Below are 82300 nucleotides of genomic sequence, written 5' to 3' on the forward strand. Positions count from 1 at the left end.
ACGCTCCACCTGGAGCGCATAACTCATCTTGGTGATTTCCTCGGGCTTCAGCTCGACCCGTTCCAGGAACGCCACCACCTTCGGATATTTTGTGCGCAGCGAGGTGGCGTAGGCGATATGGAAATGGGCGGTATCCCATGACACCGGCGCACTGGACTTCGAGACCCAGAGCGGGTCCTCTGACGGCAGTACGATCTTCCACCTTGCCGGATCGAAGGGCGGCTCGGTAAGCCGGACAATGTCGTGCAGCTCAAAGACGTAGTGCGGCGCGTAGCAGGCAAACACCATTGGATGATCCGTGGCGACCGCGGCATCGACAGCCGCCATTCCGGCATCCTCGGGCGTCTCCAGCAAGGTCATTGTCTTGGCATAACCATAGCTGTTGGCGCGGACGCGCTCGATAGCGGTTGAGGACCAACCCTCAGCGCCTATCCAGAGTTCGCCACGCCCGTCACCGTCGGTATCCAGCGCGGCGGTTTTCTTCGGGTCGCTGAGATCCGAAACGTCGTGAATTCCAAATTTGTCGGCTGCTTCACGCGTCGCGCATATGCCTTGCCAGGCCGGCACGCCAATGGGGCTGATGGCCACCGTGCCGGCACCGTCCACATACTTCTTCACCAGATTGTCGAGGTTGGGCAGCCAGATTTCGGGATGAATATCCACCTCACCCGAATTGAGGCCGGCAAAGGCGATAAGCGTCCCCATCTCGCGCACGTCGGCATCAAGCCCGAAATTTTCCTTCAGGCTGACCTTGAGGATGTTTGCCGTGGCCTGGCCCGACGGCCAGTTCGGCATCGCAATGACGAGATCAGCCGCGTGGACCGGGATGTTTAGCGCCAGCATCGTCAACGCTGCCAGCGACATTTGCCGCAGGCACTGCCGAAATCGGTTGTGCATCTCTTCCCCCCTCGCTTCGGTGCTGAAATGAACCGGGACGGGAACAAACTGTCGCGGCAAGCACCGGGTTGTGACACCAGCCCCATCTTCCGACGGGCAACTGCTGAAGGTGTGGCAGTGCGTTAGCCAAAGAGAGCGCCTTCACGTGCCTCCCCTGCACGCTACCCGATGACAATCCGACTGGGAAGATGCTCACAACGCGGCCGCGGCGCCCCCACTGCGCCTCTATGCGGCACGCCGCAGCGTTGAAAAAGTCGAATGATTGAGCGGCGTTTCTTTCGGCCTGCGCAACGGCTTGGCTGGATTCGAAAAAAATACCACAATAGATTCGGATTATAGCGATCATATAAGAAGCGATGCCGTCGCGCTATTTTACAAGGCTGTGCGAAAATTCGCAATAACATATGAAACTACTTGCAATAACACGAGATAAAGAGGAATGAAGCTAAGAGCGTATTCCGCACACTTGCTTCCGATCATATTTCAGAATCTGCTAAGATAGCCGGCGCTGGTTCCGAATTATTAAGCATTTACAAAATTCATCCCCGCAATATTGGGTTTTTCCTTGCCGCAGGCCGAATCGGATGCAACTTTTTAGAAGCACAGCCGCGTCAGCGGATTGTTGAAGCATGCTTGGGCGGACGGGGCACTAAGCATGGAGAGGAATATTGACATTCGCTAATGCGGCGGCCCCCGCTGGGAGCGTTCCCTCCCACGTAAGAGATTACGGCAACCGTCGACTAAGTCGTCGAATGCATCGCCCACAGCCTGGCTCTCGTTCGATGGCTGGCGAAGCTTTGCCCTCCTCCGATTGGCGCCAGCCTTCGCGGCAAAAGCGGCGATCGCCGCCTGCAATGGCCTTCCGATATGGACGATGTCCGCCGCCAGCCAGTCGGAGGAATGAATCATGAAACTCGTAATCTGTGCGGCCTTGGCCACTGCTTTGATGGCAATCTTCGGTTGTACCACCGACGACTACGATGGTTGTCGCGGAAAGGGCTGCCTGGTTGATCGGTCCCATAAAGGGAGCCGGAAGATAGACGACCGGCCGCAGTTCGACAGGAACGGCAATCCCAACTTCGATACCAGGGGCCGTTACATCGGCTGCCATGGGCTCGGATGTAAAGTCGACGATCCTGATGACGGGGATCAAAGCATCGACGACAGGCCGCAGTACGACAAGGAAGGCAATCCGAACTTCGATACGCAAGGCAACTACCAAGGCTGCCGCGGCATCGGCTGCGAGGTCGATACACCGGACGATGACAACTCATCGGACGACGACGATTCCGATTAGTGGACCCTCCAATACGAACGAAGAGGATGCCCTCATGTTTGAATCCAACGGTCTTATCCCGCGATGTGCCAAAATCGTGATGATCGGCCTCATGGGGTTGGGAATGACGCTGACCTTCGCTTTCGCCGCGAATGGTGCCTGCGACGGCGTAAAGGTCGATGTGACGAAGGCGCGCAAGCAGGAATATGCCCCCCTCGTTGCCTCGGCGTTGGACAACAAGGTCAAGCCAGCTCGGGTGAAGTTCATCACGATCATGGAGAACGGCAACTGGAGCGCCGCCTACGTCTCCACGCCGGTGAGCGACGACGGCGTGATGTTCTTCCAGACGGTCGACGGAAAAAAGCAATTTCGCGACGTGTGGGGCGGCTATGCCGACCCGTCGGAAAAACCTGAACTGGTATCCTGGGCGAAGAAGCTCGGAGCGCCGCAAGATCTGGCAAGGTGTTTTGCCGAGGAAGTTACGGAATGACGGTGATGATCGCTGGAATTGCCGCTGACCGTGGTGCAGGGGGAGAATGATTGGTGAGCGCTCCGGGGCGCCGGGCCTCTGAGGTCGATTCCAATCATCAGCTGCAGGATGTGCAAAATGCAAACTGTTCGAAAGTCCAGACTGATAATGCAGTTCGCCCGTGCATTGGCAACTTCAGTGAAAATGACGGCTGTTGTGAGTGTAGCCGTCCCGCACACGATCAATGTTGCGCATGCCAGCAAATATGATCTGCCGAAACCCTATGTTTCCCGGGCTCTTAACGCGGTTTTGATACCCATCAACCACGCCTCTCGGCACCGCTACCAGATCCCGCCCAAGCTTCGCGGGGTGTATGTCTTGGCCGTTGCACCCCATGGCGTTGCCGCGCGGCAAGGCATCCGGCCGGGTGACGTGCTTGCCACAGTGCGGCATCAACCGATTTCGACGCCGACCGATGTCGACCGACTCGTATGGGCCGCTCTTACCGTGAGCGCTACCAGTTTTCTGTTTGGCGTGAACCGCGGAACAGAAGTCGCAGATGTCGTCGAGGTCAATACCAACATCACCGTCAACAACTTCAATACCAACATCTCGGTCAACAATATCTCGCAATGGACGAGCGTCGATAACCATGAGGAGTGGACGCAGATCGTCGATCAGTACGACGACGAGATGGAGACAAGCCTCGAAGACACAAGCTATCGCGAAGACGACTCGCTGCCCGGCGACACCAGTCCAGACGTAACTCCTCCCGATGCTGATGACGATTCCGACGATAACAACGCGGACACCGATGGCGATAGCTCGGACGACAGCACCGACGGCGACAGTTCCAATGATCAGGACGATTCGAGCGATCAGAATGACGATGATGGTGATGACGACAACAACACCGACAACGATAGCTCGGATGACAATACCGACGACAATAATTCCGGTGATCAGGACGATTCGACCGATCAGAACGAAGATGAAGACTCAACGGCCGGTGATGATGACCAGGACAGCACCGACACCGACGACGATAGCACGAATGACGATGCGTCGGATGACAGTACCGGCGACGCTGACGGATCGGACGATGACGATGCCAACTAGCAGCCGACCGTGCCGGCTGTTCTAAACAGAGGGCAATCGATGAAAACCGCGATACTGACAGTTGCCGTGGTTCTGGCCATGCCAGCTTTCGCCTTTACTCAGGACATGAACAAGTGCGCCGATGCCGAGGATCTGGCCGCCCCGAACGAGTGCGCCGATGCCGCGTTCAAGCAATCCGACAAGAAGCTCAACGAGCTTTACAAGCAGATCGAAGCCCGCCTGAACGACGATGCGGATACCAAGACGCTTCTTGTTCAAGCACAGCGGGGTTGGGTCAAATTTCGCGACGCGGAGTGCAGTTTCCAGACCGCAGGATCGGTCGAAGGAAGCATGACGCCAATGCTCATCGCGCAGTGCATGGACAGCCTGACGCAATCCCGGGTCAAGGACTTCGAGGGTTACCTGAAGTGCCAGGAAGGCGATCCGAGCTGCCGCGTTCCGGCAGCGAACACATCACCTGCCGTATCCCCTGTGGCCGATGAGAACGGCCGGACCGGCCTTGCCCAGGCTACCGGCCCGATATCCATTCCATTGCAACATGTCAGGGAATACGGACTCGACAGTGATGAAGTCATCTATCACAAACTCGGGATCGTGGTGGGCATCAATGGTGCCACGCCTCGTTTGTACGAATTCGACACCGGGTCGGATGAGTTCAACGCGGAGATCGATTCGAGTGTCCCCGGCATAAAGCCGGTGCCCGGCAGCAAGCCTGGAATGTACCCGTATGGAGACGGCACCTATGGAGATTGGGTACAACAGGTCCGTTTCGACAGCCTGTCCTATTACGATCCGGATGATCGCTCAAAGCCTGTCGTAACCCTCGATGGCGACTTCGCCGCTGGTCGGGTGGTGGATTACGTCTACACAAAGGGTTTCGGCGACCTCGAGGATGTGAAATTGACGCAAAAGCCCGTGGGCCACCACGGCGATACGCCGGTCTATGCGGATCTTAATGCGCGCAAGAGCATGCAGAACGGCGAACCCGGTGATTCGACGACGTTTTACGGCGTCTTTGGAGCCGCCGATTTTATCTTTGCGGGAGATCAGACCACTGCCCCCGGCAGTCAAACCCAAAGCGGCTATGTGGTCTCTGCCAATGCAAATCTTGGAAAAAAGAAGACCACACCGGGTTGCGTTCCCTGCCTGGCGCTGAATTTGTCCCCCAGTTTGAGATCCCAGTTTACGGCCCTGATGCCTTGGGGCGAACTGGGTTCTCAGCTTTACGAACATTACCAGAAGAGATTCCCGCAAACAGGCGCGAACGCATCCAATGTGAACGAAGGCTCTTACCGTTATACAATTTCTTTTGACTATATGGGAAAGAAACGTTCGGTTGATTTCAATGGGCCCGTGTTGTTGGATACAGGAACGGCGACTTTTGTCTCCATAACCTCAGAGGGTGTTTTAAATAAGCTTCGATCGAGAGGATTTCAAATCAAGGAATATAGTTCTGATATAATGGACTTAAAATTCTTTGGATTTGACGATAGCTTTAACAACAAGGAATACAGCGATGTCGTTATCGATCGCCAAAGTGATGAGGTTAACGGCAATGGAATTACTATCGGCTTACCCTTCTTTCAGTCCAATTCCGTAATGTATGATCTGGAAAACAAGACGACCGCATATTCACCCTATTTTGTCAGCGCTGGCAACTTTACGACAGACGGGGGTGCCAAGGATCAAGTTCAGCTGAATCGCGCGACCAGCGATGCTGGAAGCAAGGGATGGCTCGGACTGGCCGGCATCGTCTCCGGCGCCGGCGACTTCACGATCGAGAAGGACGCGGACGTGCGCATGACCGGGGGCAATACCTACACCGGCACAACCCATATCGCGGCCGATGGGTGTCTTACCCTGGCCGGGCCGGGCAGCATCGAGCATTCCTCGCGCGTCACGGTCGACGGTGTGCTCAACCTCAATCAAAAAGGAAACCACCTGAAGTCCTGGGGAGTGGCGCACTCCCTCAACGATACGGCCATTCGCAACCTGAACGGCAAAGGCGAGGTCTATCTGGGTGCGGGCAGACTGATCCTGACAGAAGCCAACGGGCAATTTGATGGAACCATAGCGGACTTTGATGACGCCGGCATGAGCGGCGGCCTCGTTGTCGCCGGCGGCAAGCTGACGCTGAGCGGCAAGAACAACTATTCCGGCGTGACGGAAGTCGCGTCAGGGGCGCAGTTGCGCGTGACCGGCTCTTTGGCCGGTGACATTTCAGTCTCGGGATTGCTTGTCGTTGACGGGGAGGTCTCCGGCAAAGTCACGGTCAAGGAAGGCGGCAGGCTGACCGGCTTAGGAAAGCTCGGCAGCGTCACGCTCGCCGATGGTGGCAAAGCCGATCCAATGAAAACCAGATAATAGGAAAGGACAATCGATGAAAACCGCAATACTGACTGCCGCCGTGGTTCTGGCCGTGCCGAATTTCGTACTCGCCCAGGACAAGTGCTACGACGCCGCCAAGGATCAGGCCTCGCTGAATGCGTGCGCCGATGCGGCGTTCAAGAAATCCGACAAGAAGCTCAACGAGCTTTACCAACAGATCGAAGCCCGCCTGAAGGGCGACGCGGATACCAAGAAGCTTCTCGTTCAGGCGCAGCGGGATTGGGACAAATTTCGCGACGCGGAGTGCCGTTTCCAGACCGCGGGAGCGGCCGGAGGAAGCGCAATGCCAATGCTCGCCGCGCAGTGCATGGATAGCCTGGCGCAATCCCGTGTCAAAGCCTTCGAGGGTTACCTGAAATGCGGCAAGCAGGGCGATCCGATGAGTTGTCCCGTTCCGGCCGCGAATTGACACGTCGGTGCCGGGATGAAGACCTTCATCGTATCTGCAGTGCACTTGATAGCTGGGCTGTTGCTGGCGGCAATTGTTCCGGTCGCAAGTGCCGCTGAGATCCCCGAAGGGGATTATTACATCGTCGCGAAGCATTCCTACAAAGCGCTCACCGTCTTTGAAGACAGGCATGGCGAGATCGTGCTTGGTCAGTCCGCTCGCAAACCCAAGGATGGTCCCGCGCAGCTATGGACCATCACCAGGGCGACGGGGGAAACGAACGGCGCAACCTATCAGATCCGGTCTCGACGATACGGAACGTATCTTGCTGGGGGCGACGAAGACGAAAACGGGAATACGAGTGTCGTCCTCAAGGACGAGCAGTCCGCTGAGGGGCAGGCATGGCGCTTCAAGCCGCATCTGAACAGCTATGGCATCGAGCTGGATGACAGCGGCACGACGCTCAACGTCAGGGCCAATGAACGTGCGGACGACGCTCAGATCATCGTCTATGACGCCAGCTTGGACGATAACGCCCAGTGGTTGCTTTATCCGGCCGGCAATGGCGACCGACCGGCAGCGGCGTCGGCAGCGGTGTCGGAATTCGACAATCTGAACAAGCGCTATCGCCTCGCTCCGATGCCTGCAGCCACACCCGAGGCCAATAGGCTGAGACGCACGAAGCTGATGGACGATCAGCCAAGCGGTGTGTTCGTGAGAAAGGGAGAGGCAGTATCGGTTACGGCCGAAGGCCTGCCGCCTTCCCCCGACGGCTTGATGATCATGATCGGCCCGATGAACAGCTTCTATGACGAAAGACCCCAGGATGACCCGCATTGGTCATTGCCAAGGAAGGGCGCACCGACTTCACGGCGAAGCGCGACGGGCTGATCCATTTCCGCTACGCCTACAGCGGCTTCAGTGCGGCTCTGCCTCCGATCGACGTGGCAATCGTGCGCGGCGGCAGTTCGATCCCCCTCTACGTCAAGGGAAAAACAAGCTTCGAAGACTGGCGTAAAATGCTCACCGACATGCCCGGTGCGCCATTCGTCGAGATGATAAGCGAGCGTGTTGCCATTACCGCGACCCGCAAAGTCTATATGAGGGCGCCTCAGGACGACCCTGCGGAAATTCTCGACGCCCTCGAGCAAATTCTAGGCTGGTACGATGCACTATCCGGTCTCGACGGTTCCTCCAAACTTCATCGGGCATCCCGTTTGCGCATGCACTATCAGCAGGACACGGTGACACCGGCGAAGGTCTTCGACGACGGCATATACATGTACGCTGGCAACTATTTTATGGGTGTCCCCGGCAGCAACATGGGTGATTTGCTGGACGTGAATAAGCTGCGGCAAGCGTGGTCGATCTGGCATGAAACCGGCCATATGTACCAGCAGGAGGATTGGACCTGGGGCGAGATCGTAGAAACTACGGTCAATATCTATTCCCTCAATGCCCAGGCACATTTTGGCCATCCGTCCCGCTTGAAAGAGCGCGATGACTCTACCGGCAAGACGCCGCTGGATCTGGCGGCGCGATATCTGGCGCGGAAGACGCGCGATTTCGACAATGAAAAACAAATGCGCCAGCGCGGATGACGACGATGAGCTTTGGGTGCGGCTGGTCATGTTCGATCAATTGCGCCGGGGTCTCGGCGAGGACTTCTATCCGAAGCTTCACCGATATTACCGCGAGCATCCACTGGACGATGCCAATAAGCAGGATGCGGTCAAGGTACAAACCTTCATCCTGCGTGCCAGTACGGTCGCAAATCAGGACCTGACCCGGTTCTTTTCCGATTGGGGGCTGCACATAGAGCAGGAAACCGCCGACAGATTGAAGCGTTTGAATCTGCCTCCAGCAGATCCTCAACTGTCGCGCGTTGGTCTGAATGTTGTTTCACGGTGAAGCCGGCGGCGAGCGTGATGCCGGAGCCAGACACGAAAGGATGCGGGGGTATCGGCATTGCGTGAGGGGCTAAAGGAGGTGGATTGTGAAACGCTATAGATCACTGCCCGCAGTAACGATTGCAGCATCTGCGCTGTTAGCATGTGCTGTGCCGGCGACAGCCCAGGGCGACCTCGGCTTCGACGTCAACGTCACGCTGTCCAAAAAAGCAGCCGCCAAGCTCGCGACTGAAAAGGAAGGGATCGTTGTCCTCGCCTCCTATTACGGTGACCCGAAGCGGAGTGCCGAGAAGCACGCCAACGAAGTCGGCCAGATCGATCTCACGCCGCAGGACGAAGAGGTCGAGATAGCGGGCACAGCGGGCCACGCCCACATCGGCGGCACAAAGGTCGACACGAAGCGTCTCGACTGGCTTGCCGGCCCTCCCGAGGTCAACGTCAACGTTGCATCCGCACGCAAGAGCAGTCCGGACAATCTGCTCAGCTGCGATTTCATCGACGGTCCACTAAGCGATGTCCAAAGGAAGCCTGTGACGCTTCATTGCGGATTGATCGAAGAAAATGTGGACACGAAGTTGAGGCCATAAGGCCTACAAAATCATGCCGCCTCGTTACCTGCGTCAACGCAGATTATCGGCGGCATGACCTGCTTTACTTAAGGAGGTAAAGGTTCTCATGCGCCCATTATTCGCTACCTGTTTCTGCCTGGCCATCATGTCCTTGCCTGCCGCCGCCTACGCCGAGCGCCGTTGTGGCTGGTACTCCAGCCCGACACCCGGCAACCTCGTCCTGACCGACAGTGACGGGGATTGGTGGATGCAGATGCAGGGGCGACCGGATCCCAAAGGCATCGACAATGTGCCGGCCTTTGACGAGCGGCAATTCGTCGAGACCAATGTGCCTGGTTCCGGCCACGGCTACGGATGCGCGTGCATGACCGTCGTAACCAACGCCAAGCAGCAAAAGATCACCAGAGTGATCTCCGGCGAAATCCTTCCGCTGGTGCGCTGCCGCAACGACAGATCGCTGCCTAACCCGGACGGATAATTATTGGATACTTATGGGGTACCATGGGCGACAGAGGACATCCGGCCAAGAAAAAGGCCCGGCAAAACCGGGGCTTTTTCTTGGGGTTTCTGAACCTTATCAAAAGTTCGAAACGGGAATTTGGTGCCCAGAAGAGGACTCGAACCTCCACTCCTTGCGGAACACGGACCTGAACCGTGCGCGTCTACCAATTCCGCCATCTGGGCTGGTGCGCGCTCATTAAGCGGGCAAAGGATGAGTGTCAACGCGCTTTTTTGAAAGCCGCGTTCCTTCTCCGGCTCAGTGCTCCAGCACTTCCTTCGACGCTACCGTGGAATCGGCGTTGAGCGTGTAGATGATCGGCACACCGGTGCCGAGTTCGAGCTTGACGATCTCCTCGCCCGACTTGCCGTCCAGCGCCATGATCAGCGCGCGCAGCGAATTGCCGTGCGCCGCCACCAGCACGGTGCCGCCGCGCAGCACATGCGGCTGCAGATCGTGCAGGTAATAGGGCCAGACGCGCGCGCCGGTATCCTTCAGGCTTTCCCCGCCGGGCGGCGACACGTCATAGGAGCGGCGCCAGACATGCACCTGCCCCTCGCCCCATTTCTTGCGCGCATCATCCTTGTTGAGGCCGGAGAGATCGCCATAGTCGCGCTCGTTCAGCGCCTGGTCGCGAATGGTCTCGAGGTCGCTCTGGCCGACGGCGTCAAGAATATGCTGGCAGGTCTTCTGCGCCCGGATCAGCGACGACGTAAAGGCGATGTCGAATTTCATGCCGCGCGCCCTGAGCTTGGCGCCGGCCGCCTTGGCTTCGGTATGGCCTAGTTCGGTCAGGTCGACGTCGCGCCAGCCGGTAAAAAGGTTCTTCAGGTTCCATTCGCTCTGGCCGTGGCGCACGAGCACGAGAGTTCTCGACATATTTGCTCCTTCAAATTTTGTGGATCAGCTTGTCAGGCCGAGCACGTCCCGCATCGAATAGAGGCCCGGCTTGCGGCCGCGCGCCCACAGGGCTGCCTTGACTGCGCCGCGGGCAAAGATCGCCCGGTCCTCGGCATGGTGGGCGAGCGTGATGCGCTCGCCGGTACCGGCCAACACCACACTGTGGTCGCCGACCACCGAGCCGCCGCGCAAGCTGGCGAAACCGATCGAGCCTGCCTTGCGCACGCCGGTATGGCCGTCGCGCGACCGCACGCTGTTCCCGTCAAGGTCGATGCCGCGCCCATTAGCGGCGGCTTCGCCGAGCAGCAGCGCCGTTCCCGACGGCGCGTCGACCTTGTGCCGGTGATGCATTTCCAGGATCTCGATGTCGAAATCGTCGGCATCGAGCGCGCGCGCCGCCTGCTCCACCAGCACCGCCAGCAGATTGACGCCGAGGCTCATATTGCCTGACTTGACGATCGTCGCGTGCCGCGCCGCCGCCGCGATCTTCGCATTGTCCTCGGCCGAACAGCCGGTGGTGCCGATGATGTGGGCGATGCGCGCCTGCGCCGCGTAGCCGGCGAATTCGACGGTCGCCGCCGGGTTCGTGAAATCAAGCACGCCATCGGCCTTGGCGAAGGCCGGCAGCGGATCGTCGCCGATCGCCACGCCGAGCCGGCCGACGCCGGCCAGCTCGCCGGCATCCTTGCCGATATGGGGCGATCCGGCCGGCGCGATGGCGCCGGCGACGCGCGCGCCCGGTATGGTGTAGATGGCGCGGATCAGCGCCTGGCCCATGCGGCCGGCCGCGCCGACCACCACCAGGCCCATTTCACTCGCGGTCGGCATGTCACTCATGAATGTCTCCCGACCACCTTTTTCGCGCGGACATTTTGCGCCGCACTCTGGATTGGCTTGCCGTCATCGACAAGCCCCAGCCCTTTCCTGCCTTGCACCCGGTGGAACCGGGCATAGACGCTGTGCGGGTCGGCCATCAGCGAGGCGTGCGTGCCCTGTTCGACCAGCCGGCCCTGCTCCAGCACGATGATATGGTCGGCATTGACCACCGTCGACAGCCGGTGCGCGATGACAATGGTGGTGCGCCCTTGCATGACATGGGTCAGCGCCTGCTGGACGCGGGCCTCGGCCTCGTTGTCGAGCGCCGAGGTGGCTTCGTCGAGCAGCAGGATCGGCGCCTGCCGAACGATGGCGCGGGCAATCGATACGCGCTGGCGCTGGCCGCCCGACAGCGTCACGCCGTTCTCGCCGACGGGCGTGTCGTAGCCTTGCGGCTGCTGGCGAATGAAATCGTCGGCTGCGGCCTGTTGGGCGGCGCGTTCAATCTCGGCGTCGGTGGCGCTCAGACGTCCGTAGCGGATGTTGTCGCGGATGGTGCCTTCGAACAGATAAGGCTGCTGCGAAACATAGGCGATCGAGCCGCGCAGCGAATGCTTGGTGACCTTTGAAATGTCCTGGCCATCGATATCGATGCTGCCCGACTCGACGTCGTAGAAGCGCTGCAGCAGCGCAACCAGCGTCGTCTTGCCGGCGCCCGAAGCTCCGACGATGGCGGTCACCTTGCCGGCAGCGGCGACAAAGCTCAGATCCTGCAGGACCGGCGCCTCTTCGACATAGCGGAAGGACACATTGTTGAAGCGCACTTCGCCAGAGGTGAATTTCGCCTCGGCGGCTCCCGGCACGTCACCCTGCTGCGGCTCGAGGTCGAGAAGCTCGTAGATCATGCGCGCATTGACCAGCGACTTTTCCATGCCGACCTGCATACGCGCCAGCCGCCTGGCGGGGTCATAGGCAAGCAGCAGGGCGGTGATGAAGGCAAACACCGCGCCCGGCGGCTGGCCGCCGACAGTCGCCCGGTAGCCGGAATAGGCGATGACGCCGGCGACGGCGAAGCCGGCCAGCATTTCGGAGATCGGCGTCAGCCGTTCCGAGACGCGGGCGATCTTGTTTGCCCGCTGCTCGGCGCCGGCGACGAGGCCGCCGATGCGCCGCGACAGCTCGTCCTCCAGGGTGAAGGCCTTGACGATAGCGATGCCTTGCGTCGCTTCCTGCATGGCGCCGATCAGCCGCGAGTTGATCTGCACCGATTCGCGAGTGATGCGACGTACCCGGCGCATCAGATAGGTGACACTGTAAATTAAAGGCGGCCCGATCAGCAGCGACATCGCCGAGAGCACCGGGTCCTGCCAGATCATGACGCCGACCAGCGCGACAAGCGATACGGCATCGCGTGCCAGCGATGTCAGCGTCATCGACAGGAGATCGCGGATGCCGTTGACGTTCTCGTTGATCTGCGCGGCGAGCCGGCCCGAACGGGTGTCGTTGAAGAAACTGACGCCGAGCTTCATCAGGTGGTCGAAGATGCGGCGCTGATAGCGCGCCACCAGATTGTTGCCGATCTTGGCCAGCGTCACTGCCTGGCCGTAGCTGGCCAGCCCGCGCAGCATGAAGGCGGCCAGAATCGACACGCTGATCAGCGCGATAAGATCGCCGCGCTGCTTGTAGAAGATCTGGTCGATGAGATCCTTCATGATCCAGGCGGTGAAGGCGGTCGTCGCCGCGATCGTCACCAGGCACAGCACGGCAAGAACATAGTACCAGCGGTAATCGCGGCTGTTCTCGGCGATGATGCGGCGGATCACCGCCACGATCTCGCCGGGCCGGACTTTCCCTTTGGTTGGTGCTGGAAGTGTCAAGTTGGAGCGCTTTGTGGTTTTGGTTCGGCCGGGCTGCAATTCGGCAACGTCTTAACGCCGCAATGACGGCTTGCCTATGGCCGAGAATGGCGAAACTTCGTCGCGGCGCAGCGTGTATCCTAGACCCGCCAGCGCCGCCCCGCCGTCTGCACGCCGAACAGCGACGGATTTCTGGCATAGGCGGCCAGCCCTAAAAGCGCCGCCAGCGGATGGGTGATGACATAGACCGGCATGCTGCGCATCAGGGCACTGTGCGGCGCCTTGTCCTCGAAGGCGGCGCGGAAATTGCCGGTCCGCAGCGCCGGCAGGATTTTTTGCGCGATGCCGCCGGTGAGAAACACGCCGCCGCGGCTCATGAACACCAGAGCGAGGTCACCGGCGGTGCGTCCCAGGCAGGTGACGAAGATCGACAGCGCCTCTTCGGCCACCGGATCGTTCTTTGCCAGCGCCGCGGCGGTGATCTCGGCGGGCGTGGTAAAGGGCGACGGCTTGCCGTCCGCCTTGGCCACCGCCCGGTAGGCATTGACCAGGCCGCGCCCGGACAGGATCTGTTCGCCGGAGATGCGGCCCTCGAGCTTCTCGATATGCGGAAACACCTGGAAATCGCGCGGCGAGCGCGGGCCGATATCCATATGGCCGCCCTCGCCGGGCACCGGTATCCAGTGATGCAGCGCATAGACCAGCCCGGCGACGCCGAGCCCGGTTCCCGGGCCGAGCACTACCCGCCCGGAATTCGGTTCCGGCGCGTCACCGCCGATCTTTTCCATATGCTCTTCGCCGAGCGCGACGACGGCCAGCGCCTGCGCCTCGAAGTCGTTGAGCACCACGACGTCGCTGAGACCGAGACTGGCGAACATCTGTCTCGGCTTGACGATCCATGGGCAATTGGTAAGCGGGATCTCGTCGCTTTCGACAGGACCGGCTACCGCCAGCACAGCTGAATTCGGCCGGACCGACGAGCGGTCGAGCACGGCCGACTGGATCGCCTCGTCGATCGTATTGAAGTTGGCGGTCTGGACGATCGTCGGCTCGCCGGCTTCGGAATTCGCGTCAAGCACGATCGAGAAGCGCGCATTGGTGCCGCCTATGTCGCCGATCAGAATCGGAAACCGCAACAGAGTGTCGTCGTCGCTTACGCCTGGCATGCTCTCGTCCGTTCCCGACGCGTATCGCCGTTCTCTCGTTGACTAGCGCATGACCGCAAAAAGGGAAATCGGTTTTCGAAGTGGAGATGCACGGATGCAGACAGCGAACACGCTGCCCGCATCAGTGCCCCGGTCGTGGCCGCGGCAGCGGAATGCGGATCTCGGGGGTCGCCACAAAGGCGTTCGCCGAGGCCGGAAGCGCTGCCGCGCCGGCTGCGACCGTCGGCGGCGGCGAAGGCTCTGCCGCGGGAGCGGGTACGGCCGCGATCGGCACGCCGTCGCCATAATAGGTGACTGCTTCCGCCGAGGCCGGAGCCAGCGCGTCGAGCACGAACTGGCATTGCCTGGGCAGGTTCGCCATCGTCATCACGTCGCGTGCCTTCGGCTTGTCCGGATTCTTGTTGGGGCGCCACGGCTCCTCGGTGAACCACCAGGCCAGCGCCTGGTCGCAGCCATCGCCTGGCGCCGTCGCTTCCTGCGCCTTGCAGTCGGGTGACCCAGGCTGGCAGCCGATACGAATGTGGAAGTGGTAATCGTGGCCCCAGAACGGCCTGACCTTGCGCAACCAGCTGCGGTCGCCTTTGACCGTGTCGCAGAGCTTCTTCTTGATCCCTGGATTGACCAGGATGCGCTCGACTTCGGGATAGCTCGCGGCGCGCCTCAACAGCCGCGTGTGCATCGGCGTCCACAGGCCATCCTTTACCAGATGGGTCTTTTCATCGACCATCAAGGTAGCGCTGATGTTTTCGCGCTCTTCGGTCGAAAGCTTGCGGTCGGGCATCGGCGTTAGCCAGATGTCGGCGTCGAGGCCGATCTGGTGCGAGGCATGGCCGGTAAGCATCGGTCCGCCGCGCGGTTGCGAGATGTCGCCGATCAGCAGGCCCGGCCAGCCGTCGGCTGCAGCATCGCGTGATAGTTTCTCGATTAGCGCGATCATTGCCGGATGGCCCCAACGGCGGTTGCGCGACGGTCGCATCACCTCCCAGTGCCGGCCGTCCATGGGCAGCGCGACGCCGCCGGAAAAACAGCCTTTGGAATAAAAGCCGATCGATTGCGCTGCTGCGAGTGCCGGCAGCTTTTTGGCGCCGAACAGCTCTTTTGCCCGTTGCTCAGCGCTCGCCGTTTGCGCGGCAAGCGTTAGGCCGGCGACGGCCAGTGCTGCCGTCAGCAGCAGTGTTTTTCCCGGCAAGGCTCGCTTTAACGTCTTCCCCAAGCTGGACCCCTCCGCGATTTGAACCGCATCATACCACGCCCCGCGCAACGTATCGATCACGACCGTTTCATCGGACTGCGCGCCTCGCCGTCGCGCCAGTCGCCGCTCGCCCACATGGCGTCGAGAGCCGAGCGGTAGTCGGGGAAGCGAAAGCCATAGCCGGCCGCCTTGATCGCCGCGTTGGCGACACGCTTGTTCTCGCCATAGAAGGACCGCGCCATGGGCGAAAGTTGGGCGGTCTCGAACGGAATTTCGGGCGGCGGCTCGATGCCCATCAACCTGGCGGCATAGGCGACGACGTCCTGCGGCGGCGCCGGCAGGTCGTCGGTGACGTTGAAGATGCCGCCGCGATCGCCTTCGGCTAGATGCCAGAGAGCGCCGGCAATATCGTCGCAATGGATGCGGTTGAACACCTGGCCCGGCTTGACCAGTCGCCGGGCGGTGCCGTTTTCGAGATTGACCAGGGCGTTGCGGCCCGGCCCATAAATGCCGGAAAGCCGCAGGATCGCCACCGGCCGGTGGATGTCGTGGCCCAGTTGCAGCCAATCCTGCTCGGCTGCGACACGCATCACCGACCGCTTCGACAACGGCCGGCATTCGGCGGCCTCGTCCACCCAGTTGCCGCCATGGTCGCCATAGACGCCGACGGTGGAGAGATAGGCGATCCATTCGAGCTCCGGCATGTTGGCCGCGATCACCTCGCGTGACGCGCCCAGCACCGGGTCGCCGGCCTCGTCCGGCGCGACCGAGACGACGAGATGGGTTGTCTTCCCAAGCGCATCGCCGATTTCGGAGGTCAGCGTGCCATCGAAACGCAGCGGCACGATACCGGCTTGCCGCAGCGCCGCGAATTTTTCCAGCGACCGTGTTGTACCGAAGATCGGTGTGTCGGCATCCCTGTTGGCGCGGGCGAAGGCCTTGCCCGAATAACCGGCGCCGAAGATGAAAATCTGCTTTTTTGTCATGTATGCGCCTCGATCGGCTTTGCCAGGGCCAGAAGCCATTCGCCTCTCACCGCCTCGTCATCTTCTGCTTGCAAAGCGGCTGCGGCGCGTTCGGCAAACTCCCGACCCGGCACAAGCCGCGCCAGCGCCCATACCGCAGCGCCGCGAACCAGCGGCGAGGCGTCGTCGAGCAGCGCGCGGACGGCGCCGGCCAGCGACAAGTCCTGGGAATTGCCGGCCGCGATCAGCACGTTGCGGATAAAACGGTCGCGGCCGATGCGCTTGACCGGCGAGCCCGAAAAAAGCGCGCGGAAGGCAGCGTCGTTCAGGCAAAGCAGCTCGGCGAGCGGCGGTTCGCGCAAGTCCGCGCGGGCGGCAAGCTTAGCCTCGGAGGCAGCTTGGGCGAATTTGTTCCACGGACAGGCGGCCAGGCAGTCGTCGCAGCCGTAGATGCGATTGCCGATCTTTTCCCGGAACTCATGTGGGATCGGTCCTTTGTTCTCGATGGTGAGGTATGAAATGCAGCGCCGCGCATCGAGCCGGTAAGGCGCCGGAAAGGCGTCCGTCGGGCAGGCGTCGAGACAGGCGCGGCAGGAGCCGCAATGATCGTCCTCAGGCGCGTCCGGCACCAGCTCGGCCGTCGTGAAGATAGTGCCGAGGAACAGCCAGGAACCATGGGCGCGGCTGACCAGGTTGGTGTGCTTGCCTTGCCAGCCGAGGCCGGCCGCCTCGGCCAGCGGCTTTTCCATCACCGGCGCGGTGTCGACAAACACTTTGACGTCGCCGCCGGTGCGCGCCACGAGCTTGCCGGCGATCGCCTTCAGCCGGCCTTTCATCACGTCATGATAATCGCGGTTCTGCGCATAGGCGGAGATCGCGCCGCGGTCGCGCTTTGTCTGGATGTCGCGTGGGTCGTGGTCGGGGCCGTAATTCATCGCCAGCACGATGATCGAGCGGACCTCCGGCCAAAGCGCCGTCGGTTTGCCTCGCCGCTCGAGCGTTTCGGCAATCCAGTCCATCGATCCGTGAAAGCCGTCGGCAACGAATTCGGCTAGCCGGGCCGGCGCCTGCGGGATCGCATCGGGCGTCGTGACGGCAACAGCGTCGAAGCCGGCGTTCCGCGCCTCGCGGTCGATGAGCGCGCGCAGCTTTGCCGCGTCAGAAATCGAGGTCCGCATAATGTGACACCGGCGACAGGCCGCGCACCCGGTCGGACAGAAGCGGCCGGAACGAAGGCCGTGATTTCACCCTGGTATACCATTCGCGCGCAGCGCTGTGTTCGCGCCAGTCGATCTCGCCGAGATAGTCGAGCACCGACAGTGCCGCCGCCGCCGCGAGATCGGCATAGGTGACCTTGTTGCCGGCCAGCCAATGACGGGTGCCGGCCAGCCAGTTGGTGTACTTCATGTGCTGGCGGATATTGGCGCGGGCGGCGCGGATCGCCGCCGAATCGGGCGAGCCGCCGCCCGCCGTTTCCGGCATGACCGGCTTCAGGACGCGCTCGCGCACCAGATGCCGGGTAACCTCGCTTTCCGCCTTGTTGAGGTACCAGTCGGTCAGCCGGCGGATTTCGGCGCGTTCCAACGGGTCTTCGGCGAATAGCCGCTTGTCGCGCTTGAGTACGCCGCGCGTCTCGTCGAGATATTCGGCAATGACCACTGCGCCAACAATCGGCACGTCGCCCTCGGCAAGCAGGATCGGCAGCGTGCCGGCCGGGTTCAGCGCCAGGAACTCCTTGCGCCGCGTCCACGGCTTCTCTTCGATCAGTGCCAGTTCCTCGCCATACTCGCCAAAGGCGAGGCGGACGAAGCGGCAGCTGGCGAACATCGGATGGTGGAAAAGCGTTAGCATGGTCCCGCGATAATAGAGCGCACTGGCAAATCGCCGGCTGCGCCGGTAAGTCTTGGCCGCCCGATTCAGGGGCTGTCAGGGTGCTGCGACCTATAGGGGGAGTTCCGCGCCGTGACAAGCAAGCCGTTTTCTCAAGCCCTCCCTCCAACGCCGAGGTTGCCATGGAAAGCCAGACCGTCGTCGAAGCGCTGCTGCTCGGCATGCTCGAGGGCCTGACCGAGTTTATTCCGGTGTCTTCGACCGGTCATATCCTGCTCGCCGGCCATTTCCTCGGCTTTCATTCGACCGGCAAGGCCTTCGAGATCCTGATCCAGCTCGGCGCCATATTGGCGATCCTCAGCGTCTATTTCCGCCGGCTCTGGAAGATGCTGCTCGAACTGCCATACGATCGGCTGACGCGGCATTTCGTCCTTGGCATTCTCATCGCGTTCCTGCCGGCGGCCGTCGTCGGCGCGCTGGCGCATGATTTCATCAAGACGGTGCTGTTCGAATCGCCGCGGCTGATCTGCATCATGCTGATCATCGGCGGCGTCATCCTGCTGCTGGTCGATCGCATGAAGCCGAAGCCATATTACCACGATGTCGAGCGGTTCCCGACCAGGCTCTATCTGCAGATCGGGCTGTTCCAGTGCTTGTCGCTGATCCCCGGCACATCGCGCTCGGGTTCGACCATCGTCGGCGCGCTGCTGCTCGGGGTCGACAAACGGGCGGCGGCGGAATTCTCCTTCTTCCTTGCCATCCCGACCATGGTCGGCGCCTTCGCCTTCGACCTGTTCAAGAACCGCAATGTGCTGAGCAGTGCCGACCTGCCTATCATCGCCGTCGGCTTCGTCGCCGCCTTCGTCACCGCGCTAATCGTCGTGCGCTTCCTGCTCGACTATGTCTCGCGCCATGGCTATGCGCTGTTCGGCTGGTGGCGGCTGGTCGTGGGCATCGTCGGCCTAGCGGGGCTGGCAATCTGGGGGTGAGCCGGCGCGGATAGCGCAATCCCAGCCGGAACTCTGTTCTTGCCCGAAGCCGAGCCATACGATCTTGTGGACGTATGGTTGGCAGGGGGAATGCATGAGCGAAGTTCTTGACGCCCTCGTTATTGGCGCCGGTCCGGCGGGGCTCGGCGTCAGCTACTTCTTGAAACGGCAGGGCCGCGACCACCGTGTGCTCGATCGAGGCCGGATCGGCGAAACGTGGCGAACGCAGCGATGGAATTCGTTTCGACTGAATTCGCCGACCATTCGCTCCATCTTACCCGGTGATTCCTACGAGGGGCCGGAGCCCTGGGGCGCGATAACCCACCACGAATTTGTCGCGTATCTCGAAGGCTATGCCGAGCGGCACCGCCTGCCGGTAAGCACCCAAACTCCGGTTCAAGAGCTGACGAGAGACGATGGGATCTTTCGCGTCACTACGGCGGCTCGTGGCGTGCTTCTGGCGCGCAATGTGGTGATCGCCACCGGCGACCAGAACCGACAGGTCCGGCCACCAGGGTCGGCGGACTTGCCGGCGGCAGTTCGCCAAGTCGATTCTTCGGCTTATCGCAACCCGGCCGAGTTCGAGAATGGCGCGGTGCTGGTGGTCGGCAGCGGCCAGTCGGGCGGCCAGATCGCCGAGGATCTGGCGGTGGCCGGACGTGCGGTCTTTTTGGCGACCAGCCGCAACGGCCGTTGGGTGCGGCGCTACCGCGGGGGCAACATACTTAAATGGCTGACGCTGTCCGGTTTTCTCGACGTTCCGCGCAAGGAACTCGTCCTCCCCTCCGGCAAGCTGCAGGCCCGCGCGCTGGTCGGCGCGACCCATACAATCAGCCTGCAATCGCTGAGTGCACAGGGCGTGGTGCTGCTCGGCCGCTTCAGGGGCGTGGAGAATGGCAGCCTCGTCTTCGGCGACGAACTCGACGACCATATGCGATTTGCCGACGAGGTTTCGGCGAATGCCAAGCGCCTGGTCGACGAGTACATTGAGCGCGCCGGCCTCGATGCGCCCCTGGCCGAGGATGATCCAGCCGAGACGGTTGCCCCGCGCTTGCCCGATCCTCCGATCCGCTCCCTCGACTGGACGGCGAGCGGCATCAGATCAGTGATCTGGTGCACGGGTTTCACCGGCGATTTCTCATGGGTCCGGCTTCCTGGCGCGCTCGATGCGGCCGGCCAGCCCGTCCACGAGGATGGCGTCGGCGCTGTTCCAGGTCTCTTTTTCGCCGGCCTCGATTTCGGGTCGACACGGAAATCGGGCACCATACCGGCCATTCCAGAGGAGGTGGCTGGCATTGTGGAGCGACTTGTCCAGGTGCGGCGGCCTTGACCTCGGCGCGTCTGGACCTCGGCTGGTCGTCGTCGGGCTGACAGCACTGGCCATATAGGGACCATATAGGGATGAGCCGGCGCAGTCATTCGGAATGGTCGCCCTGGAGACGCCAAAGGAGGTGCATCAAGGCGCGCGATCGGTCAGCGCGCTCGCACCTTCCTCAGCGGCGCAATGTGCGCAGCAGTAGATGATGTCATCCTGTTCGACGCCATGTCCGATGATCCGGCATCCGCAATGCGGACACGTCGGAGCAAGTTTCTGGACCGCGCATTCGAAGCTGTCGAATGTGTAGGTCTCCTCGGCCATCGTCACTTTGAAAGCCTTGTCGTAGTCATTCCCGCATTGATCGCATCTGGCCATGGTTCTTTTCCTTCTTTAATTGGCTTCAAGCTCGACCAACCTGTCGCGCGGCGATAGGTTCCCGCCAGGATCAGGGGGCCGTCCTAAGGCGGAGACGAGCGCGAGCCTACGCCACGGCGCTGTTCGATCACGCGGATCACCTCGTCGATATCCCGCGGCTCGATGTCGAGTTCCTTCAGGCCCGGCGCGTCGATTGCTGCCACATTATCCTGACGCATAAGATCGATCTGGTTGCGCGTTATGGGGGCAGCCGGGAGGAGTTCCGCGACGCCAGCCAAGGCGTTCCATACAGCAAACGGCACCGGCATCAGCTTTACGTGCGTATCGAGCTGTCGGGCGATCTCCCGAAGCAATTCCTTATAGGTATAGATACGCGGGCCCCCGAATTCGAATATGGATGAACCCTTGTGGCTTCGCCCGTCGATCAGCCGGCTCACTGCTTCCGCGACGTCGGCCACATAGACCGGCTGAAGCCGTGTGCCACCATCGCCGAACAGCGGATAGACCGGCAGGAGGCGTATCAGCCTCACAATGGTCGTGAGGAAAGCGTCGTCAGGTCCTGTCATGACGGCGGGACGCACAATGAAAGCGCCGGGAAATGCGTTTCCCACGGCAACTTCTCCGCGCCCACGTGCCCTTATATAATTCGAATCCGATTGAGGATCGGAGCCGATCCCTGAAATCTGGACGAACTGATCGATCTCGACCTTGCGCGACACGGCAGCGAGATCGGCCGCGGCTTTCACATGGACGCGTTCAAAGGTCTGGACGCCCTGCTCGACGTAAAGACTGATAGCATTCACGACCGCCTGTGATCCGGTAATGGCCGACCCAATCGAGGACGCATCCAATATATCCGCCTCGACTGCTTCGGGCATCCTTGTAATCGAGGAAAAGACCAGGGCCACGCGAGCCGGATGGCGAGATGCGGCGCGCACCGTGAAACCCCTTTCCAGGAGCCGCGTCACGATCCTGCGCCCGAGAAAGCCAGTTCCGCCGAACACGGTGACGATCCGTTCCTGGTTGAGATCGTCAGGATCCATTTGCCTCGCCATCCCTTGTCCTCGCACGCCTGCCACGAGGACTGCCCTGATCGGCATTTGAACCAGCCCGTCGAACATCAGGACGGTTGGAGAACAACGCAGGAACGCTTTTGTTCCAGTCAGTGCTGGGCGGAGACCAGGTCGACAAACCGATCGATTGAGCGAATCCAGGTGAGCGTCGGCACATGATCCAGGCGGCAAATGGCGCTACTTGCTTGTTCCCATCGACGAGACGACAGGCAATCGAATCTGAACCGGAGATCGCGGCAAAACCGACCCCACTTCGGGAATGACCTAGTTCCCCCCGTAAAAAACGTTCTCGACATGCACCGGCCAGCGCCACGGCAATACCGCCACCATGTCGAAGCGCACCGATAATTTTCCGTAGTCGGATTGGCGCGACAGCCAGAAATCGGCCGCGCCTTCGATGCGGCGCTCCGATTCGCGGCCGACGGCCTCCATCGCCTCGATCAGCGTACGGCGTGCCTTGACCTCGACGATCAGCACCAAATCGCCACGCCGCGCGATCAGGTCGATCTCGCCAAACCTGGTACGGTGGCGGCGGGCAAGAATCCGGTAGCCCTTCAGCATCAGCGCCGCCGCCGCCAGCCATTCACCGTGATGGCCGCGCCGGTAGGCCTTTTGCCGGCTGGCGCTCCGCCGTTCAGCCATCGCGGTCTCCGCCGGCCCCGTCTCTTCCGGCATTCCTGAGGTCGAGCAGCCGTCGGTAGAGCGTCTGTTTTTGGCCACCCGTCATCTTGGCGGCTTCCGCCGCCGCCTTGGAGGCCGGCATCTCGGCCGCCAGCGAAAGCAGCAGCCGGTCGATGTCTTCAGGCTCATCAGCGACCGCATCGGCCGGGCCGACGCAGATGACGATTTCGCCCTTAGGCGTATCGGCTGCCGCGTAATGGCCGGCGAGTGACTGCAGGGTGCCGGTCCGCATCTCCTCGAAAGTCTTGGTCAACTCGCGGCCGATCGCCGCCTTGCGGGCGCCGCCCAGCACCTCGACCATGGCACTGAGCGTCTCGGCCAGCCGGCGCGGCGATTCGAAGAAGATCAACGTTGCCGGCACCGCCTTCAGCGCTTCCAGCCGCGTCAGCCGCTGGCCGGTCTTCACCGGCAGGAAGCCGGCAAACAGAAAGGCGTCCGAAGGCAGGCCGGATGCCGTCAGAGCGGCAAGTGGCGCCGACGGTCCGGGGATCGGCACGACACGAATGCCGCGTTCCAGCGCCTCGCCAACCAGCCGGTAGCCGGGATCGGAGATGAGCGGTGTGCCGGCATCAGAGATCAGCGCTACGCTCTGCCCGGCCAGCAGTGCCGCGATCAGCTTCGGCCCGGCCTCGGCGGCATTGTGCTCGTGATAGGCGGTGGTGCGGCGGCGGATGCCGTAGCGGTCGAGCAGGACGCGCGAAACACGCGTGTCCTCGCAGGCGACGATATCTGCGGCGGCGAGCGTTTCCAGCGCGCGCAGCGTGATGTCGGCGAGATTGCCGATCGGCGTAGCCACCAGATAGAGCGCCGGCTCGAGCGGCCGGGCGGCGATCTCGGTCTGCCCGACCACATAACTGCGTTTGGCCAATTCGCCGGTCACCTGCACAACTCCGTTCGACCCTGTTTGGCACGGCTCACGCCTGGTTGCAAAAGCCTGGGTTGCAAACGCCCGGTTCCAAACGGGGTCCCGACGTGAACCGGCCGCCATGCCTTTGCCATAGTAGGGAACGAAACCGTTGCCGGCGAATTTTAACCCTGATCTCGGGAGGAGCAGGATGGACAGCCTGACGATACAGGACGTTTTCGAACCCTATTATGCCGGCCGCAAGCGCTTCGCCGCGCCAGGCGACAAGAGCCTGCGTGGCAACGCGGATGGCGAGGCCAGGAAACCGCTCGCACGCCAGCCATTGGCAGAGAGCAAGCCCGTAACCGAAACCGACAGCACGACGGAGCACTGACCGGACGATGCCCAATCGCTTCGATATTTTCATCACCCGTCTCGAAACAAAAAGCGCCCGCGATGGCGCAGCATCACATCCCACAGGCGACCAGCATTCTGCTCCGCGCGACAAGAGCGAGATCAAGCAGACCCGCTCCGGAGAAGCGCATGCCGAGAAGGACCGCGGCAAGCGTCGTTTCAAGCACGACGCTTGATCCTCTTTTCGTCATCCTGGGACGGAGCAAGGAGCGCAGCGACGCGGCGCAGACACCCGGATCCATGCCGTAATATTCAAGCGTTTCGACAGTTCAGAATTATTCTACCGCAGCATTCTTCGACAAGGGTAGCGGCATGGATCCTCGGGTCAAGCCCGAGGATGACGAAGGCGCAGTAGCGCGACAGCCTTCAGAGATATCGCGATACCTTCACCGCCAGCAACCGGACCAGTTCCGGGTCCATGAATTCATAGTCGTCGGGAATATCGAGGCAGATCACCCGAGCCTTCCTTAGACTGGCCCTGAATTTCTGCTGCAGTTTGCCGCGGTGCGCCTTTTCCATCACGAAGATGATATCGGCCCAGGCGACAAGTTCGTGCGTCAACGGAGTGTCGGCATCGTGATTGGTGCCGGCCGAAGCGACCTCGATGTCCCTGCGACCGGAAAACACCTGCTCCGCCGTCGGGCTGCGCAAGCGATTCTGGCTGCAGACGAAGAGAACGTTCTTCACCGGTACTATCTGGCCAGATCCGCCACGACGGCATCGAGCACGATCATGCCGGCCGGCGTGGCGCGCAGGCGGGCATTGCCGATCGGCGCCACCAGGCCTTCGTCCTGCAGCACCGACAGCCGTGCCGTCGACAGGCCGCGCCCGGAAAACGCCTCGTAGCGGGAAAGGTCGATGCCTTCCGCCAGCCTCAGCCCCATCAGCAGGAACTCGTCGGCTTCTTCCGATCGCGTTAGGATCTCGCCGCCGGTGACGCCATGGCCCTTGGCCTCGACCAGATTGGCCCAGGTCTCCGGCATTTTCTCGGCGATTGTCACCACGCGCCGCCCGCTCTCGACGAAACGGCCATGCGCGCCGGGACCGACGCCGACATATTCGCCATAGCGCCAGTAGGTGAGATTGTGCCGGCTTTCAGCGCCGGGCCTGGCGTGGTTGGAAATCTCGTAGGCCGGCAGTCCGTGCGCGGCGGTGATCTCCTGCGTCAACGCATAGAGATCGGCGGCAACATCGTTGTCTGGAATGATGAATTTCCTTGCTGCATGCAGTGCATGGAACGGCGTGCCTTCCTCGATGGTCAGCTGGTACAGCGACAGATGGTCGGCGGCGTGGCCGATCGCCTGCTCGAGTTCCGTCTGCCACGCTTCAGGCGTCTGGTCCGGCCGCGCGTAGATCAGGTCGAAGGACAACCGTGGGAAAATCTCGCGCGCCAGGCCGATCGCATGCAGGGCCTCATCGACATTGTGCAAACGGCCGAGAAAGCGCAGATCCTTGTCGTTCAGCGCCTGCACGCCAAGCGACACCCGGTTGACGCCCGCCGCGCGATAGCCGCGAAAGCGCTCGGCCTCGACCGAGGAAGGATTGGCCTCCAGCGTCACCTCGATGCCATCTGGTACCGTCCAGTTCTTCGCCACGGCATCCAGCACCGCCGCCACGGTCTGCGGCTTCATCAGCGACGGCGTACCGCCACCGAGAAAGATGCTTGTCACCTCGCGCGGCCCGGTGCGGCCGCGCATGGTCGCCAACTCGGCCTCGAAGGCGCGCGCAAAACGCTCCTGGTCGACCGGCTGGTGGCGGACATGGCTGTTGAAGTCGCAATAGGGGCACTTGGCCGCGCAGAACGGCCAGTGGATGTAGACGCCAAAACCCGGGCTGCGGTCGAGCAGCATGGTCATGCCGCGGCCAATCGGGCTTGCGCGAATTTCTGGAAGGCGCGGGCGCGGTGCGACAATGCTGTCGGCTGGCCCGGCTTCCAGCCATGTTTTTCCTCAGCGGTCATCTCGCCGAAGGTTTTTTCGAACCCGTTGGGCAAGAACACCGGGTCGTAGCCGAAGCCGAGTTCGCCGCGCGGCGGCCATACCAGCGTACCTTCGACCTCGCCGCGAAAATATTCAGCCTGGCCGTCGGGAAAGGCTAGGCAGATGACCGCGACAAAGCGGCCCTTGCGCTGAGCAGGCGCGATCGCGCCAACTTCCTGCAAGGCCACTTCCGTGCGCTGCATGGCCATGCCGAAGTCGCGAGGGCCGTCCGGCGTCTCGGCCCAGTTGGCAGTGTAGACGCCGGGTGCGCCGTCGAGCGCATCGACACATAGGCCGGAATCGTCCGACAGCGCCGGCAATCCAGTGGCCTTGGCAGCGGCCAAGGCTTTTATGAGCGCGTTCTCCTCGAAAGTGGTGCCGGTCTCGTCCGGTTCCGGCAAGCCGTATTCCTTGGCGGACCTCGCTTCTATGCCGAACGGCGCCATCAGATCGGCGAATTCGCGCAATTTGCCGGCATTGTGGCTTGCGACGACGATCTTATGCCCATCAAGCGAATGAACAATTGGCGAATGAACAGTCTGCGAATGCATCAGATGCCCCAGATTCTTGGCTCGGCGAATTCGATCGAATTGCCCGAGGGGTCGCGAATATAGATCGAGCGGCCGCCTTGCGGCCACTCGAACTCGCTTTCGATGGCGATGCTCTTTGCTTCCAGGTGCGCTTTCCAGCGCACGATCTCGTCGGCGCTTGCGGCGAAACAGAGATGGCCCTCGCCGACGGCGCCATGCGGCGGCACTGGCAGCCTGGCGTCGGCCGGCGGCGGCACTTTCGTCGCCTCGGCATTGAAGATAAGCAGCACGCCGTCGCCGCAGCGGAAGAAGAGATGCCTGCCCTCGACCTTGCCGAGCGGATCGAGCCCGAGGACGCCCGAATAGAACCGTTCCGCGGCAGCGAGATCCGTCACGTAGAGTGCTGATTCCAGGATTGCGGAAGGAGTCACAGGATCGTCACCCTCATCGTCATAACCTGAAGATCAGTCCACCGCCATCTGCTGCAGGCTGACCAGGCGCTGAATGCCTTTCTTGGCCAGCCCCATCAAGGCCGCGAACTGCTCTTCCGAGAACGGTTCGCCCTCGGCCGTGCCCTGGATCTCGACGATGCCGCCCTTGCCGGTCATGACGAAATTGGCGTCGGTTCCGGCCGAGGAATCCTCGATATAGTCAAGGTCGATGACCGGCTGACCATCATGGATGCCGCAGGAGATCGCCGCAACGTGATCCTTCAGCACCTTGCCCAGGCTCGCCATTTGGCGGGCTTCCATCCAGCGCAGGCAATCGTAAAGCGCCACCCAGCCGCCGGTGATCGAAGCGGTGCGCGTGCCGCCATCGGCCTGGATCACATCACAGTCGACGGTGATCTGCTGCTCGCCAAGCGCCTGCAGATCGACCACGGCGCGCAGGGAGCGGCCGATCAGCCGCTGGATCTCCAGCGTGCGGCCGCCTTGTTTGCCGGCCGAAGCCTCGCGGCGCATGCGCTCGCCGGTCGAACGCGGCAGCATGCCGTATTCCGCCGTCACCCAGCCCTTACCGGAGTTGCGCATCCAACCCGGCACCTTTTCCTCCAGGCTGGCCGTGCACAGCACATGCGTGTCGCCGAACTTCACCAGGCACGAGCCTTCCGCATGCTTGGAGACGCCGCGCTCGAAGGAGATGGGGCGCATTTCGTCGAACTGGCGTTTGGAAGGGCGCATTCAGGCTTCTTTCTTTCTTCGGGATCTTGGCCGGCTTGTAGCCGCACGGGGCGTGAGGCGCAAAGGAAAATGGACCGGTTGCGCCGACGCCGCGGAAGTCTATATCTTCGGGCCGGAGGTTTTTGGCTCGAAATGACCAAGGCAGTCGATCCCGGTTCGCAATCGCACGTGCTCCCGTCGCACGCGCTGCAATCGCCCGCGCTTCAATCGCTCGACATGCGTTCGCGCGACATCTTCCGGCGCATCGTCGATTCTTATCTGAGGGATGGCGAGCCGGTCGGCTCGCGCAGCCTGTCGCGCATCCTGCCGTCGTCGCTATCGCCGGCCACCATCCGCAACGTGATGAGCGACCTCGAGCATCTCGGCCTGATCTATGCGCCGCATATTTCGGCCGGCCGTCTGCCGACCCAGGCTGGCCTGCGCTTCTTCGTCGATGCGTTCATGGAACTCGGTGACCTCTCCGACGAGGAGCGCCGCACCATCGAGGCGCAGGTGCGCGCCTCCGGCTCGGGCGCGACGCTGGAGCATATGCTGACCGAGGCCAGCCAGATGCTGTCCGGCATGTCGCGCGGCGCCGGCCTTGTGCTCGCCGCCAAGAACGAGGTGGCGCTGAAGCACATCGAATTCATCCAGCTCGAGCCGACCAAGGCGTTGGCCGTGCTGGTCTCGCAGAACGGCGACGTCGAAAATCGCGTCGTCGATCTGCCCGCCGGCATCACCGTCTCGCAATTGCACGAAGCCTCCAATTTCCTCAACGCCCATATTCGCGGCCGCACCCTGGCCGAAGCGCGGGTCGAGATCGCCCGCATCAAGGAAGAGACCAGGGCAGCCCTCGATACGCTTTCACAGGATCTGGTCGAGAAGGGCCTGGCGGTCTGGGCAGGCGCCGAAAGCGGGGTGCCTGGGCGGCTTATCGTGCGCGGCCGCGCCAATCTCCTGGAAAACGTCACTGCCCAGGCCGACATCGAATTGCTGCGGCATCTCTTCGAGGATCTCGAAACCCAGGACGGACTGATCCAGCTCCTCGACCTCGCCGAGGAGGGCCCGGGCGTGCGCATCTTCATCGGTTCGGAAAACAAGCTGTTTTCTCTGTCGGGCTCATCACTGGTGGTGGCACCCTATCGCGACAAGGACGCCCGCGTCGTCGGTGCGCTCGGCGTCATCGGGCCGACGCGGCTGAATTATGCGCGCATAGTACCGATGGTCGACTATACCGCGCAGCTGATTTCGCGCATGCTGCGCTAGGAGCCGCCGCGGCCTGCCGCAAGGAGAAAAAGAATGGCGCTGGAATCGTTCAAGGCCCAGATCAGCCTGCTGCTCGAAGAAATGATCAACCAGCCAGAGGATCAGCACGAGGTGCAAGAGCAGTTGCGCGAGAAGCTGCAAGAGATGCGGGCCATGGGCTTGCCGCTGCCGGCCGATCTGGTCGCGCTGGAAAAGCGCCTCGACGACGATTTCTACGCCGCCGGCAAGTGAATCGGGGTTCGGCTTCAAATCCTCGTGTGCTGGACGGCCGCTTGGAACGACCAATGCCTCATCCCGTTTGCCCTTTTTCGAGGCGAATCCCGGAGGACGTTGATGATCCGATCTGGCGGCTTTGCGGCCATTGCCGCTGCTCTCCTTGTTGCGACACCGGCAGCCGCCCAGCAGGCGGATCAGAAGGTGCTCAAAGGCGAAGCCGCTTTTGGCGATTGGCACGCCGACAGGCCTGGCACCCGCCGCCTGATCGGGGCGCAAGACATGCCGCCAGCCGATCCCGCCCAATCCGCTTCGAACGGCGCCGGCGTGGCGGAACGGCCCGAAAGCGCCAAGCCAGATTTGCCGCCGGGCTTTTCGGCCGAACTGATCGCATCCGGCATCGTCAATCCGCGCGTCGTGCGCGTCGCTCCGAATGGCGACCTGTTCGTTGCCAACAGCCATGCCGACCAGATACGTGTCTACCGTCTCGCCGAGGACAGCGCCAAGCCCATCGAGAAAGCGATCTTCGCCAAGGGGCTCAGTTATCCCTACGGCATCGCCTTCTATCCGCCAGGAGACAAGCCGCAATGGGTCTATGTCGCAAACAGCGACAGCATCGTCCGCTTTCCTTATCGCGACGGCGACCTGAAGGCATCCGGCAAACCAGAAACCATTGTCGCGGAAATCCCGTCGGGTGGTCACACGACCCGCGACATCGCCTTCTCGCCGGACGGCAAGACGCTTTATCTGTCGGTTGGCTCCGCGTCGAACGTCGGCGAGGACATGGAGGAGCCGGATGATGGCTTGGACGCCTGGGTGAACTCAAAGCCGCTCGGTGCGGCCTGGGGCTCCGAGGACGGCCGTGCCGATGTGCTCGCCTTCGACCCGGATGGGAAAAATCCCCGAACTGTCGCCACCGGCCTGCGCAACTGTACGGGCATGACCGTGCAGCCCGCCACCGGCGCATTGTGGTGCGTCGTCAATGAGCGCGACGAACTCGGCGACAATGTGCCGTTCGAATTTGCAACTGCAGTCAAGGACGGCGGATTCTATGGTTGGCCTTGGTACTACATCGGCAATCACGAGGATCCGCGCCATCAGGGCGAGCGGCCCGACCTCGCCGGCAAGGCCACTGTCCCCGACGTGCTGATGCAGGCGCATTCGGCGCCGATGAACATAGCCTTCTACGACGGCAAGAACTTTCCGGCGGATTATCAGGGTGACGCCTTCGTCACCATGCATGGTTCGTGGAACCGTGGCGCCAGGACCGGCTACAAGGTGGTGAGGCTCAAATTCAGGGATGGCAAGCCGACCGGCGAATATGAGGACTTCATGACCGGCCTCGTTATCTCGAACGACGCCGTCTGGGGCCGCCCGGTCGGTATCGCCATCGCCAAGGACGGCTCGCTGATCGTCACCGAGGACGGCAACGGCACCATCTGGCGCGTTACCTACGAAGACGGCCGCTCTTGAACGGCGGTGTCGCCTGCTGCGCTGGCGCAATCGAATCCGGGCCGAGGGAATTCACCCAACTTCCACATTGTGCGACAAGCGCGAATCATGACGCTCACCGGGTTCCTCGCCTATAGTGCTGCCCTCGGCATCGCCGCAGCCATCCCCGGCCCCGGCGTCACCGCGCTCGTTGCGCGAGCGCTGGGTTCGGGCTTCCGCGCGTCGCTGGCCATGTCCTTCGGGCTGATGCTCGGCGACCTGACCTATCTCACGGCCGTGGTGCTCGGCCTGGCTTTCGTCGCACAGACCTTTGGCATGGTCTTTCTGGTCATCAAATGGCTGGGCGTCGCCTACCTCGCTTTTCTTGGCTGGCGTTTCTGGACGAGCGGCATCACGCCCGAAACGGTGGAGGCGAAGAAAGGCAAGGGCGGGTTGGCATCCAGCTTTGTAGCTGGTCTCGCCGTCACGCTCGGCAATCCGAAGACGATGATCTTCTACCTCGCCATCACCCCGACCATCGTCGATCTGAAGACGATCACGCTGGTCGATTACGGCATCCTTGTCGCGCTCACCATCGTCGTCCTGCTCGTGGTGCTGGTGCCTTATCTGGCGCTCGCGGCCAAGGCGCGCTGGTTCCTGAAGTCGCCGCGGGCGCTGAGGGCACTCAATCGCACCGCCGCCGGTTTCATGATCGGGGCAGCGGCAGCTATCGCCGCCCGCCAATAGACCTCTTTCGCCAAGCCGGCCAGGAATTGTCACACCTTTCCAAGGCGGGGTATTCGGCACGAACTTCACTCGGATATTTTCGATCGACAGCCTATCTTGCGCGGCGGATGGCTCTATCTTATGCCCGCCCGACTCTTGCCGCTTGACCTCTGGGAGGAAAATCAATGAACAAACCCGCCACCCCCACACACGTGCCCGGCCGCGGCCGCATCTATAATTCGATCACCGAGACGATCGGCGACACGCCGTTGGTGCGGCTCGACAAATTCGCCAGGGAGAAGGGTGTCGTCGCCAATCTGCTGGCCAAGCTCGAATTCTTCAACCCGATCGCTTCGGTCAAGGACCGCATCGGCGTGTCGATGATCGAGGCACTGGAGGCTTCTGGGAGGATTACGCCCGGCAAGACCACGCTTATCGAGCCGACCTCCGGCAATACCGGCATCGCGCTCGCCTTTGCCGCCGCCGCCAAAGGCTACAAGCTGATCCTGACGATGCCGGAAACCATGTCGGTCGAGCGCCGCAAAATGCTGGCGCTGCTCGGCGCCGAGCTGGTGCTGACCGAAGGGCCGAAAGGCATGAAGGGCGCCATCGCCAAGGCCGACGAGCTGGCCGCGACGCTGCCCGATGCCGTCATTCCGCAACAATTCGAGAACCCGGCCAATCCGGAAATCCATCGCCGCACCACAGCCGAGGAAATCTGGAACGACACCCATGGCGAAGTCGATATCTTCGTTGCCGGCATTGGAACCGGCGGCACCATCACCGGCGTCGGCCAGGTGCTGAAGAAGCGCAAGCCCTCGGTGCATGTCGTCGCCGTCGAGCCGGAGGCCTCGCCGGTACTGTCCGGCGGCCAACCCGGCCCGCACAAGATCCAGGGCATTGGCGCCGGCTTCGCACCAAAAATCCTCGACACGACGATCTACGACGAGATCGTCAAGGTCTCGAACGAGGATTCGGTCGCCAATGCACGGCTCGTCGCCCGTCTCGAAGGTGTACCGGTCGGCATCTCGTCGGGTGCCGCCCTGCAGGCGGCGATCGTCGTCGGCTCGCGGCCGGAGAACAAGGGCAAGAACCTCGTCGTCGTCATCCCCTCCTTCGCCGAGCGCTATCTCTCCACGATCCTATTCGAGGGATTGGGTGCTTAGAGTCTGGACAGGAGTTTTTGGCCGGTTCGTAGCGATCCTTCGCGCTGCCCCTCCGGCATAAAAAGTTCTGTTTCGACGCTTCGGCGTGGACTGCTGAAAAACCACCTGTGGCGGGCGTCGTTCGCTTGAGCGGCGAGTCACTTCCATATCAAATCGTCGCTGCACCGGCAGGTGGAGGACTTCATGTACAAGCTCTATACGCGTGCCAATACCGGCGGCTTTGTCGTCGAGGCGGCGCTTGCTTTAGCGGGAGTGCCTTTCGACCAGATCGATGTTCCAAAAGGCCGACCCAACCAGGCCTTCCTCGACATCAATCCCTTGAACCAGGTCCCGGTCCTGGTCTTGCCGGACGGGCATTCGATGACCGAGTCGGCGGCAATCTGCATCCTGCTCGCCGAACGCTATCCGGAAGCAGCTCTAGCGCCGGCAGCGAACACACCTGACCGTGCCGACTTCCTGCGCTGGATGTTTTTCATGTCCTCCGTCATCTATTCGGCTGACCTGCGGTTCTTCTACGCTCATCGCTACACGACAGATCCCGGCGGCGTGGAAGCCGTCAAACAGGCGGCGGTCTCGGAAATGGATCGCGGCTTCGCCATTCTCGATGCCGCCCTCGAAGGCCGCGACTGGCTGGTCGGCGACCGGCTCTCGCTGGCCGACATCTATCTCGTCATGTTGGTGGCTTGGCATCCCGAGGTCGCGAAGATTCCAACCGCTTGGCCGAACATCGAACGCCTGTGGGCCAATTTGCGGGAACATCGGGTGATAAAGAGGCTGAATGCTTCCCACGACATGTGGCCGGCCTAAGCACTCCGCCTTGTCTCAGTGTCTTTCCGCGCGGTCGAGACCTGCCCGTCGTTCCTGCAGGAACCGGCGCACGGCCGGATCGCGTTCGAGGCCGATAGCCCGGTCATAGGCCTCGCTCGCTTGCGGAACTCTGCCGAGTCTTGCCAGCAGGCCCGCTCGGGCGGCCCAGTAAGGTTGATAGTCATACAGCCGCTTGTCGCCGCTGAGTTGATCAAGGGCGCCCAATCCTGCCGAAGCACCTTCGGCCTCGGCAATCGCCACCGCACGGTTGATCGACACCACCGGCGAGCCGGCAATCACCGACAGCGCGTCGTAGAGCTCCTTGATCGCGACCCAGTCGGTGCCGCCGGTCAGCCGCCTTGTCGCATGGGCTGACTGCACGGCGGCCTCGAGCTGGTAGCGGCCGACCACGCCCTTGGCAGCGGCGCGCCCGAGCAGCATCTCCGCTTCGTCGATCATTGTATCGTCCCACAGTGCAAGATCCTGCTCCGCTAGCGGCACATAGTCGCCTGCCGCATTGCGCCGTGCTGCGCGCCGCGCTTCGGCGAACAGCATCAGCGCCAGCAGGCCGAGTGCTTCCGGCTCATCCGGCATCAGCGAGGCGACCAGCCGGCCGAGCCAGATGCCTTCGGTCGCGAGATTGCGCCGCTGCGCTTCGGTGCCGGCGGGGTCGGACCAGCCTTCGGCAAACGCCGCGTAGATCGCTTCCAGAACGGTGCCCAGCCGCTCGCCGAGTTCGGCCCGCTCCGGCACGCGGAACGGAATGCCGGTCTCGCGGATGCGGGCCTTGGCGCGCACCAGGCGCTGGCTCATCGTGGCCGGCGAGACAAGAAAGGCCGAGGCGATGGTCGCTGCGTCGAAGCCCAGAACCGTCTGCAGGATCATCGGCGCGCGGATACCGGCCTCGATCGCCGGATGAGCGCAAGCAAACATCAGCCTGAGCCGCTCGTCCGGCAGGTCTTCGTCGGCCATGCGTGCCTCCATCTCCTCCGCGATCAGCCTGAGGTGGTCGCGGCCCGCCTCGCTTGTCAGCCGCCGTCTGAGCGCGTCGACGCGGCGCCGGCGCGCCACCGCCAGCAGCCAGGCTTCCGGCTTGTTGGGCACGCCCGCCTGTGGCCAACGCTCGAGCGCCGCTGCAAAGGCATCGGCCAAGGCGTCCTCGGCAGCGGCCACGTCGCGCGTGCGTGCGGCGAGATAGGCGACCAGCTTGCCGTAGCTTTGCCGGGCGGCCGCTTCCGCCGCCGCCCGTGCGGTGTCGGGCAGTTCAGGCATCACATGGTGAGTTCCCAGATCGGCCGCACCTCTACCGTGCCGGTGCTGGCGCCCGGGCAGCGCGCCGCCCAGGCAATAGCCGCGTCGACGTCCTCCGCTTCGATCATATAGAAACCGGCAAGCTGCTCCTTGGTGTCGGCATAGGGGCCGTCGAGCACGTTGGTCTTGCCATTGGCCATCCGCACCGAGGTAGCGGATTGCGTCGGCTTCAGCCGGTCGCCGGCGAGCCAGGCGCCCGATTTCTTCAGCGCTTCGGTGTAGGCGACATAGGCGCTCGACATCTGTGTCACCGCATCTGCCGGCGCGGCCGCCATCCCCGCTTCGTTTCCGTAGATCAAAAGCATATATCGCATGGTCTTCTCCCGTTTCTCGAAGGCCGCATCGTTGCGAGCCGGACGTATGTCGCGCGGCCCTGCCCGATTTCGACAGGCGCTGGAAAAATCTTTCGGCCGCGATGCGATCTCGCGCAAGCGCCGATGTGTTACGGCATCGCCTAGCCGTTCGTCTAATCGCTGCTATTGCGGGTTGGCATTTCCCGCCCGCTGTCTAAACTCGCTTCGCTTCGTGCCGCAGAGGAGGGCACGGCGGCGCATTTTCAGGGAGGAAATCGCATGCTCAATTTCAGGACGAAATTTGTTGCAGCCGGCGCGCTGGCGCTGTCGCTTGGCCTTGGCGCGGTATCGGTCAAGGCACAGGAATTCATCAACGTGCTGACCGGCGGCACGTCGGGCGTCTACTATCCGCTCGGCGTAGCGCTGTCGGAGATCTATGGCAAGGGCATCGAAGGCGCGCGTACCCAGGTGCAGGCGACGAAAGCGTCGGTCGAAAACCTCAACCTGCTGCAACAGGGCAAGGGCGAGATCGCCTTTGCGCTCGGCGATTCCGTCAAGCTGGCCGCCGAGGGCAATACCGAAGCCGGCTTCCCAGGCAAGCTCGACAAGCTGCGCGGCATTGCCGCCATCTATCCCAACTACATCCAGATCGTCGCCAGCAAGGAGTCCGGCATCAAGACGCTCGCCGACCTCAAGGGCAAGAGCCTGTCGGTCGGCGCGCCGGCCTCGGGCACCGAGCTCAACGCCCGCACGATCTTCGCCGCTGCCGGGCTGAAATACGAAGACCTCGGGCGGATCGAATATCTGCCCTTCGCCGAATCGGTGGAGCTGATCAAGAACCGCCAGCTCGACGCTACGCTGCAATCGGCTGGCCTGGGCGTTGCCTCGATCCGCGACCTCGCCACCTCGGTCCCGGTCAACATCGTTGCCGTGCCGGCGGAGGACGTCGCCAAGATCGGCTCGCCCTATCTTTCCGTGGTCATCCCGAAAGGCACCTATGAGGGCCAGACCGATGATGTCGCGACCGCCGCCGTCGGTAATTTCCTGATCACCAGCGCCGATGTCTCCGACGAGACCGCCTACCAGATGACCAAGCTGCTGTTCGAGCATCTCGACCAGCTCACCGCTGCCCATGCCGCCGCCAAGGCGATCGACCCGGCCAAGGCGCTCGACGGCATGCCGGTGCCGCTGCATCCAGGCGCCGAGAGGTATTACAAGGAAAAGGGATTGGTGAAGTAAGGCGCCATCCCTCCCCCTTGAGGGGAGGGTGGCCCGCAGGGCCGGGAGGGGTCCTCGGCGACGCGCTCCATCGTTCAGGCAAAGGTCGAGGCAGTTGAGGTTACCCCACCCGTCCATCCGCCTTCGGCGGCTGTCCACCCTCCCCTCAAGGGAGAGGGACGCCCCCCAGGAACCCCGCCAATGACCGAAACCCCGACCGTTCTTTCCACCACAGCCGAAATCGCTGTCGAAGGCCTGCCACCGGGCTTCGGCGAAGGCATCGCCGGCAAGGCGGCTTTTTTTATCGCCGTCGCCTTCTCCATCTTCCAGATCTACATCGCCGCCTACGGCAGCCTGCCGAGCCAGGTCGTGCGCGCCATGCATGTCGGCTTCCTGCTGCTGCTCGGCTTTGCCCTGATCGCCAATCTGCGTGCCAAAAGCGTCCCGGCGAAAGCAGTCTTCTGGACTCTCGGCGTGCTCGGCTTCGCCACCGGTCTGTACAACTGGGTATTCTATGCCGACCTGATCCGCCGCTCTGGCTTCCTCACCACGCCTGACCTGATCGTCGGCGCGGTGCTGGTCGTGCTGGTCTTCGAGGCGGCGCGGCGGTTGATGGGACTGCCGCTTGCCGTTATTGCGTTCATCTTTCTCGCCTACGCATTTGCCGGCAATCATCTGCCACCGCCTTTCATCCATCGCGGCTATGATTTCGCCCAGCTCGTCGACACCTTCGCCTATGGCACCGAAGGCATCTACGGCACGCCGATCTATGTCTCGGCCGCCTACATCTTCATCTTCGTCGTCTTCGCCGCCTTTCTCGAACGCGCCGGCATGATCGCGCTGTTCAACGATTTTGCACTTGGCCTGGTCGGCTCATGGCGCGGCGGCCCGGCGCAGGTCTGCGTGCTGTCCTCGGCGCTGATGGGCACCATTTCCGGCTCCGGCGTCGCCAACGTGGTGGCCAGCGGCCAGTTCACCATCCCGCTGATGAAGCGCTTCGGCTTCCGCTCGGCCTTCGCCGGAGCCGTCGAGGCGACCTCGTCGATGGGCGGCCAGATCATGCCTCCGGTGATGGGTGCGGTTGCCTTCATCATGGCCGAGACGCTGAACATTCCCTATGCCGCGGTGGTCAAGGCGGCGATCATTCCGGCGCTGCTCTATTTTGGCGCCTGTTTCTGGCAGGTGCATTTGGAGGCCGGCAAGGCCGGCCTGCACGGCATGGCCAAGGCCGACCTGCCCAATCCGTGGGATGCGGTGAGACAACACTGGCCGCTGGTACTGCCGCTCGCAGCACTGATCTACCTGCTGTTTGCCGGCTACACACCGGTCTTCGCCGGCACCATGGGCCTGGCGTTGACCATTGTGCTTATCCTCGGCACGCCGCTGGCGGCATCGATCGGGCCGCTCGCCTTCCGCGTCGTCTTCTGGCTGGCGCTCGGGCTTGCCGCCGCTTCCTTCATGAAGTTCGGCGTCAACATCCTCAGCCTGGTCATCGCCGTGCTGGTCGTCGCCTGCCTCACCTTCAAGGGCGGGCGCGAGACACTGCGCATATGCGTCGATTCCCTTGCCGAGGGAGCAAAGAACGCGCTGCCGGTCGGCATTGCCTGCGCCATCGTCGGCATCGTCATCGGCACGCTGACGCTCACCGGCATCGCCTCGACCTTCATCGGCTGGATCATCTCGATCGGCGAGAACAATCTGTTCCTGTCGCTGCTTTTGACCATGCTCACCTGCCTAGTGCTCGGCATGGGCATCCCGACCATTCCCAATTACATCATCACCTCGTCGCTAGCCGGGCCGGCGCTTCTGTCGCTCGGCGTGCCGCTGGTGGTCAGCCATATGTTCGTCTTCTATTTCGGCATCATGGCTGATCTCACCCCGCCCGTGGCGCTGGCCGCCTTCGCCGCCGCACCCATGGCCAAGGAAAGCGGCCTCAAGATCGGCATCCAGGCCACCAAGCTTGCCATTGCTGGCTTCGTGGTGCCGTTCATGGCGGTCTATACCCCGGCGCTGATGCTGCAGGACCCCGGCCCGATCGCCGCCCAGTTCGGCTATCCCGTCGAGGTCGCCTACATCGTCATCAAAGCCTGCATGGGCATCGTCCTGTGGGGCGCCGCCGCCGTCGGCTTTCTCGCCCGGCGCATGGCCTGGTGGGAACGCCTCGTCGCCTTCGCCGCTGGCGTGCTGCTGGTTGCGGCGCTGCCGCTCACCGACGAGGCGGGCTGGGCGCTGTCTCTTGCCTGGATCGGGTGGCACTGCTGGCGCGCGCGGCAGGCGTCACTGGCCAATTCGGCATGAGCCTCTGCATCGTCGCGGCCGGCAAGACGATGACGCTCGCGGTCGCCGCCTTCACGCTCTCCTGGACGCATTCTGTGGAGAAGACCCATTGGCAGGAAGACTGGAAGGTGCTGCCGTCCGGCCTGCAACTCGTCGAGGCACGAATCAAGGGCTCGGGCGCCGGCATGGAGCCGCCGCAAGGCTCGGCGCTGCGCGACGGCTGGTGGGTCTATGCGCCCCGGGTCGGGCCACAGCGGCGCCTGGTGCTCGCCGCCTCGGGCGCCACGGGTCAAGGCTGGACGCTGTGCACGGCTCAGGACTGCCGCGAATTTGGCAAGGTGGCAGGCGACACGATCTCGCTGGAGCCGTGCGGGTCGGAAGGCTCTAGCCAGCCACGGTAGCGGGCGATCATGCCGGCAAGCGGATGCGAGATATCGACATGGAAGCGGAAGCGGCCATCCTCCACCGTTTCGTAGGAAGTCGAGCGTGGACCGAGCCAGATCGGCAGCGGCAAGCCAAAAAAGCTCCAGCGGCGCAAGACCAGTGCCAGCCGGCCGTCCTCGGCAACCAGTGCCATCGCGAAGGTCAGCGGGCCGAAGCGTTCGCACAGCAGGCGCTGCGATCGACCCCGGCCTGCGAACTGTAGGCTCGAAAAACTGTGCTTGCCGAATGTCCGCGTCCAGGTCTCGCCGTCCTTGTCGGTGTCGAAGCGGACATGAACCGGGATGTCCTCGCTTGCTCCGGGGAAGCCGACCATCCAGGCCATTAGCCGGCCAAGAACATTGTGCCCGCGTTCTACGCTAGCGCGGCCTGCGGCCGTGATCGTACGGTCATGCATTGACCGAATTGCCTCGGGAAGGCCTTGCCAGGCGGCACCGAGCAGCTCGGCATAGAGCGGCTTGTCCTCGTCCGCGGCCCCGTTCCTGAAGCCGGTGTAGATCGTCCGCCCGGCGAACAGGGCCTCATAGTCCCGGAGCTCTAAATCGCGCACCGCCGCCCGTGCGCCCGGCGCGGGCTGATGTCCGGCCAGCACTTTGCGGACCAGCGCTTCAACCGCCATCGACGGGATCAGCGGCCCATCGTTGCCCTCGGCCAAGAGATGCCACGAGCGCTTGCCGGTGGCGCCCGCGCGGTCCGATCCCTCCACCTCGACGAACATGCCGCCGCGATGCTCGCCCCAGCGCAGCCGGTTCGTCGCCTGATGCATCAGCGGCGCCAGCGGCGAAAGCGAACCGATCAACCCGGCGCGCACCAGCCAGGCGAGGCCGATCAGGGCGCGGTGCAGCACCTCGGGTACCGGCCCGGCTCCCATCCAGATGGTCCTCGCCTCCGGCCAAAGCTCGGCCAGAGCACGCAGGTCCGGAACGTCGACCAGCGAGAACAGCGTGTTTCGAAGCGGCAGCTGGCCCGGCGGCGCGATAGTATAGCGCAGCTGCTCGGTAAACGGACAGCCTTGTTCGGGACGGCCATTACGAACAAGGCGCACCGGCTGACCGGTGTAACCGGCGATAGCGCGAATGACGTTTCCGCCGACACCGGCGAAGGGCGACGGCGCGATGCCGCCGCGAATTCCGTCGACCCGCGTCAGGTCCGAAGACAGGCGGCGCACAACCGCCGCCGTCAGCACCGGAAAGCTCGAGACTCCGGATAGCACGAAGACGCCGGCGTTTCGCGCCGCCTCGTCGAACGCAGAGACACCGGCGACGAAATCCGAGCCGTCGGCAAGATCGAGATAGTTGACGCGCCGGGCGATGCATGCCTCGATCAGGCCATAGCGTCCCTCGCCATAGGCCTGGAACGGACCGCTCGCGTCGACCACAATATCAGGCTCAAATGCAGCGAGTTGCACGGCGAGATCGCCGTCACGGTCGAACAGTGACGGCAGCAGTTGCGCTGCCGTCGGGGCGCGCTTCTTGCAATACGCGTCAGCCTTGGCGAGCGAGCGCCCGGCGACGAACAGGATCAGATGGGGCTCGCCCTCCAAAAGCTCGACGGTGCGACCGCCAAAGGTGCCATAACCGCCGACGACAAGAACCTTCATCCGCAGTTCCCCCAAAATGCCCCGCGCCGCTCCCGGCCACGGCGATGAGCCTAGCCGATCAATCTTGCCCTCACCTCGGCGGAAGGGATTTCACAATTGTCCTTCTTGCCGAACAGGGCGTAGCGGTTCTTTGCGATGCGATCGTAGAGCCAGTCGCGAAGCGGGCGCGGCAACAACAGCAGGATCCGCGCCGCTCGCCATGGCCAGCCGAGTTCGGCCATGACGGCAACGAAACTGTCCAGGCGTGTGAAAGCCGCGCCATCGACGATGACGAGATTGGTCTCGTAGCGATCCGTCTGCAGCCCGTATTTCTTGAACAGCATCTCGCCGAGCGGCGATTGCGCCGTTACGAAATGGAAGTGGCCCTTGCGGTCGAGCTTTACCACCGTCCGCACAAAACCCGAGCACAACACGCAGACGCCGTCGAATACGATCAACGGGCGACTTGATTCGAATTCTGGCGGCTCAGGAGAATGGTTCGGCTTGACGATCACGTGGCGCCCGGCAGCTGGTGTCAGGCGACACTAAGCCTGCCGGCGGCTGGATCAAAGCCCGGAATGTTAGAGGCTTGGCGTTGTCGCCCGCCGTCTGTCGGTCAGCGCAGGGCGCTCGGCGCGATAGGTCGTTGACCGGTTGTCGGCGTCAGGCCGGCAGATACGGCTGTCGTGACGGCTTTCCCTGGTCATCATCAGTGCACGCTGATCCCAAGCGTGTTGCCACGGCGCGCGCAGGCGGGGCCTGGGCCGCGCATGTAATAGCGCTCGGGCCGATAGGTCGGCGCGACGAATTCGCGAATGGCGGCGGCATAGCCGGCGATTTGATTCCAGAAGCTCATTTTACTCGGTCCCTGTCCCGTTTCGGATGTCCCTTCCGAATTGCGGGGATCATAGCGTCCAGGCGTGAATAGTCGGTGAACGCGATGTTAATCTCTGGTCGAAAATGCCTTTGTTCATGGCTGCAATGCGGCTGATTCGCGGTGTTTCCGTGCTGTCCGTCGGCATTTCGCCCAGTGTGACTTTTGCATCACATATGTTTCGCCTGAATGTCGCCGAGGCGCGCGTTTGTTTCACTTTTGCTGCCACGGCGAAATTTCCGTGCACGTGGTCGAAAAACCAGGAACCCGCCCGTCAGCCGCACGTTGATTTCCCAGTGCCGGGACGAACCGGCTGCGCGGGCTGCAGCTTCCGGCTGGAGCCGCAGCCAAAAATCCGAAACAGCAAGAGCAATGGAAAGGCAAAGGCCATGGGCTTCTTTTCGAAGGACATCAAAACACTCGACGATCTCTTCGTGCACACGCTGCGCGACATTTATTACGCCGAGAAACAGATCGAGAAATCGCTGCCGAAGATGATCGACAAGGCGAGTGATCCGCAGTTGAAAGCCGGCTTTGAGAAGCATCTCGCCCAGACCAAGGGTCATATTCAGCGTGTCGAGCAGGTGTTCGAGCTGCACGGCGTGAAGGCCAAGGAAGTCGACTGCCCGGCCATCGATGGCATTCTCGAAGAGGCCGATGAGGTCAGCGGCGACATCGCCGACAAGGAGGTCCTCGACGCTGCACTGATCGCGTCCGCCCAGGCGGTCGAGCATTATGAGATGACCCGTTACGGCACCTTGATTGCCTGGGCCAAGCAACTGGGCCGCAGCGACTGCGCCAATGTGTTGGCCAACAACCTCAAGGAGGAACAGGCAACCGACCGCAAGCTTACCGAGATGGCGGAAAGCAAGATCAACTTGCAAGCCGCCGAGTAGGGCCGCGATCGAGAATGGAGTTCAGGCAAGGCTGGGCCGAAAGCCCGGACTTGCCTTTTGCGCCGCCGGAACCGGAACGGACTTTGCCCGTTCTCGGTTGAACGTTGTCGCGCAGGGAGTTTGTCATGGCGCCGCGCCCCGCCTGGAGAGGGTATCTCAAGCTTTCGCTGGTCACCTGCGCGGTCGAAGTGACCAATGGCGTCACCCAGGCCGAAAAAGTTTCGTTCCGCGTGCTCAACCGCAAGACTGGCAACACTGTCAAGCGCGTCTATGTCGATTCGGCAAGCGGCAAGCCGCTCGATGAAGGCGACGAGATCAAGGGCTACGAGATCGGCGACGGCGACTTCGTCCAAATCGAGGAGGAGGAGATCGAAGCCGTCCAGATCGAATCCTCGCATACGATGAGCCTCGACGGGTTCATCGAAAAATCTTCGATCCAGCAGATCTATCTCGACACGCCCTATTATGTGACGCCTGCGGACGATGTCTCGGAAGAGGCTTTTGCCGTCATCCGCGACGCCATGGCCGCCAAGAAGACGGCGGGCCTTGCCCGCATCGTGCTCTACCGCCGCGAGCGTCCGGTGGTCATCGAGCCGCTGGGCAAGGGCCTGCTGCTGACGACGCTGCGCTATGGCGATACGGTGCGCAGGCCGGAGATGGTGTTCGGCGACATTAAGCCGGTGACGACCGACGCCGAGATGATCAGGCTGGCCGAACACATTGTCGATGAGAAACAGGCGAAGTTCGATCCTTCCGAATTCGAGGACAAATACGAAAACGCGCTGATCGAGTTGGTCCGCGCCAAGAAGGCCGGCAAGAAGGCACCGAAGACCAAGGCAGAACCGCGACCCTCCAACGTCGTCAATCTCTTCGATGCACTGAAGAAGAGCCTTTCGTCGGAGGCCAGCCCGCCGGCAAAGGCCAGACGCCCGGCAAAAGGCGCCAAGTCCAAAGCCGCCCGGCGCAAATCGGCTTAGGATCAGACCATGGCCGGCCTCGAGCAATATCACGCCAAGCGCGATTTCAAGAAGACCGCCGAACCGGCCGGTAAGCTCGCGCGCGGCAAGAAAGCCGTGCCGGGTGGCATCTTCGTCGTCCACAAGCATGCCGCCACCAGGCTTCACTACGACCTTCGCCTTGAGCATGGCGGCGTGCTGTGGAGCTGGGCGGTGACGCGAGGCCCGAGCCTCGACCCGCATGAGAAGCGGCTCGCCGTGCATGTCGAGGACCACCCGTTCGACTATGCGCCGTTCGAAGGCACAATCCCCAAGGGCCAATATGGCGGCGGCTCGGTCATTGTCTGGGACGAAGGCACGTGGGTCCCCGAAGGCGACCCTGCCAAAGGGATGAAGAAAGGCCATATCAATTTCGAACTGCATGGCCACAAATTGCATGGCGCCTGGCATCTGGTGCGGCTGAAGCCGCGGCCCGGCGAAAAACGCGACAACTGGCTGCTGATCAAGTCCGACGATGCCGCCGCGCGTCCCGGTGAGGACATTTTGCAGGAGGCGCCGCAATCGGTGAAATCCGGCCTGACCATCGAGGACGTCGGCGAAGGCAAGACCGCCGACGGCAAGAAGCCAAGCGTCTGGCAGTCCGACAGGCCGGCCGCCGGCAAAGCGAAGGCTGTCGCGGCAAGGCGGCTCGAATTCGTCGAGCCGGCGCTCGCCACGCTGGAGCGGGACGCCCCGCCCGGTAAGGACTGGCTGCATGAGGTGAAGTTCGACGGCTATCGCATGCAGGCGCAGCTTGCCGGTACCGAGGTGCGGCTTTTGACACGCACCGGCCTCGACTGGACCGACAAATTCGGTGGCTCAATTGTCGCGGCACTTGGCGGCCTGAAATGTACCGATGCCGTCATCGACGGCGAAATCGTCGTGCTGGCGGATAATGGCGTGTCGTCCTTTTCGCTGCTTCAGCAAGATCTGTCGGCGGGCCGTACGGACCGTTTCATCTACTATGTCTTCGACCTGTTGCAGCTCAATGGTCAAGACATCCGTTCCGAGCCGCTGGTCGAGCGCAAGGAAAGGCTGCGCAGCCTGCTCGCCGGACAGACCGAAGAGCAGGCCGTGCGCTTCAGCGACCACTTTGCCGAGCCCGGCAAGATCATGCTGGAGCATGCTTGCCGCCTGGGCCTCGAAGGCGTCGTCTCCAAGCGTGCCGATGCACCCTACCGCAGCGGCCGTGTTCCCTCGTGGGTGAAGTCGAAATGCACGGCGCGCCAGGAATTCGTCATCGGCGGCTACACGCCGTCGGACAAGACCGGGCGTGGCCTGCGCTCGCTGCTGGTCGGCTATCACGAGGGCGGCAAGCTGCGCTATGCCGGCCGCGTCGGCACCGGCTTCACGGCCAAAGGCACCAACGAGCTGAAGAAAAGGCTTGATGCGCTGAAGACGACAACCTCGCCCTTCGACAGCGCGGTGCCAAGAGGCAAGGGGCTGGTCTGGGTCAAGCCCGAACTTGTCGGCGAAGTGGAGTTTCGCAGTTGGACGTCGGACCGTATAATACGCCACGCGTCCTTCCAGGGATTACGCGAGGACAAGCCGGCGGAGGAAGTCGTGCAGGAGAAACCGAAAGCACGCTCAGCCACGGCAGAGCCGAAGCCAAAGCCCGCCAAAACCGCAGGCGCGGCGAAAACCTCGGTTACGCTGTCCCGCCCTGACAAGCTTCTGTGGCCCGAGGAGAACGTATCGAAGCAGGATCTGGTCGATCACTACGCGCTGGTCTGGCCGCGCATGAAGCAGTTCGTCATCAACCGGCCGCTCAGCCTCGTGCGGGCGCCGGACGGTGTCGGCGGCCAACGCTTCTTCCAGAAGCATGCCTCGGCCGGCATGCACGACAAGATCGCCGTGATGAAGGATCCGACCGACGGCGAGGAGATATTGTTCATCCGCGATTTCGACGGTCTCGTGGCACTGGTGCAACTGGGCGTCGTCGAGATCCATATTTGGGGCTCGACCACCGACGAGCTGGAAAAGCCCGACCAGATCATCTTCGATCTCGATCCCGACGAGGGCGTCGACGTGAAGGCGGTGCGCGCGGCGGCACTCGAGATCCGCGGCCGGCTCGACGAACTGTCCCTGCCGAATTTCGTCAAGACCTCGGGCGGCAAGGGCTACCACGTCGTCGTGCCGCTGAAGCCGTCGGCGGATTGGGACGAGGTCAAGGGCTTCGCCCATGAGTTCGCCCGAGCGCTCGAACAGGCCGCACCCGACCGCTACACGGCGACGCTGTCGAAGAAGGCACGCACGGGCAGGATTTTCGTCGATTATCTGCGCAACGGCCGCGGCGCCACCACCGTCGCCCCCTATTCGTCGCGCGCCAAAAAGGGCGCCACGGTATCGATGCCGGTGACCTGGGCGGAGATCGAGGCCGGATTGCCGCCCAACGCCTTTCCGATCGGCGACAAGACGACGCTGAAGCGGCTCGGGCAAGCCGACCCCTGGGCGGATTTTTTCAAGCAGGCCAAGCTGCTCAAGCGCGACTAGTGCATGTCGCGCAAAAGTGTGCAGCGGTTTTGCGATAACGACATGCATCAAAACAAGGACCTAAAGCGCATCGCATGAGGCCGGTCGAACGCGACGCGCTTTAAAGCAATTCCAGGAAAAGTATGAAAAGGTTTTCCGTCCGGAATTGCGTCAAAACAAAAAGACAGAGCGGTTCGGCGTTTCCGTGAAACGACGAATGCGTACTAGCGCGTCGAAGCGATCTGTCAGGCGAGAAACGTTTTCTCGAAGGCCTGCTTGCCTGCCGGTGAAAAGATCACGGCACGGCTGTCCTTCTCGCGCCGCGCCCATTTCTCGGCGAGGATCTTGTCGAGAATGGCGGCGCCCAGCGTGCCGGCAAGGTGCGAACGCCGCACGCTCCAGTCGAGGCACGCCCGGCACACCGGTCGCCGCGCTTTGGTATGGATGTCGATGCCGATCGCGGCGAAATGCGAGGCGGCCGACGGCCCAAGCTGGATCTCCTTGTCGTCGCGCAGGAGCACTTGTCGAGCGACAAGACGGTCCAGCATCGCCACCGCCTGCTCGCCGGCGAGGTGGTCGTAGCAGACCCGCGCCACGCGCATGGCCGCGTCGCGAGGGCCGGGTCGCACCCTCTGCGGCCCGACAGCAGCAGCGACGCCGGTGATGGCTTCGATCATTCCTGCCACCTGCGGGCCGGCGAGGCCGTAATAGCGGTGCCGTCCCTGGCTCGCCAGCGTCAGCAGCCCGCCTTCCATCAGCTTCGATAGATGGGAGCTCGCTGTCGGAAGCGACACGCCGGCTTCGAGTGCCAGTTCGCTCGCCGTCAGTGCTGTGCCGCCCATCAGTGCGGACAGCATGTTTGCCCGCGCCGGATCGCCGACCAGGCTGGCAATGCGGGCTATGTCAGGGCCTTCGCGCATAGTTCGTTCCTCATCGAAGCATCCTCGTCAGACAAGCATTAATCTCGATGCAAATCAAGGAGACGACGATGCCTGCAAGGACCATTCTCAGCGCCGCGCCTGCTCGCCGGCCGTTCCCGTTAATTGTCTTGCGCCGCTTGCGGCTGTGGCTCCTGAAGCGGTGGTACGACCGTCATTCGCAGCGCCTCGATCTCGCCGAAATCGACGATCATCTGCTGCGTGACCTTGGCCTGACACCCGAAGACGTCCGTCGCGAATACGCGAAATCCTTCTGGCAGGCATGATCAGCGAGGGATTGCCTAGCATATCGATCTTCGGAACGTTTCGACCCGGCTCGAACTGTGGTCGCAAGAAACATCCACCCGCCAAGGAGGCGAAAATGACCATTACCTGCTTCATCCGCTACGAGATCGATCCGTTCGGCAAGGCGGCGTTCGAGGAATATGCCCGCAATTGGGGGCAGGCGATCCCGCGCTGCGGCGCCGATCTGATCGGCTATTTCGCGCCGCACGAAGGCTCGGCCACCACGGCTTATGCCGCCTACAACATCGACAGTCTTGCGGCCTACGAAGTCTACCGCGCCCGGCTCGCCGCCGATCCCGCCGGCAAGGCGAATTACGAGTTCGCCCGGCGGGAAAAATTCATCCTGAAGGAGGATCGCATCTTCCTCAAGCTGGCCTCCGCGCCGCATGGTCCTTTGGTGAAGCCATGATCGCCGTCATCTTCGAGGTCGAGCCGGCGGCGGGCAAGCGCGAAGCCTACCTCGGCATCGCCGCCGACCTGCGGCCGCTGCTCGACGGCATCGACGGTTTCCTGTCGATCGAGCGCTTCCAGAGCCTTGCCGATCCGAACCGCATCCTGTCGCTGTCCTTCTGGCGCGACGAGGAAGCGGTGAAGGCCTGGCGCAACACGCAGGAACATCGGCAGGCCCAGAAAGCCGGGCGCGGCGGTATCTTTGCCGACTATCGTTTGCGCATCGCCCACGTCGTGCGCGACTACGGCCTGACCGAACGCGCCGAGGCGCCAGCAGACAGCCGGGTGGTGAACGGATAGGGGCTGCTATGCATTCCCGATCAGCACCCCTGCCGCAAACACCAGCGCGCCACCCAGCACCACCTGGAAGGCGGCGCGCCAGAATGGCGTCTGCATATAGCGGTTCTGCACGAAGGCGATCGCCCACAGCTCGAAGAAAACCACCACGGCGGCGACAATGGTCGCCGTCCAGAAAAGCGGGATGAGATAGGGCAGCGCATGGCCGAGCCCGCCCAGCGTTGTCATGACGCCGACGGTCAGACCGCGTTTTGCCGGCGAGCCGCGGCCCGACAACTTACCGTCGTCGGAGGCCACTTCGGTGAAACCCATCGAGATGCCGGCGCCGATCGAGGCAGCAAGCCCGACCAGAAAGGTCTGGAACGTGTCGTGCGTGGCAAAGGCGGCGGCAAAGATCGGCGCCAGTGTTGACACCGACCCATCCATCAGCCCCGCCAGCCCCGGTTGTACGTAGGTCAGGATGAACTGGCGCTGCTCGGCCGCCGCCTCTTCGTCCTTGACCGCGCCCGGCACATGCTTTTGTTCGAGCCGCTGCGCCAGTGTCTCGTGGCCCTGTTCTGCGATCGCCAGATCGTCGAGCAGCTTTCGCGTCGACGCATCGCCTGTGCGCTTGGCCGCCTCGACATAGAACAGGTAGGCCTGCCGCTCCATGGCCTCGGCTTGGCTGCGCACATGATCGACGCCGAGCGGCCTCACCAGCCAGTCCGGTTTGCGCTCGTAATAACCCTTCACATGTTCGCGCCGGATCAGCGGTATCCGCTCGCCGAAACGCTTGCGGTAAAGCTCGATCAGTGAATCGCGATGGCCGTCCTCTTCCTCCGCCATCTCTTCGAACACTTTGGCCGATTGCGGAAAGCTTTCCGCCAGCCCGTCGGCATAGGCGCGATAGATGCGCCCGTCATCCTCCTCGGAGGAGATGGCGAGCGCCAGGATCTCCTGTTCCGAGAGCGATTCAAAGGAACGGCGGCCGAGGCCGAAAACGCGGGAAAGCATGAGAAATTCACCCTAGTTTAGAATAGTTCTAAACTATGACCTTGCACGTCGCCGGTCAATCGTGCGTGCTCCACTCATGCTCAAAAGCTACAGATTTCGAAACCCCGAGCAGGTCGTCGTTTGCTATCGGTGAACGTTCACTTATATAACCGAATCTGAACCAAGAGAAAGGAACCCGCAGATGCCGGAAAAACAGCAGCCGTTTGATCCCAAACCAGTCCTCGACCTGATCGCCAACATCGAGGCGGATCTGCAGCGCCTGAAAGGCCTGGTCGAGCAGCAGGTCGAAAAATTCGATCCCGCCAATCCGCACAACAAGGCTCGCGATGGCAAGTTGACTGAGGAGGGTGTCGAGTGCTGCTATCGCCTGTTCGACGAGGGCAAGTCGCGCTATTCGGTCGCCCAGCAGATGAAGATCTCCTTCGCCGCCGCCACCCACCGCTTCAACACCTGGCGTAAGATGGGCGGTCCCAAACGGCAAAAGACGCTGTTGGGGTGAGGAGCGGCGGCCAAGCCGGTCAATCGGCAACGATTTGTCGATTGAAGCGACGACCGCATGGCGGAGAGACGAGGAGGCGGCAGGTGGCAGGCACGCTCCTCTCCTGCCTGCAAGACAAATTGTAACCGTCACATTTTTTCATTGGTGCGCGGCCTCCCTTTCCGTGCACCATAGGCGGTCTCATTTCTTGCAGGACCTCGCCATGACCACCCCTCCCGGCATCGCCGATATCCGCAGCGCAGCAGCGCGATTGTCCGGCCTGATCGTCGAAACGCCGCTGATCGAATCGCCGGAGCTGAACAAGCGCTTCGGCGCCAGGATCCTGTTCAAGCCCGAGACGTTGCAGCGCACCGGCTCCTTCAAGTTCCGCGGTGCATACAACAAGCTCTCCTCGCTCTCGGCGGAAGAACGCGCTGGCGGCGTCGTCGCCTTCTCGTCGGGTAATCACGCGCAAGGCGTTGCCGCCGCAGCGGCGATGTTCGGCGTCAAGGCCGTCATCGCCATGCCCACCGATGCGCCGGCGATGAAAGTCGGCAATGTCAGGAAGATGGGCGCGGAAGTGATCACCTTCGACCGGGTCCGCGACGATCGCACTGCCGTCGTCCGTTCTTACGTGGAAAGGGGCATGGTCCTGGTGCCGCCCTACGACGATCCGGCCATCATCGCCGGCCAGGGCACGATCGGCCTCGAATTGATGCGCCAAGCAAGCGCGCTTGGCGTCAGCCTGGATGCGGTAGTCGTTCCCTGCGGCGGTGGCGGCTTGAGCAGCGGCATTTCGATCGCGGTCAAGGACGCCTCACCGGGCACCGCCGTCTGGGCCGTGGAACCCGAGCATTTCGATGACACACGCCGCTCGCTGATCAAAGGCGCCAGGGTGTCGAACGCGCCCGGCCACACCTCGATCTGCGATGCCCTTCTCGTCGCCGAGCCGGGCGCGATCACTTTCGAGATCAACCGCAAGAATCTCGCCGGCGCCATCACCGTTTCCGACAAGGCGGTGGCACAGGCGATGCGCGATGCCATGGCTTGCCTGAAGCTGGTCGTCGAACCTGGCGGTTGCGTCGGCTTGGCCGCGCTGTCGTCAGGCGAGATCGACCTTGCCGGGAAATGCATTGCCGTGGTGCTCTCCGGTGGCAATGTCGATCTCAGCACCTATGCCGAGATCATTGCTGCCGGCTAGGATAGCAACCAGTTCCAGGTCATGTGCCGATTCGAGGTGCTTGAGCGTCCGTTGCGCCCGGTCGAACCGGTACCCTTCAAAGACTGAGATCAATGAAACTGTTCTTCAGCCGCAATCCCAATCCTCGCCTCGCGGTCGCGGTGGCACGGTATCTCAAAGCCAAGGTCGAGTTCGAATTCGCCTCTCCCTTCGCTCCGGGGCAGGCCGAGCGCTTTCGGCCGCTCAATCCAAATCTTTCATTGCCTATCCTTGTGGGCTTGGGAAAAAGCCTCTGGGAGGCCGACGCCATAGCCTGCCGGTTTTCACGCGACACGCATTCGCATTTCTGGCGCACCGGCGACGACGAGCCCGAGATGATCCGATGGCTGAGTTGGGGCAAAGAGAACTTCGCAAGAGCCTGCGACGTCGTGCATTTCGAACGCGGGACCAAACAGCGCTATGGGCTCGGCCCGATCGATCAGGCGCGGGTTGAGGAGGGCCTGAGCGACTTCAGCACCGCCGCCGCAATACTTGATGCCGAGCTTTCCGAGCGAGACTGGCTGGTCGGAAGTTCGGTTTCCTATGCCGACTTTCGAATGGCGACGTTTCTGCCCTTCAACGACGTCGCCCGATTGCCGCTCGATGATTATCCTTCTGTCGGTCGCTGGTATCGGCAGCTTGAAGAAATCGACGCCTGGCGCGATCCCTTCGAAGGGCTCAATGCGCCTGAATTGGCGCCGGTCCCGGGTCAGGCCAAGCCGGTGTGAATCTCGGTCATTTGCACAAGCGGATCGAGTTCGACCCTAATCCAACGTCCGGCGGAACCGCACCAGCGCCACGCCGGCGAACAGCGCCACGAACACCACCAGCCAGCCGATCTCCGTTGCCACCGCCGGCAGCTCGGCGCCCTTCAGCATCACCGCGCGGATGATGCGCAGGAAATGCGTCAGCGGCAGCACCTCGCCGAAAATCTGCGCCCAGTCCGGCATGCCGCGATAGGGGAACATGAAACCGGACAGCATGATCGACGGCAGGAAGAAGAAGAAGGTGAGCTGCAGTGCCTGCATCTGCGTGCGGGCAATCGTCGAGATCGTATAGCCGAGCAGCACCAGCGCCAGCACGAAGATCAGGACGGCCGTCAACAGCAGCGACATCGATCCGGTGAAGGGGATGGCGAACAGAAGCTTCGATGCCGCCAGCACCACCAGCACCTGCACGGCGCCGACCGCCAGATACGGCAGCACCTTACCCAGCATGATCTCGAGCGGGCTGGACGGCATCGCCAGAAGGTTCTCCATCGTGCCGCGCTCGGTCTCACGCGTCAGCGCGATCGAGGTCATCATTACCATCGTCATCTGCAGGATGACGCCGAGCAGGCCGGGCACGATGTTGTATTGCGATACGGCTTCCGGATTGTAGCGCCGGTGCACTACGACCTGGAGCTGGCCCCGGGCAGCTTCGGCCGCTGTCTCCTGCATGCCGCGCGCCCTGAGCAGCGCCTGGTTGGCAACGGTGCCGAGCGTCGAGATGGCGCCGCTGGCGACGGCCGGGTCGGTCGCATCCGCCTCGATCAGGATCTGCGGGCTGTCGCCACGCTCGACCCGTCGGGCGAAATCGGCGGGAATGGTGACGACGAAGGCAACGTCGCCGCGCGCCATCAGGAATTCGGCTTCGGCGGCACTTTGCGCGACATGGTCGAAGCGGTAATAGCCGGTGGTCTGCAGCGCCGAAACCATGGCTCGCGTGTAAGGATCGCTGCTCATCGCCACCAGCGCTGCCGGCAGGCTCTTCGGATCGTTGTTGATGGCATAGCCGAACAGCACCAGCTGCATCAGCGGCACGCCCAGCATCATGGCGAAGGTGATGCGGTCGCGCCGCATCTGGATGAACTCCTTGATCAGCAGCGCACCGAGCCTGGCGAAGGAAAAGACGCTGTTTATCCCGTTCTTCATCCCATATTGTCCTTCGAACCGGACATGAACTGGATGAACACATCCTCCAGGCTGGTCTCGCCGGGCGAGACCCTGACGCCCTTGTGGTCTTTCTCGACGTCGGCGAGCGCTGCCTGAAGCGCCGTCCTGTCGGAGCCGACTACATGCAGCGTCGCGCCGAACGGCGCCACCTGGTCGACGCCTGGGCGGCCATGAAGTGCGGCAGCGACCTGATCGAGCCGCGGCCCTTGCAGGACGAAGGTGGTCAGCCCGGCATTCCTCACCACGTCCTCAACCGTGCCGGTGGCCAGCATCTTGCCATAGGAGATGTAGCTGATGCGGTGGCAGCGCTCGGCCTCGTCCATGTAATGGGTGGAGACCAGCACGGTCAGCCCGCCGCTCGCCAGCCGGTGGATCTCGTCCCAGAATTCGCGCCGCGCCTTCGGGTCGACGCCAGCCGTCGGTTCGTCGAGCAGCAGCAGTTTCGGCTTGTGCATGATGCAGGCGGCCAGCGCCAGCCGCTGCTTCCAGCCGCCGGACAAGGTGCCGGCCAGTTGGTTTCTGCGTGATGTCAGGCCGAGCTCCTCAAGCGTCTTGGCCACATGTTCGTCGAGCGGCTTCAGCCGGTAGAGCCGTGCCACGAATTCGAGATTCTCGCCGATGGTGAGGTCTTCGTAGAACGAGAATCTCTGCGTCATGTAGCCGACTTCGCGCTTGATCCGCAGGCTGTCGGTGCGGATGTTGAAGCCCAGAACCGTGCCTTCACCCTCATCGGGCGTCAGCAAGCCGCACATGATGCGGATGGTCGTCGTTTTGCCCGAGCCGTTCGGCCCGAGGAAGCCGACGATCTCGCCCTCGGCCACGGTCATCGTCACATGGTCGACGACAGTCTTGTCGCCGAAGCGTTTGACCAGGCCGTGCACGTCGATGACGTTCATTTTCCGATGTCCGCCAGATCGACGTCGACGATCTGCCCGGGCTGCAATGCGCTGGCGTCGCCTTCCGGCCGCGCTTCGACCAGATAGACCAGCTTTTGCCGGGTCTCGAGCGAGTAGATCACCGGCGGCGTGAATTCCGGATCCGGCGACACATAGCTGACGCGTGCCTTCACGCCCGATCCGCAACCATCGCAATGGACGTTGAGCAGCGTGCCGACCTCGACCGAGGAGAACGCGCTTTCCGGCACATAGACGCTGAGCTTCACTGCGCCGTCCGGCAGTATGGAGATGACCGGCGCGGTCGGCCCGGCTGTATCGCCGGGATAGCGGATGACATCGTTGACCCTGCCGGGCGAGGGCGCCGTGAGCACACGCTTCGACAGTCGCCATTGCGCTTGCTCCAGCGCCGATTGCGCCTGCCTGACCTGATTGTCGGCGGCCTTGATCGTCTCCGGCCGTGCCGGCAGGTCGCCGACAGCGAGATTGGCTTCCGCCTGGCCGACCTGCGCGTTGGCCGTCTCCAGCGCCGCGGAAGCCGTATCATAATCGGCCTGCGTGCCGGTGCCGCGTTTGAACAGATCGCTGGCGCGGCTGTATCTGCGTTTGGCGTCGGCGGCCTGCGCTTTGGCCATGTCGACCTGCGCCCTGAGCACTGCAATCTCTTCCGGCCGCTTGCCGACCTGCAGGTCGGCAAGTTGCGCCTGGGCCTGCGCGAGGGCCGCCTCGGCCTGCGCGATGGCGATCTTGGCGTCGGCGTTTTCCAGCGTCACCACCGGCGTGCCGGGCGCTACGCGGTCGCCGCGCTTGACCGCAATCGTCTCGACCTGGGCCACCTCGATCGGCGCCAGCAGCACATAATCGCCCTCGACGTAGCCGACGGCGAGCGGTGCTGCCGGCGCGCAGGCGCTGAAAAGCTGGGCGGCAAGCGGCAAAGAACAGAGCAGGCTCATGATCCACGATCCTTCCGGACAGCCAAATCGCGCCGAGCTAAAATCGCGCTGAGATTGTCGGTTACTGTTGCCGCGATCTTGCCGGCCTCGTCATCGCCGATCTCGCGCCAGCCCATCCGGCGCATAACCGCCTCGCGGCCGATGCGGAAATAGACGACCTGGCCAATCAGCGTGAATACGGTGAGTTTAGTGCGCTCGCTCTCGGCCGGCTCGCCCGTCGACTGTTCCCAGATCAGGCAGAGCCGGTGATGCGCCGGTTCGAACACGCCGTCATAGATACGGTCGAGCGCGGCGGTTGGATGCGACAGCTCACGCAGGACGAACTGTACAATCTCGCCGGCTTCCGGCCTTGCCGCGATGAAGGCGACCATCCGCTCCAGTGCGACGGCTAAATGTGCCCGCGCGGCCTCGGTGTCCGCCAATGCCGCGGGCGGCGCTTGCAGATTGCCGATCGCCTGGCCCGCAATGGTCTGGATGGTGTCTACGATGTAGTCGGCCGCCGCGTTGCGGAGCCCTTCCTTGCCGCCGAAATGATAGGCGATCGAGCCGATATTGGCCTTGGCCTCAGCCGCGATCTGGCGCGTCGACGTGCCGTCGAAACCCTGGCGTCCGAACAGCTTCAGCGCCGCGCGCACGAGGGCCGTCCGCGTCATATCCGCGGCAGTCTTGGGCGCTTCATGAGGAAGGCCGCTGGCACTGGCCGATTTGATCATGGTCTATACTTTAATCAATCGAATGATTAAAGTCAACTGCGGTCAAGCGGCTTGCCAACTCTGGCCGTGCGCGCTTTAGTGCCTCGCCATGGGCAAGGAAATCGAGCGTAAATTCCTGGTCTCAGGTGAGGAATGGCGGGGAATGGTCAAGGCGGACATTCATATCCGTCAATTCTATCTTGTCGCCGAGCCTACCCGCACGGTGCGTGTGCGCATCAGCAATGATGCCGCTGCCAAGCTGACGCTCAAGTTCGGCAGCCAGGCCCGCGAGCGCGATGAATTCGAATATCCGGTGCCTTTGGCGGAGGCGCAAGAGATGCAGGCCTTTGCCATCGGACGTGTCATCGAGAAGACACGCCACCATGTTAGACACCGCGGCTATCTCTACGAAGTCGATGTCTTCGGCGGGACGCTTGCGGGGTTGGTGATCGCCGAGCTCGAGACGCAGGAGGATGTACCGGACGAAATGCTGCCAGATTGGCTCGGCCGCGAAGTCACCGGCGAGCCGAGATTTTACAACGCGTCGCTCGCCCTTGGGGGGATTCCGGAGATCGTCGCATGAGCTTTCGTATCGATCCGCGCATGTCGCTGACCGGCGAGGTCAGGCGCATCCTCGCCGAGGAGATCGGCAGGGCGCTCGTTCATCTGGACGCGGCGCATGACAGGCCCGAACAGGCGCTGCACAAGTGCCGCAAGCGGTTGAAAAACGTCCGCGCTTTACTGCGCCTAGTTCGTTCCGGGGACGAAACATTCTGCGTGACCGAGAATCAGTGCTACCGCCAGGTGGCGGCCCTGCTTGCCGGTCCGCGTGAGGCGACTGCGCTGGTCGAAACAATCGACCGGCTGGCGGCAAGCTTTCCCGAGCAAAGTGCCGGCGGCGGTCTCGGTGCCGTCCGCGACAGGCTCGTCGCGCGCCAGCATGAGCTGCATGTCGGAGCGGGCCTCGACGCTGCGATAGGCGCGGCGGTTGCCGCTTGCGAGGAAGGTGTCGTCCGCATCGACAAGCTCGCTTTGCCCGACCAGCCGGAGCAGGCTGCCGACGTGCTCGCCGAAGGCGCGCGCATCACTTTGCGCCGCGCCAGGAAAGCGCTGGACAAGGCCGCTTCGCGCGGCGCGGCCGATGATTTTCACGATCTGCGCAAGGCGGCCAAGACGCATGGCATGCATCTGTCGCTGCTCGGCAGGCTGTGGCCGACGCCGATCAAGACGCGGCGCAAGGCCGTCGACGAACTGGGCGAGCGGCTCGGCGAACTGCACGATGTGCTCGTCATGCGCGCGCTTCTCGATGCCGAGGACCAGCCGCTTGGCCCCGCTGAGGAGACGCGGTTGCTTGGCAAGCTGCTGAAGCGCTCGGAAAAGGGCCTGAAAAAAACCTGCCTCGCCGAGGCGGCCGAGCTTTTCGGCGACAGTCCGAAGCGCTCGACGAGGAAGCTCGCCCGTAAGGTGCGCGAGGATCTCATAGCGGTACCGCACGAAGACGCCGGCGCGCCTGGCGTGGGCTGATCATGGTCTAATTTGTCGCCCTGTGGTAATCGCCGTCTGGCATGACCGAGCCCGGCGACACGCTTCTGGACCGACTTGGCCGCTGGCTTGCCGGCCGGCTGCAGGAGGAATCGTCCGGCTACGAGCCTTACACGCCGTCGGACGCCGAAACGCTACGCCGCACGCTCGAGCCCGGCGACATCCTGCTCATCGAAGGCAACCAGAAGATCTCGGCGGCGATCAAATACCTCACCCAGTCGACCTGGTCGCATGCCGCCTTTTATGTCGGCGATGCATTGCCGGAGCCCGAGGACGGGTCGGAACGGCGGCGCCTGATCGAGGTCACGCTCGGCGATGGCTGCATCGCCGTGCCGCTGTCGCGCTACCGCAGCTACAACACCCGCATCTGCCGGGCGAGCGGCCTGGCTCCCGACGATCGCGAAGCGGTCGTCGCCTTCATGATCGGCAGGCTGGGTCTCAGATACGATCTCAAGAACATATTCGACATGCTGCGCTACTTCTTGCCGACGCCGCCGGTGCCGGTGCGCTGGCGCCGCCGCATGCTGGCTTTCGGTTCCGGCGACCCGACGCGCGCCATCTGCTCTTCGCTGATTGCCGAGGCCTATGGCCGGATCCGCTACCCGATCCTGCCGGAGATTACCCGCGCGCCTGGCCGTGCCTCGGCCCAGTCGAGCTATTCGCGCAAGGAAATCCTGCACATCCGCCATCACTCGCTCTACACGCCGCGCGACTTCGACCTGTCGCCCTATTTCCGCATCGTCAAGCCGACGCTGGAATACGGCTTCGACTACCGGCAGATGGTCTGGGATGACAAGGCGGTCGCGGCCGCTCCGGAGACGAAGACCGCCGGATAGCCGCTCGATCTTGTGGTTTGAGCATGGGGCCCTCCGAGAACCGGTTTTGCGGCCGATACTCTGGGTAAGAAGCTCAGTCAGACTGGCTGCCCCCGAAGCGGCTTCAGCATCAATACAGGCAGTTCGTGCGAACCAACAGCGTGAAAGGATCGAGCTCAAATTCCTTCAGAAGGTCGCTGCCGAACAAGGCAAGCCACCGCTCTTGCGCCTCAAAGGCCGCCTTCTCGCGTTCTTCCGCGCATGCAAACTTCAGCCCGGCCACGGTTTGGACGTGATGGACCAACTCATGCACAAGTACCGACAGCTCCGCCGGGGTGCCGCCTGTCCAGCCCTCCGGCAAGAAGATAGTCCGTGCTTCGTCATCGTAGATAGCAATAACAGTGGGCTGCTTGCCAACATTGTCCGGACTGGCAAAATTGGGGCTGCTGTTCCAGCGATCCGCCGCCACGTCGCGAAACCGCAAACCTGCCATCCTGCGCGCAGGTACGAAGCTTACCGCCGGGGGCTCTTCGATCGACGGAAGGCCGAGTTCAGACGAAAGCCATACCGCTATTGCCATTAGCGCGGCCGGCTGCGAGCGGTCAGACATCTTCATGGGAGCAAGAGCACCAGGTGCGCCGGGCAATTGGATGCCGGGCCGGGCGGGATCGGGTCCCATAAGCTCCGAGTCGCCCGCGGGCGCGGCAAGCGTCGCTGATGCTACTACACCGGGTGCGCTGAGCAATTCGATATAAGGCAGGACCAACGGCGGCAATCCTGAGCCTGGATCGGCATTGGGTCCTCTAAGCTCCGGCTCGTCCGCGGACGCGGCAAGTGTCGCCGCCAGGATCACGCTTAGGACGCAAGGCAAGCATGCCCTTAAGAGCGCGCTCATGGTCACGACCTCCTTGATCGGCAGCGCCATCAATTTGGGAGACACCGCCGTGATGAAGAAACAACGCCACGAAAGAGCGTTCAGGTTTGCATTGCGGTCAACGAATGCGACGGCTTCGCGACGTGCTCCCGTAACCTGCGAAGCGATGCATAAATTACTGGCCGGTGTCCCGTGCGCACCTCCTGACGCCGGCCCCGGACTGCAAAGCAGCCTGGATAATCACAGGCTCACCCTACGCAAGCCGATGTCCATGCACATCGGTACGGTCACCCAATTTATAGGCGCCGCTTGCCTAGTTTTCGGCGCGCCTGCCTAGTCTTCGCGGCTTACAAGGCGTCTGTGGAGGACAGCAGCCTAAACCCAAGAATCCGACCTCAGTCGTTCCGTGATTTGACCTAGGCCGGCAGACGTCGTCCGTTTGCGGCGGCCGCAACTCGATTGTCCGTCCGCGCGCCTGCGTCGCGCGGATGTGGCCCGATCGGCATGATCACCGGGAACGGCGTTGCGCCGAACGCAAACGTCCATTTGTAGCCGACCAGCCCGTCTTCGGGCGTCGTGTGCTGGTCGTGATGAGCAAGCAATTTGGCGCGCTCCGCCAATTCCTCCGCCTCGCGCCTGACCATTTCCGCCGTTTCCGGCCGCATCCGCCTGGAGAAGCTGACGAATGTCGCCTCGCGCTCAAGATGGGTGATGGCCCAGCCGATGAAATTCTTGTTGGTCATCTCGAACAGCGGCCGCAATGGCCCGTCGAAATTCCACTGGATCGGCGCCTCGACCAGCAGCCTTGCCGACAGGCCGCCACCAAGCGCGACCAGGCCGAGTTCCTCGAGGTCGCGCAGATAGAGGAACATCGAAGCCTCGCTCAACCCTTGTGAGCGCATGATGCCTTCTGGCGTGAATTTCTCGGAAAGCATGACGAATACGAACAGCAGTGCCGGCCGCCCGGCGAGCCTGCGCTCGATCTCCGGCGCGATCCGGTTGGCAGGTCCCGGTCCCCTGTTCATCGAGCCGAGCACGTTCTCCAACTCCACGCCGGCGGCATCGCAGATCTCGATCAGCCGGTCGAGCTTGCAGTTGCGCTCATGGAAGATGCGCTTCACCGTCGGCTCGGAAACGCTCATCCGCTCGGCAAGGACACGGTAGGTCACGCCCTTGGCCTTAAGCGTCCGCTTCAGCGCTTCGAAGATCGGGCCGTTCATGGGATGCACCTCTTTTACGCGATTTGGTATCAGCCTTCGGTACTAGTCCCGATACATCTTCCCGAAAAGTATCGAAAGGCCTAGCTCTCCCCCATTCCATTACAGGAGACTAGCCATGAAGAGCCTCTTCACCTCGATACTTCTCGCCCTGGTCGGCATCGCCGCCGCGCCGGCAGTTCAGGCGGCCGAACTCTGGCGCGCTACCGGGCTTGAGCAACCGGAATCGGCGCTGTTCGATGCCGCCGGCAAACGCATCATCATCTCCAATATCGTTGGCAATCCCGGCGACGCCGACGGCAATGGATACCTGTCGGTCCTGTCTGTGGACGGCAAGATGGTTACGCAACATTGGACCGACGGCATGGACGCGCCCAAGGGCATGGCGATTGCCGACGGCAAACTCTACGTCGCCGACCTCACCCATGTGCGCGTCGTCGATCTCGCAAGCGGCAAGCTAACATCGACGATCGACGTGCCGAACGCGGTCTTCCTCAACGACGTGACCGCCGACGCGTCCGGCAAGGTCTACGTCACTGATATGCTTGCCGATACGATCTATCGCATCGACGGCGACCGGCCCGAACTGTTCGTTAGGGATGCGGCGCTTGCTTCGCCGAATGGCATCTTCGCCGATGGCGGCCGGCTGATCGTCGCTTCGTGGGGCAAGGGCATCAAGCCCGATTTCAGCACCGCGGAGCCGGGCGGCCTGCTCTCGGTCGATCTCGCCACCAAGGCAATTGCGTCACTGCCCGGCGCAGAAAAGTTCGCTAACCTCGATGGCGTCGTCGCCATCGGCGGCAGCGTTTACGCCACCGCGTATATGACCGGCACGCTCTACAGCTACAAAGCCGGCGGCACGCCGCAAGCGGTTGCGACGTTCAAGCCGGGCAGCGCCGACATCGGCACCGACGGCAAGTCGACAATCTTCGTGCCGCTGATGAACGACGGAGAGATCGCGGCATTAGGCCTCGACTAAGCCAGCCATCGGCTCAGGCGGCGGGCGCGGCTTTCTTCAGCTGCGCCCGCGCATCCGTGATCGAGGCGGCATAAGTCACCAGCGGCCGCTTGACGCCGTGGTTGATCAGCATGCGGCGTGTCTGCGGTGAAGCGCCTGAGATAATGAAGCGAACGCCGGCGCGCTTGGCCTTGTGGGCCGCGCCCTCAATAACATTGGCCGCCGTCGAATCGAAGAACGGCACCGCCGAACAGTCGAGGATGAAGTTCCTGCGCTGGTCGGCGATGCGGTCCAGCACCGTGCCGACGGTCGAGGCGGCGCCGAAGAAAAAGGCGCCCGATATCCGGTAGACGACGGTATCGGCATCGCTCGCCTCGCTGGAATCATAAGCGCTGGCGCGGTCGGCAACGTCTTCCTGGACCAAGGATTGATGGTCCGCCTCCACCGCGATGCTCTTGGCCATGCGGTCGATGAACAGCATCGAGCCCAGCGCAAAACCGACGACGATGCCTTCGGTCAGGTCGCGGAAGATGACGATCAGGAACGTCGCCAGCAGTACCAGCGCATCGCCGCGCGAGGCGCGCAGCAAGGTGGCGAAGGCCTGTTTCTCGAACATGTTCCAGCACACCACCGCCAGCACGCCGGCAAGTGCCGCAAGCGGGATATAGCTGGCCAGCGGTGCCGCCACCAGCATCAGGGCAAGCAGGATGGCCGAGTGCATCATGCCTGAGACCGGTCCATGCGCGCCGGCCCGTACATTGGTCGCGGTGCGTGCAATGGTGCCGGTGGTGCAGATACCGCCGAACAAGGCGGAGGCGATATTGGCGAAGCCCTGCGCCACCAACTCGCAATTGGAGCGATGCCGCCTTCCGGTCATGCCGTCAGCGACGACGGCCGACAGCAGCGATTCGATCGCCCCGAGCAGCGCAAAGGCGATGGCGTCCGGCAGCACGTCGATTATCCTGTCGAGGCTGAGCGGCGGGAAGGCCGGCCATTGCAGGCTGCGCGGGATGCCGCCGAAGCGCGTGCCGATCGTTTCGGCCGGCATGGCGAGCAATGCCACGACGAGTGATGCCAGCCCGATGGCAATCAGCATGGCCGGCCACTTCGGCCGAAACCGCTTCAACAGCGCAATGGTGATGATGGTCAGTGCCGCCACCGCGGTTGCGGCGAGGTTGATCGTTCCGGCCGCCTCGCCGATGGCCATCAGCTTGGGCACCAGCGGCCCCGGTTCCTTGCCGGCGAGCTTCAGCCCGAAGAGTTCGACGATCTGGCCGGAGAAGATGATGACGGCGATGCCGGCGGTGAAGCCGACGGTCACCGGATAGGGGATGAACTTGATGTAGGTGCCAAGCCCGAGATAGCCGATGGCAAGCAGGAACAGGCCGGCCATCATCGTCGCCAGCAGCAAGCCGTCGACGCCAACTCGCGCCACCGTCGCAGCCACCAGCACAATGAAGGCGCCGGCCGGGCCGCCGATCTGGAAACGGCTGCCGCCAAGCGCCGAGACCAGGAAGCCGCCAATGATCGAGGTGTAGAGCCCGCGCTCCGGCGTCACGCCTGAAGCAATGGCAATTGCCATCGACAGCGGCAGCGCCACGATGGCGACAGTCAGCCCGGCGATGGCATCCGCCTTGAAGTGCGCGAGCGTATAGCCCTCGCGCAGCACCGTCACCAGCTTCGGCGTGAACAGTTCGGAAAATGTCGGCCGTGCCGGTTGATGCACTGCCCGCCGGGTCTGATCCATCGAGTGCCTTCCCCATGAAACCAAGGAGGCGGCGGGATCGTCGGCAGGACTGTCGGCGGTCGCCGTCGCGACTTGGAGCGGCGTGCGTCCAAATCGACGCACAGGTACGCTCCAACACTTTTGAACCGCGCATTGGACTATCCGAAAATCGATTTCGATTTTCGGCGATGCGGCAGTACCGTCAGCCTTGCGGGTTCTGCGGCGTGACAGGCTTGAGGCGAACGCCCCTGCCGCCACGCTCGCTCGCCTGGTTGTCGCCGATCAGCTCGACCCCGGCCTCTTCAAGGGCCTGGATGACCTTCATCAGCGTATCGACCACGCCCCGGACCACGCCGTCGCTCGCTTCCATGCGCTGAATGGTTGGAAGCGAAACCCCGGCGCGCTCGGCGAGCGTCTTCTGATCGATGCCGGCCAGCGCCCTCGCGGCACGCATCTGCGCGGCAGTGATCATCGGCCATAACCCCCGTCTGAGTCTGCGATATCACGTGTAATACCTTCATTATGATGGTTCAAGCATCATCTTGCATATGTGAAACATGCAGCACTCTTTGCCAGCCGATGCGCTAGCATGCTACAATTTCGGCATCGTTTGGCGGGACATCCATTGCGATCCCGATTTCACAGGCAACGACTCAAAAAGGATGAGCAGGTGAAGATATTCAATGCGTTGGCGACCTCGACAGCCTTGCTGTCGATGGTTTTCCTGCTGGCAGGCTGCGGTCATGGCCTGATCAACAGGCTGATTTGACCGCAAATCGACTGACATGAGTCAGGTGCCGCCGGCCCGCCCGAGCCATCGCTGCAGGAACCGGGCCGCAAGCCAGCACAGCATCGCCCAGGCAAAGCCGGCGCACCAGCCGGCCAATACGTCGGAGGGCCAGTGGACGCCGAGATAGATGCGGCTGATGCCGACCACCACCGTCGTCAGCACCGCCAGACCGAGCACATAGATCTTCGTTGTCCGCCCGGGCAAAAACCGCGCCGCCATGCTGCCCAGCGTCAAATATGTCACCGCCGACAGCATGGCGTGGCCGCTCGGAAACGAAAGTGATGCCACGTCGGCGAGATGCGAGACCAGATCGGGGCGCGGCCGATCTATATCGAACTTGAGCACGCTTGACAGGACCTGGCCGCCCGCTACCGCGATGAACATGAGAAGCGCCGCGCCTGGCCTGCGGATGAGGAGCAGATAGACGATCATTGCTGCCGTGATCAGCACCAACACGCTGGCGCTGCCGAGGCTGGTGATGTCGCGCATCGCTCCTTCCAGCCACGCCGGTCCGATCGGATTGTCGGGTTGGCCGGCCTTGCGGAAGGCAAGCAGGATTTCGGTATCGAAGGCATGCGGCGTAGTGGCCCGCGCCATCTCCATTAGCTCCTCGAACCCCCACAGCCCGCCGGCAATGATCAGCCCGGCCAGCAGAACCGGGAACTCCAGCCAGTTGCGCAGTCTGCTTGCGGTCTTCTTCATCGGCCCGATCGCAGTTACAGCCTTTGCAGATAGGGTCCGAGCGTGATCAGCGCCACAGCTGCGATGGCAAGCACGATGCCGGTCGCCTGCAAGGCATTGACGCGCTCGCCGAAGAAGACCAGCGCCACCACATTCACCGACACCAGCTGGATCACCGCTGACAGGCTGAACGACACCGACATGCCGAATTCACGGATCAGCCTCAGCATGATCAGATTGCCGAGCGAATAGAGCGCCAACGTCAGCACGATCTTGCCAAAGCTCGGCGCCAGTCCCCATTGCTTCGCCGCCGTCGCCGCAAGCAGGAAGATCACTGTCGAAATGCAGAGCTGCCCAAGTCCCCAGAAACTCACTTTTTGCTCCTCCCGATGCGGTCCTTGCGCGCCTGCCGCAGCTCTTGTTTCCGAAGCGCCGGTCGCGGTCAAGCGGGGCTGATGTTGGGCACGAAATCGCAGATGGCAATTAGCCGGCATGTCATCAAACTGTGACCTGCCGGCGATACCGGATTGGCCAGGCAAAACGCTCCAGCAATCCATCCAGCCAGAGGCAGGCCCTATGACCGAACATCGCACCCCTGACGCTCATTTCCGCACCAGCCTGCTCGAGGAAAACGATGGGCCAGGAGCCAATCCCAGCGACAACCGCACCATGGGTGAGATCATCGCCGCGCGGTTCTCGCGCCGCGGCTTCCTCAAGGGCTCGCTTGCCGTCTCGGCCATAGCCGCTACCGTCAGCCCGCTGGCGCTGATCACCGCCGACAACGCCCGCGCCGCCGAAGGCTCCGCCTTCGCTTTCGACGAGCTCGAGGCCGGCATCGACGACAAGCATCACGTCGCACCCGGCTATGACGCCGACGTGCTGCTGCGCTGGGGCGATCCGCTGTTCGCCGATTCGCCGGAATTCGATCCGACAAAGCAGTCGGCGGAAGCCCAGGCCAGACAATTCGGCTACAACAATGACTATGTCGGTTATATCCCGATCGACGGCTCGGCCGAGCACGGCCTGCTGGTGGTCAACCACGAATACACCAATCCGCACCTGATGTTTCCGGGCCTCGTCACCATCGTCGATGGCAAAGCCAAGCAGGCGCCTCTCAGCAAGGAACAAGTCGACGTCGAGATGACCGCGCATGGCGGCACCATTGTCGAGATCCGCAAGGAAGCCGGCAAATGGCAGGTCGTTCGCGACGGCAAGCTCAACCGCCGCATCACCTCCAACACCGAGATCGCGCTGTCCGGCCCCGTCGCCGGCCATGACCGAGTCAAGACCAGCGCCGACCCGAGCGGCACGAAAGTTGTCGGCACCGTCAACAACTGCGCCGGCGGCGTCACGCCGTGGGGCACTTATGTCATGGCCGAGGAGAACATCCACGGCTATTTCTCGGGCGAGCTGCCGCAAGGCCACAAGGAAGCGGCCAATTACAAGCGCCTCGGCATTCCCGAAGGTGCTTATGAATGGACAGCGCATTACGACCGTTTCGACATCGGCAAGGAGCCGAACGAGCCGAACCGCTTTGGCTGGATCGTCGAGGTCGACGTCCAGGATCCGACTTCGGTGCCGAAGAAGCGCACCGCAATGGGCCGCTTCAAGCATGAGGGCGCCGAATCGATCGTCGCCAAGGATGGCCGTGTCGTCTTTTACCTCGGCGACGACGAGCGCTTCGACTATGTCTATAAGTTCGTCACCACAGGCAAGTTCAATCCGGACGACCGCGCCGCCAATATGGATTTGCTCGACGACGGCACCTTGCATGTCGCCAAGTTTGCCGACGACGGTTCGGTCGAATGGCTGCCGATCGTCTTCGGCCAAGGGCCGCTGACGGCGGAGAACGGCTTTGCCAGCCAGGCCGACGTGCTGATCGAGACGCGCCGCGCCGCCGACCTGCTCGGCGCCACCAAGATGGACCGCCCTGAAGACATCCAGCCCAATGCCGCCAACGGCAAGGTCTATGTCATGCTGACCAACAATTCGAAGCGCAAGGCCGATCAGGTCGACGCCGCCAACCCGCGTGCCGAAAATGCCTTTGGCCACATCATCGAGATCGTCGAGGACGGCGGCGATTTTGCCGCCACCAAGGGCAAGTGGGAGGTGCTCTTGAAATGCGGTGATCCCTCGGTTGCGGCAGTCGGCGCCACCTTCTCGACCGCAACCACGGCCAATGGCTGGTTCGGCATGCCGGACAATTGCGCGGTTGATTCGACCGGCCGCCTCTGGGTCGCCACCGACGGTCAGGGTCCGAAGGCCACTGGCCGCACCGACGGTCTGTGGGCGGTCGATACGGAAGGGCCGGCGCGGGCGACCTCAAAACTGTTCTTCCGCGTGCCGATCGGCGCCGAAATGTGTGGTCCCCTGTTTGCGCCGGACGACCAGACCGCTTTCGTTGCCGTCCAGCATCCAGGCGACGGTGGCGAGGACTGGGAGGCTTTCGGCCGTCCGTCCTACTATGAGGATTTGTCGACCCGCTGGCCCGACTTCAAGCCGGACATGCCGGTGCGGCCGGCGGTCGTTGCCATCACCAGGCAAGGTGGTGGCAAGATCGCGGTCTGACACGCAGCAAGGTCTTGCAGTCTCAAGGAAGGATTTCGGCGATACGAAATCCTTCCTTTCCCGATGCGGGATGCATCCATGCTACGCATTATGCGCCGACGAATCATTCGGTGCGCTGAACCACGGCCACATTCATTGTGCTTCGCAACCTGAAGCCAATGGACTCGTAAAGTCTAATGGCCGTGGCGTTGCTGGCATAAGCGTGGAGATAGGGAATTTCGTCGCGCGCCACTATCCGGTTTGCCACGAATATGGACAACAGCTTGCCCAGGCCACCGCCGCGAAATTTCGGATGTGAGCACACTCCGCTGAGTTCGGTATAGCCAGGTTGCTTCATGCGCTCGCCGGCCATTGCTGCAAGTCTGCCCTCGATTTTCACACCCCAAAAATCGCCCAGGCTCAAGGCTTCGAGCGTGAATGGGCCAGGCTTGGTGACCAACGCCAGAGCCAGCATCTCAGCGGCGTCGTCTCGCGTCAGACGTTGCACGCGCCCGTCGGACACGATCTGCAATGGCTGCTCGGCAATCATCTGAACCCCGGCCGCGGTCGAAGTCGCGGAAAGCCCCGTGGGCAGAGCAATGGCGTCCGCTTGAAGCAGGATCACACTCTCGCCCGGGGAGACAAGCTTTTCGAGCGCCCGCAGGCTTTCCGCGTCGTCCGCGCCAGTGGCGGCGAAAGGAACAATCGACGGCCGATATCGCCTGGCGAGGTTGCCACCTTGCGCGAAGGCCTGATGTCGCGTCTGAAGCGCGCTCCAGATCGGGCGGTCAAGCAGGTGTTTCATTGCACGGCATCTCTCGGTTTTGGTGCACGACGGTCGAGAGGAGCCGCGGCGAGGCCGTCCTCGATGGCGGCCAACTGATCGAGAAGCGGCCCCGAAAGATCCGCGCACAGATCCGCGACGGCGTTCTCGATGCGCGGCCAGACCTCGCGCTTTGCGACATCGACCAGCCGCCGGCCGTCCCTGGTGAGGGAGACGATCCTGCGCCGCTGGTCATCGATCGACGGACTGACCTCGAGCAATCCCAACTCGGCGAGAAGCGAGACGCTTCGCGTTACGCCTGGCTGCGCGATGCCAAGGGATTGCGCCAGTTCCCCGACAGGCAGGGGGCCTAGCCTGTCGAGCGCGGCCAGCAGTGGGTACTGGCTCGCCTGAACCGGAACATCCAGCCGGTCGAGAAGGCGCTGCGCCTCCGCTTGCAGTTGCTCGCCTATACGCTTCATCCTGCTGCCCAGGCACAGGAAGCCAAGCGATCGTATGACGTCTTCCATAGGCCAATCCGCCTCGCGATAAATCATAACATGATATATAACAAAACATGAAGGTCAAGGGGCTATCGTTGCAGGGGCTGCACTCAGTGCTGTTTCCGTTGATCGATAAGGCTGCTTTGCTTGGCAAGGCCAATCGATCAGTTGCGCAGCCGGTAGCCGGTTCTGAAGATCCAGGCGACGATCGCTATGCAGACAAGCAGGAAGACCACCGTCATGCCGAGGCTGACGCCGACCGAAACGTCGGATTTGCCGTAGAAGCTCCAGCGGAAGCCGCTAACCAGGTAGACCACCGGGTTGAACAGCGTCACCGTGCGCCAGATGCCGGGCAGCATGTTGATCGAATAGAAGCTGCCGCCGAGGAAGGTCAGCGGTGTGATGATCAGCAGCGGCACCAGCTGCAGTTGCTCGAAGCTTCTTGCCCAGATGCCGATGATGAAGCCGAACAGGCTGAAGGTCACGGCCGTCAGCACCAGGAAAGCGAGCATCCAGAACGGATGCTCGATCGTCAGCGGCACGAACAGCGAGGCCGTCGCCAAAATGATCAGGCCAAGCACGATCGACTTTGTCGCCGCACCTCCGACATAGGCGATGACGATCTCCAGATAGGACACCGGCGCCGACAGCAATTCGTAGATCGAGCCGACGAATTTCGGAAAGTAGATGGCGAAGGAGGCGTTGGAGATCGACTGCGTCAGCAGCGACAGCATAATCAGCCCCGGCACGATGAAGGCGCCGTAGCTGATGCCGTCGATCTCGGTGATGCGCGAGCCGATGGCCGAGCCGAAGACGACGAAATAGAGCGACGTCGAAATGACCGGCGAAACGATGCTCTGCAGCACAGTGCGAAGGGCGCGCGCCATCTCCACCCGATAAATCGCCCATACCGCATGAAGGTTCATGGCCGCGCGCGGGTTCATGCCTGTTTCCTCACCAGATTGACGAAGATCTCCTCGAGCGAGCTGTTTTCCGTATCGATGTCGCGGAACTGGATGCCGGCCGCCTCGAGCTCGCGGATCAGCGAGGCGACGCCCGGCCGTTCGCTCTGGTTGTCATAGGTATAGGTCAGCTGCCCGCCATCGGGCGAAAGCTCCAGCGCGTAGTGCGAAAAAGCATCGGGAACGGTGGCCAACGGGCTGCGCAGTTCCAGCACAAGCCGTTTGCGGCCAAGCTTGCGCATCAGCTCGGCCTTGTCCTCGACCAGCACGATCTCGCCGCGGTTGATGACGCCGACGCGATCGGCCATCGCCTCGGCTTCTTCGATGTAGTGCGTGGTCAGGATGATGGTGACGCCGTCTTCGCGCAGCCGGCGCACCATCGCCCACATGTCCTGGCGCAGCTCGACATCGACGCCGGCGGTCGGTTCGTCGAGGAACAGGATTCGCGGCTCGTGCGACAACGCCTTGGCGATCATCAGCCGGCGTTTCATGCCGCCGGACAGCGTGATCGCCTTGACGTCCTTCTTGTCCCAGAGCGACAGGTCGCGCAGCACTTTTTCGACGAACGCCTTGTCCGCCGGCTTGCCGAACAGGCCGCGGCTGTAATTGACCGTCGCCCACACGCTCTCGAAGGCATCGATGGTCAGTTCCTGCGGCACCAGCCCGATCAGGCCGCGCGCAGCGCGGTAGTCGCGGTTGATGTCATGGCCGTCGACCGTGACGGTGCCCGACGAGCGGTTGACGATGCCGCAGACGATCGAGATCAGCGTCGTCTTGCCGGCGCCGTTCGGCCCCAGCAGCGCAAATATCTCGCCGCGCACGATATCGAGATTGATCTCCTTCAACGCCTTGAAGCCGGTGGCGTAGGTCTTCGTGACCCCGGAAATCGAGATGATCGGCTGCATGGCTGAAAACGGCTGCTTGAAACAGAGTTGTTGATTTAATCCGCTGAATGTCGGTGCGCAAATCCGGATGTCAATGGCGCTCCTGACAGTTCTGGACATCGAGGTTCGCCGGAATAGGCAACACCCGCCTGGTCGTCCAGCAAAATTCCACGCAAAAGCAGATTAACCGGCACTGCGGCGTTCCGCCTCGCGGCGGGACGCCGCTTTGACCGCCCGGCGCATGAAGCCTATCCTTGTACAAACAAGCAGCAGCTGGAGCCGCCATGGACCCGCTCATCCTGTCGCGCATACAGTTCGGCGCGAACATCTCGTTCCACATCCTGTTCCCGGCGATCACCATCGCGCTCGGCTGGGTGCTGCTGTTCTTCAAGCTCCGCTACAACGCGACAGGCGACTCCGCCTGGATGCGCGCTTATTTCACCTGGGTTAAGGTATTCGCGCTGTCCTTCGCCATGGGCGTGGTTTCCGGCGTCACCATGAGTTTTCAGTTCGGCACCAACTGGCCGGGCTATATGGAGACGGTCGGCAACATCGCCGGCCCGCTGCTGGCTTACGAGATCCTGACGGCCTTTTTCCTCGAGGCGGCGTTCCTCGGCATCATGCTGTTCGGCTTCCGCCGCGTCTCAAACCGCGTCCACACGCTGGCGACGGTGCTGGTAGCCGGCGGCACCACTCTGTCCGCCTTCTGGATCATCGCCCTCAATTCGTGGATGCAGACGCCGGCCGGCTTCGAAATTCGCGATGGTGTTGCGCACGCCACCGACTGGTGGGCCGTTGTCTTCAATCCGTCCATGCCCTACCGGCTCGTTCATATGCTGCTTGCTTCGGGGCTGACCGTCTCGTTCCTGATCGCTGGCCTGTCGGCGCTGCGCTATCTCTACGGCGATCGCTCGGAATCGATGTGGAAGGCGCTGCGCACCGGTGTCTTCGCCGCCGCGATCCTGATCCCGATCCAGATCTTTGCCGGCGACCAGCACGGCCTCAACACGCTTGAACATCAGCCGCAGAAGATCGCCGCCATGGAGGCCAACTGGAACACCGGTCCCAACGTGCCGCTGGTGCTGTTTGCGCTTCCCGACGAAGCGGCCAAGGAGAACAGGTTCGAGCTCACCATTCCCGACGGCGCCAGCCTCATCCTCAGGCACAGCGCCGGCGGCATCGTACCGGGGCTGAACGATTATGCCGGCAACCATCCTCCGGTGTTTCCGGTGTTCTGGGGCTTTCGCATCATGGTCGGCACCGGCCTGTTGATGCTCGCCGTCTCCTGGTCGGCGGCCTTCTTCCTCAAGCGCTGCCACAGCCTGCCTAAGCCGCTGGCGCTGGTCATGGTGCCGATGGCGCTGTCCGGCTGGCTGGCGACGCTGGCCGGCTGGTACACCACCGAGATCGGCCGCCAGCCCTGGCTGGTCACCGGCGTGCTGCGTACCGCCGATGCTGTCGGCCCGGTCGCCGGCAGCCATGTCGCGCTGTCGCTCGCGGTCTATCTCATCCTCTACGTGCTGCTGCTGATCGCCTATCTCGGCGTGTTGGTGCATCTGGCATTGAAGGCGGCGAAGGATGGTGACACCTCGCCGCTGCCGGGCGTCATGAACAGGCCGCTGTCGCAGCCGGTTGCGCAACCGGGAGAAACATCATGAGCTTCGACTGGCCGACCCTGTTGCCTCTGATCTTCGCCGGCCTGATGGGCCTAGCCATCCTGATCTACGTCATCCTCGACGGCTTCGATCTCGGCATCGGCATCCTGTTCGCCGCAGCCGAAGACACCGAACAGGATACGATGATCGCCGCCATCGGCCCGTTCTGGGACGCCAACGAGACCTGGCTGGTGCTGGCGGTCGGCCTGCTGCTGGTCGCCTTCCCATTGGCGCACGGCACCATCCTGACCGCGCTCTACATTCCGGTTTTCGTGCTGCTGGTCGGCTTGATCCTGCGCGGCGTCGCCTTCGATTTCCGCGCCAAAGTGCCGGCCGGCAGGAAGCACCGCTGGAACCGCATCTTCTTCCTCGGTTCGGTCATCGCGTCGCTGGCGCAGGGCTATATGCTCGGCGTCTATGTGCTCGGCCTCGACGTCGGCCCTGGCGGCATGGCTTTCGGGGCGCTGGTGGCGCTCTGCCTTGCCGCCGCCTACGCGGCGATGGGCGCGGCCTGGGTCATCTACAAGACGGAAGGCGACTTGCAGAAGAAAGCGGTGCTGTGGCTGCGCACGGCACTGGTGCTGACCGCGCTCGGCATGGTTGCAGTATCACTGGCCACGCCCTTTGCCAGCGCGCGCATCTTCGACAAATGGTTCGTCTGGCCGGCCATGCTCTATTTGTCGCCGTTGCCGATCCTATCGGCAGTGCTGTTCCTGTGGCTGTGGCGCCAGACCTTTCATCTGCCGAAGCCCGACGATCGCCACGCGCTGCTCCCGTTCCTGACATTGGCCGCGATCTTCACGCTTGGCTTTGCCGGGCTCGCCTGGTCGTTCTACCCCTTCGTCGTGCCCGACCGGCTGACCATCTGGCAGGCTGCTTCGGCACCCGAAAGCCTGGCCGTCATCCTGGTCGGGACAGTCGTCGTGCTGCCGATCATCATCTTCTATTCGTTCTTTGCCTACCGCGTGTTCGGCGGCAAGGCGACGGATCTGACCTATGACTGACCGGCTTCGCCGGCGCCGGCCGAAACAGAATATTCATCTTCAAGCGGAATAACCTTCTCTGGCCGGCCCAGCAGAATCGCCGGCAGAAGAAGGGCAACAGAATGACCCCCTGTTTTGCGGCGAGACAGGATCGGCTGTTGCTGATGCTGATCCGGACGGTCGCGCTGGTCGGCGCACTCGCGCTTGCAGGCCTGCTGCCGGCCATGCCGCAGGCGCATGCGCAGGACGCGGCCAGCTGGACCGGCGTGTGGGACACGAAATGGCGCGGCGGCGGCGCCCAGATCAAGTTCGAGCAGACCGGCGCCGACGTAAAGGGCGTCTACCCGCTTTACAGCGGCCGTATCGAGGCGAAGGCCGAAGGCGACAAGCTTGTCGGCCACTGGTTCGAAGGCGACCGCCAGGGCGCCTTCACCTTCGTCCAGTCGCCTGACGGCGAAAGCTTCATGGGCCGTTTCGATGTCGCCACCGCCGAATGGTGGACAGGCGTGCGCGTCAGCGCCGTCGAGGACGTCCGTGTCGACCAGTCGAGCCCGATGAGCACCATGCGCTCGTTCCTGCAGACGATGAACGAGAGCGGCGCCGACAACGTGCCGCGCGCGACCGGCGGCGGCATGGGTCTTGCCGGTCTGGCAGCGGGCCTCGTCGACATCACCGAGGCCGACCGCGGCGGCCTCAACATGCCCGATTACACCAAGCTCCTGTTCACCGTCATCGACAACGCGACGTTCCGCCTGTGGAGCCTGCCGCATGATACGATTGCCGGCGACGAGGTGACGGCGACGCTCCCGCAATATGGCACCAGGGTTTCCTTCGATCTCACCTTTCGCCGCAAGAATGGCGAGTGGTCTATCGTCGGGCCGCCACTTGGCCAGCTTCAGGCCAAGCTCGCCGAATTCCAGGAAGCGCGTGGCGAAGCCGTCGACATGGTCGACGATCCGAGCAGGCTCGCCTCGCCACGCGATACGTTCAAGGTACTGTTGAGCGGCCTCACCGAGGCCGGCGATCCGGCACAGGCGGCGCTCGACCTGCGCAACTACAGTCAGGCGGTGCGCGGCGACGAGGCGTTCCTGCTCGAGCGCTATCTCAAAAAGGTCATCGACCGCATCGGCTATGTCTACTGGCAGGAGATCCCCGACGACCCGAAGAGCAACACCCCCTTCATCTATTTCGAGCATCCCGCCGGCAACATCGTCATCGGCCCGGTCGAGACCGAGAAGGGCAAGATCTGGCAGTTCACGCCCGAGACGCTCGTCCACATCCGCGCGCTCTACGCCGACGTGGAAGACGTGCCGGTGGCGCCGGAGTTCGCTGCCTTCGCCAGCACCGACCCGTTCTTCATCGCCCGTGGCCTCGCCCGCGAGATCAGCCCCGGCCTGCTCACCCGCGCCGGACCGATGGAGCACTGGCAGTGGTGGATGCTCGGCCTTGCCGCAGTGGCCGGCATCGTTTTCGGCTTCATCGCCAATGCGCTGATTTCCTTGATTGTGCGAAGGACGGACAGCTCGGCCTTCTTCCGCATCGTCGAATGGGCGGTGCGTTCGATCGTGCTTGGGTTCTTCCTGCTGTTGACGCTGCGCCCGCTCGGTCTGCCGCAAGTGGTCGCCGCCCCGGTCAAGGCAATCGCCTGGAGCCTGATCGTGATCGGTGCCGTGCCGGTGGTCTGGCACCTGATCGGCAAGGTCGCCGAACACTATCGTGGACTGTGGCAAGTGCCCGGCTACCACGACACGCTGATTTCGCTGTCCACCGGCGTCGCGCGCGTCGCCGTGCTGGTCGTCGCCTTCCTGCTGTTGGCCGAAGTGCTCGCCATTCCCTACGAAGGCGTCATTGCTGGTCTCGGCATCGGCGGTCTGGCGGTGGCGCTGGCGGCGCAGCCGACGCTGCAGAACTTCCTCTCCGGCCTGACGCTCTATGCCGATCGGCCGGTCAGCGTCGGCGACTTCTGCAAGTTCGGCGACCAGTCCGGCACGATCGAGCATATCGGCATGCGCTCGACACGCATCCGGTCGCTCGACCGCACGATCATCTCGGTGCCGAATTCGGATTTCGCCGGCATGCAGATCGAGAACTACGCGCATCGCGACCGCACCCGGTTCGCGACGACGCTGCAGCTGCGCTACGAGACGACGCCCGATCAGCTGCGTTACGTCCTGGCCGAGCTGCGCAAGCTGCTGATCGCCCATCCGCGCGTCATCGACGAGCCATGCCGCGTGCGCTTTGCCGGCTTCGGCGCCTATTCGCTCGACATCGACGTGTTCACCTACGTCAAAACCGCCGACGTGGCCGAATTCCAAGCCATCCGCGAGGACATCCTGTTGTCCATGATCAACATCATGGATGATGCCGGCGCGCAGTTCGCCTTCCCTTCGTCACTGGAATACAGAGCCACCGATCTTGCGGTCGACGACGAAAAACGCATCGCCGCGGAGAAAAGGGTCAGCGATTGGCGCGAGGCGGAAAACCTGCCTTTCCCCGAGTTCAGCCAGATCGACAAATTTGCCCTCAACAACACGCTTGCCTACCCGCCTCGGGGCTCGGCGCATTATCGTGAGACAGAGCCCGACCCGGACTCGGCCGAGGCAAAGGCGACGCTGGAGAAAGTGCGTTGGAGCCTGCCCTGGAAAAAGGGGAGGTAGTTTCGAGACGTTGGCGGGACAGCACCCCCCTCTGGCCTGCCGGCCATCTCCCCCGCAAGGGGGGAGATTAGCAGTTTCAGCGCTCCGCTCGTCCTGAACGTTGGAGATTTGGCGAAGGTCGAGGTGATAGCCGATCTCCCCCCTTGCGGGGGAGATGTCCGGCAGGACAGAGGGGGGTGCGAAGGATCGCCGACGCTTATTCTCCGTCGCGCCCGCCGGCGCAAAAAATCAGCTCTTGTTGGCGGCCAGCACCAGCACCGGCTTTTCGCTGTAGAGATTGGGGAACAGCCGCTTCAGATTCTCGACCTTGGGCAGATCATTGTAGACGATATAGGGATAGGTCGGGTTGAGCGTCAGGAAGTCCTGGTGATAGTCCTCGGCCGGATAGAAGGTCTTGCCGGTCTCCAGCGTCGTCACGATCGGCTTTGCAAACACCTTGGCCCTGTCGAGCTGGGCGATGTAGCTTTCGGCGATCTTTTTCTGCGTGTCGTTTTCGGCAAAAATCGTCGAGCGGTACTGGGTGCCGCTGTCCGGCCCCTGGTAGTTCAGTTGCGTCGGATTGTGCGCGACCGAGAAATACACTTGCAGCAGCTGGCCATAGGTGACTTTGGACGGCTGATAGGTGATCTCGACGGATTCGGCGTGGCCCGTCCGGCTGGTACCGACCATTTCATAGACGGCCGTGTCCTTGTCGCCGCCGGCATAGCCGGAGACCGCGCTGGTTACGCCGTTGACGTGCTGGAACACGCCTTGGACGCCCCAGAAGCAGCCGCCGGCGAAGACCGCCTTTTCGGTCCCGGCGGTGGCCTTCTCGTCCATTGCCGGCGGCGGGATCACCACCGCGTCTTCGGCCGAGACTGCCGGCGTCTGCCAGAACACGGCAGCGGCGGCCGTGAGAATGAGCGCGGCAAGTGCTGTTTTTGCGAAAATCGACGATCGTTTCAGGGCTCCGGTCATGTCTGATCTCCCATGATGCTGGTGTGGATTATACGACGGATAGATCCGCCGGGCTCTCACATTGCTGTGCGCATCGCCTATTTGGCCGGAGCCATGGCATCGCAGGCCTTGGTCGCCTCTGCCTTCTTCATGGCGTCCGTCTCGGCGGCGGCCTTGTCCATGCAGTCGGCCCTCATCGGATCGCCCGCCTTCATCGCAGTTGTGGCCATTGCATCAGGCGCCATGGCGCCGGCCGGCTTCATGGCATCGGTTGCCGGCTTCATGGCGTTTGTCGCCATGGCGTTCGCCGGCTTCATCGCATCTTCGGCCCGCGCCGCGCCTCCGGCGAACAGCGCCGTCGAGCAAAGTGCGAGGGCGAGTGCCGCCAGGGTCAGGTGATTGGTCATGGTGGTCTCCTTGGGTTATGGCAGGGTTGATCGCATGCGGCGGCGCCGCTGCGGCATTGCGCAAATTTCGGAACGGGTTCTAATTCGCAGCGGCACCGAGGATCGGCCCGCCGCCCGGCACCTGGACCAGCACCGCGGTGCTGAGGCCGCCCGTCGTCGCCGGCAGCGGCAGCGCGGTGGCGTCGCCGGTCCAACTGCCCAGCCTGGTCAGCGAATGCACGACATTGGCGTGCGGCAGCGTGCGGCCGGTGTTTTCGCCGCGCGCCACCGGCACCTCGATGACGCCCTTGCCGTAACGCACCAGCCAGACATCGGCCTTGCCGCCGGGCACCGGACCGGCGCCGATGCTGACCTTTCCACCGGCGAGCGACAGCGAAGGTCCATCGGCGTGGCCGCCGCTCGAAATCAGCTGCTCGATCTCGCCCGGCCTGGCGCCGACCGCATCGGCCTTGCCGTTGACCACCACTTGCGGCGTGAACGGGCCGGAACGGCCGAGCGACGGTTCATAGCGGACCTGGCGCTGCGTGAATTCGTCTTTGCCGAATGTATCCTTCCAGCCGAGATAGTCCCAGTAGGTGACGTTGAAGGACAGCGCCAGCACACCAGGCCGGTCCTTGACCTTGATCAGATTGGCATTGGCCGGCGGGCAGGACGAACAGCCCTGGCTGGTGAACAACTCGACGACGGTCAGCGTCTGGCCGGCAGCCGCGCTGGTTGCCGAAAACCCGATTGCCGAAAACAGTGCCAGGGAAAGCCCGACAAGGGCCGTGCTGCGTTTCGATCCGGTCATCGCTGTCCTCATGTGCGGTTCCATGTCCAAACTTCGCCGCCGACGCACGGTTCGTTACAGCATCACCGCTTCGTGATTGAGGAGAAGTCCAAGTTTTTTCGTCTTAGGGATTGGCGAGAGCCGAGGCGACATCCGATCTCCCCCCTTGTGGGGGAGATGTCCGGCAGGACAGAGGGGGGCGCCACCGAGCGTCATCCTACGTGGACGCCGAGTAACGCCAACTCGATGCTAGGATGGGCCAAGCGGATTGGAGGTTGCCAGATTTGCAAATTACGAGAGCCGCGGGACAGCGCCCCCTCTGGCCTGCCGGCCATCTCCCCCACACGGGGGGAGATCGGCACTTGGCCCGGCTATTGTGTAAGCACGGTCTCCGAAGGCCGCTTGTTGAAGGCGCACTTGCCGGTCACCGTGTAGAAGAAGTCGGCATTCGAAATGGCTGCCGGTACGGGATTGCCGCCATCTTCCCAAGCCTGTTTGCTGCTCTGGCCGCATGGCACGAGCGTGAAGATATCGACGGTTTCTCCGTTCGCAATTTCGACGCCGTCGGCGTAAAGCCGGTTCGATGTCGCCGGATCGTTCGATTTGAGCACGGATGGATTGCCGGACGGCACATCCATCCGCAGGTACAGCTGGTCCATCTGGCTGACGTCGATCACCGCACCAGCACTCGTCGCGGGATACATCGTGCTGACGCAGGTGGTTGCGTATTTCCTGCCGTATGAGTCGGTCTGGGTGATCGTGGTGCTGGGCAAGCCGTAGAAGCTGAGCACCGTGGCGGTCGTGCATACTTGCTGCTGGACCAGCGTGGTCGTCGTTCCGTTGATCGTATACACGCTGGCTGTGCCGTAGCCCTTAGGGTCGCCATAACCGTTGTATGTGTAGTCGATCTTCATCAGCTTGTTAGCCAGCGTGTCACCAAACTTGGTGCCATAGAGCGTCATCGTTTTGTTCCAATAGCCCGAGATCTTATCGACTTTGAACGTGGCCTCCACCAATGCCGGCCGCTTTGTCACCGCCGACGCGACGCCGACCTGCACCGTGTTGATCTTGACGATCTGCATGAAACTCGTCGGCATGGCGAAGCCAGCCGAAGCCTTGATGCTGGCAGCGCCGTCGGTAGCGACGACGAAGCTGTCGAGCTTGGCCGTGCCTTGCCCGCCATTGGCCAGGTATGCCTCCTGCAGCTTCACCTGGCGGTCCGCCAACGTCGTGGTCGTCTCCAGCGTCGTGATCGACAGCGACGCGGCATCGAGCGCGTTCTGCATCGAGGCCCTGGTTGAAACCGCCGAGGTATAGTCGATGGAAAAACCCAATGCGGCAACCATCGGCATAAGCAAGATGGCGAGCATTGGCGCGAACGAGCCGCTCACCGAGTTGAGAAATTTGCGTGCGGACAGCGGCATTCCGATCCCCCGAAACGGCGATAGACCGGTGGGCTATCACGCCGGGCGCAAACTATGCTCTAATCTCATGGATCAAAGTTTAACGACTTTGGCCCCCGCCGCCGCTCCCGCGCCCCGCCGCTTGCCCATGCAGCGTGCCCCTGCTAAAGCGCGCCGCATGACCACGCCGATCAAAAACATCCGCAATTTCTCCATCGTTGCCCATATCGACCACGGCAAATCCACGCTTGCCGACCGGCTGATCCAGTCGACCGGCGGGCTGGAGCTGCGCGACATGAAGGAGCAGGTGCTGGACTCGATGGACATCGAGCGCGAGCGCGGCATCACCATCAAGGCGCAGACGGTGCGGCTGAAGTACCGCGCCAATAGTGGCGAGGATTACATCCTCAACCTGATCGACACGCCCGGCCATGTCGACTTCGCTTATGAAGTGTCGCGCTCGCTGGCCGCCTGCGAGGGCTCGCTGCTGGTCGTCGATGCCTCGCAAGGTGTCGAGGCGCAGACGCTGGCCAATGTCTACCAGGCCATCGACAACAACCACGAGATCGTCGTGGTGCTGAACAAGGTCGACCTGCCGGCGGCCGAGCCCGAGCGCATCCGCGAGCAGGTCGAGGAGGTGATCGGCATCGACGCCTCCAACGCCGTGTTGATCTCGGCCAAGACCGGGCTTGGCATTCCGGACGTGCTCGAGGCCATCGTCAACGATCTGCCGCCGCCGCGCGAGGGCGACATAGCGGCGCCGCTGAAGGCGATGCTGGTCGACTCCTGGTACGACGCCTATCTCGGCGTCATCGTGCTGGTCCGCATCATCGACGGCGTGCTGAAGAAGGGCCAGACCATCCGCATGATGGGCACCGGCGCCCGATATCTGGTCGAGCGCACCGGCGTCTTCACGCCCGCCCGCGTCAATGTCGACGAGCTCGGCCCCGGCGAGTTCGGCTTCTTCACCGGCTCGATCAAGGAAGTCGCCGACACCCGCGTCGGCGACACCATCACCGAGGACAAGCGCCCGACGGCGCAGGCCCTGCCCGGCTTCAAGCCGGCGCAGCCGGTGGTGTTCTGCGGCCTGTTCCCGGTCGACGCCGCCGATTTCGAGGATCTGCGCGCCGCGGTCGGCAAGCTGCGCCTCAACGACGCGTCCTTCTCCTATGAAATGGAAACCAGTGCGGCACTTGGCTTCGGCTATCGCTGCGGCTTCCTTGGCTTGCTGCATCTGGAGATCATCCAGGAGCGGCTGGAGCGCGAGTTCAATCTCGACCTCATCGCCACCGCGCCCTCGGTCGTCTACCGCCTGGCTTTGACCGACGGCACGGTGAAGGAATTGCACAACCCGGCGGACATGCCCGACGTGGTCAAGATTGCGGCCATCGAGGAGCCGTGGATCCGCGCCACCATCCTGACCCCGGACGACTATCTCGGCGGTATCCTGAAACTCTGCCAGGACAGGCGCGGCATCCAGTTCGATCTGTCCTATGTCGGCAAGCGTGCCATGCTGATCTACGACCTGCCGCTCAACGAGGTCGTGTTCGACTTCTACGACCGGCTGAAGTCGATCTCAAAGGGCTACGCCTCCTTCGATTATCACCTCACCGACTACAAGGAAGGCGACCTGGTCAAAATGTCGATCCTGGTCAATGAGGAGCCGGTCGACGCGCTGTCGACGCTGGTCCACCGCACGGCCGCGGAAAAGCGCGGCCGGCTGATGTGCGAGAAGCTGAAGGAGCTGATCCCGAACCATCTGTTCAAGATCCCGATCCAGGCGGCCATCGGCGGCAAGGTCATCGCCCGCGAGACCATCTCGGCGCTGCGCAAGGACGTCACGGCCAAATGCTACGGCGGCGACGTCTCACGCAAACGCAAGCTGCTCGACAAGCAGAAAGAGGGCAAGAAGCGGATGCGCCAGTTCGGGAAAGTGGATATCCCGCAAGAGGCGTTTATCCAGGCGCTGAAGATGGGGGATTGAACGGGGTTACGCCCATTTCCCCCGTGGCCGGGCTGTTCCCAATTTCGAGCTGACCGAACCGCCTCCCGATGCGATTAAATATGCGCCGGCCAATGCCCTTCGCTTTAGGCAGCGGGCCGCCATTGGAGAAGGTCCCGTCTTGAAGTATCCTTGAGCTTGGAAGGGAGGTCCCGATGCGTCCCGCCAGCCCTGCTATCTCCGACACGATCGCCGCGATCGGCCTTGCCATCGGCGGCGCGATGGGCCTCGTCGGCACCTTCGTCGAGAGCGCGTCCCTTCGCGAAACACTCTGGACGATCGACGGCGTCGCACTGGTGGTAGCAACCGCGCTGCTGACGATGAAATATCAGCGGCTGGGCAATGACTGCGTGGCGGCCGGATTTCTGACCTTTCTCGCCGGCGAGAGCCTGCTGCTCGCCGGCAATGCGGCGGGGCTTGAGGCCAGCGTGCCCTCCTATGTCGGCGGTATCTCGCTCTGGGCGGCGGCGCTGGTCATGGTCAGCGCGCCGAAAACCTTCGCCCTGTGGATGCGGCTCACCGCTGTCGTGGCGGCTGTGCTGTTCGTCGTCTCAGTGGGCCTGATCCTCTGGGGCACCCCTTTGCTGCCGACCTCGGCGCCGCTGCCCGCTGCCGGATATCCCTTCCTGGTGCTCACATTCATCGGCTGGATATGGACCCTGCTGAAGCCCGATCGTTGAGCCCGTCGGACCGCCCCTCTCCGGCAGCTTCGCGGCCACCTCTCCCCCACCATGTGGGGGCGAGGAACCCAGGTCTTGTGAGGCTTCGGCGATTGGCGGTTTCCTCGCCCCACGAAGTGGGGAGAGGTGGTTTGCGAAGCAAACCGGAGAGGGGTCTTCCTTGGCAGCCTCGCGCGTCTTGCGACGCAAATGCCGCAATCACCTCTTCCACCCTTCAACCCGCCATGCCATGTTCCCCCGCGCGGCCGAGCAGGCCGTTTCATTCCGGGGGGAATCATCATGTTGTCTTACGCTTTCGCGCGCCGCGTTGCCGCTGCGCTGTTCATCGTCGGATTGTTTGCGCCCGTCGCGCATGCCGGCGATGTCACGTTCGAGATCAAGAACAGCCATCCCAACGCCATGCGCGTCGAACTGTACAGCCAGGACCGCGACCACGTCTGGCCGGGCAACAATCAGGATTATTATCTCAACGACGGCGAGACCAAGTCGATCCCGCTGTCCTGCAATGACGGCGAATCGATCTGCTACGGCGCCTGGGTCGATGGTGACGAGAATACCTATTGGGGTGTCGGCCCGGCCAACGCGGAAAAATGCGACGATTGCTGCTACACCTGCAGTGGCGGCGAGACCGAGGAAATCGATCTGGTTCCGTGAACTGTCTCCCTTTTGTTCGAGGGCTATTGCACACCGGCAAGCGCCCCCTCACCCGGATTGCCAACCGAATTGCGAAGGGGAATTCGGGGCAATCCGACCTCTCCCCGAGGGGAGAGGAAGTCGCCTGCACTGGCGCCAGCCTCTTCTCCCCTCGGGGAGAAGGTGGCCGCGAAGCGGCCGGATGAGGGGGACTCCCGTATGCGATTGCCTCACCCTTGTGGGCCAGGTGGTCGTACAGAGGCCATAGCAGCGGAGCGCTGTCCCGCCAACGTCGGCCGGCAACGCCGGAATTCAAAGCTGAAACAAAAAACCCGCCTCGGTGGGGCGGGTCGTTGGAGCCAATTGGCACCATAGTCAGATTACTAGCATAGCTGCCGGCACAAAGCAAGAACAAAATGTGGTGCTGCGAGCAAAAAATGCGAATTCCCTTCCCGCCGCGCCCGAGGTCGGCCCTCACGGTGGAGAATGCTGCCTTGACGTCGTCCTGGCCGTCGCCATAGCGTAGTCCGAGAGGAGATCCCACCCATGGCAGTGGTCGAAGGCGAAAACATAGAGATCGGCTTTTCGGGAAAACGTTGCATCCATTCGCGCAACTGCGTGCTTGGCGATCCGCGTGTCTTCGTGCCCAATGCGCCCGACCAGTGGATCCACCCCGAGGCGGCCAGCGTCGAGAAGATCGTGGCGCTCGCCGAAGGCTGCCCGTCCGGCGCCATCACCTATGTCCGCAAGGATGGCGGGCCGCAGGAACAGCCGCCGGTAGTCAACATTGTGCGCATAAGGGAAAACGGCCCGCTGGCCCTGCATGCCGAGATCGTGCTGGGCGGCGAAACGTTTTACCGTGCCACGCTCTGCCGCTGCGGCGCCTCGGAAAACAAGCCGTTCTGCGACGGCAGCCACAACAAAGCGGGCTTCACCGCCACCGGCGAGCCGGCGCTGAAAGACACGCCGGCGCTGGAAGCCAGGAATGGCCCGCTGACCGTCACGCCGACGACCAACGGCCCGCTCAAGCTCGAAGGCAATCTCGAAATCGTCACCGGCACCGGCCACACGGTCGACCGCACACAACGCACCTTCCTCTGCCGCTGCGGCCACTCCGCCAACAAGCCGTTCTGCGATGGCAGCCACAAGCGCGTGGGGTTTGTCGGGTAATTGCCAAGGTTGCGATCCGTCACACCCCCCTCTGTCCTGCCGG

Annotated in this window: 87 protein-coding genes and 1 tRNA gene (1 of these 88 cut by a window edge); 44 read left to right on the top strand and 44 right to left on the bottom strand. The window is 62.7% G+C overall.

From position 1 onward, the window contains the following. A protein-coding gene (locus NKH71_RS23830) for an ABC transporter substrate-binding protein (protein WP_352895363.1) crosses the window boundary here: on the bottom strand, nucleotides 1-897 show its 5' portion. The gene continues 75 nt to the left of window position 1, outside the view; the window shows 897 of its 972 coding nt (coding positions 1-897); it begins with the start codon at nucleotides 895-897; the stop codon falls past the left edge of the window. A 907-nt stretch (nucleotides 898-1804) separates the two neighbouring features. Between NKH71_RS23830 and NKH71_RS23835 the strand changes: the two genes are divergently transcribed. From NKH71_RS23835 to NKH71_RS23880, 10 genes are all read left to right on the top strand, one after another. Next, a complete protein-coding gene (locus tag NKH71_RS23835) occupies nucleotides 1805-2194 on the top strand; it encodes a hypothetical protein (protein WP_031193957.1) in 390 nt (129 codons plus the stop codon). Between the two features lie 34 nt (nucleotides 2195-2228). After that, complete coding sequence (locus NKH71_RS23840) at nucleotides 2229-2663, top strand: hypothetical protein (protein WP_352481353.1); 435 nt, start codon at nucleotides 2229-2231, stop codon at nucleotides 2661-2663. 117 nt (nucleotides 2664-2780) lie between these two features. After that, nucleotides 2781-3761 (top strand): PDZ domain-containing protein, encoded by a 981-nt coding sequence (locus NKH71_RS23845; protein WP_352895364.1) that lies wholly within the window; start codon nucleotides 2781-2783, stop codon nucleotides 3759-3761. Between the two features lie 39 nt (nucleotides 3762-3800). After that, nucleotides 3801-6125: a lysozyme inhibitor LprI family protein gene (locus tag NKH71_RS23850; protein ID WP_352895365.1), complete on the top strand. Its 2325-nt coding sequence runs from the start codon at nucleotides 3801-3803 to the stop codon at nucleotides 6123-6125. A 43-nt stretch (nucleotides 6126-6168) separates the two neighbouring features. Further along, entirely contained in the window at nucleotides 6169-6558 is a 390-nt protein-coding gene (locus NKH71_RS23855; protein WP_352481356.1) for a lysozyme inhibitor LprI family protein, read from the top strand. A 15-nt stretch (nucleotides 6559-6573) separates the two neighbouring features. After that, a complete protein-coding gene (locus tag NKH71_RS23860) occupies nucleotides 6574-7428 on the top strand; it encodes an RICIN domain-containing protein (RefSeq protein WP_352789125.1) in 855 nt (284 codons plus the stop codon). Beyond that, entirely contained in the window at nucleotides 7374-8138 is a 765-nt protein-coding gene (locus NKH71_RS23865; RefSeq protein WP_352789123.1) for a M60 family metallopeptidase, read from the top strand. The genes NKH71_RS23860 and NKH71_RS23865 overlap by 55 nt, the downstream gene beginning before the upstream one ends. Continuing rightward, nucleotides 8110-8448 carry a M60 family metallopeptidase gene (locus tag NKH71_RS23870; protein ID WP_352789121.1) on the top strand — a complete coding sequence of 113 codons (339 nt, stop codon included), beginning with the start codon at nucleotides 8110-8112 and terminating at the stop codon, nucleotides 8446-8448. Before NKH71_RS23865 ends, NKH71_RS23870 begins: the two co-directional genes overlap by 29 nt. An 85-nt stretch (nucleotides 8449-8533) precedes the next feature. Beyond that, a complete protein-coding gene (locus NKH71_RS23875; RefSeq protein WP_352495428.1) occupies nucleotides 8534-9034 on the top strand; it encodes a hypothetical protein in 501 nt (166 codons plus the stop codon). Between the two features lie 88 nt (nucleotides 9035-9122). After that, complete coding sequence (locus NKH71_RS23880; protein WP_352481359.1) at nucleotides 9123-9494, top strand: DUF4087 domain-containing protein; 372 nt, start codon at nucleotides 9123-9125, stop codon at nucleotides 9492-9494. A 121-nt stretch (nucleotides 9495-9615) separates the two neighbouring features. Here the strand turns inward: NKH71_RS23880 and NKH71_RS23885 are convergent. From NKH71_RS23885 to NKH71_RS23925, 9 genes are all read right to left on the bottom strand, one after another. Then, nucleotides 9616-9700: transfer RNA gene (locus tag NKH71_RS23885), tRNA-Leu, on the bottom strand. Nucleotides 9701-9773: 73 nt separating this feature from the next. Beyond that, entirely contained in the window at nucleotides 9774-10394 is a 621-nt protein-coding gene (locus NKH71_RS23890) for a 2,3-bisphosphoglycerate-dependent phosphoglycerate mutase (protein ID WP_352789120.1), read from the bottom strand. Nucleotides 10395-10418: 24 nt separating this feature from the next. Then, nucleotides 10419-11243, bottom strand: coding sequence for a 4-hydroxy-tetrahydrodipicolinate reductase (gene dapB / locus NKH71_RS23895; RefSeq protein ID WP_352789161.1), 825 nt, complete (start codon nucleotides 11241-11243; stop codon nucleotides 10419-10421). Nucleotides 11244-11248: 5 nt separating this feature from the next. Next, nucleotides 11249-13108: an ABC transporter ATP-binding protein gene (locus NKH71_RS23900; protein ID WP_352895366.1), complete on the bottom strand. Its 1860-nt coding sequence runs from the start codon at nucleotides 13106-13108 to the stop codon at nucleotides 11249-11251. A gap of 119 nt (nucleotides 13109-13227) precedes the next feature. After that, nucleotides 13228-14253 (bottom strand): glucokinase, encoded by a 1026-nt coding sequence (locus NKH71_RS23905; RefSeq protein WP_023718823.1) that lies wholly within the window; start codon nucleotides 14251-14253, stop codon nucleotides 13228-13230. Nucleotides 14254-14374: 121 nt separating this feature from the next. Beyond that, entirely contained in the window at nucleotides 14375-15466 is a 1092-nt protein-coding gene (gene mepA / locus NKH71_RS23910; protein ID WP_352789116.1) for a penicillin-insensitive murein endopeptidase, read from the bottom strand. Nucleotides 15467-15522: 56 nt separating this feature from the next. Then, complete coding sequence (locus NKH71_RS23915; RefSeq protein ID WP_352789113.1) at nucleotides 15523-16431, bottom strand: SDR family oxidoreductase; 909 nt, start codon at nucleotides 16429-16431, stop codon at nucleotides 15523-15525. Then, nucleotides 16428-17588 carry a tRNA epoxyqueuosine(34) reductase QueG gene (gene queG / locus NKH71_RS23920; RefSeq protein WP_352789111.1) on the bottom strand — a complete coding sequence of 387 codons (1161 nt, stop codon included), beginning with the start codon at nucleotides 17586-17588 and terminating at the stop codon, nucleotides 16428-16430. Before queG ends, NKH71_RS23915 begins: the two co-directional genes overlap by 4 nt. Then, the gene (locus NKH71_RS23925) at nucleotides 17569-18261 is read right to left on the bottom strand and encodes a glutathione S-transferase family protein (protein ID WP_352789108.1); all 693 of its coding nucleotides are present in this window, start codon (nucleotides 18259-18261) and stop codon (nucleotides 17569-17571) included. The genes queG and NKH71_RS23925 overlap by 20 nt, the downstream gene beginning before the upstream one ends. A 161-nt stretch (nucleotides 18262-18422) precedes the next feature. On the opposite strand from NKH71_RS23925, the gene NKH71_RS23930 reads away from it, so the two are divergent. Both NKH71_RS23930 and NKH71_RS23935 read left to right on the top strand, forming a co-directional pair. Then, entirely contained in the window at nucleotides 18423-19229 is an 807-nt protein-coding gene (locus tag NKH71_RS23930) for an undecaprenyl-diphosphate phosphatase (protein WP_352481365.1), read from the top strand. A 94-nt stretch (nucleotides 19230-19323) separates the two neighbouring features. Continuing rightward, nucleotides 19324-20559 (top strand): flavin-containing monooxygenase, encoded by a 1236-nt coding sequence (locus NKH71_RS23935; RefSeq protein ID WP_352592275.1) that lies wholly within the window; start codon nucleotides 19324-19326, stop codon nucleotides 20557-20559. Between the two features lie 126 nt (nucleotides 20560-20685). Here the strand turns inward: NKH71_RS23935 and NKH71_RS23940 are convergent, their stop codons facing one another. The 4 genes from NKH71_RS23940 to rsmI form a co-directional block, all read right to left on the bottom strand. Next, nucleotides 20686-20922 carry a metallothionein gene (locus NKH71_RS23940; protein WP_023718829.1) on the bottom strand — a complete coding sequence of 79 codons (237 nt, stop codon included), beginning with the start codon at nucleotides 20920-20922 and terminating at the stop codon, nucleotides 20686-20688. Nucleotides 20923-21005: 83 nt separating this feature from the next. Next, nucleotides 21006-22043, bottom strand: a complete 1038-nt coding sequence (locus NKH71_RS23945) for a complex I NDUFA9 subunit family protein (RefSeq protein WP_352495437.1) — start codon at nucleotides 22041-22043, stop codon at nucleotides 21006-21008. Nucleotides 22044-22259: 216 nt separating this feature from the next. Further along, nucleotides 22260-22637: a YraN family protein gene (locus tag NKH71_RS23950; RefSeq protein WP_023718831.1), complete on the bottom strand. Its 378-nt coding sequence runs from the start codon at nucleotides 22635-22637 to the stop codon at nucleotides 22260-22262. Continuing rightward, the gene (gene rsmI / locus NKH71_RS23955) at nucleotides 22630-23556 is read right to left on the bottom strand and encodes a 16S rRNA (cytidine(1402)-2'-O)-methyltransferase (protein WP_352495438.1); all 927 of its coding nucleotides are present in this window, start codon (nucleotides 23554-23556) and stop codon (nucleotides 22630-22632) included. The genes NKH71_RS23950 and rsmI overlap by 8 nt, the downstream gene beginning before the upstream one ends. Nucleotides 23557-23731: 175 nt before the next feature. Here rsmI and NKH71_RS23960 point away from each other — a divergent pair, with 175 nt between their 5' ends. Together NKH71_RS23960 and NKH71_RS23965 are read left to right on the top strand one after the other, a co-directional pair. After that, on the top strand, nucleotides 23732-23914 hold the full coding sequence (locus NKH71_RS23960; protein ID WP_023718833.1) for a hypothetical protein: 183 nt from the start codon (nucleotides 23732-23734) through the stop codon (nucleotides 23912-23914). A gap of 7 nt (nucleotides 23915-23921) precedes the next feature. Continuing rightward, a complete protein-coding gene (locus NKH71_RS23965; RefSeq protein WP_023718834.1) occupies nucleotides 23922-24110 on the top strand; it encodes a hypothetical protein in 189 nt (62 codons plus the stop codon). Nucleotides 24111-24300: 190 nt separating this feature from the next. Here the strand turns inward: NKH71_RS23965 and NKH71_RS23970 are convergent, their stop codons facing one another. The 5 genes from NKH71_RS23970 to rph are packed head-to-tail and all read right to left on the bottom strand — an operon-like array spanning nucleotide 24301 to nucleotide 27624. Next, nucleotides 24301-24621 (bottom strand): low molecular weight protein tyrosine phosphatase family protein, encoded by a 321-nt coding sequence (locus tag NKH71_RS23970; protein WP_023718835.1) that lies wholly within the window; start codon nucleotides 24619-24621, stop codon nucleotides 24301-24303. A 5-nt stretch (nucleotides 24622-24626) separates the two neighbouring features. After that, nucleotides 24627-25790, bottom strand: coding sequence for a radical SAM family heme chaperone HemW (gene hemW / locus NKH71_RS23975; RefSeq protein ID WP_023718836.1), 1164 nt, complete (start codon nucleotides 25788-25790; stop codon nucleotides 24627-24629). Continuing rightward, nucleotides 25787-26464: an RdgB/HAM1 family non-canonical purine NTP pyrophosphatase gene (gene rdgB / locus NKH71_RS23980; RefSeq protein WP_023718837.1), complete on the bottom strand. Its 678-nt coding sequence runs from the start codon at nucleotides 26462-26464 to the stop codon at nucleotides 25787-25789. The genes hemW and rdgB overlap by 4 nt, the downstream gene beginning before the upstream one ends. Further along, the gene (locus NKH71_RS23985; protein ID WP_023718838.1) at nucleotides 26464-26874 is read right to left on the bottom strand and encodes a VOC family protein; all 411 of its coding nucleotides are present in this window, start codon (nucleotides 26872-26874) and stop codon (nucleotides 26464-26466) included. Before NKH71_RS23985 ends, rdgB begins: the two co-directional genes overlap by 1 nt. Before the next feature lie 33 nt (nucleotides 26875-26907). After that, nucleotides 26908-27624: a ribonuclease PH gene (gene rph, locus NKH71_RS23990; RefSeq protein ID WP_023718839.1), complete on the bottom strand. Its 717-nt coding sequence runs from the start codon at nucleotides 27622-27624 to the stop codon at nucleotides 26908-26910. Nucleotides 27625-27756: 132 nt separating this feature from the next. Here rph and hrcA point away from each other — a divergent pair, with 132 nt between their 5' ends. From hrcA to NKH71_RS24020, 6 genes are all read left to right on the top strand, one after another. Then, nucleotides 27757-28869, top strand: coding sequence for a heat-inducible transcriptional repressor HrcA (gene hrcA, locus NKH71_RS23995; protein ID WP_352481369.1), 1113 nt, complete (start codon nucleotides 27757-27759; stop codon nucleotides 28867-28869). Nucleotides 28870-28902: 33 nt separating this feature from the next. Continuing rightward, on the top strand, nucleotides 28903-29100 hold the full coding sequence (locus tag NKH71_RS24000; RefSeq protein WP_023718841.1) for a hypothetical protein: 198 nt from the start codon (nucleotides 28903-28905) through the stop codon (nucleotides 29098-29100). A gap of 102 nt (nucleotides 29101-29202) precedes the next feature. Then, nucleotides 29203-30555, top strand: a complete 1353-nt coding sequence (locus NKH71_RS24005; RefSeq protein WP_352789105.1) for a PQQ-dependent sugar dehydrogenase — start codon at nucleotides 29203-29205, stop codon at nucleotides 30553-30555. An 87-nt stretch (nucleotides 30556-30642) separates the two neighbouring features. Next, on the top strand, nucleotides 30643-31260 hold the full coding sequence (locus NKH71_RS24010) for a LysE family translocator (RefSeq protein ID WP_352495441.1): 618 nt from the start codon (nucleotides 30643-30645) through the stop codon (nucleotides 31258-31260). Nucleotides 31261-31424: 164 nt separating this feature from the next. Beyond that, nucleotides 31425-32405, top strand: a complete 981-nt coding sequence (gene cysK, locus NKH71_RS24015) for a cysteine synthase A (protein ID WP_023718844.1) — start codon at nucleotides 31425-31427, stop codon at nucleotides 32403-32405. Nucleotides 32406-32588: 183 nt separating this feature from the next. Further along, complete coding sequence (locus NKH71_RS24020) at nucleotides 32589-33212, top strand: glutathione S-transferase family protein (protein ID WP_023718845.1); 624 nt, start codon at nucleotides 32589-32591, stop codon at nucleotides 33210-33212. Nucleotides 33213-33227: 15 nt separating this feature from the next. On the opposite strand, the gene NKH71_RS24025 is transcribed toward NKH71_RS24020, so the two are convergent. Both NKH71_RS24025 and NKH71_RS24030 read right to left on the bottom strand, forming a co-directional pair. Next, nucleotides 33228-34484 carry an RNA polymerase sigma factor gene (locus NKH71_RS24025; protein ID WP_352495443.1) on the bottom strand — a complete coding sequence of 419 codons (1257 nt, stop codon included), beginning with the start codon at nucleotides 34482-34484 and terminating at the stop codon, nucleotides 33228-33230. Further along, complete coding sequence (locus NKH71_RS24030; RefSeq protein WP_023718846.1) at nucleotides 34484-34837, bottom strand: YciI family protein; 354 nt, start codon at nucleotides 34835-34837, stop codon at nucleotides 34484-34486. Before NKH71_RS24030 ends, NKH71_RS24025 begins: the two co-directional genes overlap by 1 nt. Nucleotides 34838-35095: 258 nt before the next feature. On the opposite strand from NKH71_RS24030, the gene NKH71_RS24035 reads away from it, so the two are divergent. From NKH71_RS24035 to NKH71_RS24045, 3 genes are all read left to right on the top strand, one after another. Continuing rightward, a complete protein-coding gene (locus NKH71_RS24035) occupies nucleotides 35096-36055 on the top strand; it encodes a TAXI family TRAP transporter solute-binding subunit (RefSeq protein WP_352481372.1) in 960 nt (319 codons plus the stop codon). A 180-nt stretch (nucleotides 36056-36235) separates the two neighbouring features. Beyond that, complete coding sequence (locus tag NKH71_RS24040; RefSeq protein WP_352495444.1) at nucleotides 36236-38332, top strand: TRAP transporter permease; 2097 nt, start codon at nucleotides 36236-36238, stop codon at nucleotides 38330-38332. Next, nucleotides 38329-38712, top strand: a complete 384-nt coding sequence (locus NKH71_RS24045) for a DUF1850 domain-containing protein (protein WP_352789103.1) — start codon at nucleotides 38329-38331, stop codon at nucleotides 38710-38712. Before NKH71_RS24040 ends, NKH71_RS24045 begins: the two co-directional genes overlap by 4 nt. On the opposite strand, the gene NKH71_RS24050 is transcribed toward NKH71_RS24045, so the two are convergent. The 3 genes from NKH71_RS24050 to NKH71_RS24060 form a co-directional block, all read right to left on the bottom strand. Next, the gene (locus NKH71_RS24050; protein ID WP_352789100.1) at nucleotides 38625-40352 is read right to left on the bottom strand and encodes a saccharopine dehydrogenase family protein; all 1728 of its coding nucleotides are present in this window, start codon (nucleotides 40350-40352) and stop codon (nucleotides 38625-38627) included. The genes NKH71_RS24045 and NKH71_RS24050 overlap by 88 nt on opposite strands. 50 nt (nucleotides 40353-40402) lie before the next feature. Then, nucleotides 40403-40789, bottom strand: coding sequence for a thiol-disulfide oxidoreductase DCC family protein (locus NKH71_RS24055; RefSeq protein ID WP_352481375.1), 387 nt, complete (start codon nucleotides 40787-40789; stop codon nucleotides 40403-40405). Nucleotides 40790-41040: 251 nt separating this feature from the next. Next, a complete protein-coding gene (locus NKH71_RS24060) occupies nucleotides 41041-41187 on the bottom strand; it encodes a hypothetical protein (protein WP_023718851.1) in 147 nt (48 codons plus the stop codon). Between the two features lie 407 nt (nucleotides 41188-41594). Here NKH71_RS24060 and NKH71_RS24065 point away from each other — a divergent pair, with 407 nt between their 5' ends. The 3 genes from NKH71_RS24065 (at nucleotide 41595) to ligD (ending at nucleotide 45589) form a co-directional block, all read left to right on the top strand. Next, nucleotides 41595-42101, top strand: a complete 507-nt coding sequence (locus tag NKH71_RS24065) for a YciE/YciF ferroxidase family protein (protein ID WP_023718852.1) — start codon at nucleotides 41595-41597, stop codon at nucleotides 42099-42101. A 125-nt stretch (nucleotides 42102-42226) separates the two neighbouring features. Continuing rightward, nucleotides 42227-43078 carry a non-homologous end joining protein Ku gene (ku, locus tag NKH71_RS24070; protein WP_352789099.1) on the top strand — a complete coding sequence of 284 codons (852 nt, stop codon included), beginning with the start codon at nucleotides 42227-42229 and terminating at the stop codon, nucleotides 43076-43078. 9 nt (nucleotides 43079-43087) lie between these two features. After that, a complete protein-coding gene (ligD, locus tag NKH71_RS24075) occupies nucleotides 43088-45589 on the top strand; it encodes a DNA ligase D (protein WP_352789096.1) in 2502 nt (833 codons plus the stop codon). A 224-nt stretch (nucleotides 45590-45813) separates the two neighbouring features. Here the strand turns inward: ligD and NKH71_RS24080 are convergent, their stop codons facing one another. Then, the gene (locus NKH71_RS24080) at nucleotides 45814-46488 is read right to left on the bottom strand and encodes an ArsR/SmtB family transcription factor (RefSeq protein WP_352789094.1); all 675 of its coding nucleotides are present in this window, start codon (nucleotides 46486-46488) and stop codon (nucleotides 45814-45816) included. A 68-nt stretch (nucleotides 46489-46556) separates the two neighbouring features. On the opposite strand from NKH71_RS24080, the gene NKH71_RS24085 reads away from it, so the two are divergent. The 3 genes from NKH71_RS24085 to NKH71_RS24095 all read left to right on the top strand — a co-directional run bounded on the left by NKH71_RS24085 (nucleotide 46557) and on the right by NKH71_RS24095 (nucleotide 47541). Continuing rightward, nucleotides 46557-46772 carry a DUF1127 domain-containing protein gene (locus NKH71_RS24085; protein WP_352481378.1) on the top strand — a complete coding sequence of 72 codons (216 nt, stop codon included), beginning with the start codon at nucleotides 46557-46559 and terminating at the stop codon, nucleotides 46770-46772. Between the two features lie 95 nt (nucleotides 46773-46867). After that, a complete protein-coding gene (locus NKH71_RS24090) occupies nucleotides 46868-47200 on the top strand; it encodes an NIPSNAP family protein (protein WP_023718857.1) in 333 nt (110 codons plus the stop codon). Continuing rightward, complete coding sequence (locus NKH71_RS24095) at nucleotides 47197-47541, top strand: antibiotic biosynthesis monooxygenase family protein (RefSeq protein ID WP_023718858.1); 345 nt, start codon at nucleotides 47197-47199, stop codon at nucleotides 47539-47541. Before NKH71_RS24090 ends, NKH71_RS24095 begins: the two co-directional genes overlap by 4 nt. A gap of 6 nt (nucleotides 47542-47547) precedes the next feature. Here NKH71_RS24095 and mbfA read toward each other — a convergent pair whose 3' ends face one another. Beyond that, a complete protein-coding gene (gene mbfA / locus NKH71_RS24100; protein ID WP_023718859.1) occupies nucleotides 47548-48531 on the bottom strand; it encodes an iron exporter MbfA in 984 nt (327 codons plus the stop codon). Between the two features lie 181 nt (nucleotides 48532-48712). Here mbfA and NKH71_RS24105 point away from each other — a divergent pair, with 181 nt between their 5' ends. From NKH71_RS24105 to NKH71_RS24115, 3 genes are all read left to right on the top strand, one after another. Further along, on the top strand, nucleotides 48713-49030 hold the full coding sequence (locus NKH71_RS24105) for a hypothetical protein (protein WP_352895367.1): 318 nt from the start codon (nucleotides 48713-48715) through the stop codon (nucleotides 49028-49030). A gap of 202 nt (nucleotides 49031-49232) precedes the next feature. Then, a complete protein-coding gene (locus NKH71_RS24110; RefSeq protein ID WP_352495447.1) occupies nucleotides 49233-50210 on the top strand; it encodes a threonine/serine dehydratase family protein in 978 nt (325 codons plus the stop codon). Between the two features lie 92 nt (nucleotides 50211-50302). After that, on the top strand, nucleotides 50303-50956 hold the full coding sequence (locus tag NKH71_RS24115; protein WP_352495448.1) for a glutathione S-transferase family protein: 654 nt from the start codon (nucleotides 50303-50305) through the stop codon (nucleotides 50954-50956). 36 nt (nucleotides 50957-50992) lie between these two features. On the opposite strand, the gene NKH71_RS24120 is transcribed toward NKH71_RS24115, so the two are convergent. Genes NKH71_RS24120 through NKH71_RS24135 form a run of 4 tightly spaced genes read right to left on the bottom strand, consistent with a single transcriptional unit; the run spans nucleotide 50993 to nucleotide 54721 of the window. After that, nucleotides 50993-52129 carry an ABC transporter permease gene (locus NKH71_RS24120; RefSeq protein ID WP_023718863.1) on the bottom strand — a complete coding sequence of 379 codons (1137 nt, stop codon included), beginning with the start codon at nucleotides 52127-52129 and terminating at the stop codon, nucleotides 50993-50995. Nucleotides 52130-52137: 8 nt separating this feature from the next. After that, nucleotides 52138-53058: an ABC transporter ATP-binding protein gene (locus tag NKH71_RS24125; RefSeq protein ID WP_023718864.1), complete on the bottom strand. Its 921-nt coding sequence runs from the start codon at nucleotides 53056-53058 to the stop codon at nucleotides 52138-52140. Continuing rightward, nucleotides 53055-54008, bottom strand: coding sequence for an HlyD family secretion protein (locus tag NKH71_RS24130; protein ID WP_352895368.1), 954 nt, complete (start codon nucleotides 54006-54008; stop codon nucleotides 53055-53057). Before NKH71_RS24130 ends, NKH71_RS24125 begins: the two co-directional genes overlap by 4 nt. After that, complete coding sequence (locus tag NKH71_RS24135) at nucleotides 54005-54721, bottom strand: CerR family C-terminal domain-containing protein (protein ID WP_502900414.1); 717 nt, start codon at nucleotides 54719-54721, stop codon at nucleotides 54005-54007. The genes NKH71_RS24130 and NKH71_RS24135 overlap by 4 nt, the downstream gene beginning before the upstream one ends. 88 nt (nucleotides 54722-54809) lie before the next feature. On the opposite strand from NKH71_RS24135, the gene NKH71_RS24140 reads away from it, so the two are divergent. Genes NKH71_RS24140 through NKH71_RS24150 form a run of 3 tightly spaced genes read left to right on the top strand, consistent with a single transcriptional unit; the run spans nucleotide 54810 to nucleotide 57078 of the window. Next, entirely contained in the window at nucleotides 54810-55283 is a 474-nt protein-coding gene (locus NKH71_RS24140; protein WP_023718867.1) for a CYTH domain-containing protein, read from the top strand. Next, nucleotides 55280-56224, top strand: coding sequence for a CHAD domain-containing protein (locus NKH71_RS24145; RefSeq protein WP_023718868.1), 945 nt, complete (start codon nucleotides 55280-55282; stop codon nucleotides 56222-56224). The genes NKH71_RS24140 and NKH71_RS24145 overlap by 4 nt, the downstream gene beginning before the upstream one ends. Nucleotides 56225-56265: 41 nt before the next feature. After that, the gene (locus NKH71_RS24150; RefSeq protein ID WP_352789088.1) at nucleotides 56266-57078 is read left to right on the top strand and encodes a C40 family peptidase; all 813 of its coding nucleotides are present in this window, start codon (nucleotides 56266-56268) and stop codon (nucleotides 57076-57078) included. A 109-nt stretch (nucleotides 57079-57187) separates the two neighbouring features. Here NKH71_RS24150 and NKH71_RS24155 read toward each other — a convergent pair whose 3' ends face one another. Both NKH71_RS24155 and NKH71_RS24160 read right to left on the bottom strand, forming a co-directional pair. Further along, nucleotides 57188-57982, bottom strand: coding sequence for a DUF6647 family protein (locus tag NKH71_RS24155; protein ID WP_156948065.1), 795 nt, complete (start codon nucleotides 57980-57982; stop codon nucleotides 57188-57190). A gap of 365 nt (nucleotides 57983-58347) precedes the next feature. Continuing rightward, on the bottom strand, nucleotides 58348-59151 hold the full coding sequence (locus NKH71_RS24160; protein ID WP_352895369.1) for a helix-turn-helix domain-containing protein: 804 nt from the start codon (nucleotides 59149-59151) through the stop codon (nucleotides 58348-58350). Nucleotides 59152-59266: 115 nt separating this feature from the next. Between NKH71_RS24160 and NKH71_RS24165 the strand changes: the two genes are divergently transcribed. Next, nucleotides 59267-60127: an SMP-30/gluconolactonase/LRE family protein gene (locus NKH71_RS24165; RefSeq protein ID WP_352851348.1), complete on the top strand. Its 861-nt coding sequence runs from the start codon at nucleotides 59267-59269 to the stop codon at nucleotides 60125-60127. Nucleotides 60128-60140: 13 nt separating this feature from the next. Here NKH71_RS24165 and NKH71_RS24170 read toward each other — a convergent pair whose 3' ends face one another. The 4 genes from NKH71_RS24170 to NKH71_RS24185 all read right to left on the bottom strand — a co-directional run bounded on the left by NKH71_RS24170 (nucleotide 60141) and on the right by NKH71_RS24185 (nucleotide 63677). After that, nucleotides 60141-61853: a SulP family inorganic anion transporter gene (locus NKH71_RS24170; protein WP_352858775.1), complete on the bottom strand. Its 1713-nt coding sequence runs from the start codon at nucleotides 61851-61853 to the stop codon at nucleotides 60141-60143. A 181-nt stretch (nucleotides 61854-62034) separates the two neighbouring features. Further along, the gene (locus NKH71_RS24175; RefSeq protein WP_023718875.1) at nucleotides 62035-62304 is read right to left on the bottom strand and encodes a helix-turn-helix domain-containing protein; all 270 of its coding nucleotides are present in this window, start codon (nucleotides 62302-62304) and stop codon (nucleotides 62035-62037) included. 318 nt (nucleotides 62305-62622) lie between these two features. Further along, nucleotides 62623-63324, bottom strand: coding sequence for a phosphatase PAP2 family protein (locus tag NKH71_RS24180; protein WP_023718877.1), 702 nt, complete (start codon nucleotides 63322-63324; stop codon nucleotides 62623-62625). A gap of 14 nt (nucleotides 63325-63338) precedes the next feature. Next, nucleotides 63339-63677, bottom strand: a complete 339-nt coding sequence (locus tag NKH71_RS24185; protein ID WP_023718878.1) for a hypothetical protein — start codon at nucleotides 63675-63677, stop codon at nucleotides 63339-63341. 202 nt (nucleotides 63678-63879) lie between these two features. Here NKH71_RS24185 and NKH71_RS24190 point away from each other — a divergent pair, with 202 nt between their 5' ends. After that, nucleotides 63880-65871, top strand: coding sequence for a PhoX family protein (locus NKH71_RS24190; RefSeq protein WP_352895370.1), 1992 nt, complete (start codon nucleotides 63880-63882; stop codon nucleotides 65869-65871). Between the two features lie 103 nt (nucleotides 65872-65974). Here the strand turns inward: NKH71_RS24190 and NKH71_RS24195 are convergent, their stop codons facing one another. From NKH71_RS24195 to NKH71_RS24210, 4 genes are all read right to left on the bottom strand, one after another. Next, nucleotides 65975-66655 carry a GNAT family N-acetyltransferase gene (locus tag NKH71_RS24195; protein WP_352481385.1) on the bottom strand — a complete coding sequence of 227 codons (681 nt, stop codon included), beginning with the start codon at nucleotides 66653-66655 and terminating at the stop codon, nucleotides 65975-65977. Next, nucleotides 66652-67143 carry a MarR family winged helix-turn-helix transcriptional regulator gene (locus NKH71_RS24200; protein WP_023718881.1) on the bottom strand — a complete coding sequence of 164 codons (492 nt, stop codon included), beginning with the start codon at nucleotides 67141-67143 and terminating at the stop codon, nucleotides 66652-66654. The genes NKH71_RS24195 and NKH71_RS24200 overlap by 4 nt, the downstream gene beginning before the upstream one ends. Nucleotides 67144-67280: 137 nt before the next feature. After that, nucleotides 67281-68042 carry an ABC transporter permease gene (locus NKH71_RS24205; RefSeq protein WP_023718882.1) on the bottom strand — a complete coding sequence of 254 codons (762 nt, stop codon included), beginning with the start codon at nucleotides 68040-68042 and terminating at the stop codon, nucleotides 67281-67283. A gap of 14 nt (nucleotides 68043-68056) precedes the next feature. Further along, the gene (locus tag NKH71_RS24210; RefSeq protein WP_352895371.1) at nucleotides 68057-68983 is read right to left on the bottom strand and encodes an ABC transporter ATP-binding protein; all 927 of its coding nucleotides are present in this window, start codon (nucleotides 68981-68983) and stop codon (nucleotides 68057-68059) included. Between the two features lie 263 nt (nucleotides 68984-69246). On the opposite strand from NKH71_RS24210, the gene NKH71_RS24215 reads away from it, so the two are divergent. From NKH71_RS24215 to NKH71_RS24225, 3 genes are all read left to right on the top strand, one after another. Next, a complete protein-coding gene (locus tag NKH71_RS24215; protein ID WP_352895372.1) occupies nucleotides 69247-70620 on the top strand; it encodes a cytochrome ubiquinol oxidase subunit I in 1374 nt (457 codons plus the stop codon). Beyond that, nucleotides 70617-71621: a cytochrome d ubiquinol oxidase subunit II gene (locus tag NKH71_RS24220; protein WP_352481386.1), complete on the top strand. Its 1005-nt coding sequence runs from the start codon at nucleotides 70617-70619 to the stop codon at nucleotides 71619-71621. Before NKH71_RS24215 ends, NKH71_RS24220 begins: the two co-directional genes overlap by 4 nt. A gap of 101 nt (nucleotides 71622-71722) precedes the next feature. After that, nucleotides 71723-74257: a mechanosensitive ion channel family protein gene (locus tag NKH71_RS24225; protein ID WP_352895373.1), complete on the top strand. Its 2535-nt coding sequence runs from the start codon at nucleotides 71723-71725 to the stop codon at nucleotides 74255-74257. A gap of 228 nt (nucleotides 74258-74485) precedes the next feature. On the opposite strand, the gene msrA is transcribed toward NKH71_RS24225, so the two are convergent. The 4 genes from msrA to NKH71_RS24245 all read right to left on the bottom strand — a co-directional run bounded on the left by msrA (nucleotide 74486) and on the right by NKH71_RS24245 (nucleotide 77793). Continuing rightward, a complete protein-coding gene (gene msrA, locus NKH71_RS24230) occupies nucleotides 74486-75214 on the bottom strand; it encodes a peptide-methionine (S)-S-oxide reductase MsrA (protein ID WP_352481388.1) in 729 nt (242 codons plus the stop codon). A gap of 77 nt (nucleotides 75215-75291) precedes the next feature. Continuing rightward, nucleotides 75292-75600 (bottom strand): hypothetical protein, encoded by a 309-nt coding sequence (locus NKH71_RS24235; protein ID WP_352640359.1) that lies wholly within the window; start codon nucleotides 75598-75600, stop codon nucleotides 75292-75294. A 79-nt stretch (nucleotides 75601-75679) separates the two neighbouring features. Then, the gene (locus tag NKH71_RS24240; RefSeq protein WP_352895374.1) at nucleotides 75680-76390 is read right to left on the bottom strand and encodes a DUF1223 domain-containing protein; all 711 of its coding nucleotides are present in this window, start codon (nucleotides 76388-76390) and stop codon (nucleotides 75680-75682) included. Nucleotides 76391-76740: 350 nt separating this feature from the next. Beyond that, entirely contained in the window at nucleotides 76741-77793 is a 1053-nt protein-coding gene (locus tag NKH71_RS24245; RefSeq protein ID WP_352481391.1) for a TadE/TadG family type IV pilus assembly protein, read from the bottom strand. 157 nt (nucleotides 77794-77950) lie between these two features. On the opposite strand from NKH71_RS24245, the gene lepA reads away from it, so the two are divergent. The 4 genes from lepA to NKH71_RS24265 all read left to right on the top strand — a co-directional run bounded on the left by lepA (nucleotide 77951) and on the right by NKH71_RS24265 (nucleotide 82257). Next, nucleotides 77951-79756: a translation elongation factor 4 gene (lepA, locus tag NKH71_RS24250; protein WP_352895375.1), complete on the top strand. Its 1806-nt coding sequence runs from the start codon at nucleotides 77951-77953 to the stop codon at nucleotides 79754-79756. A 173-nt stretch (nucleotides 79757-79929) separates the two neighbouring features. Continuing rightward, entirely contained in the window at nucleotides 79930-80454 is a 525-nt protein-coding gene (locus tag NKH71_RS24255; RefSeq protein ID WP_352481393.1) for a hypothetical protein, read from the top strand. Between the two features lie 279 nt (nucleotides 80455-80733). Next, on the top strand, nucleotides 80734-81108 hold the full coding sequence (locus NKH71_RS24260) for a hypothetical protein (RefSeq protein ID WP_502896353.1): 375 nt from the start codon (nucleotides 80734-80736) through the stop codon (nucleotides 81106-81108). Between the two features lie 525 nt (nucleotides 81109-81633). After that, entirely contained in the window at nucleotides 81634-82257 is a 624-nt protein-coding gene (locus tag NKH71_RS24265) for a CDGSH iron-sulfur domain-containing protein (protein ID WP_352481394.1), read from the top strand. Nucleotides 82258-82300: the final 43 nt, after the last annotated feature.

This window comes from Mesorhizobium sp. M0983 (assembly GCF_040318975.1).
GTDB lineage: Bacteria > Pseudomonadota > Alphaproteobacteria > Rhizobiales > Rhizobiaceae > Mesorhizobium.

Excerpts from the sequence above, each read along its gene's own strand:
- NKH71_RS23835 (WP_031193957.1), top strand. The coding sequence starts at position 1,805 with ATGAAACTCGTAATCTGTGCGGCCTTGGCCACTGCTTTGATGGCAATC.
- NKH71_RS23840 (WP_352481353.1), top strand. The coding sequence starts at position 2,229 with ATGTTTGAATCCAACGGTCTTATCCCGCGATGTGCCAAAATCGTGATG.
- NKH71_RS23845 (WP_352895364.1), top strand. The coding sequence starts at position 2,781 with ATGCAAACTGTTCGAAAGTCCAGACTGATAATGCAGTTCGCCCGTGCA.
- NKH71_RS23850 (WP_352895365.1), top strand. The coding sequence starts at position 3,801 with ATGAAAACCGCGATACTGACAGTTGCCGTGGTTCTGGCCATGCCAGCT.
- NKH71_RS23860 (WP_352789125.1), top strand. The coding sequence starts at position 6,574 with ATGAAGACCTTCATCGTATCTGCAGTGCACTTGATAGCTGGGCTGTTG.
- NKH71_RS23870 (WP_352789121.1), top strand. The coding sequence starts at position 8,110 with ATGAAAAACAAATGCGCCAGCGCGGATGACGACGATGAGCTTTGGGTG.
- NKH71_RS23880 (WP_352481359.1), top strand. The coding sequence starts at position 9,123 with ATGCGCCCATTATTCGCTACCTGTTTCTGCCTGGCCATCATGTCCTTG.
- NKH71_RS23890 (WP_352789120.1), bottom strand. The coding sequence starts at position 10,394 with ATGTCGAGAACTCTCGTGCTCGTGCGCCACGGCCAGAGCGAATGGAAC.
- dapB (WP_352789161.1), bottom strand. The coding sequence starts at position 11,243 with ATGCCGACCGCGAGTGAAATGGGCCTGGTGGTGGTCGGCGCGGCCGGC.
- NKH71_RS23905 (WP_023718823.1), bottom strand. The coding sequence starts at position 14,253 with ATGCCAGGCGTAAGCGACGACGACACTCTGTTGCGGTTTCCGATTCTG.
- NKH71_RS23915 (WP_352789113.1), bottom strand. The coding sequence starts at position 16,431 with ATGACAAAAAAGCAGATTTTCATCTTCGGCGCCGGTTATTCGGGCAAG.
- queG (WP_352789111.1), bottom strand. The coding sequence starts at position 17,588 with ATGCGGACCTCGATTTCTGACGCGGCAAAGCTGCGCGCGCTCATCGAC.
- NKH71_RS23925 (WP_352789108.1), bottom strand. The coding sequence starts at position 18,261 with ATGCTAACGCTTTTCCACCATCCGATGTTCGCCAGCTGCCGCTTCGTC.
- NKH71_RS23930 (WP_352481365.1), top strand. The coding sequence starts at position 18,423 with ATGGAAAGCCAGACCGTCGTCGAAGCGCTGCTGCTCGGCATGCTCGAG.
- NKH71_RS23935 (WP_352592275.1), top strand. The coding sequence starts at position 19,324 with ATGAGCGAAGTTCTTGACGCCCTCGTTATTGGCGCCGGTCCGGCGGGG.
- NKH71_RS23940 (WP_023718829.1), bottom strand. The coding sequence starts at position 20,922 with ATGGCCAGATGCGATCAATGCGGGAATGACTACGACAAGGCTTTCAAA.
- NKH71_RS23945 (WP_352495437.1), bottom strand. The coding sequence starts at position 22,043 with ATGTTCGACGGGCTGGTTCAAATGCCGATCAGGGCAGTCCTCGTGGCA.
- NKH71_RS23950 (WP_023718831.1), bottom strand. The coding sequence starts at position 22,637 with ATGGCTGAACGGCGGAGCGCCAGCCGGCAAAAGGCCTACCGGCGCGGC.
- NKH71_RS23960 (WP_023718833.1), top strand. The coding sequence starts at position 23,732 with ATGGACAGCCTGACGATACAGGACGTTTTCGAACCCTATTATGCCGGC.
- NKH71_RS23965 (WP_023718834.1), top strand. The coding sequence starts at position 23,922 with ATGCCCAATCGCTTCGATATTTTCATCACCCGTCTCGAAACAAAAAGC.
- hemW (WP_023718836.1), bottom strand. The coding sequence starts at position 25,790 with ATGACCATGCTGCTCGACCGCAGCCCGGGTTTTGGCGTCTACATCCAC.
- rdgB (WP_023718837.1), bottom strand. The coding sequence starts at position 26,464 with ATGCATTCGCAGACTGTTCATTCGCCAATTGTTCATTCGCTTGATGGG.
- rph (WP_023718839.1), bottom strand. The coding sequence starts at position 27,624 with ATGCGCCCTTCCAAACGCCAGTTCGACGAAATGCGCCCCATCTCCTTC.
- hrcA (WP_352481369.1), top strand. The coding sequence starts at position 27,757 with ATGACCAAGGCAGTCGATCCCGGTTCGCAATCGCACGTGCTCCCGTCG.
- NKH71_RS24000 (WP_023718841.1), top strand. The coding sequence starts at position 28,903 with ATGGCGCTGGAATCGTTCAAGGCCCAGATCAGCCTGCTGCTCGAAGAA.
- NKH71_RS24005 (WP_352789105.1), top strand. The coding sequence starts at position 29,203 with ATGATCCGATCTGGCGGCTTTGCGGCCATTGCCGCTGCTCTCCTTGTT.
- NKH71_RS24010 (WP_352495441.1), top strand. The coding sequence starts at position 30,643 with ATGACGCTCACCGGGTTCCTCGCCTATAGTGCTGCCCTCGGCATCGCC.
- cysK (WP_023718844.1), top strand. The coding sequence starts at position 31,425 with ATGAACAAACCCGCCACCCCCACACACGTGCCCGGCCGCGGCCGCATC.
- NKH71_RS24020 (WP_023718845.1), top strand. The coding sequence starts at position 32,589 with ATGTACAAGCTCTATACGCGTGCCAATACCGGCGGCTTTGTCGTCGAG.
- NKH71_RS24025 (WP_352495443.1), bottom strand. The coding sequence starts at position 34,484 with ATGCCTGAACTGCCCGACACCGCACGGGCGGCGGCGGAAGCGGCCGCC.
- NKH71_RS24030 (WP_023718846.1), bottom strand. The coding sequence starts at position 34,837 with ATGCGATATATGCTTTTGATCTACGGAAACGAAGCGGGGATGGCGGCC.
- NKH71_RS24035 (WP_352481372.1), top strand. The coding sequence starts at position 35,096 with ATGCTCAATTTCAGGACGAAATTTGTTGCAGCCGGCGCGCTGGCGCTG.
- NKH71_RS24040 (WP_352495444.1), top strand. The coding sequence starts at position 36,236 with ATGACCGAAACCCCGACCGTTCTTTCCACCACAGCCGAAATCGCTGTC.
- NKH71_RS24045 (WP_352789103.1), top strand. The coding sequence starts at position 38,329 with ATGAGCCTCTGCATCGTCGCGGCCGGCAAGACGATGACGCTCGCGGTC.
- NKH71_RS24050 (WP_352789100.1), bottom strand. The coding sequence starts at position 40,352 with ATGAAGGTTCTTGTCGTCGGCGGTTATGGCACCTTTGGCGGTCGCACC.
- NKH71_RS24060 (WP_023718851.1), bottom strand. The coding sequence starts at position 41,187 with ATGAGCTTCTGGAATCAAATCGCCGGCTATGCCGCCGCCATTCGCGAA.
- NKH71_RS24065 (WP_023718852.1), top strand. The coding sequence starts at position 41,595 with ATGGGCTTCTTTTCGAAGGACATCAAAACACTCGACGATCTCTTCGTG.
- ku (WP_352789099.1), top strand. The coding sequence starts at position 42,227 with ATGGCGCCGCGCCCCGCCTGGAGAGGGTATCTCAAGCTTTCGCTGGTC.
- ligD (WP_352789096.1), top strand. The coding sequence starts at position 43,088 with ATGGCCGGCCTCGAGCAATATCACGCCAAGCGCGATTTCAAGAAGACC.
- NKH71_RS24080 (WP_352789094.1), bottom strand. The coding sequence starts at position 46,488 with ATGCGCGAAGGCCCTGACATAGCCCGCATTGCCAGCCTGGTCGGCGAT.
- NKH71_RS24085 (WP_352481378.1), top strand. The coding sequence starts at position 46,557 with ATGCCTGCAAGGACCATTCTCAGCGCCGCGCCTGCTCGCCGGCCGTTC.
- NKH71_RS24090 (WP_023718857.1), top strand. The coding sequence starts at position 46,868 with ATGACCATTACCTGCTTCATCCGCTACGAGATCGATCCGTTCGGCAAG.
- NKH71_RS24095 (WP_023718858.1), top strand. The coding sequence starts at position 47,197 with ATGATCGCCGTCATCTTCGAGGTCGAGCCGGCGGCGGGCAAGCGCGAA.
- mbfA (WP_023718859.1), bottom strand. The coding sequence starts at position 48,531 with ATGCTTTCCCGCGTTTTCGGCCTCGGCCGCCGTTCCTTTGAATCGCTC.
- NKH71_RS24105 (WP_352895367.1), top strand. The coding sequence starts at position 48,713 with ATGCCGGAAAAACAGCAGCCGTTTGATCCCAAACCAGTCCTCGACCTG.
- NKH71_RS24110 (WP_352495447.1), top strand. The coding sequence starts at position 49,233 with ATGACCACCCCTCCCGGCATCGCCGATATCCGCAGCGCAGCAGCGCGA.
- NKH71_RS24115 (WP_352495448.1), top strand. The coding sequence starts at position 50,303 with ATGAAACTGTTCTTCAGCCGCAATCCCAATCCTCGCCTCGCGGTCGCG.
- NKH71_RS24125 (WP_023718864.1), bottom strand. The coding sequence starts at position 53,058 with ATGAACGTCATCGACGTGCACGGCCTGGTCAAACGCTTCGGCGACAAG.
- NKH71_RS24130 (WP_352895368.1), bottom strand. The coding sequence starts at position 54,008 with ATGAGCCTGCTCTGTTCTTTGCCGCTTGCCGCCCAGCTTTTCAGCGCC.
- NKH71_RS24135 (WP_502900414.1), bottom strand. The coding sequence starts at position 54,721 with ATGATCAAATCGGCCAGTGCCAGCGGCCTTCCTCATGAAGCGCCCAAG.
- NKH71_RS24140 (WP_023718867.1), top strand. The coding sequence starts at position 54,810 with ATGGGCAAGGAAATCGAGCGTAAATTCCTGGTCTCAGGTGAGGAATGG.
- NKH71_RS24145 (WP_023718868.1), top strand. The coding sequence starts at position 55,280 with ATGAGCTTTCGTATCGATCCGCGCATGTCGCTGACCGGCGAGGTCAGG.
- NKH71_RS24150 (WP_352789088.1), top strand. The coding sequence starts at position 56,266 with ATGACCGAGCCCGGCGACACGCTTCTGGACCGACTTGGCCGCTGGCTT.
- NKH71_RS24155 (WP_156948065.1), bottom strand. The coding sequence starts at position 57,982 with ATGGCGCTGCCGATCAAGGAGGTCGTGACCATGAGCGCGCTCTTAAGG.
- NKH71_RS24160 (WP_352895369.1), bottom strand. The coding sequence starts at position 59,151 with ATGAACGGCCCGATCTTCGAAGCGCTGAAGCGGACGCTTAAGGCCAAG.
- NKH71_RS24165 (WP_352851348.1), top strand. The coding sequence starts at position 59,267 with ATGAAGAGCCTCTTCACCTCGATACTTCTCGCCCTGGTCGGCATCGCC.
- NKH71_RS24170 (WP_352858775.1), bottom strand. The coding sequence starts at position 61,853 with ATGGATCAGACCCGGCGGGCAGTGCATCAACCGGCACGGCCGACATTT.
- NKH71_RS24175 (WP_023718875.1), bottom strand. The coding sequence starts at position 62,304 with ATGATCACTGCCGCGCAGATGCGTGCCGCGAGGGCGCTGGCCGGCATC.
- NKH71_RS24180 (WP_023718877.1), bottom strand. The coding sequence starts at position 63,324 with ATGAAGAAGACCGCAAGCAGACTGCGCAACTGGCTGGAGTTCCCGGTT.
- NKH71_RS24190 (WP_352895370.1), top strand. The coding sequence starts at position 63,880 with ATGACCGAACATCGCACCCCTGACGCTCATTTCCGCACCAGCCTGCTC.
- NKH71_RS24195 (WP_352481385.1), bottom strand. The coding sequence starts at position 66,655 with ATGAAACACCTGCTTGACCGCCCGATCTGGAGCGCGCTTCAGACGCGA.
- NKH71_RS24200 (WP_023718881.1), bottom strand. The coding sequence starts at position 67,143 with ATGGAAGACGTCATACGATCGCTTGGCTTCCTGTGCCTGGGCAGCAGG.
- NKH71_RS24205 (WP_023718882.1), bottom strand. The coding sequence starts at position 68,042 with ATGAACCTTCATGCGGTATGGGCGATTTATCGGGTGGAGATGGCGCGC.
- NKH71_RS24210 (WP_352895371.1), bottom strand. The coding sequence starts at position 68,983 with ATGCAGCCGATCATCTCGATTTCCGGGGTCACGAAGACCTACGCCACC.
- NKH71_RS24215 (WP_352895372.1), top strand. The coding sequence starts at position 69,247 with ATGGACCCGCTCATCCTGTCGCGCATACAGTTCGGCGCGAACATCTCG.
- NKH71_RS24220 (WP_352481386.1), top strand. The coding sequence starts at position 70,617 with ATGAGCTTCGACTGGCCGACCCTGTTGCCTCTGATCTTCGCCGGCCTG.
- NKH71_RS24225 (WP_352895373.1), top strand. The coding sequence starts at position 71,723 with ATGACCCCCTGTTTTGCGGCGAGACAGGATCGGCTGTTGCTGATGCTG.
- msrA (WP_352481388.1), bottom strand. The coding sequence starts at position 75,214 with ATGACCGGAGCCCTGAAACGATCGTCGATTTTCGCAAAAACAGCACTT.
- NKH71_RS24235 (WP_352640359.1), bottom strand. The coding sequence starts at position 75,600 with ATGACCAATCACCTGACCCTGGCGGCACTCGCCCTCGCACTTTGCTCG.
- NKH71_RS24240 (WP_352895374.1), bottom strand. The coding sequence starts at position 76,390 with ATGACCGGATCGAAACGCAGCACGGCCCTTGTCGGGCTTTCCCTGGCA.
- NKH71_RS24245 (WP_352481391.1), bottom strand. The coding sequence starts at position 77,793 with ATGCCGCTGTCCGCACGCAAATTTCTCAACTCGGTGAGCGGCTCGTTC.
- lepA (WP_352895375.1), top strand. The coding sequence starts at position 77,951 with ATGACCACGCCGATCAAAAACATCCGCAATTTCTCCATCGTTGCCCAT.
- NKH71_RS24255 (WP_352481393.1), top strand. The coding sequence starts at position 79,930 with ATGCGTCCCGCCAGCCCTGCTATCTCCGACACGATCGCCGCGATCGGC.
- NKH71_RS24260 (WP_502896353.1), top strand. The coding sequence starts at position 80,734 with ATGTTGTCTTACGCTTTCGCGCGCCGCGTTGCCGCTGCGCTGTTCATC.
- NKH71_RS24265 (WP_352481394.1), top strand. The coding sequence starts at position 81,634 with ATGGCAGTGGTCGAAGGCGAAAACATAGAGATCGGCTTTTCGGGAAAA.